Source organism: Aestuariivivens sediminis (genome assembly GCF_022662105.1).
GTDB classification, from domain to species: domain Bacteria; phylum Bacteroidota; class Bacteroidia; order Flavobacteriales; family Flavobacteriaceae; genus Aestuariivivens; species Aestuariivivens sediminis.
In genome coordinates this window covers 115,343-230,685 of sequence record NZ_JAKMCP010000002.1, presented here as the reverse complement: position 1 = coordinate 230,685, position 115,343 = coordinate 115,343, and the positions used below count along the sequence as shown (strand labels likewise).

Sequence of the window (115,343 nt, the reverse complement as noted above, 5' to 3'; positions counted from 1 at the left end):
GCTGTCACTTCTGCTTTTTAAAATCAGTCTAAGTCTGTCTTTTTCTTTTTGTCTTATTTTTACTGTCATCATATTACCATCGCACTTATTTTCATCATTTATTCCATAGTATTGAAGATTCCATTCATCATAACAGGGACGGTCAAGACCTCCAATAAGTTGACCATCACTAGCTGGTGGCTCACAGGAAAATATAAATGCCAAGATTAGATTGAGAATCAAAACCTTTACATGGACTATTATTGTTTTCATAATTATTTAATTTATTGTTACCATAAATTTATTATGACCTTTTCGAATGGATGTCCAAAAAAATTTAGGAAGGATAAATCAGGACCTATTTTATAAGCAATCAATGTAACTGTAATACTAAAAATTTACAATGAGGGATATCAGTTGAGGTCAATTAACTGAATTAGAAAAAACAAATTGAATTGAAAAAACATCCAATCTTGTTATTTTCAAAAAAATTAGTGTGCTTGATTATACCATTGAAATGACTCTGGATGTTTCGGGGTGTAGGGGGTCATTTAAGCATGACATATCCAGGTATTAGAGCGTTTTAGGGTTTTCTGAAGGTTTGCCCTATCTGAGGTATTATCGTTCTTGTATCAGACCTTTTTATTGATAGGGATGGCGAGGTCTATTCCTCTTGTAAATTCTGTTTCAATTAATGCATTTTTTAAGCATGAATGGGTTTCTTTATTTTAAAAGAAAGCACTCTATGAGGTGTATTTTGGAAGGCAAAACCAACTACTAAAACAAGGAGAATTGATTAAACAAAAAACTATGAGCAATAGAAGAAAACAACACCTGTTGCAAACAATGAATTAAAGACTTAATTTTAATCCCAAATGGTGTACATTAGTTCAATGAACTACACCCGGTAAAAATTTACGTGTTAAATCAAGCCACACATGACATATTTTAGTTCTCATCAAATAGCGATATTTAGTGTCCTTTTAATTTTACTTATCACTCAAAAAGTTAGTTCTCAATCATCAGATAAGAAGTGGGAATTGCAAGTCAAAAATGAAATTAATAGTGTGCTTGAAAAGTATCGTAATGCCATGCTTAGTCACGATTATAAAGATATGATAAGTTTTTGGAGTAATTCTGACGATTTTGTAATGGGTAGTGATGGGCGAATTATTGGAGGCTATCAAGATTGGGTGGTTGAAACTACTCACCATTATGAAAATACGCTAAAGTTTGAACAATGGGATTGGGAAAATATTCACATTCTTCCTTTATCTAAATCATTAGCTTCGGTAACATTAGAATTTGAATTTAAAAGCATCGATTTAAAAAATAATATCTACCATGCTATAGGTTCGTGGACATATGTATTCAAGAAAGATGATGATAGTTGGAAAGTTATCCATTCTAATGGGCATCACATAAAACTATAATTCTAATTAAAAGCGGAAATTCTATAGAGAAATACAGATAAATTAAGGTTTCTAAAAAATTAGTGTGTGATTATACCATTGAAATGACTCGGATGTTTTGGGTATAGGGGGCGTATTAGCTCAACACAGGGTGGAGCAGAGCGTTTTAGGATTCTCTGAGGGATTAACCTGTCTGAGGTATTAACGTTGGTGTATCAGACCTTATTCTTTATAGGATGGCGAGGTCTATTCCACTTGCATACATATATTAAATATTTAATATAAATTTGTTACATGAAAATTAATATTCTTACAATATTAACGATATTGTTCCTAGCCTGTAGTTCTGAGGGGGGAGATAAAGACCCTAAAACAATTAGTAAATCTTATGTTTTTCTGGACGAAGAAACTAGGCAACCAGTAAATGAAGGGTTAGTTACTTTAAGTGGAGTAATTGATTGTAGTACAGGACTTGGCTGTGGAAGATCACAATATAGTTATGGGATTACCAATCAAAATGGTGAAGTAACACTTACAATTAGCGAGGAGAATTTAAGCAAAGTAGATGTCATTACTTTTTATAGACCTTCTGGGTATCCATCCCAAGAATTTACTTATAGTCCAGATATTTTCCAAATCCTTGTTGTTGGTTTTTAGGATAAGGTAAATGAGATATAATTAAAATTAAAAAACCAACCCTTTGTTATCAATTTTCAAAAAAATTAGTATGCCTGATTATACCATTGAAATGACTCTCGTTGTTTTAGGGTATGTGGTCAATGATTAATCAAGTCTTGAAGCATACTTATCAAGACTATGCCCATATTTAAAACGCCTTAATTCAGTTGTGACAATTGTTAAATACTGTTAAATTACTACATTGTTATGCATAGTACTGTAACAAATAATATTTTATGTCGTCTATTGAGTATAATGCAATTTTAAAATTGGAAATTACACAAACAATATTAACCATTAAAATATAGAAATTATGAGAACTTCAAACAATAATCATTTTCCCAGAACCTTTAATCAAACAAAAAGTTTCACCTGGAACAACATGAGAAGATATAAATAATATTTATCAATCATTTCATCAATCATAATAAATCAAAATAAGGATGTTGTTAATTCACATCCTTTTTTTATTTCATTTTAGGAGCGTACTTATAAAGATTTTGCCCATATTTAAAACTCCTGAACGATGTAATTTACAATCTCAACAATGGATTATATCCGTTGTTGTACTTTCGTTATTTTTAAGAGAATGGGCTCTATGATGTGTATTTTGGAAGGCTAAACCGATACTAAAAAAAGAGAAATGATTAAACAAAAAACCATGAGCAATAGAAGGAAAGAATATCTATTGCAAACATTGAATGAATGACTTAATTTTAAACCTAACAGGGAACACCCTTTGACGACCTACACCCAGGCTCAAGAATAAACTTAAATAAAACGCCTTAACAAAAAGCCTATGACGACACAAGTTGATATAAAAAATAAGTTTTTACGCATCCAAAAAGCGCTTACCTTAAAACCCTTATTGGGATTAGGAACTGGTATTTCCAAAACCCGCATCGTAAACGGACTTTCCTGTGAGACCAGAGAAGGGGATTGGGTATTTAAAACCGATATGTCGAAACAAGTTGGAGGATCGGCTACTGCCTCAAGCCCTGGTGCTCTAGGTCGCGCCGCTCTTGGGAGTTGTTTGGCGATTGGTTTTATGCTATGGGCATCCAAACTAGATATAGCCATTGATAGTTTGGAGGTTGAAATACAGGCCGATTACGATGATGGTGCTTTGTTTGGAACTTCAGATAACTATCCCGGGTATCTGGAAATTCGTTATCTGGTAAGAGTTAAAAGCCCGGCATCACGAGAAGATGTTGAACATCTTATAAGTGTGGGTGAAAAACATAGCCCATACTTAGATGTTTTTTCTCGAGCACAATCCTGTGTAAGACAACTAGAATATATCAAATCAGAAAAATCGTAATCATGAAACCAGAATTACAGCGCAGAATACAAAGATATGGTTGGGATAAGGCTGCTGAATATTACGAAAATTGCTGGCAAGAACAGCTAAAACCAGCACATGACCTTTTACTGGAGGTTTCCAATATCCAACGCCATGAACATATTATTGATATTGCTGCGGGTACTGGATTGATCACTTTTAGAATGGCAGAAAAAATAGGTCCATTGGGTCAAATACTGGCTACCGACATCTCTGATGAAATGGTAAAAATTGGAAACCAATTGACTCTTATAGGAGGATTTGAAACGGTTAAATTTGAAAGAATGGATGCTGAACATTTGTTATGTGATGACGAAAAATTTGATTTGGCCACTTGTGCGCTGGGATTAATGTATTTTCCCGATCCTGATGCTTCTTTGGCCGAAATGTTTCGCGTTTTAAAGCCTGGAGGACGAGCAGTGACAGCGGTTTGGGGATCACGAAAAAAATGTGGTTGGGCCGAAATCTTTCCTATTGTGGATGCAAGAGTAAACACCGATGTTTGTCCCATGTTTTTTAACCTTGGTGAGAGTGAAGTACTTAAATACCCCTTTGAAAATGCGGGTTTTAAAAATATTACCTTATCAAGAATTGAAACCAAACTCATTTACACTTCAGATGAGGAAGCTTGTACAGCCTCATTTATGGGAGGTCCCGTAGCCATGGCCTATTCACGATTTGATGAAGTCACAAAAGAAGAAGCTCAAAAGGAATATTTAAAATCGATTAAACCTTTTAAAACCGAAAATGGTTATGAAATTCCAGGAGAGTTCGTGATTTGTAGTGGTATAAAACCTTAAAAAAATTATGATTAAAATATTTCGAAATATCCGCCAAAACCTTCTCAACGAAGTCAAAACTGAATATTAAAGCAAATGCGCTAATCGGTAGGAAAATAATTAGAATAATATAATTAAACCAAAAAGGAAATTTTTTAAAAACGGATTCTTCATGACCAACAAATGTAATTAGAACTAAAAAAGCAGGAAATGATATTGGTCAGTCTTGAGGTATTCCTACACCGCCCTGGCATCTTTGGCTGTTTTGGGGATAGGGGTACATTTAAGCAAGACCTTTTAAGGTTTTAAGTGACTTCTATCAGTTAGGTCCTTTTTCTAAAGTATTATGCTATTCCATTATTCAAGTTCATTTAATTGTTTTCCAATAAGCATACCCACTACTCGATATTGCTCAATTAGTTTTTTACAATAATTAATGGATATATTCTTGAAATGTATTGATCTATTAAACATAATCTGTAAGTCATAGTCTGTCTTCAACTTTTTGAAATCATAAATAAGCTGTCCTTTTGAGTTGGTTCTCCATATGGTTCGATCCATTGATCTATCTCTAGAAAGTAAGTCCTCAAAAAAGCTATTGTCTAAAAAATCCGCTTTTTGAATGTCAATTATTAATCGACTAAGAGCGTTCACCAGTTCTTGACTTGATTCCCTGGGTGATTTTGAAATACTCGTATACAAATCCTGCAAAATTTTTTTTTCGCCTGTTGCCAATCCAACTTTCAACAAATGATTATTTGTACCCTTGATATACTTTTTTTCTACCGAAGAGAGGGTATCTAGGTCTTCAATTATTCTTAATGAATACCCTATTGTATCTCTCATGGCAATTAGTTTTTGTCTCTCATTCTCCACTCTTTCGATTTCACCTTGTATGTATTTTTCAGTATTCTTTAGGTCCGAAATGAGCGTCCTTTTTAATTTAGACTCGTCATTCAATTTATCAATTTGCAATGCGATCAAAATACCTATAATAATAAGCAATATTTCACCGATTGCATAAATCAGATATTTTTTCAGATTACTTTCTTCAAGTAATTTACGTCTTATTCTTCCGAACAATTTTAACATTGATTCTTCAAATTGTTTTCTATTCTAATGACCTATAACTCTTTATATGTATAAAATGGATGTCTTTATTCCGATAATCATGCCTAGAAACTAATATAACCTTAGGATTTATGACAAACATATTATTCCTACTAAAAATAGGAAAAAGTATTCAAAAGGACTCCAAATGTCCAAAATCGAACCAAACTTCTTATGTTCAAAAAAGTTTGTGTGCATGATTATACCATTGAAATCACTCTGGCTGTTTTGGGATTGCAGAGTAATTATAGGATGGTTATCCCATCATAAGAGTTATTAAAAGGGAAATATAAACTTAACTTTTGTTTTTGCTACCAAGGATGGCAAGGAATGCTCCGATCGTTATTAACAAAGTAATAATACCAATCAAACAAAGGCTCATAACGATAATACCACCCTCGAAAGCACCTGGAGGAGGAGTAATACCTTCAATAGATTGCCTAATTCCTTCAACAACATGGGCAAAACCAAATATTAAAGCAAATCCGCTAATCGGTAGAGAAATAATTAGAATAATAAAATTTAACCAAAAAGGAAATTTTAAAAACGGATTCTTCATGACCAACAAATGTAATTAGAACTAAAAAAGCAGGAAATGATATTGGTCAGTCTTGAGGTATTCCTACACCGCCCTGGCATCTTTGGCTGTTTTGGGGATAGGGGTTCACTTAAGCATGACATATCCAGGTATTAGAGCGTTTTAGGGATTTATAATGGTTTACCCTGTCTAATGAATTATCGTTTGTGTATCAGACCTTTTTCTTGAAAGGGATGGCGAGGTTTATACCTCTTATATATATTAAAACACTGTTAATCAATTATTATTCTTAATTTACACTTGAAATTCAAGTGAAATTTCCCCTCACACGGGTGAGCCTGCTATTAGAGTACCGATGGGTTTTATGAAGGAAGGTTTACCTTCTGGGATAGAGTTTTTAGGTCGGATGTATTCAGAACCTACACTTATAAAACTTGCTTACTTCTATGAACTAGGAACAAAGCATAGAAGGATGCCAAATTTAGACAAGGCTATAACAAAAGATAAAATCCATTAAAACGCATTTTATCTGGACCGTTACCATTCATTAAAGAAATGATCTATGATAATCAACCTAAGAAAAAACCTAGTCCTATTTGTTTCAACTTTGATGCTGATCAGTTGCCAAGGCGAAATGGAACATGGCAACGTTAACCATATAAGAAAAGTAACAAAACAAGTTGACGATATCCGTTTATTGTCGGCTGATAAAGCCCCTGGTGATTGGTTGTCTTATGGAAGAAATTACAGTGAAGATCGTTTTGGCGAACTAGATCAAATAACAAAAAATAATATTGATAGTCTGGGCCTTGCATGGGCTCTAAACTTAGGCACAACGAAGGGTTTCGAAGCTACTCCATTGGTGGTTGATGGCATCATGTATGTAAGCGGTCCCTGGAGTATAGTGTATGCCATAAATACTCGAACCGGTGAGCTAGTTTGGACTTTTAACCCAGAGGTACCGAGACATTACAGTGAGATTGCTTGTTGTGATGTCGTTAACAGGGGTGTTGCTTTGTACAAAGGGAAGGTATTTGTGGGAACTCTGGATGGCAGGCTGGTAGCTATTGATGCAGTGAGTGGAAAAAAAGTCTGGGACGTTTTGACTGTGGATCAAAATGAAAGTTATACAATTACGGGTGCACCCAGAGTGTATGACGGCAAAGTGATAATAGGAAATGGAGGAGCAGAATATGGAGTAAGAGGATTTGTTACTGCCTATGATGCACTTACCGGGAGACAGGTCTGGCGGTTTTATACCGTTCCCGGAGACCCGGCATTGGGATTTGAAAATGACGCCATGAAAACTGCCAGTAAAACGTGGAGCGGTAACTACTGGGAAACAGGTGGTGGTGGCACTGCCTGGGACGCTTTTGCATACGATCCGGATCTAAAATTAGTCTATGTTGGAGTTGGCAATGGCACCTTATGGAACCAGGAATTCAGGAGTCCAGGAGGAGGTGATAACCTGTACCTTTCATCAATTGTAGCGCTTAATATAGAAAATGGCACCATGAAATGGTATTATCAAACTACACCTGGAGACACTTGGGACTATACAGCTACTCAGCAAATCATTTTAGCGAATATGAGGATAAAAGGACAGGTAAGAAAAATTCTGATGCAGGCACCCAAGAATGGCTTCTTTTATGTCATCGATCGAACCAATGGAGAACTCCTTTCAGCGGATCCCTATGTTTACGTAAATTGGGCAACACATGTGGATTTAGAGACAGGTCGACCAGTGGAAACTCCATTTGGAAGATATAAGAAGGTAAATGCCCAAATATTTCCAGGCCCAGCAGGAGGTCATAATTGGCAACCTATGGCATATAATCCGATAACCAATCTGGTTTATATTCCAGCAAGGGACTTATCTATGGTTTATGGACAAGTAAAGGAATGGACCCAAACCAAAGATATCCGATCATTTAACATAGCACTGGGTGGAGATAAAAACAGTATCACCAGAATGGATACACTTGCACCCAAAGAAAGAGGGAAATTGATCGCTTGGGACCCGGTTAATAAAAAACAAGTTTGGGAAGTAGGACACAAAAGCATATGGAATGCGGGTGTTTTAAGTACCCCGGATTTAGTTTTTCAAGGAACTGCCGAGGGTTTTCTAGTTGCTTATAATGCAACAGATGGAACAGAAGTATGGAGATACAATGTGGGTTCTGGAGTAGTTGCGCCTCCTATTACCTATATGGTAGAGGGGAAGCAATATGTCAGTATCGTTTCAGGATGGGGCGGGGCTGGTGGACGTTCTATCAGATACACCGATCAGTTTTACCCAGGAACTATTTATACTTTTGTCATAGGTGGAAATCAACTGCCGCCAACTTATCCTAGACTACAAAGAGAGTACATTGATATAGAAATAACAAGTGATGAAGCAGAAATTTCGGATGGAAAGAAACTTTTCAATCAATATTGTCAAAGATGCCATGGTTCGCCTGGAAATGGCGGAGGAGCTTATCCGGACCTAGCTTATTCGGAAAAAGCAAAATTTGACATCTTTAATCAGATCGTCGGAGAAGGAGTTTATTTGCCACTAGGCATGCCTAATTTTGGTGACAGATTAGATGCAGCTCAAATTGGTAGCATAAAGAACTTTATTTTGAGTACTGCCAGAGAATTGAAAACCAATGAAAAAACAAGTGAAATGAATGGTAACATACACTAAAATGAATATCCGAACTGAGCTCTTTGAAAGGACAATGCAAACATACAACTTCATAGCATCTGGCAACTGAAGTACATACTCATTTTAGTTGGGCGTTGTGTGGTGTTTGATAAAATTTAATAAAATAGACATGTTATACTCTTTCCGACTCTACTTCCAAAAGCACTAATAGTAGTTTTTTCATAATTAAAATATTTAACGTGTACATGTTTCTTTTTAGAGGAGATAGTTTCTTAATCTCTTGCTTTATGTTTCATTTACAGTACCAAAATTAAACTTTACAAATAAGATTAGTATCCCAGATAATATTCTACAGAGAAATTCGGATAATTTAAGATTTTCAAAATATTAGTAGTCGTGATTATACCATTGAGATGACTTTGGCTGTTTTGGGGCGGGGGGTCAATGATTAAATCTTAACCTCATTAATGTTTTAATTATTGAGGTGCTATATATATGTAAACCTAGAAGGGGTTATTGATCCAATGCTTTGTTTAGATTGACCGTCTTAAATTGGTTTGGGCATTGCTTTTGGATATATCCCGCTTGCTTAAAGTTAGTTTGATTGTAAAAACGGTTCCTAACTTGTTTTGCAAGGCGTGATATCATATCTCTCTCAAACTTAGAATGGTCACTTTAGAAATTCGTCAAAAGGGACACACATAGCTAAATAGGTATTTCTGTCATTCAGCTTCAAACGATTTAAAGTTGCCGTCCTAATGGACATGGCGTCAGCTTTTCATATGAGAGGCAGTCCTGTTACTTAATATTTCCTTTTGTCTAAATTGGTAATGTTTAACCCAATATTAGAAGTGTTATTTATTACACATTTAGAGTGTTCATTATGTTGGTTAAAGATGACACACTTTGCTGCTATTTTTTATAAATCGCAAAGCCAATTATATTTCATTTAATGTTTTAAGTTGATTTGGGAGATTATTACTTATATTAATGGTATAAACACATCAAACAATTACCATTATGTTGAAAAATGATTATGATACACTTTCTCAAGCTATAAATGCGCTTACTAAGCATGGTTATAAAGAAGGATTCAGAGCTGATGATCATAGAATTATTGCAACCATTTCAAAAAAGAAATACCTTCCGGGCGAGTTGAAAATAATCCATACCTATCGCTTTGACGGTATGACAAATCCACAGGATGACACTATTGTTTTTGCAATTGAAGCCAATGATGGTACGAAAGGGACTTTAGTCATGTCATACAGTTCAAAACACGATCAAAATGTGGAACTTATCAAGAAGATACCCATGGCAACTAATAACTAAAAGGATCACCAGCAAGCCATATAAGTGAAGTTCCACTATTGTTATGCACTTTTATAGCTAAAACTATTGTGCTTTATTACGATCAAATACTAACCAATGATAAAATTTTAAGAAATTTTACATTGAATGAATCCAATATTTACAGCATTTATATTCACAGAAATCATGGGATTTTGATGAAAGCGGTAACTACTTTAGATTGGTTTTGATGTATGATCCATTTTGGGATAATTTTTGAGAAAATAAGCGTTTCCAAAATGGAATGAAATGATTACATGACGAAATAGCAACTACAATGAAGTGGTCAAGAAGCACGCTTAAAGTATACCATAAACATAATGAACTGAAAATGGATGGAATAATGATATGTTGACTGTTGATTTAAATGCATTGAGATTGCATGGAGGACCATAACCAATAATAGTAAAAAATTCCGTATATTAATTGGGAAGCATTAGTATACCATGATAAGACTTAGTTTATTAAATATTTATCTTCAATTACCACCTGGTACGCGAAACCCGGACGATAATACGCCGTTGGACTTTACGGATCCTTTTAATGTCATTATGTTTATTGTCTTGCCAATTGCGGCGGTGGTTTTATATTTTGTTTGGCGGAAACAAAAGAATAAGGATCGGGAGTCATAAGATAATCTCATCGAAAGAAATACCTCAAATGAAACAACCCAAAATAAATTATACCGGTGTCGATCAAAGCATTGTAATCGCACCATAAATTATCTATACTTTAAAAATACGACGATGTTAGAGTATGAATATCTTGAACAATCTTTTTAACTTGAAATAGCGTTCTGTTTCTGATAGAATCCGAATTTAATTCTCGAATTATCAAAATTTATACGAATTCTAATTTGCTTATTGCCTTTGGTACAAAACCTTGTTTATTTAAAAACATGGGAGGTTTTTTTGTATTTTTAGTTGTGATTTTTGTACAATCATGGTATTCCTGACTTTTTTTAGGATTACAAGGAAATGACATCGGTAAATACGACAAAACTTTTGGGGGGATATTCACGAAGGCGTATTATTGTAATGGTATGACCCGTCACTAGGGTATACGAGCACCAATTACGTAGAACCTATAACCCTATAAATTCAAAATAATAAGAATCCTAATGAGTAAGTCAGTAATAATAACAATCCTGGTAATTTCTTTATCAAGTTGTATTAAAGATAAACCGAGAATACTTATAATAGGCGACTCCATTTCCATAGGTTACACCCCATTCGTAAAAGCGAGTCTGTCCAACGAGGCAGACGTTTTTCATAATCCCGGAAATGGGCAACACACGGGAACTGGAATGAAAAAAATAGAGGAATGGATTAAAGACGAGCATTGGGATATTATTCAATTCAATTGGGGATTGTGGGATTTATGTTATCGGCACCCGGATTCACATATCCAGGGAAACAGGGACAAAGTAAATGGAAGTCTCACCTATACCGTGGATGAATATGCAGCCAATCTTGACACTATTGTTACTATCCTTAAAACAAAAACCAAAGCGAAATTAATTTACGTAACAACAACATACGTCCCCGAAAATGAAGCTGGTCGTTTTCAAAAGGATGTCATAAGATATAATGATGCGGCGAAAAACATAATGAAAAAGCATCATATTTTGGTAAACGATATCTATGAACAATCCATTCCTATACACCAAAAGTATGGAAAAGGAACAGCTGATGTCCATTATTCAATCCAAGGGTATAAAAAACTGAGTGAACAGATTACAAATTATCTCAGATCGGAAATAGAATGAAAACATAATGTATTTATAACTGTGAACACTCCCTAAGCGGAAAAAGGGAAATTCTCGCTAACGCGTTCCATTTATCCTGACTTCCATCTTATCAATTCAACCTCCAATATCCGGAATCTTGAATAAAGAAACAACAGACATTCTAGCCGCTATTAAAGTGGAAGTAATGATATCTTTTCTCCTTCGTATGAACCAAAATTATACTTACGGCAACACTGTTGCATTATTAAGCCAGTGTTGGATCAATGCCTTATTATTTGAAATATCAACGATATGGAATTTTGAAAAACTTTGAAAAACCCGAGATTCTTTAAAAGGCTCCATACAAACTAGTCCTGGTGAAAAGTAGTTGGAATGTATCAGAGACAATTGGTTATTGCGCTTCAGAAGATATCCCACATGCCCCTTGTCAAAACCAATAAAATAGAGTCCTTCCTCCGTGAGCTGATCGATTTCCTCAAATGCTTTTACAGTATTATCTTGCACTACACTATGAATGACCGTTCCACAACTAATAGTCCTTGCCTCGTCAATTGGTGATTTTTGTGCTAATTTATAACGATTTAGGTTTATACCCATGTCGCGCAGTGTCGTTGAAATAAAATAGCCACATGCAATTTCACCCTGTTTGGGTACAGCTGTATGGCCTTCAAAACTCCAGGGGGTACCATACCAATGCGGAATAATCCGATCTACTAAATGCGTTGTAAATTCTGCCTTTACACGGTCAAGAGAAATGTGGCCCTTTCTATGCCTCTCATTTAATTTTTTTCGAAGTTGATTAACATCTGCTTTGGCAGCAGTATAGGACGTGGCATCCAGATCAGTTTTGAAAACCAATGTTAATCCTCTGTCCGACTCTGAAGCATTCGAAACAGAGGGAAGCCTTTCGTTAACAACTCGGTTTTTCAGAGCCAATCCGATTGTGGGCGGCCATGGGTTATGAAGTCCAAAAAACAATAATAGAGATATTAATATCATATTCCTTTTTTATGATCTACAATCACATAAAACGTACAAATTGAAAGTAAATTTCATCAGGAATGTTAAAATTTATCTGAATTTCGGCTTCTAAAGGTATTATATACTCAGGTTGACCCCCCACCACACCTCATAATCATTAGGGGTTAGCGGTCTATAGCTCTGAAATCCCTGATCGGCTATTCTTATGCCAATAATGTCCTGTTTTTCATCACGGACATAGCCCAAAAATATGAAGGAGTGTCCATAGGGATCAAAATCCTTATCGCTTGTACCATTCACCACCAGTTCATAATCCGATCGGTATCGCCATACCTGCAGCATCGCACCCGCATGGAGTTGACCAGCCCATATCCCCAGGCTGTCTACCAGAGTGCCCATACCGGCATATGCGATGGCCCCGGCATTGCCCCTGCCTCGATATTCTATGGGCAGGCTTCGCCACCCGATATGGGTTCCTGAAGCAGAAAAATAAAGAAAATCGAATACCTCTCCAGGGGTGTAATATGGGGTAGCGATCCTCTCGGGAAGATCCTTATAGAACGAATGGCCATAGACTGCTTTGTAAGCGTTTTCAAAACGGGCTTTACTTACGGTAAGGCAATGGCCACCGGGTTCCTTGTTATTGCTGTTCAGATAATTTTCTACAATCTTGTCGGCAACGGGGCTTTCAGGTTTTAAATATGGAACCATTCCGAGTTCTCTACTTGTGATATCCTCAGATGAATTATGATCCTCCATTTTAATCGTATGCGCTAAGTTGTCATTTGGATTGACTGACTGATGAGCAATGGTTTCCGGAATTGTTGATTTCCCCCGATAGTTTTCTGAACCGAAATTCTCTACGGCAGTATATGGGGTCGATTTAGCATTCCCAAAGTACGGTTCAGACTGTGGATTACTCCTCAGTTGTCCCGGTTGTTCCTTAATATTTTCAGTAGAAGCACACCCTAAAAAAACAAGACATAAAAGGGTTACAAAACGAATCTCAGCACTCATTTTTTTATACTTTTCTTTTATCATACCATGTGTTAACACTTCTTCTAAGTATAGTCATTTTTATAAAAATAAGATTTATTAAGTAGAGCTTAATTTAATCATATGGTTTATGTTTTGATTTTTTTCTCTTGAAATGACTAATAATAAATAGGATTCCGACTATTGCGAAAGGAATGGTAATTGTAAGAATAATACCAAGACTCATGAAAATAGAGTGGTTCATTCTATAATTATGTGAAAAAACAACAGGGCTTAAACCTAAACCGATGAGCATAAATAGTATCCCGCCAATAAATTCCTTTGTCCAGGCTAAAATAAGTAAAGCTATTAATATAAATGAAGGAATGAGATGAATTAAAAATGCGCCAATTTGTTGCCAAAATGATAATTCGGCCGAAAATGCATCCAAAGCAAATAAGCTTATAAATAAAATGGCGATTATACAAAGCATACGAGGCGTCCAATACCATATGTTTGTCGAATTACTCATGAGTTCACGTTATGATAAAAAATAAATGTAATACTATCACAATCAATAAACTATGAGGGATATCAGTTAATTAATCTGAACTCATTTCCATCATGGCACCTTTAAGGTCCATTGACCATTCCCCTTAAATAAATGCCATAGTCTTAAACGTTAAAATGCTTCCAAAAGGAATGGTCTGTGTATTGGCCATATCCATATGACTTGAAGGTTGTGTATTATAATCCAACATCCGTAATAATTGTAAGGGGGTATTTACTTGGCATATCCCCTGCAAAGCCTAAGTTTCGGAGTTTTATTTGGGAATATCGAATTTTAGTAAAAAAAAAGGACCACTTCAAGTGGTCCTTAATAGAAATTTTCAGATGAAAATCTATCTATTCTTCCTTTTCAATAGCTTCTTTAGTTTTTTCAATGGCTTCTCCGGCTGCATCAACAGCGTCACCGGCAGCTTCGACAGCCTCATCTACGGCTTCACCCGCTTCTTCCATAGCTCCATCTGTTGCTTCTGCAATATCTTCGGCAGTTTCCTCCATAGCTTCACTTGCATTTTCAACAGTTTCTTCTACGGTATCTGATTTTTTTGTGTCTCTACACGATGACAAGGAAATTCCTAATGCCATTAAAAGCACCATACTTAAAAGTGATTTTTTCATAATTTATGATTTAGTGTTAATTATTTTGTTTGTCGATAGCCCATGTCATGGCTATTTTGAAAAAAACGAAAAACAAATTCTAACTAGATATACGAAGATAATCCAGTATTTGGATGACAGCACCTTGATTTTCTTTGATATAATTGGAGTTTTTATGACCACATGCCTGTCTGAAGTCTCTATCGGATAGTAATTTATTTAGGATTACCTTGAAATCATTTGCATTTGAAACAGAAAACATACCACCTCTCTGTGTCATTGCTTTGGCTTCAGGAAATCTTTGATAATTATGGCCTATTAGGATTGGAATGCCAAATACAGCCGGTTCCAAGGTGTTGTGCAAGCCCGTATGGCCTAATGCCCCTCCAACATAGGCAATATCGGCATAACGATATATTTTGGAGAGTAAGCCAATGGTATCCAAAATAAGAACCTGACCATCTTTTAAGGCCCTTGTCTCTTTTTCAGAATACAAAACCGTGCTTGTTTTTAGTTCAAGTCTTATTCTGCTAATTTGGGAAGCTTTTATGTTGTGAGGGGCTATTATGAATTTAGTATGTGGTGCCGCACCAGAATTAATGTAATCCGTAAGTAAGGTTTCATCCTCCGGCCAGGTACTCCCGGCAACCACACACAGTTGATCCTGTTTGAAGACTTTAACAAAGTTCAGAGTGTTATTATCGTTTAATTGATCTAAAACTCTATCAAACCTTGTGTCACCTGAAACAGTGGCATCCAAATAATTAATGGACTCCAATAAGGCTTTAGACGTTTTGTTTTGAGTGAAAATATGCTCAAAAGCAAAAAGGGCATGTCTAAACAATCCCCCATAAAATCTAAAATAGCGTTGATCTTCTCTAAATGAAGCTGAAATTAAAATGGCCCGTAATCGGTTTTTTTTAATTTCATTTAAGTAGTTGGGCCAGATGTCATATTTAACAAAAACAGTAAGTTCAGGATTTACAAGGTTTACGAAACGCTGTGCATTTTTCTTGGAGTCTAACGGCAGATAAATTACCAGATCGGCTATAGGGGAATTTTTTCGAATTTCATATCCGGATGGCGAAAAAAAACTGAGAATTATCTTATGCTTTGCATACTGTTTTCTTAATTCGGAAAACACAGGCAGGCCTTGCTCATATTCGCCTAAGGAGGCACAGTGGAACCAAACCGTGTGGTCAGTATTAGTTAGATTTTTTTGAAGAATACGAAAAGTTTCAGAGCGTCCTTCAACACCTAAAGCAATTTTATGATTGAATTTTGCAATTATTTTTAACAGAAAACCCGCTAAAGGAATGATGTTGTTATATAAAAATCCCACGCTTATTTTGTTTTTGCTAAAATACATTTCTTTGATAGAAAACTATAGATAAGCTACATGAATTTTGTATTTTTGAACGCTTGGAAATGCATGCAATTTGTAAACAGAAAGCATTTTTATCAGATAACAGAACAATGAGAAAAATCCAAATGGTAGACCTTAAGGGTCAATATTCTAGAATTAGGGAAACGGTTAATCCGGCAATACAGGAAATTATTGACAATACGGCATTTATAAATGGTCCAAAAGTGCATGATTTTCAACAGCATTTAGAGCGTTATTTGGGAGTTAAACATGTCATACCCTGTGCTAATGGTACAGATGCCCTTCAAATAGCCATGATGGGATTGGGTTTAGGACCTGGTGATGAGGTGATTACGGCTGATTTCACTTTTGCGGCTACCGTAGAGGTTATTGCTTTACTACAGTTAACACCTGTATTGGTCGATGTTAATGAAGACGATTTCAATATCAATATAGAAGCTATTAAAAAAGCCATCACTCCAAAAACTAAGGCCATTGTACCCGTCCATTTATTTGGGCAATGTGCGAATATGGAAGCTGTTATGGCATTAGCACAAGAACATGATTTATACGTGATAGAAGATAATGCCCAGGCTATTGGAGCCAATTACACCTATAAAAATGGTAAAAAAGTCAAGGCCGGAACCATAGGGCATGTAGGGGCAACCTCGTTTTTCCCATCTAAAAACCTGGGCTGTTACGGTGACGGTGGTGCCATTTTCACCAATGATGATGACTTAGCGCATACCATAAGGGGTATCGTAAACCATGGCATGTATGAACGTTACCATCATGATGTGGTGGGTGTAAATTCGAGGCTGGATAGTATTCAAGCTGCGGTTTTAGATGCCAAATTACCACATTTAAATAGTTACAACAAGGCGAGACAAGCAGCAGCGATAAAATATAATGAAGCGTTCAAGGAGATCAATCAAATAATTACCCCAAAAGTTTCGAATGGATGTGAAACTCTATGCGAGACCTGTGATTGTCATGTATTTCATCAATATACGCTGAGGCTGAAGGGCGTGGACAGAGACGCCTTGGCCAGGCATTTAAATGAAAACAATATTCCCTGTGGTGTGTATTATCCAATACCCCTGCATAAACAGAAGGCTTATGCCGATGAACGCTATAATGAAGCTGATTTTTCAGTAACGAATCAATTAACAAAAGAAGTTATTTCTTTACCGATGCATACCGAATTGGATGACGAACAAATAGAACATATTACATCAACGATCATAACATTTATAAATGGATAAAATATTAGTCACCGGCGGATTAGGATTCATAGGTTCCCATACCGTTGTAGAATTACAAAATGAAGGATATGAAGTGGTTATTATTGACGATTTATCGAACTCTTCAATAACTGTATTGGATGGTATAACAGCAATAACAGGGAAAAAACCGCTTTTTGAAAAAATAGATTTAAAAGAAAAGGTAGATGTAGAACACTTTTTTCAACGACATAACGATATTAAAGGCGTTATCCATTTTGCAGCGAGTAAAGCCGTGGGTGAAAGCGTTGTGAAACCTTTATTATATTATGAAAATAACATAGGCACCTTGGTTTACCTACTGAAAGAATTGAAAAAACTACCTACAGCCTCGTTTATTTTTAGCTCTTCTTGTACGGTATATGGTCAGGCAGACGAATTGCCAATCACCGAAAATGCTCCCGTGAAACAGGCAGAATCACCATATGGAAACACCAAACAAATTGGCGAGGAAATTATCAGGGATACTTGTAAAGTGGTACCAAACCTCAAGGCTATAGCACTACGTTATTTCAATCCTGTTGGGGCTCATGCGTCTGGCAAAATTGGGGAATTGCCTATTGGGGTCCCTCAAAATCTGGTGCCTTTTATTACACAAACAGCTATTGGACTACGCGAAGAATTGTCGGTATTTGGCGACGATTACCCAACACCTGATGGCACCTGTATAAGGGACTATATTCATGTTGTAGATTTGGCAAAGGCCCACGTTGTAGCACTTAAACGCTTGTTAAACAATAAGAATAAGGAGAATTATGAAACCTTTAATCTTGGAACAGGTAAGGGCAGTTCTGTACTGGAAGTCGTGGAAGCTTTCGAGCGCGTTTCGGGTAAAAAGTTAAATTATAAAATTGTGGGTAGACGAGAGGGCGATATTATATCGGCCTATGCCGATACCAAAAAGGCCAACGACGAACTAGGGTGGAAAACCAAGTTGACTCTGGATGATGCCATGTTATCGGCATGGAAGTGGGAACAGAAAATTAGAGGTTAGACTTATAGTTAATCCAATAATTCACAGGGGTTGCTCAATGAGTAACCCCTGTTTTATAGGGGACACCCTTCAGAACGTTTCGGTGATTTCAGAAATTGATAATTGGAGTGGGAAGTTAATTTCTGTCATGACCTTATTGGAATGGTTATATATTTTTAATTCAAAATCTGTGTTGTACAATGTTTTAAGTCTTTCGTTAATGTTACTTAGACCATTGCCTTTTTTTAATAAGGAGGAAAGGGGTTGGTCTATTTGCTTCCCTGTATTTTCAACCTTAATGCTCATTCGGTCCTTTTCTTTTCTAATGGAGATTGAAACAGTTATGGACTTATGTTTATCACTATAACCATGTTTAGTCGAGTTCTCGATTATGGGCTGCAGGATCATATTCGGGACTAATGCATTTTCCAGGCCTTCTTCAATATCTAAGTTGAAAGTCAACTGATCAGAAAAACGGGTCTTTTTAATGTGTATATATTTTTTTAATATGTTTATTTCGTCCTGTAGTTCAATTAAGTTTTGATCTTTTTTTTCCAATACATTTCGCAACAGATCACTTAAATCAACCAGCATAGCTTTAGATTTTTCCAGATTGATATCCAATAAGGAATAAATGCCATTTATAGTATTGAATAAAAAATGGGGATGCATTTGGGATTGTAAGAATTTTAAATGTGATTTCGATAGTTGTTCTTGTAATTGAATGGTTTGCAATTTACTTTCTTGAGTCTTCTTAAAGTAATAATACATATATATGATGGTCACTAATGAAAGATAAATTAAAAAATGCAAATCAATAAGTCTTATAAATGCAGTTATTGCACCATTTAATTCATTTTTTATCTCTATTTCAGGGTTGCCCAAAAGTTCTATTCCCCATGAAACACCTATAGCAAAGGCCCCGATAAAGAAAGAAAAAAACAAGTGGAACATAATAATGTACGGGAATTTGGTTTTTTTATCGATTAAATATTTGGTTGAAATGGCTATAAAAATCATGAAAATTGAAATTATGAACCAATCCAAAACATTTATAAAAATAAAATTACCCCAATCGGTCTCTCTTTCGTAATGGATTCTTAAATAAACATTTTTGCTAACGTAGATTATTACAAAAACAGAATAGGCAAGGGAAAGAATTCCAATTAACTTCAGATCGACATATTTTTTTAAACCTTTCATTTTTTAATACTTTAAATCCCCATCTTTTTTTGAAACGCCTTTTTGTAACTCTTACTAATTCTAAATAATTTTTCGTCCTGTATTTTCACATCAATTTCACCGTAATTGGAATACAATACCTCTTTGATAAATGTGGTATTGATAATGGTAGATCTGTGGATCCTTTGAAATTTAAAAGACTTGAGTTGGTTAAGCATCGAATTTAAGGATTCGCGTAAAACATACTTTTTCTGATCGGTAAAAATTTCAGCATAATAACCCGAAGCCAGAATGTATTTTATTTCATCCTTATTGATAAATGAAATTTTACCATTGGCCTTAATGGCCAACTTGGTTTGTTTAGCCTCTAAAAATTCCTGATTGGGATTTTCAATGTATTTAAGAAGGTTGCTAATTTTTTTATCAATTTCTTGAGGTTTGTTAGATCGTAATAGTTCAATTACCCTATTGGTAGATTGCATAAAACGTTCATCCTTGAAGGGTTTTAAAAGATAGTCGAAGGCAAAGAAATCGAAAGCTTTTAAAGCAAATTCATCAAAGGCGGTTATAAATATGACCAAGGGCATATTGGTTTGATCAATTTCCTTAAGAATATCAAACCCCGTCATATCGGTTATTTTGATATCTAAGAATATTAAATCCGGTTTAACCGTATTTATTTTGTTAATAGCTTCCTTCCCGGAACTGCATTCATCAATCACTTCAATGTCCTTAACCTCATTAAGCAAATTTAAAACCCGTTTTCTCGCTAGGAATTCATCATCAATTATTATTGCTTTAATCGTGCTGGTCATTGTGGAAAGTGGTTTGAACATCTAAACTAGTATAAAAAAACGACTTAATATGGGATGAAAAAGGGTGTTCACATCAATATTTAGCTTTTTCAAATCATGTTATTCATACAAAACTTCAAAATAAGACATGTTCACATCAATTAAAAACAATTTAACATCCTAAACTAAATTTAATTTTTAAAATAGTTAAAGCACTGATATATAATTTTTTATGAAATTGTATTCAGAATTTACGTATTAAATTTTAAGCGTTAGTAACCCTAAGATGCGTTACATCATAAAAGTATTATCCTGCCACATTTTATGGATTACTCAAATCATATTACTGTTAAGCATTCAATTAAACTAGTTCTTTTACTAATGCAATTGTAAAGGGTAAGGCGGTTAAGAGCTTTACATATTAGGCTAAGGTTTCGCTAAACTTTGGTTTTTATCTACAGTATTTTTTTGAATTAGTCCTTTGAAAAAATCTTTACTGCCTGCCTTTTTTACAATCTGCTTAGACTAACTCAAATAATAAATAGTATGAAAACAAATCTTAGAGGAGTGCTAACGTTTTTCCTAATGTTAGCGGTGCAATTTATTTTTGCACAAAGCAGGACCATTTCAGGTTCAGTATCTGATAATTCAGGACTACCCCTTCCTGGAGCGACAGTCTTAATTAAAGGGACTTCTTCGGGAACTTCGACTGATTTTGATGGGAATTATACAATTAGAGCTAATCAAGGCGATGTTCTTGTGGTTAGTTTTGTTGGTTATGTCACTGCCGAATTGACCGTTGGAGCATCAAACACCATTAATATTAGCATGCAGGAAGATACCGCTGTTTTGGAGGAGGTGGTTGTTACTGCTTTTGGTATTAAAAGAAACCCCAAAAAGTTAGGGTATGCCGTGAGTAAAGTGAGTTCCGATGAAATTACCGAAAATTCAGAGCCGGATTTAATACGATCCTTGTCCGGAAAAGTGGCCGGAGTTAATGTAAACTTTTCAACAGGGGTTGCTGGCGCTGCCAACCTAATTAATATTCGGGGACAGACAACCATTGGATCGTCCACACAACCGCTAATAATTGTTGATGGTATTGCTTACGATAATACTCAGGCAGGCGATAATACTATTTTAAATTTTTCAAATCAAACTCTGGGCGGGGGAAGCTATGAAACCGGCCTGTCCAGCTTAGACCCTAACGACATTGCTTCAGTAAACGTATTGAAAAGTGTTGCTGCATCAGCATTATATGGATCTAGAGCCGCTAATGGGGTGATTGTAATTACCACCAAATCAGGTTCGGCTGCTGCAAGCACCAATAAAAAATTAAGCGTAAACCTAAGCAGTGGAACTTATTTTGAAACGATTGCGAATTTGCCGGTTTACCAAAACACCTATGGGCCCGGAACAAACTTTAATTATGTTAATGCTAATGGCTCATGGGGTCCAAGATTCGATGCTTTGGAAACTATACCTACCTGGCCAAATTTACTTAATGCTTTTCCCGATTTGTTTGGACCAACCGTTCCTTGGGAGCCGCAACCCGATAATGTCAAAAATTTGTTCAAGACCGGGGTGGTTTTGGATAACTCTGTTAATCTGGCTTTTGGTGGAGAGAATGGAAGTTTTAGTGTAACGGTTTCCGATTTGCAGCAAGAAGGGTATATCCCATTTAATACCTACGATAGAACATCGCTTTCTTCTGGGGGCAATTTTAAATTGCAAAATGGTATAACCATTGGTGCATCGCTGAGTTTTTCAAATACGGATCAAACAGGCGGATTTTATGGCGAGAACCAGTTTGGAGGCTCTGCATCATCCTTTGCCAGAGCCTTATGGTTGGGGAGATCCTGGGATTTAAGTTTACCCTATGAAGATGCCAATGGAGCCTCAGTAACTCCAAATAATGGCTGGGATCACCCACTTTGGTCATGGGAACATGATCAGATAGTGACTAAAACCAATAGAACGGTAGGTAATATAAACCTGAGTTTTCCAATTAATGATAACATATCCACATCATTTAGAATCGGGTTCAATAAATATATATTGAACAGGAGGCAAATAAGGGATCCCCAATCCAGAGCATCTTTGGCCGATGGCGGTTCGATAATAAATATAGATTTCACCAATGAAGATATTGAATCAACCTTTTTGGTCAATTTTGATTATGATTTAACTAAAACCATTGGTTTGACAGGAGTTGTTGGGGCCAATGTCTTACAGAATACGGCCGAGAACTTTGCAATTACCGGAAGCACTTTTATATCACCGGGAATAAGATCTATTACCAATACGGTTACCCAAGCTATTAATTTTGACAGAAGTAGCAGGGAGAGAACCTTTGGTACTTTTGCTGAAATCGGGTTGTCCTATGAAGACTTTTTATTTTTAAATGCAACGGGAAGAAACGACTGGTCGTCCACCTTGCCTAAGGATAATCGCTCCTATTTTTATCCCTCGGTCAGTACTTCCCTAATTGTTACGGAGGCCTTTGACATGAATAGTGACATTTTAACCTTTGCTAAATTAAGAGCCGGCTATGCCGAGGCAGGAAGGTCAGCTCCGGCGGAGTTTTTAAATACAACCTTTGCCACCGGAAATCCATTTAATAGCATCCCGGTAGTTGGAAATAGAGTGGGCTTGGGAGACCAGGAAATTACGCCGGAGTTTACTAAAGAGTTTGAGATAGGGACGGATTTAGAGTTTTTTAATAGACGTTTGGTCCTTGATTTTAGCTTGTACAAGAAAATCACTACCGATTTAATTTCTCCTGTAACGGTTCCCTCCTCAAGTGGTTTTACATCCTTTAACACCAATATTGGAGAAATGGAAAATAAGGGAGTGGAAATTGGGCTCACCGTGGTCCCCATTCAAACTGAAGATTTTAACTGGTCTCTTTTTACAACCTTTACAAAAAATGATAATGTGGTTACCGAACTGGTTGAGGGCTTGGATAGAATCCAGTTTGAAGGCAATGGTAATCAAGTGCCCCATGTTATAGCAGGACAACCCTTTGGGGTGTTCTATGGGTCCAAGTTTGCAAGGGATCCGGAGGGTAATTTTATTATCGACCCGGCAACAGGGTATGTATTTAATTCTGCCGACAATGATGCCTTGGGAACAACGGCCAATGGAATTATCGGGGACCCCAATCCAGATTTCAAGATGAGTTTTATAAATACAATAAGGTATAAAAATCTTACCCTTAGTGCTCAATTTGATTGGAGGGAAGGCGGAGATATTCATTCAACAAGTATCCAGTCCATGTTGGGCAGAGGGGTAACCAAAGACACAGAGGATAGGGAACGAACCGTTATAATACCTGGATTTTATGGCGATTCACAGGGGAATTTACTTCTGGATAGCAGTGGAAACCCCATTCCCAATACGACCCAACTAGATATTAATGCGTTATATTTTACTTCGGGTGGGCCTAGTGGAACTTTTGGTCAAAATGCGGTGGATGAAGCCAGTGTATATGATGGGACAGTGTATAGATTAAGAGAGTTAAGCTTATCGTATCAGGTTCCAACCGATTGGTTGAAAAAGACACCTTTTGGTAAAATTTCCTTAAGTGCCATAGCCAACAATTTGTGGTATTTTGCTCCAAATGTTCCAAAATATACAAATTTTGATCCAGAGGTAACTTCACATGGCACATCCAGATTGCAAGGGGTGGAAATAGCCTCACCACCAACAGCAACCAGATATGGGTTTAAAGTTAATGTAACATTTTAAAAAACAAACTATGAGAAATATAATATTCAAAACGGTCTTTATAGGGTTCTTACTGCTGAATACGGTTTTTGTCTTAACAGCATGTGATGAATTTCTGGATGTAGACACAGACAAAGACAATCCAACAACGGTAGCCCTGAATTTAATATTACCTAATATTCAAGTGACGGTGGGTCAAATAGGGGATGCCAATAATTTTACGGCGGAATTACTTTCAGTATATGTACATCAACTCATGTCACGAAGCGAACAGGATCAATATGGGGCACAGGCCGACAATGTGTCTACAAGAAACGACTGGAACAATGTTTATTTGGTACTTACAGATATTCAGACCCTTATTGATCAGGCTACCGAAAGCGGAGATAAAGTGTATTTAGGCATTGGTCAGGCACTTAAAGCGTATTTAGGGTCTGTTGCGGTCGATCTGTGGGGCGATGTCCCTTTTACTGAGGCAACGCAATTAAAGGGCGGCATTATTGCTCCCGTATTTGATGGCCAGGAAGCGATTTATCAAGCTGTTTTTGCATTATTGGATGAAGCCAAATCTAACATAAGCAGTGGAGAAGGAAATGTTTTCCCATCGACGGATGATTTGTTTTACGGCGGGAGCACCTCTAAATGGGTTAAATTCATCAATACGCTTAAGTTAAAATTGTATAATCAGGTACGACTATCTTCCATGTTTGAGCCGTCTGATCTGGACGCCCTGGTTGCGGCTGATAATTTTTACACCTCCTCAGCAGATGATTTTCAATTTACCCATACTTCTAATATCACGCCTACCGATGAAAGGAACCAGCTATTTCAAAGTTCTTATGTTCAGGCCCAGGTCGATCATTATATAAGTCCGTGGTTTTATGAAGTATTAAAAGGATGGAATCCTAATATTCATACAGGTAATCCGGATCCGAGGATTCCCTATTATTGGGCAAATCAATTGGCTCCAAATCAATTCCCAAGAGATCAGGGCGATACCGTTACGGGCGACCCTAATGCAGATTATTGGGATGCTTCCACAGGATTTTTCACCATCCGGTTTGGCAGTATTGGCCCCGACAGGGATCATGCCGTACAAAACGATGCCACTTTTCCGGGCATATATCCTTGTGGAGGACGGTATGATGACGGTATGGGCTTTGCCAGAAGTAGTACTGCAAATGGTACAGGGGTAGCCCCAAAGCGGATACTCACCTATTACGAGTTTTTATACATTCAGGCTGAACTAATTCAAGTAGGACTCATGTCTGGTGATGCCAGTGAAAAGCTCAGGGAAGCCTTGAATGCCAGTTTTGCAAAAGTGGATGAGGTTGTCACAAATTCCGGGACCACCCAAACCGTGCCTAAGTTAGTGGGAACTGCAGCAGTATCCGATTTTATTGATAATGTGATTTCGGAATTTGATGCCGCTGGCGCAGACAAGAAATTAGAAATAATAATGACCCAAAAATGGGTAGCTTCTTTTGGAGATCCTGTGGATATCTACACCGATTACAGAAGAACTGGATATCCTGTTTTGGCCAATCCAAATGGTCCCTCTCCCGAATATCAGTTGGATAATGGGGATGGATTTCCGTTAAATGATGCCCAAACAACTTTAGGAAATGCATTTCAATTATCACTGCATTGGCCTTCAGATGAAATAAATAACAACAGTAATGCACCAAGTCAAAAAGACCCTACGGCGTATAAAATATTTTGGGATAATTAAAAAAAATATATCATGAAAAATTTTAGATATTTAATAGTAATAATCAGTACAGCTTTGTGCATATCTTGTGAGGAAGATGGTGGGACTTCTGTCCGAATCTTTGAAGACGGGATTGTTCCCAATATGCAATTGGCATCCGATTCGGCTGTACTTTTCGATTTAACAAAAATTAATGCGGGCACTAATGTTGAAGTGTCTTTTAGCGCAGATGTGGCCCAAGGTACGGCAGTTTCAACAGATATTATGGGCTATTATACCACAGCTACCGGTAATGTGTACAATGCCATATTATTTAATAATGTATCCTTGCCAGACAACTTTACCCTGTCCATTAATGATGTGGTCTCGGCATTTTCGGAACTAGCGACTATCGATGATGTGTTATTGGGAGATGCCCTGGCTGTTTCCACAAGATTCACGAGATCTGACGGAACAGTGTTGAGTATTATTAATGCCAATGGCTCCAGTAATGTAAATCAGAACATCACTAATTCAGGACTCTATACAACAGTATTGAATTTTCCGGTGTCTTGCCCAACCATGTTGGAAGGAAGTTATACCTCTACGGTAATTGCTTCGAATTTGGATATAGCCAGTAATTTCAGGAGTCCCCAACCTGTAACCATTACGCAGCCATCATCAGGAACATACCTCTTAAGTGATGGGACTGCAGATATTTTTGGGCCGGATTTCCCAATTGGTCTTAATTTCACTGATGTTTGCGGTACAATCACAGTGCTGTCCCCATCGGTTGATTTCCCTGGCTTGGTAGATTATATTGATCTGGGATCAAGCCTGGATCAAGATTCCGGCATTATTACATTAGATTTAGAATACACTTCCGGTTCTTGTTGTGGTTTACCGGGAATTAAATACACCTTACAACTGACTCCCAATCCGTAGTTTGAAAACTAACTGGCCAATTAAACTTAGAAAAACACCTCCTTTCGAGGTGTTTTTTTATTTTGAATCCGATGCGGTTTGTTTTTTCTTCCCAAAACTGACCATAATCAAAATAATCATACCGGTAGTAACAAACAGGTCGGCCACATTAAAAATGCCCGTTCTCAGCGTGTCTGTCAGTTTTATAAAGAAGAAATCGGTTACCGAACCAAATGCTATTCTATCGAAAACATTAGCAATACCACCACCAATAATTCCTGAAAAAGCAAATAAGGACCAATAGTCAAGCGTTTTGTCCTTTAAGATATAACGCAAAACGAAACCCAATACAATAATGGGAAGAATAAGCAACAAAATAATACGGAGCGGCTCATTCAATTCACTTCCCATCCCAAGAAAGGCCCCCTCATTCTCTACATTGTGCAGCGAAAAATACGTTCCGATTACTGGTATGACCTCCTGTGAGTCTATATATGTTCTAACAATAATCTTGGTTATTTGATCAATAGCAATGGTTATGCCTATTGATGCAGTAATGAAGATAGAGCGTCTGGATAACTTCATTTAGGAATTCATTTCAAAAGTTGCCGAAACGGTCTCTGCGTCTCTATTTATTTTTTTAACCAGGCCTTGCAGAACCTTACCGGGTCCCACCTCAGTAAATAGGGTGGCGCCATCGGTAATCATTTGTTGAACAGACTGGGTCCAGCGCACCGGAGCGGTTAATTGGGATATTAAATTTGCTTTGATGTCCGAAGCTGCAGTAACAGCACTGGCGGTTACATTTTGATAAATCGGGCAGTTGGGTTTATTAAAAGTGGTGTTCTCAATGGCTGCAGCAAGTTCTTCACGGGCGGGTTCCATGAGTGGTGAGTGAAAGGCACCACCAACAGGCAGTACCAGGGCACGTCTGGCGCCCTCTGCTTTCAGGGTTTCACAGGCTTTGTCTATAGCTTCAATCTCTCCCGAAATGACCAGTTGGCCCGGGCAGTTGTAATTTGCAGCTACTACGATGCCTTCGGTCATGGCACAAACTTTTTCCACGACATCATCATCCAATCCTAAAACGGCAGCCATCGTACTCGGTTTAAGCTCGCAGGCCTTTTGCATGGCCAATGCTCGTTGGGAAACGAGTTTTAAACCGTCCTCAAAATTTAAGCTGCCATTGGCCACCAAGGCAGAAAATTCACCAAGGGAATGACCCGCAACCATATCGGGTTTAAAAGATGCTCCCAATGTTTTGGCCAAAATTACGGAGTGCAAAAAGATCGCCGGTTGAGTGACTTTCGTTTCTTTTAGGTCCTCGGCCGACCCTTCAAACATGATATCTGTGATGTTAAATCCTAAAATATGGTTGGCTTGTTCAAACAGTTCTTGTGCCAATGGCGAATTCTCATAAAGGTCCAATCCCATGCCCGTAAATTGGGCGCCCTGTCCAGGAAATATATATGCGTTCATTTTTGTTCTTATTTAGTGCAGCAAAAGTACATGATTTTTTTTATTTATGACTTGAGAACATCCGAATGAACAATAGAAATGATTGTAAAAGCAAAATTTGCGATTACTCTTGCTGGGCCAATCTTTGGTTTTGCGCTACCCGATACTTTAAGATATTTAAATACCTTAAGGCTTCTTTGTTATTGTAATCACTGTAGGCTTTGGAGACCCATGTTATAGCGGCATCTAAATCACCGTTAATTTCATTAATGATACCCATATTATAACAAGCCCTACCTGCAATTTTTGATTTTGGATTGGTGAGTTCTTTTTCCCAATGCTCTGCAGCTCCGTTCCAATTCCCTGTTTGTGCTTTGCGCTTCGCTATTTCAAACTGATCGGTACCCTTTACAAAATAATCCCGGGCAACCCTGATTTTGTAGGGTTGTATACGCAACGCATAATCTTCGCCTATCAATCTGCTGGCATCCATAACAAGGTCTTTTCGCATTTTAAGGGCCTCCAAAGCCTTTGCTGGATTTATGCCCTTACCCGACGTGGTAATGCCTTTTGAAAATGGAAAGACATCCAAAATAAACTTGTTCCCAGGATCGTAAATTTTAAATCCCCCTTTTATTAGTGTGTTTGCAGTGGCGTGATGTTCCAAAACGGGAATTTTTACTCCCAAAATGTTTTGGGTATAGGTTTGCCTGGTGCTGTAACTAATGTTTGAGTCCGTATCAAAATAGGACAGAACATACAGGACGTCAACCTTATTTTGATGACACAATCTCTCTACCGTATCCCAGGGTAATGTGGTTGGAAAATTATTCGTATGGGTAGTGCTTAAAGTAGAATCGTTTAAAATGACCACATCGAAACGATTTTGTTGTTTCAGCAGATCGTTTAGACCCTCAAGAACCTTATTTGAGGCATCCTTATCAAAATTTTTGCCTTCTGCAGAAAACACTTCATCAATCTTGTTAATGACGTTAGAAGAGGTACTGTCATATCGATTTAAGAGGCCAACACTGGTAATGGTTTTGGGGATGGTAATGGGAGCGGGTTCCGTAACGGTCATGGTCAATCTGTTTGTTGAAGCACAGCTAACCATTAAGGGTATTAGACATAAGAGGGAAAGTTTTTTAAGTAGGGGCCTGATTTCCATAATGTTGTAATTTATATGCGTTTATAAGTAATAAATGAAAACTTATAATCGTTGTTTTCATCTTTCTCGTGCAAACTATGTGCCATTTCTTTCCATTGTGTGGTTTCTATATCCGGGAAGAAGGTGTCCGCATCAAATTTTTCATGAACACGGGTAAGCTCAATTCTATCGGCAATTGGCATGGCCTGCTTGTATATTTCTCCACCACCAATAATAAAGGGCTGCGGGTCATTCTTTGCAGCATCGAGAGCATCTTCCAAAGTGTTAACCACAATAACATCCGCAGGGGCAGAATAGTGGTCCTGTTTGGTTATTACAATATGCGTACGATTGGGGAGCGGCCTTGGGAAACTCTCAAAGGTTTTACGCCCCATAATAATATGATGCCCATTGGTTAATGCTTTAAATCGCTTTAAATCATCACTTAAGTGCCAAATTAGTTGATTGTTTTTACCAATGGCATTGTTTTCTGCTACCGCGGCTATAATAGTGATTTCAGAGGGTTTACCGGATGGGTTGTTCGCTTTTGTCCGGGAGTTTTCGGAAGATTTTGGTTCTTCGGTTTTAAGCGTTTTGTTAAGTTGTTCCAAACGCTGTTGTTGTTTGGCGATCAATTTTTCCAATTGCTGTTTTTCCCAAGCCTTACCCATAAATTTATGGGTAACAAAAACATTAAAAACATGATACAGTAAAAAGAATCCCCATAAAAGGATCGCATAAAGAAACCAATCCTTGCCAAATAAAGTATATTCTTGACCTATGCCCAAAATGATATTACCAATAATGAGCAGTACACTCCCAATAAGAAAAATAACAAAGTGAATGTATAACCGTTTTTTTTGTCTTATTCGCTTTTGAGCATTTTCTATGAGTTCTAATTGATCTTTATCAATTTCTGGAACATCTTTCTTTTTTCCGAACATATTCTTTTGTTAACAGTTGTAAAGTTATGATATTTTAATGACATACTCAGGACCTTATTCCGAAGGGTTTTACGAAATCGATATAGTATTAAAATATCTGAAAATCAGGAGTAAAGCATAGTTTTTTTGGTGTTAACTTAATAATTTAAGCTTTAAATTTTTTAGAAACTTTAAATTTATGTTACGTCATATTATGAAATTGATAATTCTTGATGATTACGTTCAACAAGTGATGCATATGTGCAATTGTTGTCCTAAATTTGCCCAATAAAAAATACATATAATTATGGCTATTAAGAAACAATACTTGAAAAGTAAACCAGTTTGTAAAGTAACTTTTTCTATAGAGGCTGAAGAAGCCAAAAAGGTTTCTGTTGTTGGAAGCTTTAATGATTGGAATGCAAAAAAAGCCCCTTTAAAGAAATTAAAAAACGGAACCTTTAAAGGTACTTTAGATTTAGAAAAAGATAACACGTATGAATTTAAATACATAGTGGATGGTAACTATGTGAATGACGATGCTGCCGATGCTTATGCATGGAATGATTTTGCAGGAGCGGAAAACAGCGTGGTAACGGTTTAAAAAGTAAAAAAGCTTTCCATTTGGAAAGCTTTTTTTTTATACGGCCACAACACCTCTAATATGCGGGTGAGGATTATAATCGGCTAAAGTAAAATCTTCAAACTTAAAGCTGAAGATATCTTTTACTTCAGGGTTTATGATCATTTTTGGTAACGGTCTAATGTCACGAGATAATTGCAATTCCAACTGTTCGAAGTGATTACTGTAAATGTGGGCATCTCCAAAAGTATGAATGAATTCTCCAGCGTCATAGCCACAAACTTGTGCCATCATCAAGGTGAATAAAGCATAGGAGGCTATATTAAAAGGAACGCCCAAAAACACGTCGGCACTTCGCTGGTACAACTGACACGATAACTTGCCGTTGGCAACGTAAAATTGGAAAAAAGCATGGCACGGCGGCAAGGCCGCTTTCCCATTGGCTACATTTTCGCTAAAACTTTTGGAAGTGTCCGGTAATACAGAAGGATTCCATGCCGACACCAACATTCTTCGGCTATCGGGATTGGTCTTAAGTGTATGGATAATGTCCTTTATTTGGTCAATGTCATCACTGTTCCAGTTTCGCCATTGGTGGCCATAAACCGGCCCTAAATTGCCATTTTCATCGGCCCATTCGTTCCAGATGCGAACACCATTTTCAGTTAAATAATGGATATTGGTATCTCCTTTTAAAAACCAAAGCAATTCATAAATAATGGATTTAAGATGCAGTTTTTTAGTAGTTACCATGGGAAACCCTTCATTTAAATCGAATCGCATCTGGTATCCAAATACGCTTTTGGTACCTGTACCGGTCCGATCGGATTTTTCATTGCCATTCTCCAAAATGTGCCTTACTAAGTCGTGATATTGCTTCATGTAATGTCATTTTTATGCGGAAATAAAAATAAAAAAAAGCCAAAAAATTTATGACCAAAGTTTAAGATATTATGAGAAAGTTATTAACGGGAGTATGGGGTCAAGATTAACCGATTATCATTCCGGCAATAGTAGCAGAAACCAAAGAGGCTATGGTTCCACCAATTAAGGCTTTCATACCAAATTGAGATAAGGTTTTCCGTTGTCCCGGAGCTAAGGATCCAATTCCTCCTATTTGAATGCCTATAGAAGCGAAGTTGGCAAAGCCACAAAGCATATAGGTGGCCATAATAATGGATTTTTCATAGCTTAGGTGAATGGTATTGGACATGTTCTTTAAATCGGCCAACTGAATATATCCTATGAACTCACTCGCCGCTAATTTGATGCCAAGGAGCTGTCCCATAAGGGCCATATCCTCTTTTGCAACACCAATCAACCACATTAAGGGAGCGAAAGTATATCCTAAAATGAGTTCTAAAGACAAACTGGAATAAGTTGTATGATCGGCTATCCATGTGTTTATGGTTGTCATATCACCTATCCAATCCAAAATACCATTAAACATGGCAATGAAAGCAACAAATACCAGAAGCATCGCACCAACATTAACGGCTAATTTTAATCCTTCCGTGGTTCCATTGGCAATGGCATCTAAAAAATTGGAACCAATTTTTTCTTGGGATACGTGTACGTTTGTATTTACAGATTGGGTTTGTGGATATAATATTTTTGAAATGACAATAGCGCCCGGTGCCGCCATAACGGAAGCAGCCAGAAGGTGCTTGGCATAGAACAAACGCATCGTTGGTTCATCGCCGCCAAGAAATCCAATGTAGGCCGCCAATACGGCCCCGGCAACAGTGGCCATACCACCAATCATAACCAAGAGCATTTCCGACTTGTTCATTTTCTCCAAATAGGCCTTTATAAGCAGAGGGGCTTCGGTTTGACCTAAAAAAATGTTGCCGGCAACACTTAGGCTCTCTGCACCGGAAATTTTTAGGGCTTTAGACAGTAACCATGCCATTCCTTTTACCACTTTTTGAATAATTCCCAAATAGAAAAGAACTGAGGTTAAAGCAGAAAAGAATATGATAGTTGGCAACACTTGAAATGCAAAAATGAAACCAAAGGTATCCATGTCTACAACCAGCCCTTCAAATAAAAATTTACTACCCGCTCTGGTAAAGTCTAAAACACTAACAAATAAGCTTCCAACAAATTCAAAAATAGCCTTTATGAATGCCACTTTCAAAACCCCGATGGCAATTAATATTTGGAATGTAAGGCCAATACCGACAACCTGCCAGTTAATGGCCCTGCGATTACTGCTAAATAGAAACGCAATAATTATTAAGGAAACCATCCCTAAAACCCCCCGCCAAAAACTTGTAAAAGTAAAACCATGACTCGGTACCAGGGTTGTAGAGGTTTCCTCCTCTAAAGCAGGTAACAGCGTTTCGGTAAGCGGTGTTATTGTTGCGGTATTATTGGGTGTTATGGAATCACTTTTAACCTTGTTCTCCGAGGTAGAGATAGAATCATCGGCAAAAGATACCTGTTCATCTTGAGCGTGTGTCACATTGAAAAGGCATAACCACAAGATGAGAACGAATAAGTAATGCTGCTTCATAAAGGTCAGGCTTATCTTTTGGAAATTTCGTCGCGAATTTTTGCAGCTTTTTCATAATCTTCATTAGCAACAGCCTCATCCAATAGATTGTGAAGTTCTTCCAAGGTTTTGGATTTATAATTTTCTTTGGGACCTTCCGGTTCTAATTGATCCGCCATTAAGTCATCAACCAAAACACTATCCTGTTCTTCTTCATCATCTTTTTTTGGGTTTACTTTTAAATAAATCCCGGCTTTATCTAAAATGTTTTTATAGGTGAATATCGGCGCATCAAAACGAAGCGCAAGTGCAATGGCGTCACTGGTTCTGGCATCAATGATTTCTTCAATTTTATCCCGTTCGCAAATTAAACTGGAGTAAAACACGCCATCAACTAATTTATGGATAATGACTTGCTTGACCACAATATCAAAGCGGTCCGCAAAATTTTTAAACAAATCGTGTGTTAAAGGTCTTGGTGGTCGAATTTCCTTTTCTAATGCGATTGCAATGGATTGCGCCTCAAACGCACCAATGACTATGGGTAATTTACGATCGCCATCCACTTCATTTAATATGAGTGCATAAGCACCATTTTGGGTTTGGCTATAGGAAATGCCTTTTATATTTAACCTGACTAAACTCATAATTTATAAAAAAGCAAAGAACTGTTTAAATTAGGACTTTACCAACTGCCGGGGACAGATTTGTGAATATAATGCTAACTTAATCAGTTCCAATACTGGTTATACAAGTTAAAAAAAATAATTTATTGTTGGGCTTTAAAGGCCTTTAATTTTTCAATTAATGCTGGGACAACTTCAAAAGCATCACCTACAACACCATAGTCGGCCGCCTTGAAAAAAGGAGCCTCCGGATCCGTATTGATCACTACCTTTACTTTTGAGGCATTGATACCGGCCAAATGCTGAATCGCACCGGAAATGCCTATGGCAATGTACAGGTTTGAAGCGACTGGTTTGCCCGTTTGCCCTACATGTTCACTATGAGGCCTCCACCCTAAATCTGATACAGGCTTGGAACATGCCGTGGCCGCACCTAAAACCTCTGCAAGTTCTTCAATCATACCCCAGTTCTCAGGTCCTTTTAATCCCCTTCCCCCGGAAACAACAATATCTGCATCTGCGATGGTCACTTTGTCTGTCACCTTATCAATGGATGCTACCTCAATTTGCCTCTCAGAAAGATGAGGCGAAAAGGACTCGGATGAGACCGAACTATTGGTTTCCATCAGCCCAAAAGAATTATTTGAAATTCCAATAATCTTTAAATCGGTATTTATCTGTGTGAGTTCAAATGCCTTGTTAGTAAATGCACTACGTTTCACTTTAAATGGGGACAGGCTTTCGGGTACACCAACAACATTCGAGGCATAGCCCGCGTTCCATCCTACCGCTAAAAGAGGTGCTAAAAATTTGCTATTTGCAGTAGAACTCAAAATAATAACCTTGGCATTCTCCTTTTCGGCAGCTTGTTGGATCACTTCGGCGTAAGACTTTGCATTGAAGGTATCCAATGTGGTGTCAGCCACAGTTAATACTTTATCGACGCCATAGGTGCCCAATGTGTCTGCGCTGTTGGCATTGATGGACACAGCAGTAACATGAGTTTCTAATTGATTGGCTAAGGCTTTGGCATAAGACGCCGCCTCGAAAGCTGTTTTTTTAAATTTTCCTTGTTCAGATTCTGTGTAAACTAAAACGGACATATGGTTTTATATTTTAAAATTTAAGCATGTAATTCCAAATTTTTGACATTGTCAAATAGTGCTTAACGAGCAGATTTAAATGACTTTGGCTTCGTTATGGAGTAAATCTATTAACGCATCTAAATTATCAGGTGCCACTAGCTTTACCGCACCTTTTGGTGCAGGTTTTTCAAATGAAACGGAAGTGGTTTGTGGTTCAGTGTCTATAGGATCTACAACAGTCAAAGGTTTTTGTCGCGCCATCATAATACCTCGCATATTCGGAATGCGTAAATCACGCTCTTCTACCAATCCTTTTTGTCCCCCTACAACTAATGGTAGTGTTGTGGCAAGGGTTTCCTTTCCACCGTCAATTTCTCGAATGGCCTTTACGTTTTGGTCATGTATCTCTAAACCAATACATTTGTTTACAAAATTCATTTGTGTTAATGCGGCTATCATACCCGGAACCATGCCTCCATTATAATCGATGGACTCTCGACCGGCAATCACCAGATCAAAACCGCCATCCTCCACAACTTTGGCAATTTGCCTGGCTACAGAATATCCATCGGTCGCCGTAGTATTAACCCTTATCGCTGCATCTGCACCTATCGCAAGCGCTTTACGCAGGGTGGATTCGGTATCTTGGAGGCCCACATTTACCACCGTAATATGTGCCCCTTGTTTTTCTTTGAACCACATGGCTCGTGTCAATCCAAACTCATCATTCGGGTTTATTACAAATTGTACCCCATTCGTATCAAATTTGGTGTTATTGTCCGTAAAGTTAATTTTTGATGTAGTGTCGGGAACGTGACTGATACATACTAATATTTTCATTTATGGATAGTATTTAAAGTTAGAGTTTTTACCTTCAATCAGTTCGGAAACCATATAATTTTCCGTTAAATGCTACCGAATAAGACCTGTATACCACAGGTCTGAATTTTAGGATACGAAGTTAAAAATTTTATTTCGATTATTTACTATGCATGCATAATAAATTTACATAATTCTTTTCAATGGAATAAAGCATTAATTGTTATTTTTGCAACGCGATAAAAACAAATTCAATGAAGACAATTCAATTTAGAGAAGCTATTTGTGAAGCCATGAGTGAGGAAATGCGTAGGGATGAGAGTATTTATCTTATGGGAGAGGAAGTTGCCCAATATAACGGAGCCTATAAGGCTTCCAAAGGGATGTTGGACGAATTTGGACCCAAGCGTGTCATAGATACGCCTATCGCAGAGTTAGGATTTGCCGGAATCGCTGTAGGGTCTACTATGACGGGTAACCGCCCAATTGTGGAATACATGACCTTTAACTTCTCTCTGGTTGGGATTGATCAAATTATAAATAACGCGGCCAAAATAAGACAAATGTCAGGGGGTCAGTTTAAGTGCCCCATTGTGTTTCGTGGCCCAACCGCATCAGCAGGACAGTTGGGAGCTACCCATTCCCAGGCTTTTGAAAATTGGTTTGCCAATACCCCTGGATTAAAAGTAGTCGTGCCTTCCAATCCATATGATGCGAAAGGCTTGTTAAAAGCAGCCATAAGAGATGATGATCCTGTTATTTTTATGGAAAGTGAGCAGATGTATGGTGATAAAGGGGAAGTGCCGGAAGGAGAGTATATTTTACCTTTAGGTGTTGCCGATATTAAACGTGAAGGTCGAGATGTAACTATAGTGTCTTTTGGTAAAATAATCAAGGAGGCTTATAAAGCTGCAGACGAATTGGAAAAAGAAGGGATTTCCTGTGAAATAATTGATTTGCGTACCGTTCGTCCCATGGATAAGCATGCCATCTTGGAATCGGTTAAAAAGACAAATCGATTGGTCATATTAGAAGAAGCGTGGCCATTTGCCAATGTGGCTTCAGAAATTACTTATGTAGTTCAAAATGAAGCTTTTGATTATTTAGATGCTCCAATAATTAAATTGAATACGGCCGATACCCCGGCCCCTTATTCGCCTGTGTTATTGGAAGAATGGCTGCCAAATAGTAACGATGTTATAAAAGCCGTCAAAAAAGTACTTTATAAATAAATAAAGATTATTTACGTTATTAAACTTCATTAGCATAGATGTTGATGAAGTTTTTTTGTATGATGAACATAAAACTACTTATACCTTTCTTCCTTTTCGGAATCATTTCGGTTTTTTCCCAGACCAAAGTTAGCGGCCATGTGTTAGATGAATTTAACGATCCGATATCATTTGTTAATGTTATCTTTAAAGGTTCAACTGAGGGAACCATCACAGACGAAAACGGAAAATTTTATTTAGAATCCGACAACGTATGGAACACACTTACCATATCCTTCATTGGTTATGAAACTTTAAATATCCCCCTGGATAAGAAAGTCAACTACAACTTAAAATTTATCCTTAAAGAAGAAGCCGCACAACTGGATCAAGTGGTAATTGTATCGGGTAAACAATCCAAAAAGAACAATCCCGCCATTGATATTTTACGTAAAATATGGGCCAATAAACGAAGCAATGGTTTAAAGCAATTTAAGCAATATCAGTACGATAAATATGAAAAGGTGGAGTTCGATATCAATACCATTGATAGTGCGCTGATTAAAAGCAGGTTGTTCAAAGGTATGGAGTTTGTATTCAATGAGGTCGATACCTCTCGTGTCACTGGAAAAACCTATCTGCCCATGTTTATCAATGAAGCCGTTTCCAATGTGTATGGCGATAATACTTTGAATAAGGAAAAGGAAGTTTTAAAAGGGAATAAAAATTCCGGCTTTAGTGATAATCAGGTTATAATTGATTTTGTGGATGACCTTTATTCCGATTTTAATGTCTACGATAATTACCTCAAGTTTTTTGATAAGAGCTTTGTAAGTCCTCTATCCAGAACAGGCATTAATACCTATAATTATGTGTTGAGTGATACCGCTTTTATCGATAACAAGTGGTGTTTCAATATTATATACTATCCGCGTCGGAAAAACGAACTGACCTTTAAAGGCGATTTCTGGGTGGCGGATACGACTTTTGCGATCAAAGAAATTAATCTGAAAGCCTCCAAAAGTGCTAATATTAACTGGGTAAAGGAGATTTATATCGAACAGGAATATGAAGTCCTTAACGATTCGTTGTTCCTGGTTAAACGGGACTATATGATGAGTGATTTTGCCTTAAATAAAAAGGAGTCGTCCAGAGGGATCTATGGCAAGAGAACCACATTATACGATAACTATCAGTTTGATATCAAACAGGATCCTAAGTTTTATGATACCGAGGTTTATTATTACGACCAGGATGTTTACGATAGGGATGATGCGTTCTGGGAAAAAAACAGGTTGGAAGGTTTAAATAAAGATGAGAGAGGGGTATACAAAATGCTGGATACCCTAAAAACCGTAAAAAAGTTTAAACAATTATATAATTTGGGAAGTATTTTGGCTTCGGGTTACATTGAGTTCAATACCTTGCCATTGGATTATGGTCCCATATTTTCAACCTTTGGTTTTAATGAGGTAGAAGGTTTACGTTTACGCACCGGTGGGCGAACTTATTTTGGCAGGAATGATTTGTGGCGGCTAGAAGGATTTTTGGCCTATGGTTTTAGGGATGATAAATTTAAATATGGTATCTCTGGGAAGTGGCTGTTGGATAAAAAGCACAGACTCATTATTTCTGGCGGCAACCGCCGTGATGTAGAACAAATTGGGGCAAGTTTAACCACTTCTACCGACGTTTTAGGCCGTAGCTTAGCATCGTCATCGGTGGTAGGAACCGGTGCCAACGATAAGTTGACCTCTATTAATTTAACCAGTTTTGCCATTGAAGCTGAACCCTGGCGAAATGTGATTTTAAGATTGGGCGCCAATTACCGGACCTTAGAGTCTGCTTCACCAACATTTAGTTTGGATTACAATACCCCTAATGGCGTTGAATCTGAAATAAAGCAATACGAAACCACATTTTCGGTGTCCTGTTTTCCAAAGCGGAAGATGACAGGTTTTGGTGTAGAGCGCCATGATGCCAATGATGGCTATGCCCGCCTGTTTGCCCGGATGAGTTTTGGAGATAAAAGCATATTTAACAGTGATTTTGATTACACTAAGGTGCAATTGTCATATGTTCAACCATGGCAATTAGGAGGTTTTGGCCGATTGACTTCAACAATTGAAACCGGTAAAACGTTTGGGGAAGTACCTTTAGGGCTGTTAAGTGTCATTCCGGGAAACCAATCCTATTTTTCTATTTATAATACCTTTTCACAACTCGACTTTTATGAATTTGTAAGTGATACTTACACCTCTTTTCATTTGGAGCATAATTTCAATGGACGGTTGTTTTCAAGAATACCGTTTTTGAGACAATTTAATTTACGGGAGATCATAAGTATAAGGGGGGTGTGGGGTGATATTTCCCAAGAAAATATCGATTTAAACACGACCAACAACCCTAATAACATTCCATTAATAGCACCAAATGATAAGCCCTACTACGAATATAGTTTTGGGGTTGGTAATATTTTTAAGGTGTTCCGCATAGACTTCAACTTTAGGGGCAATTATAAAGATCCCATCTTAAACCCAGATGCCAGGAAGTTTGGGGTTACAGGAAGTTTTGGGTTTTATTTTTAGTAAACAGCCGGCTTCTCTAATTATTTTAATAGCAAAACAACACCTTTCATGCTAATCATTGGACTGTTTTGCCTTAAACCTATCAAATTGACTTGCTGTTTCCACTTTGGGAAAACTGTTATTGCTCATATCAGTATCGGCGAACTCAAAATTTGGATCTAATTTTACGGCCTTTACTTCTTTGGTCTTAATAAATGTACGTTTTACTTCATATTCGTTCTTGCGCCAAATATCGGCGGGAAGACGGTCTATTTCAGAGGAGCCATCGGTATAGTGCCATTCTATGGTTACAGGCATGACCAATCCTCCTATATTTTTAAGGCTTATTTCATAAATGTTTTTACCGGAAAGTTGCTGTCTAAGTTCGTCTTCATCCAATCGGGACAAATATCCACCGTAGGCCTGGTCCGGGGTTGTATTCATTTTAATCACCTCAGGACCACTAGAAAAATCCGCCGCAGTTGCAGCAGGCTCATCCATCTCCACCTTCATCTGAATGTTTTGTTTTTGGTGTTCAATATTTTGTCCAACTTCATAAACCTTAAACCATTTCACCTCAGTTAATTCCATGTCAACGTGATCTGTAGTAAAGAACCAGCCTCTAAAAAACCAATCGAGATCTGTGGCAGTTGCATCTTCAAGGGTTCTAAATAAATCTGCCGGATTGGGGTGTTTGTATTTCCAACGGTTGGCATATTCTTTAAATGCGGCATCAAACAATTCTTTTCCAATTATGGAATGTCGGAGCATTTGTAAGCCAACGGTGGGTTTTTGGTAAAAATTAGCTCCAAATTGAGTCAACAATTCATTATCCGAGGTGGTCATGATAGGACGTAAGATATTTTTATCTCCGGTCATAAAGGGCACAATACTTTGTGGAGTGGTACTGTTAAAATCAGGATAGCGCTCGGCTATGGTACGCTGGTGTAAAAAGGTGTTTAATCCTTCGTCCATCCACATCCATTTACGTTCGTCTGAACTCACTATCATAGGAAACCAATTATGGCCCACCTCGTGAACAATGGTGCTAATCATGCCTGCTTTGGCATTTTGAGTCATCTTTCCATTTTTGGGTCTTCCTCCGTTAAAACTAATCATGGGAAATTCCATACCCACGTTAGAGGTGTTAACCGAAATGGCCACAGGGTAGGGATAATCAAAAGTTGCCTCTGAATATACTTCTAAAGCATTTTTAATCGCTTTAGTCGACTCTTCCTGCCAAACGGGTAAACCTTCTTTGGGGTAAAACGACATGGCCATAACGGTATTAGTGGGCAACTGAACGGCCTGGGCATCCCATATAAATTTGCGTGATGAGGCGAAGGCAAAGTCGCGAACGTTCTTTGCTGTAAATTGCCACGTTTTTTGCGTTTTGGATTTGGTTTTTTCATTGGTTTCTGCCTCCTCTCGGGTAACGATCATAACCGGTTTGTCAAAGGAACTTCTTGCCTTTTCCATCCGATTCTGTTGGGTTTTACTGAGAACGACTTCCGGATTTTTTAGCGTACCCGTGGCGGCAACAATATGGTCCTCCGGAACCGTGATATCTACCTCATAATCTCCAAATTCCAGGGCAAATTCACCAAGTCTTTGAAATTGTTGATTTTGCCAACCTTCCGTATCATTGTAAACCGCCATTCTGGGGAACCAATGGGCTATTAAATAAACCGTGTTGTCATCACCGGGAAAATATTCGTAGCCTTCCCTGGAAAGAAAAAATAAACTGCGATCGGTAATGGGATAGGACCACCCTATTGAGAAGGTTAAGGATTCCCCGGATTTTAAAGGGGTGTCCAATACAACTTTCATCATGGTGTTATTCACCAGGGAGGTCATGGCCTTTCCATGACTGTCTTTGATATATGAAATGGAATAGCCGGCCGGGAACTCAATGGCTCTGGTAAGGAATTGCATTTGTCTTGTGGTCATGCCGTCTTTAAGACTATTATTAAAGTTCCCAAAATCTTCGTTGCCTTTTTGGTTTACGTTTTGTTCCAATTGAATCCATAAATAGCTTAAATCGTCTGGAGAGTTATTGTAATAGGTTATGGTTTCCTGGCCTGTAATGGTGTTTTGGGATTCGTCCAACACAACTTTTATCTTGTAGTCGGCACGTTGCTGCCAATAGGCTTCTCCGGGGGCCCCACTTGCTGTTCGATAGCTATTGGGTGCTGCAATCATGTTGTCAATGGGTTCGAATTTACCTTGCCAGGGTTGGCTTTGGGCGTTTATATTTGTTATATAACAAAAGACAAGACAGATAAAAAAAAGATATCGCATGATTAATAATTAAATATTTGAGTTAGTCCTGAACAATATAGGAAATAATACTGTAAATCGATTGCGTTTTTTATTGCTAAAAGGTTAAGGGTTCAGTACATTTGTAGTCTTTATAAGACTAAACACATATGAGCGAGAAGAAAGATTTAACATTCGACGTATTGATAGAGATACCAAAGGGGAGTAGAAATAAATATGAATACGATTTTGCATTGCACAAAATCAGGTTCGACCGCACCTTATTTTCATCTATGATGTATCCGGGAGATTATGGATTTGTACCTGAAACTTTAGCCTTGGATCATGACCCATTAGATGTCCTCGTATTATCAACAGAACCTTCCTATCCCATGGTCGTTATGGAAGTACGTCCTATAGGTGTTTTCCATATGACAGACGAAAAGGGACCTGACGAAAAAATTATTTGCGTACCTGTATCAGATCCTGTGTGGAGTCAGCGTGGCGATATTTACGATCTAAACCCCCACAGGTTAAAAGAAATTGAACATTTTTTCCAGGTATATAAGGATTTAGAAAAGAAAAAAGTGGATGTTGGCGGATGGGGCAATGCTGAAGAAGCCATCGAGATTTATAACAATTGTGTAAGGCGTTACGAAGAAAGTGAACACAAGAAAAAAAGGACCTTTACCATTTAATTATGGAATTCGTATTTTAAGATAAAAAAAATAAACCATCTTTAATTTAAGGTGGTTTTTTTTATCACTTATATTTTCCTATTTTTAGCCCCGTTAAAAAAAATTATAACCAAAAACTAACGAAATAATATGGATTTAATAGTAAAATTTTTGCCTGCTTTTGGGGTTTTAGGCCTTTTATTTGTTATTGTGAAAAACCATTGGATTAAAAAACAAGACGCGGGGTCTCAAAAAATGACCAATATAGCCAAACATATTGCCGATGGGGCCATGTCATTTTTAAAAGCAGAATATAAAGTTTTGGCCATTTTTGTAATAACCGTGGCCATTTTATTATTCTTAAAGGGGAACTCTGAGTTTCAGCAATTAGATCCGGTTACGGGGAAACCCATTTCGCATTGGATGGTGGCCATATCCTTCATTGTTGGGGCAATTTGTTCGGCGTTGGCTGGATTCATAGGCATGCGAGTGGCAACAAAGGCTAATGTAAGGACAACGCAGGCAGCCCGAACCTCATTAGGAAAGGCCCTGGAAGTCGCATTTGCCGGTGGTTCCGTTATGGGACTCGGTGTTGTGGGCTTAGGCGTTTTAGGGCTAAGTAGCTTGTTCATTATATATCAAAATCTATGGCCGGGTTCAGAAAGTATTCCTATGGTGCTGAATGTGCTTTCTGGGTTTTCTCTAGGAGCGTCATCCATCGCCCTATTTGCCCGTGTAGGTGGTGGTATTTATACCAAAGCGGCCGATGTTGGAGCAGATTTGGTTGGGAAGGTTGAGGCCGGTATTCCGGAAGACCATCCGTTAAACCCCGCTACAATAGCGGATAACGTTGGCGATAATGTGGGCGATGTTGCCGGTATGGGGGCCGATTTGTTCGAATCCTATGTGGGGTCTATTATTGGGACTATGGTATTGGGAGCGTTTATTTTCACTCCTGAATTCGGGGGGTTAGGCGCTGTATATTTACCATTGGTCTTGGCAGCTATTGGTATTGTTATGTCCATAATAGGGACTCTTTTTGTAAAGGTAAAGGACGGAGGCTCACCTCATAAAGCATTGAATTTGGGAGAATTCGGTTCAGGTTCACTCATGATTGTTGCCTCCTATTTTATCATAGACATCATGATTCCGGATAGCGTTGAGGGATTACCTTTTGGGTCCTTTGGGGTATTTATGGCAACGCTTGCTGGTTTAATTGCGGGATTCTTGGTAGGAAAAGTTACTGAGTATTACACAGGAACGGACACCAAACCAGTAACCTCAATTGTTAAGCAATCAGAAACAGGTTCGGCTACCAATATTATTGCAGGATTGGGCGTCGGGATGATGTCTACTGCCATTCCTATCCTTTTAATCGCGGTTGCCATATTGGTGTCACATTATTATGCTGGTCTGTATGGAATCGCCATTGCAGCTGTGGGTATGCTGGCCAACACAGGGATTCAGTTGGCCGTTGATGCTTACGGTCCCATTTCGGATAATGCCGGAGGTATTGCCGAAATGGCCGAATTACCAAAAGAAGTTCGTGAGCGTACTGATAAGTTGGATGCAGTAGGGAATACCACCGCTGCTATCGGTAAAGGTTTTGCCATTGCCTCGGCAGCCTTAACGGCATTGGCCTTATTTGTGGCCTTTATGAAAACGGCGGGAGTGACTGCCATAGATGTGTCGCAACCCAAAATTATGGCCGGCTTGTTGGTTGGTGGGATGTTGCCATTTGTGTTTTCGGCCTTATCCATGAAGGCTGTGGGACGAGCCGCCATGGCCATGATTGAAGAGGTGCGTCGCCAATTTAGGGACATTCCCCAATTGCATGCAGCTCTTGAAATTATGAGAAAATATAATTCGGATATGTCCAAGGCCTCGGCAGCCGATAGAAAAATATTTGATGAAGCAGATGGCTATGCTGAATATGAAAAATGTGTAGAAATTTCTACTCAAGCCTCCATTAGGGAAATGGTATTTCCGGGCTTGCTGGCCATTGCGGTACCAGTAGCTGTTGGTTTTATTGGAGGAGCGGAAATGTTAGGAGGTCTATTGGCAGGAGTGACTACCTGTGGGGTGCTCATGGCTATTTTCCAATCTAATGCCGGAGGGGCATGGGATAATGCTAAAAAAATGATTGAAGCTGATGGTAGAAAAGGTACCGATGCCCATAAAGCGGCTGTCGTTGGCGATACCGTTGGAGATCCATTTAAAGATACCTCAGGACCTTCATTGAATATATTGTTAAAGTTGATGAGTGTTGTCGCTTTGGTCATTGCTCCAAGTATAGCCTTGTCATCCGACTCCTTAACTGCCTATAATGGCAATACCAATCCAGTTGAGGTCTCCAAGGAAATTAAAGTAAAAATGACCCCGAACAATGACGGTACTGTTAAAGCTGTTGTAACTACAGTGACCATTCAAAACGGAGAAACATCAACGGCCTATGAGACCTTTGAAGGTTCTGAAGCTGAAGTTAATGCGCATATTGCATCTTTAAAGGAAGATACCGAAGGGATGCCATCCAAAAAAGTAACTGAGGAAATACGTGCGGAGGTTATGGAGTAACCCAGTTTATATCAATAAAAAAGAAATACGTTGTTATGATCCTATTGCGGTTCAAAAACAACGTATTTTTTTTATAACATGATGAAACATGGGTATTGCACCGGTTAGGTGTGATCTCATCTGAGGCATTATCGTGATGATGGTGAATGGAATTAAAACAAGCCGTGTATTTCGGCATCAATTCTATTGATAACTTGCCCCAAATCTTCCGGGCTATCAACAAAATTGAGTTTATCGACATCGATTATAAGTAACTTCCCCTTAGTATAATCATGGACCCACGCTTCGTAGCGTTCATTTAAACGACTTAAATAATCGATGCTAATGGAGTTTTCGTAATCACGACCGCGTTTGTGTATCTGAGAAACCAAATTTGGAATGGAACTGCGCAGGTAAATTAACACATCGGGTCCTTGAACTAAGGACTCCATTAAATCGAATAGGGCACGGTAATTCTCATAATCCCTATTGGTCATTAAACCCATAGCATGTAAATTTGGAGCGAAAATATGGGCATCCTCGTAAATCGTGCGATCCTGTATAATATTTTTCCCGCTTTGCCTTATTTGTAACACCTGACGAAAACGACTGTTCAAAAAGTACACCTGTAAATTAAAACTCCAACGCTCCATTTGATTGTAAAAGTCGTCTAAGTACGGATTGTCTACAACATCTTCCAATTGGGGTTCCCATTTATAGTGTTTGGCTAGTAACTTTGTAAGTGTCGTTTTTCCAGCACCAATGTTTCCGGCAATTGCAATGTGCATAGTTTTAATTTATTTTTAAGAGGTATTTGTACAGAAAATTTGAATCGTAAATATACAAGGTTTCGTTGGTTACAAAAAAATGAGTTATCAACAAATTTTCAGTTTTTATGGGAATGGGATTTCCCGAATTCTGCTTGATATAAAATAAATCATTTCCTTTCTTAAGTACCAAATCTCCGTTTTTTTCCGAGACCCTGGTAAAGCCATCATTTTTCATTTTACCCAAAAGACTTCCAAAATAATTGTACACATATAAATACCTTTTAGTAAGCAACCAACAGGTATTGTAGTTGCTTTTTAAGTCTAAAACTTCGGTTTGTACAGGAAGGGTTTTTGCTCTTGTTGTATCACTTTTATAATCGTAAAGTTCGAGTTCTTGGGTATCTATATTAAATATCCAGAGCGTGTTATCATACCCGGTAGACACATGAGTAATGTTTCTGTATTTGGCACGGGCATTAAAATCTATTTTAAAAATTTCAGCCAGTCTGTTATCCAGAATGACAACCGTGTTGAAGTCCTTGTAAAACAAATTTATTTTAAGCGGGTTAAATATGTTCGCACAGGTTAAGGTTCCTAAATTCAAATTGTTATAGCTTAGAAGCGTATTGGTATTTTTTTTGTAAAATACATTATTTTGAATGTAATAGGACGATTCAAAATTATCTATGCCTACCAAAGTGTCTACCATCAGGTTTGTTTTATTGATAAAAACAGGGTCTATGCGTTCTTGAGAATACAGCGATAACGAAAAAAATAAAAAAAGATAAACTAAATGCTTCATGTCGGACAGGAAAAGTACAAAAATCAAATCACAATCAGCAAATTAACTTGTAGCCAAATCCACGTACATTGATTATTTGTATGTTTTTATCTGAACTCAGTTTCTTTCTTAGTTTAGTAATGAAGACATCCATACTACGGGCGCTAAAAAAATCGTCGTTCCCCCAGAGTTCCTTTAAAATTAGGGAGCGATCTAAAACCTGATTTCTGTTTTTAACCAAATGAAACAATAAATGCGCTTCACGGTGGGTTAATTGAACGGCGACTGAATCCTTGAATTGGAGCAGTTGTTTCGTGAAATTAAAGCTATATTGCCCTAAGTATAAAATATCAGAGGTTTGCTGAAGTTTGGTTCTATGGAGTAAATTGTGGATGCGAACAATGAGCTCTTCCATGCTAAAGGGTTTTTTTAAATAATCATTGCCTCCTAAAGAAAATCCTTTTACAACATCTTGTGTCTGGGATTTGGCGGTTAAAAAAATTATTGGGATGGCGGCATCCAAGGTTCTAATGTCTTTTGCCAAGGTGAATCCATCTTTCTTGGGCATCATAACATCTAATACCAACAATTCAGGAGATTCTTTTTGATAAACCTCAAAAGCCACCTCTCCATTTTCACATAACAATACTTTAAAGTTACGGGTCTCGAGACTTTCTTTAATGATTTGTCCCAATGCCGGTTCGTCCTCTGCTAAAAGTATGGTCGTCATCTTATTCATTTGGAAGGGTTATTTTAAATTGAGTACCCTTGGGATCCACATGGACAACAATATGACCATTGTGTTTTTCAATAATCTTTCGCGTGTAGTAGAGCCCTATCCCAAAACCTTTGACATCGTGGGTGTTGCCCTTGGGCACGCGATAGAACTTTTCAAATATTTTATCTTTATGGGTCTCCTTTAAAGCGGTTCCGTTATCAGATATGTTTATGCCATATGTGGTGCGATCGGCTGAAACCTCAACATTTATAGTGTCACCTCCATATTTAACGGCGTTATCCAATATATTGTTAATCGCATTTTCCATATGGAAGGCATCAACCTGTGCCAGGATCTTTGTAGAACCTGTCTTGAAAATAAATTGCTTTTGGGGGTTTTGAACCTTATAGTGTTCCAACAATCCGGTCAATAATTCAAGGATATCTAAAGGCTCTTTATGGAGTTCCAGGGATTCACTGTCCAAAGTTGCGGTTTCCAATAGTTTTTCAACCATGGTGTTTAATTTGTGAAGTTGGGCAGAAGACATCTCTACATAGGCTTTGGTTTTATCTTTATCTTCAATAACATTGAAATTACGAATACCCTCAAGGGCAACGCCAATGGTGGCAATTGGAGTTTTAAATTCATGAGTAATATTGCTTATTAAATCGTTTTTTACTTCGGCCAATTGTTTCTGATGTTTTATGATTCTTAATAAATAAAATAAACAGCTGATAACGGCAATAACCAGTAAGGTAGAAATTAAAATACTGGATAATATGCGCTTTAATACCATTTGGGTAATATTTGAGAATTGAATGTTTAAAGAACTGTCGAGAGGTAAATAGTTTGAGGAGGAATTGACCGTTAATGGTGTATCACTGAAACGCGTGTTATTTATATGTTGAATTTCAAGTGTCGCATTTTGAAAGGACAGATTATATGGAATTTCCAGTTGCTTACTTTGCAATTCTTTTTTGAGTAGGCTATCGATTTGGGTGAGTTGCAAGGAATCGGAAGTCATGGAGACTATCACTTTTGAAGTAAGCATGCCGAATGCTTTAATACCTAAGGTATCCGGAGAAACGGTGTTTTCGATATCCTTTATAACAATTTTATTCGTCTGCCATGTTTTAGGGTTAAAGGTATCTGATGCCCTGCTAACCAATCTTGAATGGCTATTGTCATTGAACGCAATTTTAAGAGAATCCCCGGGAGGGAAGTTTTTTGTCATCCTTTTTAGCTCATGTATAATACTATCCATATGCGCTTTATCCGAGACCGTTTTATGGGAGTTAAAGGCCAGGGCCAATGTTTTGGTTTGTGCCAGATGCGCAAAATAGGTTTCAACCGCATGGTCTAAACTTAATTGAACATCATTAATAAGGCGTTGTTTATTGGACAGGTAGTTTTTGTAATTCCAATAGACCTGAACACATATGGTGCCCAATATGACAACAACAATGACATATAATATCCATCTGAATCTAACTGCGTTCATAGTCCAAAAATAAATGGAAAATTACTATAAAACCAATGGGTTAACACTCGTTAACACTAGTTAACGCTTTTTCCCAAAAGGATGTATCAATTTTGTAGAGTTAATTTTAATCGAATCAAAAAATGAAACAGTTTTTAATTTTAGTATTTATCATGTCCATTTCCGCAGGAAATTGGGCACAGGACTTTCAAGGTATTGCTACCTATAAGACCAAACGCCAATTACATATTCCTCTGGACAGTACTCAGATGAATTCCGAGATGTACCAACGTATGATAGAGATGCTTAAAAAGCAATTTGAAAAGACCTTTATCCTAACATTCAACAAAGAAGCGTCTGTATATAAGGAGGATGAAAAACTGGGCGCTCCTCAAACAGGAAATATGACCATGATGGTGGTGTCTTCCGAGGGTTCGGATGTTCTATATAAGAATATGAAGACCAAACGATACACCTCACAAAATGAATTTTTTGGAAAACTATTTTTAGTTAAGGATGATCTCGAAAAATGGGATTGGACTCTTGAGAATGAAACCAAAACCATTGGAAAATATACGTGTTATAAGGCCACAATGACACGACATGTTGAAGTGATTCAAGGTGGAATAAGTGTCAATGGAGAAAAAAATTTGAATACAGAATCCCATATGGAGCCAAAAATGAGAGCGGTAAAGATCACCGCCTGGTATACACCGGAAATACCATTAAATAACGGACCGGCAAGATATTATGGATTACCAGGCCTGATATTAGAGGTGAATGATGGCGAAGAAACCATACTGTGCAGTAAAATTGTACTTTATCCGGATAAGGAGCTGGAGATTAAAGAACCTCAAAAGGGAAAAGAAGTCAATCGGGAGGACTATGATGCTATTGTTGAGCGTAAAATGCAGGAAGAACAAGAGCGGTTTAATGGCGGCAGGCATGATGGTGAGCGTATTGAAATTCGAATAGGAGGCTGAATTTAAGAATATATTAAGCATAAATGCATTAAACCAAATGGTTTGGCATGGGTCTAACGGTAATAGTATATTAGTGCCATGAGCTAATAAAACAGAATAGACATGTTATTCCATTTGTTAAACCGCCGAATCGCCATTATTTTAATGGGGGCATCATTATTGTCATTCGGACAAACTAATTTTCAGGGTCAGGCGTATTACGAGTCGAAAACGACTATAGATATGAACAACTTCGGGGGGGGACAGTTAAGTGAAGAACGTAAAAAACAAATTGCAGATCGCATGAAAAGTGCCTTAGAAAAAACCTATGTTTTGATCTTCAATCAAACAGAATCCCTTTACAGAGAAGAGGAGCGCCTGGAGGCTCCCGGGCAGGGGCGAGGTTTTCGGTTTGGAATGATGAGTACTGGAGGTGACTTGTATAAAAATGTCAAGTTAAAACAGTATTTACAGGAACAAGAGTTAATGGGTAAGCAATTTTTAGTGAAAGACAGTTTACAGGATATAAAATGGCAGTTAGGATCAGAAACCAAGACCATAGGACAATACACCTGTTTTAAAGCTACGGCAACGAAAAAGGCGGATTTCGATTTTAGCCCTTTTAGGCGCAGGCCTGCAAATGATAAACCCCAAGACTCCACCAATACCCAAAATGACAAGAAGAATGAGGAAGATCCCGAACCATCCCGTGAAGTGGTGGTTACCGTTTGGTATACACCACAGATTCCGATTAATCAGGGACCGGATACCTATTGGGGACTACCGGGGTTAATTTTGGAGGTCAATGCCGATAGAACGACCATTTTATGTTCTAAAATAATTATAAACCCCTCCGATAAAGAAACCATAAAGGTCCCCTCAAAAGGGAAAGAAGTGTCCCAGTCCGAGTATGATCAAATCATGAAGGAAAAAACAGAAGAAATGCGGGAGATGTTTAGAGGCAGAGGAGGTCGTGGCGGTGGCAGAAGACCTTAAATTTATCAATAACCAACCTAAAGAACAACAATTAATGAAGAGATTTACTATTGTTATTTTTCTATGTTTAGCAAGTTTATCTTTTGCCCAAATAAAACTTGAAGGCGTAGTAAAGGATAGTATTGGCAGTCCCTTGGAGTTGGCCAATGTTATTGCCATTAATCAGGGAACCCAAAAATTGGACTCCTATGGTATAACGAATGACGATGGCTATTATAGGTTATCTTTAGAAAAAAATACCAATTATAAAATACAGGTGAGTTACATCGGGATGAAAACGACCCAGGTCGATGTACAAACGGAAGAGATAGATTTAACCCAAAATGTCACACTCCAAAGCGATACCACCCTGGATGAAATTGAATTGGTTTACGAAATGCCCGTAACCATTAAGGGCGATACTATTGTGTATAATGCCGATTCCTTTACTTCGGGGACCGAGCGAAAACTGGGGGATGTACTCAACAAATTACCGGGAGTGGAAGTTAATGATGACGGTCAGATTGAAGTGGAAGGGAAGGCGGTAAGTAAGGTAATGGTTGAAGGCAAGGATTTTTTTGATGGGGATTCGAAATTGGCTACCCAAAACATACCGGCAAATGCCGTCGATAAGGTTGAGGTTCTTAAAAATTATGCCGAAGTGGGGCAATTAAGCGGTGTCACCAACAATCAGGATAATATTGCCATAAATATTAAATTGAAAGCAGGCAAAAAGAATTTTTGGTTTGGTAATGTCACTGCAGGGGCTGGTGGTGCTGATGATAAACCCTTGTATTTGGCACAACCAAAACTGTTCCACTACAGTCCGGAGCACAGCTTAAATTTTATTGGAGATTTAAATAATATTGGTGAAATAGCCTTTACCCGACGCGATTATTTCAATTTTACCGGAGGGTTTAGGAATCCCAGTAGGAGTAGTGGAACCAACATTAATCTGGGGAGCAATAATTTGGGCTTTTTAACCCTGCAAAATAATAGGGCCAAGGACATAAATACCAAATTTGGTGCGGCCAATTTTAGCTATTCGCCCAAAAAGACCCTGGATCTCAGTGGTTTTGCCATTTTTTTAAGCAGTCGAACAGAATTGCAAGAGAATAGTTCTGTAATTTACACCAACCCAGATTTAAATATTCCTGACGAAACTACCGAAAGTCATACCGCACAGCGAAGCGATTTGGCTATGGCTAAGTTGAGCGCCAAATATAAACCCAATACGGATAATCAATTGGATTACGACGTTTTGGCAAGAACTTCAAAAGAATCTCAGGATCAGCTATTTTTCTCTTCGGTTAATGGCAACATAAACGAATTCGAAAATGCCAAGCCATACAGTATCCATCAAAATCTGAATTATTATTATACTTTGGATGAGGCCAATATTTTTGCACTGGAGGTACAACACTTGCTGCAAGATGAAGACCCGTTTTATAATGCCGTACTGGAGGATAAAGACAGCTATGCCAATACAGCCGCTGTTTTAGGTTTTGATGACATGCAGACTTTTTATGATGTTGCGCAAGAAAAACGTGTAAAATCTAATCAATTGGATGCCAAATTGGATTATTGGAACATTTTAAATACGAAAAGTGATATTAATTTCACATGGGGAACCATTTACAGCAAACAGGATTTTAATTCGGATATTTTCCAATTCCTTGATAATGGGTCAACCTTTAACAATGAACCCACCATAAACGATGGGTTGGATGTCAATGCTATTGGATATCGGTTTTCCGATGTGTATTTAGGAGTGCATTACCGCTTAAAATCGGGAATTTTTACCTTCACCCCCGGATTTTCAGCCCATGCCTACAGCGCTAAGAACAAGCAGTTTGGAGAGCGATTTACCGATAATTTTTTCAGGCTTTTACCCGATTTTAATACGAGAATCCAATTGAAAAAGAGCGAACAGATTATCTTTAACTATGGTATGCGTACCCAGTTTACCGATATAAACCAGTTTGCAAGTGGATTGGTGTTAAATAGTTATCGTTCTATATTTTCGGGAAATCCGGAATTGGAAAGTGCCTTATCACACCAGGTGAACTTGTCCTACTTTAGTTTTAATATGTTTAATTATACTAATGTCAATGGGCGTTTAAGCTACAGCAAGACCGTTGATAGAATTAGAACAACCTCTCAGTTTCAGCCTGGGAGCGTGGTACGCGTGAGTACACCCTTTAATTCGGATTTAGCCGATGAAAATGCCAGTGCCAGTGGGCGCTTTCAAAAAACTTTAGGAAAATTCAGGGGAACCCTAAGCGGAAACTTTAATTACAGTAAATTCAACCAAATTGTTAATGGTATACGCTCTGTTAACGAAAATTATTCACACAGTTATCGCGGGGAGTTACGGACTAATTTTAGGGAGGCCCCCAATTTTGAACTGGGTTACCGTTATAGTATCCAAGATAACGATCAAGGGAATAGACGAACTAAATTTTTTACTAAAGCACCATCCATAGAGTTTGATGCCCTTATTTTTAAATCGGTTACCTTTAAAACCGAATATTCCTATAATAGTTTTAGTGACGAGGATAAGAAAATTAACGATTTTGAGTTTTGGGATGCCTCCTTATCCTACCGAAAAAATACGGATAGCAAATGGGAGTACGTCATAAAGGCCACTAACCTGTTAGACACCCAGTCCCAAAATACCAGTCGATCCGGTAATATTTCAGTAAGCGCCACCGAGTATTTTATTCAACCCCGTTTTATCACGTTTAGATTGCGGTATGAGTTGTGACACACAGGACCAGAATCGCAGATAAAAATCGCGTGGTATTGCATTCTGAAAGTTATGCGTACAAATGGTGAACCGCATGCCTAAACGTTTTACTTTTTATAGTTAGGGATCCTTTAAAAACTCCTGTGAATTTTTAAAATTCACAGGAGTTTTTCAGAAATTCACAGGAGTTTTTGTGATATTGCTGCCAGGACCTTTATCGATAAGAGCCTGGGGATTAATGAATGTTGGCTTAAGCGACGCCTAAAAGGACGAGATGCCTTGAGAGGTTTGGGCCTGTGGTGTTCCAATGGCCATATCAGGAGTCTATCCCTGGCATTTTGAAATCCATACTTTTAAGATGAGTAAAGATCCTGTTTTACAACAAAAAAAGACCGCTTAATAGCGGTCTTATGAATCGTTTTATTTCATTTATTTATAACCCAAAGGCCTTTTTTACCCTATCCACATAATCCAATTTTTCCCAGGTAAACAATTCCACCTCTAAGGTAACGCTTTCCCCATTGGGTTGCGAAAAGGTTTTGGTAACGGTTTCGTTAGTCCGTCCCATATGGCCATAGGCTGCTGTTTCACTGTAAATGGGTGCACGTAGTTTCAGGCGTTCTTCAATTGCGTATGGTCGCATATCAAATATTTCCGATACTTTTTCAGCAATTTCACCATCGGTCATGTTAAACGGACAGGTACCATAGGTATTAATAAAAATGCCCATAGGTTCTACTACACCAATGGCATAACTCACCTGCACAAGTACTTCTTCGGCAACTCCGGCAGCTACTAGATTTTTAGCGATATGGCGTGTGGCGTATGCCGCACTTCGATCTACTTTACTCGGATCCTTACCCGAAAAGGCACCTCCCCCGTGAGCGCCTTTACCGCCATAGGTGTCCACGACAATTTTACGCCCTGTTAGTCCGGTATCACCGTGGGGTCCACCAATAACAAATTTACCTGTAGGGTTTATATGGTATTTAATATCACTATTGAACAAGGTTTGGGTTTTTTCAGGCAAGGAAGCCATAACCCTTGGGATTAAGATGCCTATAATATCTTTCCTTATTTTGGTAAGCATGGTGTCCTCATCGGCAAATTCGTCATGCTGAGTGGAGAGTACAATGGTATCTATTCGCAGCGGGAGGTTATCATCGCTGTATTCAATTGTAATTTGTGCTTTAGAATCGGGTCTTAAATAGGTGATGTCTTTATGTTCTCTTCGCAATGCGGCAAGTTCCTTTAACATGCGATGGGATAAATCCAAACCCAGGGGCATGTAGTTTTCGGTTTCATTTGTGGCATAACCAAACATCATTCCCTGGTCGCCGGCACCTTGCTCCTCTTTACGAGCTCGGTCTACCCCACGATTAATATCGTCCGATTGCTCATGAATCGCCGAAAACACGCCGCAGGAATTACCATCAAACATGTATTCGCCTTTGGTATAACCAATTTTATTGATGGTATCCCGAGCAATTTTTTGTACATCCAAATAGGTATGGGATTTGACTTCACCGGCAAGTACCACCTGACCTGTTGTAACCAGTGTTTCACAAGCCACTTTAGAATCGACGTCAAAGGCTAAAAAATTATCGATCAATGCATCACTAATCTGGTCTGCGACCTTATCGGGATGTCCTTCAGAAACACTTTCCGAAGTAAATAAATAAGACATATAGTATCATTTAACGGAAGATTTGACGAGGGCGTCAAAGGAAGTTTACACTGCCTTTAGCATTTTTCATGCCGCACTTGTTACGGCATCTCATCCTCGATTTTATCGATTCAGAAAGAGGTTGCAATCAGTCAAATCTATCCTCTGTTGTTTTGTGTTGGCAAAATTAAAAAAATAAAAAGAAATGCAAGTTGATTTTAACTTTTTTCAAAAATAAATTGGCGGATAAGATTAATTTATAAATATTTGCACGGTAAAGATGAACAGACAACGTTTACATATTATTTCTTTAATAGTCCTTGTGGTGAGGTCACGGCATTAGGGAGATGATATGAAAGAAATATAAACTTTATAAAGCCTTCCTGTATCGGAAGGTTTTTTTGTGGTATATTTTTAATTTTTTGGACATCATAAAAATAATGTTTTAAAATGTTGTAAACCAATACTTTAAAAGAATAATGGAGGTGCTGGATTTAAACGCGAAAAACCCTTAAAATATAGAATTAAATAAGTAAACATTTAATTTCGTAGCAATTTTAAAGCATTATTGATTTTTCAAGTAAATTCTTAAATAACAAGAATATTTTTAATAATTAAGAAGTTAAGCAAAATTTTTTGCAAAATATATGAAGGCGCTTAATAAATATAGTAGAAGGTTAACCCAGGATGAATCCCAACCCGCTTCTCAAGCCATGTTATATGCGGTAGGTCTCACCGATGAAGATATGCAAAAGCCTCAAATTGGAATTGCCAGTACTGGCTATGATGGCAATCCTTGCAATATGCATTTAAATGGTTTGGCGGCTGAGGTCAAGATGGAATGCAATATGGCCAATATGGTTGGTTTAGGTTTTAACACCATTGGGGTTAGCGATGGTATTTCCATGGGAACCTCGGGGATGAATTATTCTCTTGTTTCAAGGGATATTATTGCGGATTCCATTGAAACGGTAATGCATGCTCAAAGTTATGACGCTTTAGTTTCAGTTGTGGGCTGTGACAAAAATATGCCCGGGGCCGTTATCGCCATGTTACGATTAAACAGGCCTTCTATTATGATGTACGGGGGGACAATTGCATCGGGAAACTATAAAGGGAGAAAATTAAATATCGTATCGGCTTTTGAAGCATTAGGTCAAAAAGTGGCGGGTGAAATCGATGATGATGAATATAGAGAAATTATTAAACGGGCCATTCCGGGAGCTGGGGCTTGTGGCGGGATGTACACGGCCAATACCATGGCGTCAGCTATTGAGTGCATGGGCTTTGCATTGCCATATAACTCCTCTATTCCAGCCGAAAATCCGAATAAGTTATCGGAAGCCGAACGCACGGCGAGGGCGATAAAAAATCTGTTGGAATTGGATTTAAAACCTTTGGATATTATTTCTAAAAAATCCATTGAGAATGCTATTGCTCTGGTCAATGCTCTTGGGGGGTCTACCAATGCGGTATTGCATTTTTTGGCCATAGCACATGCCGCCGATATAGAGTTTACCTTAGCCGATTTTCAGCGTGTTAGTGATAGAACACCTTTAATTGCCGATTTAAAACCTTCCGGTAAATATTTGATGGAAGATGTTCATGGTATTGGAGGAACACCTGCTGTGATGAAATATTTATTGGACCAGGGCTATTTACATGGGGATTGTTTAACCGTTACAGGAAAGACCTTGGCTGAAAACTTGAAGGACGTTGAACCCTTGAAGTTTGAAAATGATCAGGATGTGATTTATCCAACAGATAAAGCCTTAAAATCATCGGGTAATTTGCAGATCCTCTATGGAAACTTGGCTACGGAAGGAGCGGTGGCCAAAATATCCGGAAAGGAGGGATTGGTGTTTGAAGGTAAAGCCGTGGTCTATGATGGTGAGCAATCTGCCAACACAGGCATTTCGAATGGTGAAGTAGAAAAAGGAGATGTGGTGGTGATTCGCTATGTTGGGCCTAAGGGAGGACCGGGTATGCCAGAAATGTTAAAGCCGACGTCCTTGATCATGGGTGCGGGTTTAGGAAAGTCGGTAGCCTTAATCACCGATGGACGATTCTCGGGAGGAACTCACGGTTTTGTGGTAGGACATATAACCCCTGAAGCACAAACAGGTGGAGCGATTGGTTTGATAAAAACAGGGGACACCATTAGAATTAGTGCCGAAGATAATTCCATTAACGTACTGCTTTCTGATGATGAATTAGCCGAACGTAAAGCGCAATGGAATGCTCCGGAATTAAAACATAAAAAAGGAATATTATACAAATACGCAAAATCGGTAGCATCAGCGTCAAAAGGTTGTGTTACGGATGCATTTTAATTTTCTGCCAGGCAGGAAGCTTTCAAATAATTATGGATTATGAAAGATACACAAACTTTAGAAACTATCAAGTCCTCAGCAATGGTGACTGAGCGCATCAGCGGAAGTGAGGCCATTATAAAATGTTTAATCGCCGAGGGCGTTGATGTCCTTTACGGTTATCCTGGAGGAGCCATCATGCCGGTTTATGATGAGCTGTTCAAGTATCAGGATCGAATTCACCATGTCCTAACGCGTCATGAGCAAGGAGCGGCGCATGCTGCACAGGGTTATGCCAGAATCTCAGGACGGGTGGGTGTGGCCATGGCAACCTCAGGACCGGGGGCTACCAATTTAATTACCGGAATAGCCGATGCACAAATAGACTCTACTCCCTTAGTATGTATAACGGGACAAGTGCCTTCCCACCTGTTAGGGAGCGATGCTTTTCAAGAGACGGATATTGTTGGTATTTCAACACCGGTAACCAAATGGAATCACCAGGTTACCGATGCTTCGGAAATTCCTGAAGTCATCGCTAAGGCTTTTTATATTGCCAAGAGTGGACGTCCGGGCCCCGTATTGATTGATATTACCAAAAATGCACAGTTCGGGGAATTGGACTTTAAATACGAAAAATGTACAGGAGTAAGAAGTTATATTCCCGTACCTAAAACCAATCCTGAGACCTTAAAGGCAGCGGCTGATATCATTAATGGAGCAAAAAAACCAATGATTGTCTGGGGGCAGGGGATTATTTTAAGTGAAGCTGAGGAGGAATTGAAAGCCGTTATTGAAAAAGCAGGTATTCCTTCTGCGTGGACCATTATGGGAGCTTCAGCCATTCCAACAGCACATCCATTAAATGTGGGGATGGTAGGCATGCACGGTAACTATGCTCCCAATGTGTTAACCAACCAGTGCGATGTTCTCATCGCCATAGGTATGCGTTTTGACGATCGTGTTACAGGGGATTTAAAAACCTATGCGAAGCAGGCTAAAATCATACATTTTGAAATAGATCCTGCCGAGGTGGATAAAAATGTAAAAACGGATGTGGCTGTTTTGGGTGATGCCAAGGCCAGTTTAAAAGCCTTACTGCCTTTACTAAAGAAAAACACACACGATAACTGGCTTCAAGAGTTTAAAAAGCTGTATGATATTGAGTTTGAAAAAGTCATTAAGCATGATATTTCACCGTCCAAGGAAGGGTTGACTATGGGAGAGGTCCTTAAAGAAATCAACAGACATAGTAAAGGGGATGCCGCCATAGTTTCTGATGTGGGACAACACCAAATGATTGCGTGCCGATATTCTGAGTTTAATAAAACCAAAAGTAATATTACTTCCGGAGGTTTAGGAACCATGGGATTTGCACTTCCAGCAGCTATGGGTGCTAAGATGGCAGAGCCTGAACGCGATGTTGTCGCCATTATTGGAGACGGTGGTTTCCAGATGAATATACAGGAATTGGGAACTATTTTCCAAACTCAAATTCCGGTTAAAATTGTGGTGTTAAACAATGAATTTTTAGGAATGGTGCGCCAATGGCAACAGTTGTTTTTCGATAAGCGATATGCCTCGACGGAAATGACCAATCCGGATTTTGTAACCATTGCCAAGGGATATCATTTAGAAGCGCAAAAAGTGACCAAAAGAGAGGAATTAGCCGATGCCGTTAAAGCTATGATGGCGTCGGATAAGGCTTACTTCTTAGAGGTATGTGTAGAAAAGGAAGATAACGTATTTCCCATGATACCTTCCGGGGCATCGGTTTCGGATATTCGATTAAGCTAAATTATAAAAACATGAACGAAGAGATAAAAACCTTTACGATTTCAATATATACCGAAAACAATATCGGTTTGCTTAATCGTATTTCAGCAATTTTTCAGCGTAGACACGTCAATATAGAAAGTTTAACCACATCACAATCAGAGATCGAGGGGGTTAACCGTTTTGTCATTGTAGTCAATATTTCTGAATCACAAGCTAAAAAAATTATTGGTCAGATTGAAAAACAAGTTGAGACCATAAAAGCCTATTATCATACAGATGAAGAAACTATTTTTACGGAGTCTTGTATGTTTAAGATTAAATCCGATTTACTGTTTGAAGAACCTCAAATTCAAAATATCATTAAAGACAGCGATACTCGAATAGTGACCGTTAATAAGGAGTTTTTTGTACTGGAGAAATCGGGTCGGCGTCACGAAATAGAAGAATTACGGAAAGCTTTGAGTACGTTCGGTATCATGCAATTTGTGCGTTCAGGACGAATCGCAGTAACCAAGCAAGAAATGAAAATAACCGAAATGCTTTTAGCATTCAATAACCAATAGTAATTAAAATTAAAAATGGGAAATTATTTTAACACCTTATCATTAAGGGACAAATTAGAGCAATTATCAAAGTGTAGATTTATGGAAGCTTCAGAGTTTGAAGATGGTGTAAATGCTCTAAAGGGAAAAAAAATTGTTATCGTAGGCTGTGGTGCCCAAGGACTTAATCAGGGATTGAACATGAGGGATTCAGGATTGGATATCTCTTATACCCTTCGTAGTGCGGCCATTGCAGAGAAAAGAGCCTCTTATGTTAATGCCACCGAAAATGGGTTTAAAGTTGGAACCTATGAGGAATTAATTCCTACTGCAGATTTAGTACTTAACTTAACTCCAGATAAGCAACACACCAATGTCATTAATGCCATAATGCCTTTAATGAAAAAAGGAGCCACCTTGTCCTATTCACATGGGTTTAATATTGTGGAAGAAGGTATGCAAATCCGAAAGGATTTAACCGTAATAATGGTGGCCCCCAAATGTCCTGGATCGGAAGTAAGAGAAGAATATAAGCGAGGTTTTGGAGTGCCAACACTTATTGCTGTTCATCCTGAAAACGATCCTGAAGGTAAAGGATGGGCTCAGGCCAAGGCCTATGCCGTTGCGACCGGAGGAGATAGAGCAGGTGTTTTGGAATCCTCCTTTGTTGCTGAGGTTAAGAGTGATTTAATGGGGGAACAAACCATTTTATGCGGACTCTTGCAAACCGGTTCTATTCTTTGTTTTGATAAAATGGTTGAACAAGGTATCGATCCGGGCTATGCTTCCAAATTGATCCAATACGGCTGGGAGACCATTACCGAAGGCCTTAAATACGGTGGTGTAACCAATATGATGGACCGTTTGTCCAATCCCGCGAAAATAAAAGCATTTGACTTGTCCGAAGCCTTAAAGGATATCATGCGTCCCTTATTCCAAAAGCATATGGACGATATCATGGAAGGTAATTTTTCCAAAGGCATGATGGAAGATTGGGCCAACGACGATAAAAATTTATTGGATTGGAGGGCAGCAACGGGCGAAACAGCTTTTGAAAAAACTCCTGCCGGGGATGTTCAAATTTCGGAACAGGAATACTACGATAATGGGGTGCTTATGGTAGCCTTTGTTAGAGCAGGGGTTGAACTGGCCTTTGAATCCATGACCGAATCGGGTATTATAGACGCGTCAGCGTATTACGAATCGTTACATGAAACCCCACTTATTGCCAATACCATTGCCAGAAAGAAATTATATGAAATGAACCGGGTCATTTCCGATACAGCAGAATACGGCTGTTATTTATTTGACCATGCCTGCAAACCCTTATTAGCCGATTTTATGAAGTCGATCGATACCAATGTTATCGGCAAGGCTTTTGCAAAGGATAATGGTAAGTCTGTTGATAATGCGAAGTTGATTGCAGTGAACAAGGCGCTACGATCTCACCCTGTTGAAAAGATAGGAGCATTTTTAAGAGCTTCCATGACGGCCATGAAACCGATAGTATAATGTTAAGACCTGCCGGGGTTAAAAGGCCTGTCGGGTCTAAAACTAGTTTATCATGAACCAGGAAAAAACAACATATTTTCCTAATCTTAGTGATATTAAGCAAGCTGCCGATACGATTAAAAACGTATCGGCAGTAACGCCTTTAAGCCCTAGCTTAAGATACTCAAAACAGTTTGAGGCCCATATTCTGTTTAAGCGGGAGGATCTTCAGCAAGTACGATCCTATAAAATTAGAGGAGCATATAATAAATTGAGTTCACTTAACCCAGAGCAATCTGCACATGGTGTGGTTTGTGCCAGTGCCGGCAATCATGCTCAGGGTGTCGCGTTATCCTGTAAGCTCCTAAAAATTCATGGAACCATTTATATGCCTACACCGACACCGAAACAGAAGCTGGAGCAGGTGAAGATGTTTGGAGAAAATTTTATTGATATCAAATTGGTAGGAGATACTTTTGATGATGCTTACCATGCCGCAATTCAGGAATGTGAGGCCTTGCAAAAAACCTTTATACATCCGTTTGACGATCAAAAGGTTATTGAAGGCCAGGCCACTGTGGGACTTGAAATATTTGAGCAAAGCAAGGAAGACATAGATTATATCTTTGTTCCGGTAGGCGGCGGTGGCCTGTCGGCAGGATTGTCTTCCGTATTTAAGGCCCTATCACCACAAACCAGGATTATTGGTGTTGAGCCCGAAGGGGCACCTTCTATGTTGACCTCCATTAAAAACAACCGAAATACGGAATTAGACCATATCGATAAATTTATTGACGGTGCGGCAGTAAAACGCGTCGGGGACCTGACTTTTGAGATATGTAAAGCCAATCTGCATGATGTGATAACCGTTCCTGAAGGTAAAGTATGCGAGACCATTCTGGAATTGTACAATAAAGATGCCATTGTTGTAGAACCAGCTGGGGCCTTGAGTATTGCTGCCTTGGATTTTTATGCTGATAAGATTAAAGGGAAACAGGTGGTGTGTGTGGTGACCGGAAGTAATAACGACATTACGCGGACCCCTGAAATTAAGGAACGTGCTTTATTATACGCCAATTTAAAACATTATTTTATCGTAAAATTTCCACAGCGTGCCGGTGCCTTAAGGGAATTTGTGGTTGATATTTTAGGACCCGATGACGATATCACCTATTTTCAATACGCCAAAAAGACCAACCGTGAAAACGGATCGGCGGTTGTGGGGATCCAATTAAAATCTCCTAAGGATTTAGAGCCTTTAATTACGAAAATGAAACACCGTAATTTTTATGGCGATTATTTAAACAACAAGCCCGATTTATTTCAATTTTTGGTGTAATACGATTTAGAATGACATTTTAAAACTTCCGATAGATCCCTTCCAAATAGGGGTTGGCTTCCACTTCTTTAAATTTGGCCAGGGTTCTGTCCCAATGAAGGGTTTGGTTAGGAAAACGCCCTGCAATCACGCCTAATAGAATGGTTTCCGTTAATTTGGAAGCATACGAAAACGGGGCACTACAGGTGGCTTTCCCCAGACAGGCATCTACAAATTCGTGGTAGTGCTTTGGACCTTCAGATTCGTAGTTGCGTATGGGTTCACCCATGCCATTAGCCTCTGTAATACTGGCAATTTCAGAAGAGATGTCTACATAGGCCCCATCTACTATTTTTTGAGGTAATTGCATGAAATGCGGTAAAAGTAAACGGCCTTTTTCGCCTACAAACATGGCCCCTTGTTCAGGTAATTGACCGGCTTGGGCAATTTTAGCATCTAAGGATGTTTTGTCTTCCAAGTCAACATCCTCTGCGTTAGAGGACGTGTGACTTTCTAAAGGTTCAACACCGGGCAATTTCAGATCTTCATGATCACGAGGAGCCCCGGGGCCATCATACCAAATCCAGGTTAGGGTTTCTGATGTGTACTTGGTTTGAGGGAATTCGTAAGTGACGATGTTTTGTTCCGGGTATCCGAAACCATTGGATGCTTCACATTCATTTTTTATGGTTAACGGGACATCCAGAGCTAAGGCATTGTAAGGGGTATCGAAAATGTGGACGCCCATATCCCCCAAAGTGCCACAGCCATAATCCATTACTTTGCGCCAATTAGCGGGATGGTAAAACCCGTCTTTATAAGGGCGTTCTTTGGATGTTCCCAACCATAAGTTCCAGTCTAAAGAATCTGGTACAGGGTCACTGCCTTGAGGGGTATCACCACTGTACCCCCAGTTTTTAGGGGACCAGGCGTGTACGGTATGTACCTTTCCAATAATACCGGACTGTATCAATAAGGTGGCTAATTTATAATCATAAAAGGAATGGACCTGAATACCCATTTGAGTAATGAGTTGTTTTTTTTGTGCCAAATTATTCATAGCTCTGGCTTCAGATACATAATGGGTTAGGGGTTTTTGGCAGTACACATTTTTCTCCAAATCCATGGCCAGCATGGCGGCCGGTGCATGGGTATGGTCTGGAGTGGATATAATAACGGCATCAATGTCGTTTTTCATTTCTTTGAGCATGACCCTGTAATCTGAAAACGATCTTGCATTAGGATGTTGTAGTTTCGCTGCCGAAAGATAATTGCTATCTACATCACACAGTGCCACCACATCAACCATGGGATGGGAGGCTATGGCTTTCAGGTCTTCACGGCCCATGTTTCCCACTCCAATATGAGCCGTCCTTAAACGGTTATTTTTGGGGTCAGGTTTACACATAATTATTGATGGCGCCAAAACCAATCCTGTAACTCCCAGACTACCTCTTTTTAAAAATTCTCTTTTGTTCATGATTTATATTTTAGCTACAGTTTTTTTATTTTAATATTTCTAAACCAAATGGAACTGGAATGATCTTGAAGCCCAATGTACCCGGTTTTGAATTTTCCATAATCGGGACTGGTTTTCCACTTATCGGAGTTCTTTTTTTCAAACCAGGCGTCATCCCAGGGGACAAATGACAATAGCTTTTTACCATTAAGCCAGTGCTCCACTTTTTGCGGCGTAAATACAATTTTTGATGAATTCCATTCGCCTATGGGGTGCAATACTTTTTGTGAAGGATCAGCAGGATGCATGGCATAATCTGAACCTGTTTTCTGTAAGGGCTTTAACTCTTCCGGGTTTTCGGTATAGCCTAAACTTAAGTTATAATCGGTGATATCATGAATTTTCGTATAGCCCAAATCATCAATTAACTGATATTCCGGTGAAACTTCGGGTATACTGTTGTAGCCTTCCTTTACGTGATAAAAAATACCACTGTTGCCCCCTTCCGGAAGTTTCCACTCCAAATAGAGTTCAAAATTATCAAATTCCTCCGCAGCATAAATAATATCTATTCCGCCCGTATAATCCTGTTCCAGACCCAATTCGGTGTTGAATGTGAGCACACCATCCTCTATGACCCAGCCGGGAGGCAAGGTATCTCCGTTATAGGCCCGCCACCCTTCAGTACTGGTCCCGTCAAAAAGGGAAATCCATTCTTCTCCAGTAGGGTCATTTTTAGGGATGGTATGGTCGAGAGGGTGTTCTGTTTTTTGTTCTCCTTTACACGAGAGTAATAGGGATGCAATGGATAGCGCGAAAATAATGTGCTTCATGGTTTAAAATAAATTAAGGATTTAAATATAAGAAATTGATTGGTTTATAAGATATGTATTCCTGGGTTTTATGTCCGGGTCCAAAAGTACAGTTTGGTTCGCTATAGAATGAGGTGAACCATCATATAAAGCTATTAGAATAAAATTAGCAGGCGAAAACGTTTGAGATATACATTTTTTATTCCTAAGGAATTAAACGCTTAAGAAAATGATATTTCTATTGGGCAAAGTCCTTTTTTATAGGGATTAAAGCTAAAATATAGATATATTAGTGCTCATTAAAACTATTTATAAAGATGAATACGCCTTTTACAGACATTCCAGATCCATATAAAATTAAATCACTATTGCACCAAACCTCTTATTTGGTAGGGGGTGAGCTGAAACAATGGAAGGGAAATACAGCCGAAGTATTTTCAACCATTTCATCGACACAAGACTATAAGCCTACACTATTGGGAACCATTCCACAACTTGGGGAAAAAGAGGCCTTGGAAGCATTAAATGCTGCAACTTTGGCCTATAATAAGGGTCAGGGATTGTGGCCTACCATGAAAGTAGTGGATAGAATAGCCTGTATGGAAAAATTTGTTGAGCAAATGAAGACAAAACGGGAAGAAGTCGTCAAACTTTTAATGTGGGAAATCGGTAAAAATTTACCGGATTCGGAGAAGGAGTTTGACAGAACCGTGGACTACATCTATGATACTATTGAGGCCTATAAACAAATAGACCGAGATTCGGCAAAATTTGAAAAAAACTCAGGTGTTTATGCGCACATACGCCGTGGACCCTTGGGTGTAGTACTTTGCCTGGGGCCATACAATTACCCATTAAACGAAACGTTTACTTTGCTTATTCCGGCCTTGATTATGGGAAATACCGTTATTTTTAAACCTGCAAAATTGGGAGTTCTGCTGATTTCACCCTTAATGGAGGCTTTTCAAAGTAGCTTTCCCAGGGGGGTTGTTAATATTGTTTATGGCCGCGGACGCGTATTGGCAACACCAATAATGCAGTCTGGAAAAATTGATGTTTTGGCCTTAATTGGTAATAGTAAGTCTGCCAATGCACTGCAAGCTGAACATCCTAAAGGGAACAGGCTCCGCATGGTATTAGGTCTTGAAGCCAAGAATCCTGCTATCGTATTGCCGGATGCCGATTTGGATCTTGCTGTTGAAGAGTGCATTACCGGAACCTTGTCTTTTAACGGACAACGCTGTACAGCCCTCAAGGTATTGTATGTTCACGAATCTGTGGTCGAAGAATTTAACCGAAGGTTTGCCCAACAAGTGGATCGTCTTAAGTTCGGAAATCCATGGGAGCCTGGAGTGAAACTAACACCCTTGCCGGAAACAGAAAAACCGGACTACATTAAAGCGTTAATTGAGGACGCCTCTCATAAAGGGGCAAGAATTTTGAATAAAAAAGGAGGTGAAACTAGTGAGAATTTTATTTTCCCAGCGGTTTTATATCCTGTAACCAAAGCCATGCGTGTGTATAAGGAAGAACAATTTGGACCGGTAATACCTGTGATATCTTTTTCTGATATTGATGAACCATTGGACGATATGGCAGCATCAGATTATGGACAGCAGGTAAGTCTGTTTGGTAAGGATATACACACCTTATCTCCATTAATTGATACCTTGGTAAACCTGGTTTGTAGGGTTAATTTAAATAGCTCATGTCAACGAGGGCCCGATGTCTATCCGTTTACAGGGCGAAAGGATTCTGCCTTTGGAACCTTGAGTGTTCATGACGCCCTAAGGTCTTTTTCCATACGTACTTTTGTAGCCTCCAAGGATAATGACTATAATAATGGCATTTTAAATGAATTACTAAAGCGAAAAACATCTAATTTTATAAGTACAGATTATATTTTGTAATACGACTTGAATTATGCATTTATAATTTTTTTCAGTGAATAAAACGGAATAATCATTTGAGTCTATATTATTATTATATTAGTCCGGATAAATTTTTAAGATAATCAGTTATTAAATCAAAAAACATTAAAAATGAATGCAATTAAACACATAGCCTTAGCCATTTTCTTAGGCCTATTCGTAATAGGGTGCGGTAATAAGGAAGAAAAGAAAAAGGAAGGGTTCACTTATGAGAAAAAGCAGGATGAACCAAAAGAGCAAGTAGAAGATAACATGACTAATCTTGTGATTTCAGGAAATGATCAAATGAAGTTTGATAAGACGGAACTTCGCGTTAAGGCTGGTAAAAAAGTCAAATTAACCTTGAGGCATATTGGAAAGTTGGATAAAAATGTTATGGGTCATAATTTTGTATTGCTTCAAAAGGGCGTTGATTTAATGGCTTTTGGAATTAAAGCGTCAAGTGCCAGGGATACTGATTATATCCCTGAAGATGCCACAAACGATATCATAGCCCATACCAAATTAATTGGGGGAGGTGAGACAACCTCTATTGAATTTGACGCACCGGAACCGGGTGAATACGAGTTCCTATGTAGTTTTCCCGGTCATTATGCCCTGATGAAAGGAAAGTTTATTGTGGAGTAATTAAGGTAATGCTTATAACATGTAAAGCCAGGGATGTTACCCTGGTTTTTTTTACTCCATTGCGATGTTTAATTTTTTTCAGTGAATGAAACTGTACAGTAAAGTCTTCAGTTATATATATATTTGGTTAAACAGTCTATAAATGAGATTGGTATCCCATTGGAAATCAAGCTAAATTCTCGCTTATGAAAATACAACTATTATCGCTCCTATTCTTTTTTGGAGCGCAAGGGTTTGCTCAGAACCTATTGGAACTTAATAATTTGAACGATTTTAAACCGCAGATCGGGAATTGGAAGGTGGTTGGAGAAGTTCTGGTAAACCCAGCTATTGATGTTCATGATATGCAAAATCATGAACAGGAAACTAAATCCAAAAAAAGAAGAAGAAGGCGTAAAGAAGTAGAGGAAAGGCCAAAAGCGGTTGCCTATAAATCGGGTACTGGAATTCTTCTAAACATGAACGATTCAGAAAAAAAAGACAGATTAGAAACCCGTTGGAAACATGGAGATATCAAATTGGACATGGAAGTCATGATACCCAAGGGATCCAATTCGGGAATTTATTTACAAGGCCGATATGAACTGCAATTAAAGGACAGTTGGGGCGTGATCCATCCCAAAGTGTCGGATATGGGAGGCATACATAATAATTGGGAAACGGATCCAGATAAAATCTTTAGGGGAATTCCACCATTACATAATGCATGTAAAGCTCCGGGTTTGTGGCAAAAGCTAAACATTCATTTTCAGGCTCCAAAATTTAACGATAAGGGAGAAAAAATGGCCAATGCCAGATTTGTTTCAGTGGTGCTAAATGGAGTGGTCATACATACTAATGTCGAGGTTCCTCAATATACCGGTAGTCCAATCGAGAAGAATGAAGTTTCTGAAGGACCACTTGTCATTCAGGGCGATCATGGCCCGGTTGCTTTTAGAAACATAAAGTATCAATTATTAGAGCCATCGGATGTATCTATGTCTGCAATATCCTATAAGACTTATAAAGGTGAATTTAAAGGATTGGAGGAGCTCCAGGACGCCGATGTTGTAACCGAAGGCCAAACCCAATTCATTGATGTGAACTTAACCGGGGAGGAAGATAATTATGGAATTAGCTTTTCCGGCACCTTAAATATTCCTGAAGAAGGGCTTTATCATCTGTCTTTGGGTTATACCGGTGGAGTTGCCTTTTATATGGATAGTGTATCTGTTTTGCAAAAAAATGCTGCAGACAGACAAGAAATGCTGGACACCACTTTAACATTGTCACAGGGGGAACACGATTTTGTTCTGAACAATATTAAATCGGCCGGGTGGAGAGCACCGAGGTTGGGGTTAACGGTGGGAACAGCATCGACTTACCCGAGCACGTTTCATACTTATGATTCATATCCACCGGCGATCAATACAGTTTCGCCAATTTTTGTCCAACCTAATACCGAACCAAGATGTTTAAGAGCATTTGTGAGTTTTGGGGGAGATGGGAAACGTCTGTCGCATACCATTGGCGTTGGAACTCCCGAAGGCGTAAATTACATCTATGATTTAGGATCAGGAAACCTCGTTGGCCTGTGGCGTGGTGATTTTGTAGATGCCACACCCATGTGGCATGAGCGGGGTGACGGTTCATTTAAACCAAGGGGCGCTGTACAGTGGACCTTTTTGAATCAACCCATCGCCCAACTTTCGGATGCTAAAACATTGTTTCCTGAAACGGGTCATGCTCCGGAATTTATTTCCAAAGGGTATGTCATTGATGAAACCACTCGGCTTCCTGTCTTTAAACAGGTATACAGGGGGGTAGACATTGAAAACAGAATTGAACCCAATAGTACCAATACGCATGTGGTTCGCGAAGTTCGATTTTCTGATACGGGCTTACAAAATTGGTATTTTAAACTGGCCTCTGGAATCATACAGCAACGACCTGATGGGTCTTATGCCATAAATGGGGAATATTACATTAAATTACTTACCGATCAGGTTCCTGTTATGAGGGAAGTGGACGGGGAAACAGAATTGGTGATTGCCGTTGATGGGAGTTTAGTTAAATATGAATTAATATGGTAAGGGTCATGAAGAATATAATACATTTTAAAATATTGGGAGTCTTATTAAGTGTTGGGATTTTGCAAAATGCCTTTTCTCAAAATATTCCAAAAGAAGAGGATTATTATAGAATCACGACCATACCAACACCAGAAGGTGTTCTTATTGAGGGAGGCGGAGTACTATCGCTTCCAAATGGCAGCTTGGCCGTTTGTACGAGACGGGGTGATGTGTGGTTGATAGAAAACCCAACCATGTCCAATGGATACTCACCGACTTTTATAAAATTTGCATCAGGACTGCATGAACCTCTGGGATTGGCTTACAAAGCGGGAGCTCTATATACGGCACAAAGAGGAGAACTTACAAAATTAGTGGATACCAATGGCGATAGGATAGCGGATGTGTATGAAACCGTATTTGCGTGGCCATTGTCTACTCATTATCACGAATATTCGTTCGGTCCTGTTTTAGCGCCGGATCAGTCCTTTTTCGTGACGGCTAATGTAGCCTTTGGAAATGAAGAGTGGTGGCGTGGAGAAAGTCGTGTTCCTTGGCGGGGTTGGACTATGAGAATTACGGAAGACGGACAAATGGAACCCTGGGCAACAGGAATGCGTTCCCCTGCAGGATATGGACTGATAGATGGTGAATTGTTCTATACCGATAATCAGGGTGACTGGATTGGTTCCGGAGGTTTGTGGCACCTGTCCAAAGGAGTCTTTACAGGGCATCCTGCAGGATTGAAATGGACCTCACTTGAAAAATCTCCTGTCAAACTTACGGAGCCCCAGTTTTACAGTAAAATTGATAAAAGACAGGTAAAGGAGAACGGACGCTATATAAAGCCGGAAAATATTCAAAATGAAGAAGATCCGGATTTCCTGTACGAAGCACAGGCCACTTTCCCCGAACTGCAATTGCCGGCAGTAATATTACCTCATGGTATTTTAGGGATCTCAAATTCCGAAATCAAAGTCGATGATACTCAGGGTAAGTTTGGTCCTTTTCAGGGCCAGGTACTGGTTGGGGATATGGGGCAAAGTAAAATCATGCGGGTCATGCTGGAAAAGATAAAAGGGGAATACCAGGGTGTTGCCTTCGATTTCAGGTCTGGATTTCAGTCCGGGGTGTTACGAATGGATTTTGACCATAGTGGAAATCTTTTTATCGGTGAGACAAATAGAGGCTGGGGGTCGGCAGGAACGACCAATTCAGGGCTGGAATTTGTGACCTGGACCGGACGTATGCCTTTTGAAATGAAAACGGTCAAAGCGATGCCGGATGGTTTTGAAATCGCGTTTACCCAGCCCGTAGATAAAGACAGTGCCGAGGACTTAGATTCGTATATCGGGAAGAGCTATATCTATAAGTATCATCCGGTTTATGGTAGTCCGCAAACAAATCTTCAAGAGCTTCACATTAAAGGCGTTAAGGTTAGTGACGATGGGCTAAAAGTTCGTGTTGTAATTGATAATTTAAGGCCGTACTATGTACACGAAATTACCTTAAATGGTGTCAAAATTAAAGCGGGAAATCACCTTACATTGCATCCAACATTTTATTATACCTTAAATCACATCCCTGACGGGGATGGATTACCTTTAACAGCGTTGTCAACCAAAAGATCCAGTTCGAATAAGAAAGTCGTCAAAAAGTCACCAGCAAAACCAAAGAAAAAGGACAAAAATGAAGTTGTGCTAACTGATGAGGAGATTCAACCGCTGTTAACGAACAATACCTGTGTGGCATGCCATAGCAAGGACAAGCGCATTGTGGGGCCATCATTTAAATCCATTTCAAAACGACAATATAGCAACGAAAGAATTGTTGAGCTTATATATAATCCTCAACCCAAAAACTGGCCGGAATATGCTACTCCTATGGCACCTATGCCCCAGGTCCCAAAAGAGGAGGCGTTGAAAATAGCGGCTTGGATTAATGCCTTGGATTAGTCCTTATAATCCAATAAAATCCAATTGACGTTTGCTATGTTTTGTTCTTTATCCTTTTCGTTTTTGAAAAGCACCACCAGGTTGTTTTGTTCCGCATGGGATGCAATGTTGATATCGTAGTATTTCATCGCACTTTTTTCATTGTTAAAATAGTTTATGTGCGTTTTACCAATTAGCTTTCCGTCAATGGTGCCTTCCCGGATCTCCACATCGCCTTCATAGTTATATTTGCTGCCAAAAAATACCGATAGTTTAATACGTTTAAGTCGGTTTAATTCGATGGTATCAAATTTTAAGTAGGAACCATGTACTATAGAACCGACAAGGTTCTCACCATCGGTATCCCAATTACCGAGACCTTCACTTTTTTCAATAGCCTCCTCTGCCTGGATTTTAGGAGGATTAAAAATAAGTTGTTCTTGGGCAGATAGTCTCGAATCTGGAATGGCATCACTACCATTATCTTGATAAGACGCTATAAATACATACCTGCCTGGGTTATCTTTCCCAAGATGGTCCTTAAATTCAATAGTACCCTGTAATGGAAGTGTTTCCTGAGGCTTGGGGTATTCCGGTTTAAGAGACAGAATATATTTTACCATATTTCTGGTGTTCTCAGGCGTGAGTTGTGGATGTGCTGCCATCATGGATTCACCCCATACTCCTGTACCCCCCTTTATGATTTTGCTCACAAGATACCCAATATCGTCTTCATTATATTTTTTTGATATGTCTATATAGCTCGGGCCATTGACCTTTATATTAGTGGCATGGCACGCTTTACAATCGCTTTCATCAATTAATTTTCTGCCTTCCGGGACTATATTTTGTTGGTGTCCTATGGTCGCTTTAATGATATCGTTACCTTCAGGAATGTAATCCAAGGTTACTTTTACCTTTTCCCGATCTAAGGTTCCATCATTAGTATTTCCGTCTTGTTGGTCCATAACCGATACCCTGTAATTCACAGTTTTGCCATCCCAATACGTCCTGGTATTTGGTTCGATGTCAATTTTTATTTGAGGCGGATCATTACCGACCCATATTTTAGTTTCAGTCGTCGCAGTTTGGCCTTCGATATCCGTTACGTTTAATCTGGCTGTATACATTCCGGGGTGGTTAAAAGTGAATAAGGGATTGACCTCTGTGGATTGTACGGTATCAGAATCAAACGTCCACGCATACGTAAGTTTATCATTATCGTAATCCACAGATTCAGATCCGGAAAAATTAACGGTTAATGGTGCCGATCCTACGGTTCTGTCGGTATTTATTTTGGCTATGGGCTTACGGTTTCCTTTCACATAGGTTATACTACTCAATCGGGCATCTAAATTCCGGGTATTCCATTTTTGTCCGTACTCTAAAAGATATAGCTTACCGTCAGATCCGAAAATCATATCCATAGGATGTGAAAACTCGGTTGAGGGCATAAAGGGGTCAGCCTTTTTGTAGTTATAGTTATCGTCCAAGGTCACCACATGGATCCAATCTCTCATCCATTCGTAGACTATGAGTTTATTTTCAAAATAGGAAGGAAAAAGAACTTCGGCATGAGGGTAGTCCGCGGCATGAAATATAGGGCCGGCCATGGGGTTTACACCACCTACACCAAGCCATGGAAATTCTTCTGATCTGTCATAGGAATACCAAATTAATGATTCTTGGGCAGGGGGAAGTTCTCTTAATCCGGTATTGTTGGGAGAGTCATTCACTAGCTGCTCGGGATTGAACTTAGGTCCGGATTCACGGGTTTCAAAATTGTAATCGTTATACACTTGATTATTACCTCGGGTATAAGGCCACCCCCAAAACCCTGCCGTTTTGGCCTGATCAATTTCGCCCATACCCTTAGGCCCCCGATTGGGATCTCCTATCCCGGCATCCGGTCCAACATCTCCCCAATACAGATATCCTGTTTTACTGTCTACCGATGGTCTAAAGGGGTTTCGGCAACCCATTGCATAAATTTCCGGTCTGGTGTTTGGCATTCCTATGGGGAAAAGATTTCCTTCAGGGATGGAATAAGACCCGTCGTCTTCCGGTGTTATCCTTAAAATTTTACCCCTTAAATCGTTGGTATTTGCTGCCGACTTTTGAGAATCCCATAAGGCTCTTCCTTCGCGTTCGTCAATCGGGGCAAATCCGGAAGATTCAAAGGGATTGGTATTATCTCCCAGGGTAATGAATAAATTTCCATCAGGACCAAATTCAAGTGCACCGCCACTGTGACAGCATTCCCTGATAGTAGGTACTTTAAGAAGAATTTTTTCAGAATTCATATCTAGTATCCCATCTTTTAAATCGAATCTGGATATAATTTGCATAGGATCATCGCCAGGGGCGGAATAAAAAAGATAAATCCAATGGTTTTTGTCGTAATTGGGGTCGACAGCCAAACCGAGCAAGCCATCTTCGTTACCATAAAACAAGTCAATTTGGGCGACTGTTTTCGTTTGAAGGGTCTTAAAATCATACATTTTTAAAGCGCCACGTCGCTCAATGAATAAGATGCCTTCCCCCGGTAACTCATCCAGTTCCATAGGTTCGTTGAGGTTAAAATCCAATACGTGTTTTACAAATCGATTTTCAGGAGGAACCCTTTCAGTGGTCACCTTACTATAATCCAAATTGTTTTTTCCAATGGCATATGTAATACCTCCAAGCAGATGCTTTAAAAAAACAGGGTCCTCAAAAGTTACCTCCCTATGCCCCAATTCGGTATAGAATGCGCGACCACCATCATACTCATGGTACCATGAAATGGGATGATGATCACCATGGACACCACCTTCATAGCTGTTTTCGTCTATTTCTATAAGAACATTTATATCCGGATTGATATTTTTATAATTATACCATTCTTCTTCTTTGTCCCAGGTATCATCTAGAAAGAAGGTAGATGGGTGGTTTTTATCCATGATTTTTAAAGTGGCCTCCTGGACAGCGGGGTGGTCTACAAAGTAGGCCCCTACTAGTTTGCCATACCAGGGCCAGTCATATTCCGTATCGGTGGCAGAATGCACACCAACAAATCCTCCTCCCGCTTGCATATATCGTTCAAAATCGGCTTGCTGGACGGCATTTAAAATATCCCCTGTTGTATTCAAGAACACAATAGCCGAATATTGTTTTAATGAATCTTCCACAAAGTAGGCGTCATCCTCTGTAGTAATCACTTTAAAATCATTTGCCTCCCCTAATTGTTTCAAAGCCTCTATACCTGTTTCGATAGAACTGTGTCTGTGTTCAACGGTTTTACTAAAGACCAGTATTTTTTTCTCCTTAATACTGCATGATGTCAATGTTATGAGTAACACGTAAATTAATAAGGATTGTATAAACTTTGGATTAGGCATTTTATTTAAATCTTATAATTTATTTTTAGCAAGGCGCTTCTTTGTAAAACAGGAAAAACCACAAAACTGGTCTCTGGGTTGGCCGCAATAAATTCTGGAGTGGCACCATTGGCGTTGGCACCAAACGCATTAGCTCCAAAAAAATTGGCCAGCCCTTTAGAGTTAAACAGGTTATTTACAATGAGGCTTGCCGAGATATGGTTACTTATTTTATATCCGGTTCCAGCATTAAAAACGCTATAGGAAGAAAGCTTAAAACCATTGGAAACATTACCATAGCGGTTCCCCATGAATTGCCATTTTAAAAAGGCCGAAAGGGTATGGGATGTATAATTACCACTAAGATTAAACATAATTTTTGGATTAAAAGGCAATACATTTCCAGAGTAGTTGATAGTGGTATCATCATCGGTTTCTGTGGTTCCGGCGGCGTCATAAATGTTCCATGTTGAGGCCTTTGGGTTTTGAATAATCCCATTGAAAAGAAAGGAAAAATGTGGTGCTGGTTGATAAGCACTTTCCCATTCTAACCCAAAGGTTCTCGAGGTATTAAAAAGTATGGGGGTGTAAAAAATGGTGTTATTATCCTGATCATATTCAAAATTAGAAATCCCGATGTTTTTAAGTTCACTCCAGAATAAGGTGCTTGTAAATGAAACGGCCTTATTACTAAATTTTACCCCTATTTCTAATTGAGAAATGTTTTGGATTTGACCTTTTTCATTAATGGGGATATTGTCGAAATTATTGAAGTAATAATTGAGCTCGGGGGCTTTATGTCCTTTTGAAAACCGTCCAAACAGTGCAGCGTTTTCGTGTAATCTATAATTAATGCCACCAGAAAAGGCGAGGTACTTATAAGTATAGTCGAATTTATCTTTTTCACCGGTTGGTACTAAGATACTATTGTCGTAAGCTGTATTACGATTCCCGTCCAGTCCACCATCTTGAGAATAGGGACTGTATCGGTCCTTATCCCCGTTGTGCTTGATGGTTTCATAGCGTAGCCCTAAATCCAGGCGGATGGTCTTTGATAAGGTCCACCTGTCATTCAGAAAAGTTGCAAATTGACTAACCTTGGCATTGGCATTTACAAAAAATAATCCCCCATAGTTACTGACACCATTTGAATCGGATAATTGAATTTCGGGAGCTCCCGGGTTTTCAAGAGAGACTTGAAGCATTTTTGGATTAGGTTCATAGGTTACATAGGCAAAACTGCCTTGTGTAAATAATGATGGATTTGAAAATCCTAAAGTCAGGCCTGTGGTCATATCATGACTTGTGAATTGCTTTCTCACGGTTAATTGGTTCATCCATTCATCTGCCGCCATGTCTTTATACCATGCCGAGGTTCCCATAATGGCATCATTCGGCAAAGTGCCGTTTCCTAAATATTGAGCAGATTGTCCGGCTAATATACCACTGTTGTCAACCCGGGCAAGTTCCATTCCGGTTCGGGCATCTTTAAAAACGACCTGTCCAATGGGAAAATCTGCACCGCTAACGAAATAGGCTGTTGGATCACTTAATGACACATAGGCATTGCTTATGGAGGTCTGCCAGTTGGCATTTTTAGAGGAAAATTTAAATCGGTTAGTCACTGTTAAATTATCACCGAAATCTTGTAAAAAGTCGACACCAAATGCCAAATCTCTGGCATGAACACCTTTTGAGGGATCGAAGACATTTGATTTACTTTTATCAAGATGTCTGGCATCGGGAATAGAAGCCTCGTAACCGGGCATTAAAAGTGAAGTTGAACTAAAGTTTTGACCGAATGCAGGTGTTGGATTGTCCCAATTTGTGGCTGCAACTCCCGTCCATCTGTTGGTGTAGTCATCAAGCCATTTTCCATAGAACTTAAGATGACCTCTTTCATATTTTTTTACAACATTGAATTTAAATTGTCCGCCTTTGCTGAATGTAAAATCTATATTCCTGGCACCATCATCCTTACGGTAATGCCCACCAGCATTCATAAACCAATGGTTACCCAGAGGACTACCAATGTTCCCGTCAACTCTATATAGGAAGTTATCATTGCCTTGAGCGCCACCAGAAAATTGAATGTCTCCGCCAAAGCTATTTCTAACATCATGCGACATAAAATTATAGATACCTCCCGGAGCATTTAAAGCTGTTATTGAAGAACTGCCGCCTCTAATGGCCTCTACCTTTTTTACGGTTAAATCCATACGATGAAAAAGGTCCGGACTATAATACGAATGCTGTACGAGACTTACCGGTAGGCCATCTTCTTGAAGGGAAACATAATACCAACCCATATCATCTTCTGCTGAAGCCGAAACCCCTCTGGTATACACTTTGGTATATACTTCACCAGCGGAAGCATCGGTAAAGGTTCCAGGAATGTTTTGTAGCAGACTGGCCGTGCCTTGTGGATAAAATTGCTGAAGTGCTTCACTTTGAAGCTGACTTGTAGACGTATTGGAGTCGAACGGAGTTCTGGGATCGAAAGTACCCGTTACAACAATGGTTTTTAGGTTTAATAAATCATTCTCCAGCACAACAGAAAGATTTAACTCGTCCTGCATCAGTTTTATGCTTTGATTAGCGGTTTTAAAACCAAGGTGGGAAAAGGATATGAAGTATTCGCCTGAAGGAATATCTGTCAAGGTGAAAGTGCCATTGGAATTAGTGATTGTATTCAAATCCATGGGTGTTAATCTCACATTAACTTTATCCAAATAATTCCCGTCAAGGTCTTTTACGGTTCCGCTAATAGTGTATTGGGAATATATGATATTACAATAAGAAAAGAGTATAATAAATATGAAAAGCTTTGTCATTTTAAACATAAGTGAACGGATGGGTTTACACAATTTTTAACTTTTACTGGATTTTGTTTGATACAAAATAGCAGCTGCAGCGATGAGAAGTCCAATAAATTCTCTGGTTCCTTCCAAATAGGGTTTTTCATAAACCATAGCTCCAAAAATTTCCTTCTTATGTTCTGTTTTTAAATAGTCAAGGAATAAAGAAATATGAAAAGCCGCATAAGCCAGCAATCCCATACCAACGATCACCAAAACAAATCTGGGAATGGATATGAAATTTTGTAATAAACATATCGCTGCAACAAGGAAATAAATAAAAAACCAAATCCAACCATCAGGATCATTTAACTGCAGTAGTGCAAAACAGACAAATATCACAAATAGGGTATAATTGACAATCTTTAACATAGGTATCAGGAAATTTACAATGACCAGCCCTCTCTATAGTCCCGTTTTACAAATTGATTGGCTTCCTCAAAATTGGTAATTTTCATGTTCTCACCATCCCAAAGCAATTTTTTTCTACCGGGGTATTCAAATCCTTTACCTTTAGGTTGTCTCAAATTATAACTCCGTATAGCCAGATTACCCATTAAAACACTTTCCGTTAAGGGTCCGGCATAACTAAATGAAGAGGTCAATGCGTCATGTTTGGAGGTTCCATAACCTGCTTTACAGGCTTCCACCCATGCCATATGATGCCCGTTTTCGGGCAAGGTGTTTTCTTCTGAATCATCAAAGGTTAATCGATCACCATTGTTTAAATACACTTTAGGTACCCTACCATAGACACCGCAGGTCATGATGCCTTTTTCACCTATCATAATAACGCCGTTATTGCTGTCGTTATCACCTATAGGATGATCTGGGGGAATCAGGTCCGGATGGAACGGACGGATACCACCGTCGGACCAGGTGAGTAAGACCTCAGAGTTATTTTTATTTGTAGCAGAAAACTTTAATTGTGTTCTGGATGAGGGCGGGCAAGATTCCGGCAAATACTCCGGGGTCCAATCTTTTTTGAAAATGGCACCTACACTACTTTCAACTTCAGTGGGGTAACCCAGTCCTAATACCCTATAAGGAGGATCCATTAAATGACAGCCCATATCGCCCAAAGCACCGGTACCAAAATTCCACCAGCCGCGCCATTTAAAGGGATGATATAGCGGATGGTAATCTACCCATTGTGCAGGACCAACCCAGGTATTCCAGTCCAATCCTTCCAGTAGGCTTAATTTTTCCGTGGGTGTGGCTATACCTTGAGGCCAAACGGGTCTGTTAGTCCATACATGAACTTGATGAACGGAACCAATAAGGCCATCGTCAAACCATTGAATCATTTGTTGAACGCCTTTTCCTGAAGCCCCCTGATTACCCATTTGAGTAACCACCTTATGCACATTCGCCGCTTCTGTAAGTTTTCTGGCCTCATAAATACTATGGGTAAGTGGTTTTTGAACATACACATGTTTGCCAGATTGGATGGCGGCCATTGCAATTACGGCATGGGTATGGTCTGGCGTGGACACGGTTACGGCATCGATGTCTTTTTGCGTATCAAATAATTTTCTAAAATCCTTGTATTTGGCAGCCTTAGGAAATTGATCCATCAATTTTTTGGATTGGTTCCAATCAACATCACAAATGGCAACAATGTTCGAAGCATTATTATTCCAGACATTCATTGCATCTGAATAGCCTTTACCACCACCACCAACAATTGCAATATTTAATTTATCACTGGGAGGGACAAAACCTTTACCCATAACATGTCTGGGGATAATTGAAATTCCCAAACCAGTCAAGGTCGTTGCTTTTATGAATTTTCTTCTGCTATTAGGAATATGATTTGTTTTCATTGTTTAAACCTTTCTAAAAATTATCTGTATCCTTATAGGCTTCAATCACCTTAAGTTCACCTGCTCTACCTTCTACGGAATTCCCGTGTTCCATACCTAAAATACCATTATATCCTTTGGAGTGAATAAATTTAAACACGTTTTTATAATTTATTTCTCCTGTGGTAGGTTCATGACGTCCCGGATTATCACCAATTTGAAAATAAGCAATTTCGTCCCAACATTGCTCTATATTTGGAATTAAATTGCCTTCTTGAATTTGTTGATGGTAAATATCGAATAGTATTTTACACGCAGGGGAGTTAACTGCTTTGCAGATTTGGTAGGCTTGTGGGGATTGACTTAAAAAGAGTCCCGGATGGTTTCTGAAATTTAATGGTTCCAGAACCATGGTAAGGTTATGGGGTTCCAAAATAGCTGAGGCTTGTTTCAGGGATTCAATAACATGCTGGGTTTGGTAGTTCATGTTCTGTCTCAAATCGACATGTCCCGGAACCACGGTCATCCATTTTGCATTAACCCGTTTGGCCACTTCTACCGAAGATTTAATCTCCTTTAAAAACGCTTCGCGCATGGAGAGGTCCCCACTGGCTAGATTGGGTTCTTTCCAGTAAATTTTATGGGCTACAAATACCCCCATGGTCATGTTTCTGTTGACCATGGTTTTGGCCATACTTTCCTGGAGTTCCAATGAACGACTTTTCATGTTATTATCCTCGAATGCCGTAAACCCTTGATCTGCCATAAAATTTAATTGATCTATCGGGTCATTGCCGGCAAGATGTTTAAACATGTCCAAATGAGGGGCATATTTTAAATTAAAGGTGTGCCCTGTCGTACTTTTAATAAAATCCAGGGCCTGCAAACTGGAAAATGACAGGCCTAATGCCGATGTTGCTGCTGTTGTTTTTTTTATGAATGCTCTTCTTTCCAAAATAGTTGATTTTTAATAAAATGTAGTTTGACCCGGAATCGGAATAGGATATGCTCCCTGTTCATCAGGAACAACGGGGGGTATCGCCTTAAAATCGAGTAGATCCTCGTTGGGGACCAATTCCAAATTGGAATTCATGGCGGCATCCCAGAATATTTCTTTTCCAGAATAGGTGGCCATACGTCCAATTATGGCCGTCATGGTGCTTTCGGCAGCATAATTGGCATCGTTAATGACTTCCGATTTATTTCTAATAGCTGCAAAAAGACGATTGTGCTCCACCTGATAGGGATTTTCATCATGCTCACCATCATGTTGGTACAGGGTATTGCCTGAATGGGATTTTAATAGGGCCGAATTGCCTCCGCCATTGTATGAGGTTCCTAATGTGCCTTGAAACCTTTCTGATACCTGGCTAAAACAACCGGGTTGGTGCCTGCACTGACTGGAAATCACCGCACCACTGGGATAGGTGAATTCCACAAAATGATGATCAAATATTTGACCGTGATCCTTGCCATTTCTCACTTCCCTTCCACCCATACCTTGAGCCTTAACAGGATGTTCACCTATAAACCAATTGGCCACATCAATGTTATGAATATGTTGTTCCAATATATGATCGCCACATAGCCAATTAAAATAGTACCAATTACGCATTTGGTACTCCATTTCCGTCATGGTTTCCGTTCTTTGACGTACCCATACACCGGCGCTGTTCCAATACACCTGGCCAGATATTATTTGACCCAAATCGCCATTTTTGATCCGTTTATGCATTTCTAAATACTCCGCTTGATAACGTCTCTGCAACCCAACTACTACATTTAGCTTTTTCTCTTTTGCTTTTTTGGCGGTATCCAGCACTTTTTTAATGCCTGTAACGTCTGTGGCCACCGGTTTTTCCATGAACACGTGCTTGCCTTGTTCTATGGCGTATTCGAAATGTTGTGGCCTGAACCCCGGAGGCGTTGCTAAAATAACAACGTCTGCCTCGTCAATAGCTTTTTTGTAAGATCCAAAACCAACAAACTTATGTTTGGGTTTTAAAGGGATACGACTACTATCAAATAACTGGGACAGATTGGTGTAGGAGGCTTCAATTTGATCTTCAAAGGCATCCGCCATGGCTACTAATTTTACATGGTCATCTGCTTTAAGAGCTTGAACAACGGCACCAGTACCTCGTCCTCCACAACCAATAACAGCTAATTTTAGCATTTTTTCATTTTTAATTGAAGAAGGGGGAGAAGCAAAAAGAGAAGGCCCAAGTAGAATGCTGCCGGTCACCAGGGAAGACTCTTTTACAAAATGACGTCTTGATATTTTTTTGTGTTCCATAATAATTGTTTTAATGCCTTTTTTGTATGGGTTGGTTTAGTTGTTTGTTCGTTTTAGATTCACTGATTAAAATTCAGTGATGCCGATCAAATTTAAGTAAAGTTAAATCCATTGTTTTATATAAGGTGCTAAATTAAGGTTAAAAGTCTACCATGGCCTCAAGCCAATAGGTTTTAATGTCTTGTTTTGATGGCTGTTCCCTTGGTCTAACCACCCTAAATCCAATAAAGGGGGCATCGGTATGCCACCAATAACTTTTGGGTATTTGGGGGTCTCTTCGTTTCCATTTGGGGTTTGATTGTTGTCTTGAGGTGCAACAGACTTTATCGGCGGTGTCTTTCCAAGACCCTCCTCGTAATACCCGTGGGTATAGTTTGGTAGGGATATTCCACGGATTATTTTCTTTGGAAACTTGATAATAATTCGGATCATACTGATCCAAAACCCATTCTGAGACGTTACCCAATAAATCAAAAACTCCTAAATCATTAGCCTTTTTTTGACCTGTTTTTTCATACTTCCCTTGACTGTTTTCCTTATACCAGGCAACCGCCGTTAGACTATCCCCTTTTTTATCGGTGTTACCTGTTTTACATACATATTCCCATTCTGCCTCAGTTGGTAAACGATAAAATATACCCGTCTTTGAGGTTAACCATTTACAGTACATTAGAGCGGCATACTGGGTCATATTGACTGCAGGAGCATGTCCTTTTCCCATATTAAAGCTCATATCGACATAAGGCGGTGTAGCACCAGAAACGGCATCAATGCCCAAAGTCTCCAGTTTGGAGCGGTCCTGAAATTGTGAAGAATCAAAGTTGGCATAAACAAAAGCATCATATTGTTCCCAGGTAATTTCGTATTTGCCTATGTAAAAATCGTCAACCACGACATCATGACCAGGCTGCTCATCCGCGTTTCCCGCATCATTTCCCATAGTAAAATGCCCTCCCGTTATGGGCACCATATCAATGGAAATAGATGCTCCATCGACCAATTGAGAATAGGCTTTAAAGCTTTGTGGATAAACACTATTTGTTTTTAAACCAAACAATAAAATAACACCAAGTTTAAAATAATATATAAGCTTCATTCGGTTAAAGTTCTAAAATCTCTATATTTTTAAATTCAACAGGATGGCTTTCACTTTGTAAGGAAATGAACCCTTTTTTTAAGGGAGTCCCTTCCTGGCTTTTCCAAAACTCAACGTTATAATCCACAGGGCCTCCAATTTGGGGTTTTGAATACTGTAGAACGTTTTCACCATTTATAAAATGTTTGATTATGGAATCGTTTCGTACTTCGACTTCCACCTTTACCCATTGGTCTCCATGATATGTTTTTGATGAAGAATTAATACAATGGGACGTGTACAATTCATTGTTTATGACCACATGGGTACCCGGGGTACACAAATTTCCAGTTGGGCGCTCACCAGAATCTAAACCTCCTAAAAGTTGTACTTCAATCGAAACCGGAAAATCCTGGTCCAGTCCGATGTTTTTTGGGTCTTCACAATGAATCATAATGCCACTATTCCTTCTTGCCCAACCAGCACCACCTGCAACTTGGTCTCCGGTAAACCTGTATTGCATTCTAAATTTGTAATTACTAAAGGGGGTTTTATAATAAATGTGTCCAAAGGAGTTGTTGAAAGAGTCATATGCTTTGTAATTTACCTTCAAAACGCCCTCTTCAACCACAAAAGTGTTGTTGTAATTGTCACCTAATGGATGGCCTTTAATTTTTACCACCCAATCGTTTAGATCCTTACCGTTAAATAATGATTTCCAGTTTTCAGTGTGTTGCTTCGACTTGTTCTGGCAACTTATAAATACCGCTAAACAAAATAATAAAATTAGGGGCGAAGTGGTTTGTAATTTATGATGCATAAGCCGTTAAAGTGATTACAAAGACCATGATTTTCCTCCCGTTAACTCGTTTAAATCACCACAATAGTAAGCACCGGGTATAGGGTCGTATGCCAATACGTGTTCACTAATGTACTCGGTGGTCTTGTAAGCATTAATGGTCATCCATTTGATACTGTTCAAAAATTCTGAGGTGGTAGGTGCCAACGATTCCGGAACTGATTCTCTTTCCTGATCCTTTTCGCCATTAATGAGCATGTAATTATCCAGAAGGTTTCTGTAATCATGTGGTGTTAACTTATTGACTGGGTATTCCTGGTCTGGTTTTAAAAGGTCTAATATTTTAGCCATGCCTGATTTACAATGCACTTGACTTTCATCATCAAAAACTTCATTCATGTATTTATCAATGAATTGTGGTACATTGAGTTCTAAAGCCGATGGTAAATCCTCCGTTTTAGGCAAAATAACATCAACTAAGTTACTTAAGATAACGCCCTCCTCTTCCGTCAAGAACTCTGGAATCCAAGAATTGGTATCACTTGTACAACTTTGCATTAAATTAATTACAGCAGGTGTTGCAAGAAAAAAGGCGGTTGATATGCCCATGTTTTTTAAAGCTTCTCTCCGTTTCATTTGAAAACAATTAAGCGTTATTTTTTTTAAGCTGTTCTGCAGCATGATTTGCTGCTCTTGCCGTAAATGCCATATAAGTTAATGAAGGATTTTGGCATCCTGCGGAGGTCATAAAAGATCCGTCGGTAACATAAACATTAGTACAGGCATGTATTTGGTTATTTTCATTTAATACAGATGATTTGGGGTCTCGACCCATTCTAGCTGTACCCATTTCATGAATGCCTAAGCCCATTGCTCTACTTTCTACATCATCAAAGCCTTCAACATCCTGAAATCCTGCTGATTCTAACATTTTTATGGCCTGTTCCTGCATATCCTTACGCATAGCAAGCTCGTTTTCACCAAAATCGGCATCAAAAGTTACGGTTGGCAGGCCCCAGTCATCCAGCTTGTCGTAATCTAAATACATTCTGTTATTATGGTCAGGCAAGGTTTCTCCAAAAGCCGACAAGATAACATTCCATTCTCCGGGTTTTAAAATGGCTTCTTTGAGCTCTGGACCATACTTCAATTCGGCAACTAATTCAGATGCTTTCAACCTGGTTGCACCTCCCTGATAGCCGTAACCTCTTTTAAATTCCTTAACATTAGTTTTCCCTCCTAAATTCCTAAATCTGGGAATGTATATACCATTCGCCCGTCGTCCTTTAACATATTTATCATTAAAAAGATTGGTTTTTGCCTTTGCACCAACATGAAAATGATGGTCCATAATATTATGCCCCAGTTCGCCACTGTCATTACCTAACCCATTGGGAAACCGATCCGATTTAGATTGTAACAAAATTGAAGTTGAGGCAATAGCCGAAGCGCATAAAAATATGATTTTCGCTTTATATTCCGTTTTTTCTTTCGTTTCTGCATCGATTATCCTAACACCGGTAGCTTGTTTTTTGGTGTCGTCATAAACGACTTCATACACAATGGCATTGGGTCGTAAGGTCATATTACCTGTAGCTTCTGCTGTGGGAAGGGTGGAGGAGTTACTGCTAAAATAGGCACCATAAGGGCAACCACGCATACACCTATTGCGATATTGACACGTACTTCTGCCTAAACCCGGTTTTGTACCTTCCGTAATATGGGCCACACGACCAATAGTAAGGAGTCTTCCATCTTCAAAATGTTCGGAGATTTTGGATTTTAAATGTTTTTCAACACAGTTGAGGTTCATGGGTTTTAAAAATTTTCCATCTGGCAACTGTTTTAATCCCAGGTTTTCACCACTAACCCCAATAAATTCTTCAACATAGTCATACCATGGCGCAATGTCTTTATATCGAATGGGCCAATCTATACCAATACCATCTTCCTTGTTGGCATTAAAATCAAAATCACTTAAACGATAACTCTGTCTTCCCCACATCAGGGAACGCCCTCCTACATGATAGCCTCTAATCCAGTCGAAACGGCGGTCCTCATTGTACGGATGTTTTAAATCATCAACAAAAAAATGCTTGCGATATTCCTTAGTCACATAACCTGTTCTATGCTGTTTATACATTCTTTTTTTGGTCTCTCTTGTGGGCTCTCCACCATTGGGCATATCCCATGGATCCAGGTGAGCGGTAGGGTAATCTTCAATGTGCTTTATCATTCGGCCACGGTCAAGAACAAGAGTCTTTAACCCTTTTTCACAAAGTTCTTTGGCAGCCCAACCACCTGAAATACCAGTTCCTACAACGATTGCGTCAAAAGATTCTTTAGATGGGTCTAAACAGGATGAATTCATTTAAAAGGATTTAAACGGAAATTTTATCAATGAAATTTTTATTTAGAGGCAAATTAGCTATTTTGCATAGAATTAATGTTCAATTTTTTTCAGTGAAAGTAAATATACAACAAATAGCACCATTTGAGGCTGAGGGGGTGGTGTATCATGCCGATACGTGTTTGCCTCTTATTGATGCTGTAAAGCGTAAAAAGTTAAAATTTAAGGCACTGGCCAGATATACCTATCCGGGAGACCGCTTAACCAATGACACCATGGGTTTAAATAGTGTCGGGTACTGGGATGCCAATGAACCTCAAGATTGGGGATTGGACTGGCACAGAAATGAAGGCATAGAAATCCATTTTTTGGAATCGGGTTCCATGCCCTATTCCCAGGAAGGTAAGGATATGATGTTGTCTCCTAATAGTTTGACAATTACAAGACCTTGGGAAGCCCATAAAGTTGGTAATCCAAAAATTGGAATGGGTAAGTTTTACTGGGTCATTTTGGATTTAGGGGTAAGAAGACCTCATCAAAAATGGGTTTGGCCGGATTGGATCATGCTGGCACAAAATGACCTGGAAAGATTGACCACGATTTTAAGGCAAAACGAAAAAATGCATTGGAAAGCCGGCAGTAGAATTCGTGATTGTTTTCAACGGATTAGCCAGGTGGTGAATACAGATATTGAAGGAAGTAATGCTTCAAGAATTAGATTACTGGTGAATTATTTATTGATTTTGATTTTGGATTTGTTGAATACTGAGGATATGGAACTTAATGAGGATCTCATTGATAGTTCTAGAAGCGTTCAATTGTTTTTGAGTGAGTTGGATAAGAACCTTTCTGATGATTGGACTATTGGAAAAATGGCAAAATCGGCAGGTGTGGGTTTGACCAGGTTTACGCATCATTGCAAACGATTAACTAATTTGACCCCCATGCGATATTTGATGATTAAACGTCTAGAAATGTCAAAGAAATTATTGGTGGAAGCACCAAATTTAAGCATTTCTGAAATTGCCTTTAGTTGTGGTTTCTCAACAAGCCAATACTTCTCTACGGTGTTTAAAAAGCATGAAAAAAGCACGCCTATTGAATATCGTGACAAATTTTTACTGGAGGCCGTATCGATAGAAGATGCTTCCGGGTACTAAATTTTGTTTGGTTTTTTGTATAAATCCTTTCACTGAATAAAAATAAACAGGAATTGGCAATTGATTTTATATTTTCACAATAATTATCCTTTTAATCATGTAATTCATTCAATCAGCCCAATGGATATTTGCCGAGTTTGAAAGGTTAACCGGATAATTTTATTCTAGAACAAATGATTTTAAAAAACGCAATTATTAAAGCATCAACAATTGTCCTGGTCCTTCTTACAATTGTTTCATGTGTTAAAAACAAAAAAAAAGAAGCCAATAATGAGATAGAAATGGAACGCGTTGAACATCCTCAATTTAAAATATCGTTAGCTCAATGGTCTTTACACAAGAAGATCAAAAGTGGGGAAATTAGTCCTTTCGATTTTGCTAAGGAGGCCCATGCTCTTGGATTTGAAGCGATAGAATACGTCAGTAGTCTCTATAAAGAAGAGGTTGAATCAATGGGTATGGAGAAGGTAGTAGAAAAAATGAAAACCGAAAGTGAAGTCTATGGCATAAGAAATCTTTTAATTATGGTGGATGAGGAAGGTGATTTGGCTTCCAGTAATGAGGAGGAACAAATTCAGGCTGTTGAGAACCATAAGAAATGGGTAGATGCAGCGCATGGATTAGGATGTCACTCGATACGGGTCAATGCAGATGGAGATGGCAGTTACGATGAATTAATGGCTCAGGCTGTTATTGGATTAAGTAAATTATCAGAATATGCCAAAACAAGAAATATTAATATTATTGTTGAGAATCATGGAGGCTACACGTCCAACGCACAATGGTTGTCTTCTGTAATTAGAGAGGTAAACATGTCCAATTGCGGGACACTTCCGGATTTTGGTAATTTTTGCGTTAAGGGAAGCGTCCACGATTGCGAAGAGTGGTACGATAAATATAAGGGCGTGGAAGAATTGATGCCTTATGCGAAGGCTGTTAGTGCAAAGTCATACGACTTTGATGAATCTGGAAATGAAATAAACATAGATTATAATCGAATGTTGACCGTTGTTAAAAATGCCGGATATTCGGGTTATATTGGTGTAGAATATGAGGGGAGTAATTTAAGTGAAAAGGATGGTATTCTCGCCACCAAAAAATTGCTGGAAAAGTTGCAATAGTACTAAGATATCTAACTAAACTATCATAATTATGGACCACATTAATAAGAATAGACTTTTTATAGCTAGTTGTATAGCTCTAATTGTAACAGCTATGACTTTTGCCATTAGGGCGCGACTTGAAACCGTTTTTGGTCCCGAGGGCGTTGGCTTAACTTTAGAACAGATTGGTTACGCTTTTACACCGGCATTTTGGGGATTTACATTGGCTATGATTATAGGAGGCCCTTTGGTAGATTCCTTAGGAATAAAAAAAATTACCTGGATCGCCTTTATTACCCATGCTATTGGCATTGTTCTAACCTTGATGGCAACAACTATGACCTCATTGTTTATCGCGACACTTTTTGTTGGTATTGGCAATGGTATGGTAGAGGCTGCGCTAAACCCAATGATTGCATCAATGTATCCTGACAAAAAAACCAAAATGCTTAATCGATTTCATGTTTGGTTTCCCGGAGGCATTGTTATTGGTGCTCTGGTCGGGTATTTGGTCATGGATGTCATGGATCTAAGCTGGCAAACTATGGTAGCCACCCTGTTTATCCCTTTAGTCATATATGGGGTTATGTTTTTTGGGCAAAAGTTTCCTGTTACCGAACGTGTGCAAATGGGTGTAAGCTATGGCGACATGTTTAAAAGTGTTTTAAAGCCCTTGTTTATCTTCATGGTTATTTGCATGTTTTTGACCGCAGGCTCAGAATTGGCGAATACCCAAAGAATTGAGTCCTTGCTGAGTAAATCCATAGCGAAACCATTATTGGTTCTGGCATTTATTAATGGTATAATGGCTTTTGGTCGGGCCTTTGCCGGGCAGGTCATTCATAAATTGAAACCGGCAGGGATGTTATTGTTTTCGGCCATTTTTACATTTTTAGGATTATGGTTATTAAGTGCTTCTACAGGCGCAATGGTTATTTTTGCTGCAGCGATTTTTGCCATAGGAGTAACATTTTTTTGGCCGACCATGTTGGGCTTTGTCGCTGAATATTTACCGGAAACCGGAGCTTTGGGATTATCAATCATGGGTGGTGCCGGGATGTTCTCGGTGTCGATAATACTGCCAATCATGGGTAATATGTTGGATAATGCCAGCCCGGATGAAGTTTTGCGAATTATGTCAATTCTACCGGCTATTTTAATTGTGGCCTTTTTAGGGCTTAATATTTACATGAAAAAGAGAAACACGGTACAAGTAGAAAGTTAAGCATTTATGGCGATAAGAAAATTAAGAATGGGAATGATTGGTGGAGGCTTCGGCTCGTTTATTGGCGATGTCCATAGGAAGGCTGCATCCATAGATGGGATGATTGAATTGGTGTGTGGTGCTTTTAGTAGCAGTGCAGAAAAGTCGAAGGCATCGGGAAAAGCACTTTTTCTACCTGAAGAACGCTGCTATGGGAGTTTTGAAGAAATGATTTACAGGGAAAACGAACTTCCAGATGATGAGAAAATGGATTTTGTGGCGATTGTAACCCCTAACCATATGCATTTCCCTCCGGCAAAAATGGCATTGGAGCATGGATTTCATGTGCTATGCGATAAGCCCATGACATTAACCTTAGATGAAGCCTATCAGTTAGTAGACATTGTAAAAGACAGTGGTAAATTATTTGCATTGACACATAATTATACGGGGTACCCTATGGTTAAACAAGCACGAGCATTAGTGGCCAGAGGTGATCTCGGTAACATAAGAAAAATACAGGTGCAATACCTACAGGGATGGATGTCCACTGCTGTTGAAAAAACGGAAAATAAACAAGCGTCCTGGCGGGTAGATCCAAAAAAATCTGGCATTGGTGGAGCACTTGGAGATATTGGGACCCATGCGGAAAATTTGGTAGAGTATATAACCGGGTTGAAAATTGTTGAATTGGCAGCGGACCTTGGTCGATTTGGGAAAGGAAGAATTTTAGATGATGATGGTAATGTATTGTTGCGAATGCATAACGGAGCAAAAGGAACCATGTCTATTTCACAAATAGCCCTTGGAGAAGAAAATAATTTAGCCATAAAGGTTTACGGGGATAGGGGAAGTTTGGAATGGCACCAGGAAAATCCGAATAAACTGGTAACACATTGGTTGGATAAACCTGTTAAAATTTATACACCCAATGGAAATGATTTGTATCCTGAAGCTCTGGAGAGTTGCAGAATACCTGCGGGTCATCCCGAAGGGTATTTGGAAGCATTTGCAACCATTTATAAAAATTTTGCATCACATGTATTAGCCGTTTTAAATGATGAACACGATAGTAAATTTGATTATCCTACTGTTGACGACGGCTTGCGAGGTATGCAATTTATTTATGCTTCGGTGGAAAGCGATAAAGCTAATGCCAGTTGGACTAAATTAAGTTAAAATTTATGGAGGATACGCCAATGAAAACATTAAAAGGACCAGCGATATTTTTAGCACAATTTATTGATAACGAGCCACCTTTTGACAGCCTGGATGGGCTGTGTCAATGGGCAGCTGGTTTAGGCTACAAGGGAATTCAAATACCCACATGGGAATCCCATTTAATCGATATTGACAAGGCATCAGAGAGTCAAACCTATTGTGATGAACTTATGGGCAAAGTCCATTCTTATGGTTTAGAAATAACAGAACTTTCTACGCATTTACAAGGGCAATTAGTTGCCGTTCACCCCGCTTACAATGTCCTATTCGATAGTTTTGCACCAAAAGCCGTTAGGAATAATCCTAAGGCAAGAACAGCCTGGGCTATAGATGTTGTTATGAAATCTGGAACGGTAAGTAAAAGATTGGGCTTAAAGTCGCATGCCACATTTTCAGGCGCATTGTTGTGGCCTACAATTTACCCATGGCCGCAGCGGCCTGCGGGTTTGGTGGCAGTTGGCTTTAAAGAATTGGCCGATCGATGGATGCCTATTTTAAATCATTTTGATGAACAAGGTGTGGATATATGTTATGAACTTCATCCGGGTGAGGATTTGCATGACGGTATTTCCTTTGAGCGCTTTTTAGAGGCAACAGGAAACCACAATCGTGTAAATATCTTATACGATCCCAGTCATTTTGTGCTCCAACAATTAGATTATCTTACTTTTATTGATTATTATCACGATAGAATAAAAGCATTTCATGTCAAGGATGCTGAATTTAATCCTTCAGGTAAACAAGGTGTTTATGGGGGTTATGCCGATTGGAAGGATCGTGCAGGACGTTTTCGTTCTTTAGGGGACGGACAGACCGATTTTAAAGGTATTTTTTCTAAACTCACCCAATACGGATGTGATGTTTGGGCCGTTATGGAATGGGAATGTTGCATCAAATCCTCAAAACAAGGTGCAGAGGAAGGGGCACCTTTTATTAAAAAACATATTATTGAAGCCGCAGAACGTAGCTTTGATGATTTTGCCGGAGGGGAAACAGATCAGGAAACCCTTAAAAACATATTGGGTATTTAAATCCCTTAAACTAATAACTTACAAATGAAAAAAATAACGATTTTACTTTTAGGTATTTTAGTTTTTGTAGCCTGCAAAAAGGTTGTTAAGACAGATGAAGTTTCAATGGAAATTATGGAACAGGAAGCGGAAAATCAAAGTTCGGATTGGATTGCCCTTTTCGATGGAACCTCGTTTGATCACTGGCGTGGGTATTTAAGTGACAGCATGCCTCCAGAATGGTCCATTGAGAATGGCACCATGGTATTTACACCAAGTGAAGAAGGCAATAAAAACATAATTACAAAAGAAAAGTATACGAATTTTATTTTATCCTTGGAGTGGAAAATTTCTGAAGGCGGGAACAGTGGTATCTTTTTAGGTGTGTTTGAAGATGAAAAGTTTGACGTACCTTACCAAACGGGTCTAGAAATTCAAGTGTTGGATAATGAACGGCATGAAGATGCCTTTAAAAACCCAAAATTTCATCAAGCGGGTGCGTTGTATGACCTGGTTCAACCCAAATACGATGTTTGTAAACCAGCTGGGCAGTGGAATTTATGTGTTATAGAAGTTAACCACGACATCAATAAAGGATCGGTTACTTTAAATGGAACAGAGATTGTTACGTTTCCACTTCATGGTGAGCAATGGGATGCTCTGGTCGAAAATTCAAAATTCAAAGGCTGGGAAGGTTTCGGCAAATATCCAACGGGTCATATAGGCCTGCAAGATCATAGTGATAAGGTTTGGTATAGAAATATTAAGCTAAAAATCTTATAACCCCTACAACTCTAAAGGGAGTTGCTTGAATAGGCGTTTTCGATATTATAATCTGGTATATCGGGGTGTTTTAGGGCGTCTTGTTTTTTAGAAAATTTATACGTTAGATTAAAACTTACAAGGTAATCCGCAAAAGCCGCATCACCGTGTCTGTACACCCCTGTTTCAGCAGTTCTTTGTTTATCGAGATAACTTCGTGTTCTGTTGCGTTCCAGCGCAACGGGGACATTCAGACTCATGATGAGGTTATTGACGCTGTAATTAACTCCCGGATCGATAGAGATAACGTAACCGGGTCGTCTATAACCTGCGCTTCCACCGATTATATCAGAAGAGGGAACACCCTCGAGTCTTCCTCCTAAATAGACGTTTAGACCTTTTAAATTTGAAAAATAGAAAACACCCAGTTGTGCAGCGTATTGATCGGGCACTGAAAATTCACTGGAACCATTGCGTGTTAATACGCCATTAGTCTCTCTCGGATTGAGCAAATAGTATAAGGTGGTGGTTAACATAAAATGATGGGAAAGGGTATGATACCCTTGTAAGTCTAAGTTAAATCCTACGCCTCCATCACCTGGCTGAATGGACTGATCAACAACAGTATCAATCATCAAATCTTTATTATCCCCCTGATTATAAAAGGTGTCTGTATATCTATAATCACCAGTAGGTAATTTTATTCCGACTCCCATTGCTAAATTAAATGGTTTACTATTGGGTTTAACTAGCCAATACCCCGCGCCTAAGCGTATGTCCGATAGACCACTGGACCTAGTGTTATGCCTATCCGAAAGGCTATTGCCTCCATGTTCATACATGGATGATCTTACATGGGAAACAAAGGGAATTAACAGGTTGGCATACAAACGTTCTGAGATTCCATAATTGAATGTAATATCTGAAAAATAGGAGTCATTAATTACCTGAGTTCCATCTTCTATTCTATTGGTCTCTTCCTCTGTCCCCCTAAAATGTCTAAAGGATTCGAAATATCTAAAATTGGAACCTACTGTAAACTCTCCCTTTTTTAAATTTATCCCATTGTCCATGTAACCCATGCTGCATGAGGAGTACCCGCGAATGGCGACACACCCCTGAGCACTCAAATTTTCCATTCCCACATATAGGAAAAGGATGAAGATTAAAAATTTAAAGTAATTATTGGTTATAACTAGTTTTGAACTATACATTTTTTGAAGTTTTGGGACAGGTGGATGGGTTCATTATTATGCAAAATTTAAGCGTCTCCAATCTTAAAATCATCTAATGGATAAACATACAACAAGGCACTTATAATAACGATGTTTTTAATGATATACTGTCCCACCAGGGTTAAAACAAAAGGCGCTTTGGCAAACGATATTTCAGGAAAGAACAATACTGGGATAAACGTGAGTATTAAATGCAATATCGCCACAACAACCACTGTTTTAATTTGGTAATTACAAATTAAGAACAAACCTATGGTCACTTCAACAATAGCCAATATCAAAATACTTATGGTCTCAGGAATCAGCCCAACAGTCAAGAATGTTATCGTTTGCTTGGCTAAAGCATCTGCTGGACTTAGTTGCGGAAAAAATTTAAGTGTTCCAAACCAAAGGTATATGATTCCAATGCTGATGCAAAGTAATCTGTATTTATTAATGCTGGAAATAAAACGGGTCATAAATCGGGTATAATTAATTATTTGCTCAAATATCGTCTCAAAGGTATATGGCGAAAGAGAATCGCATTGAAATGCTTCTTATGAATTACATATTCTCATCAGATTCACCTATTAATTCTAAATATTTTTTATAGTTATAACGTGCCACATGACGTCCTAAATTAAGCCCTTCAATATTATCAGCTTGTATATGGTAGCCTCCCATAACTCTTGATATACCCGCCATTTCTCCGGTTTTGGTAAATGTTGGGAATTCCAGAACTACAGGATCATCTACATTATTGGGTTCTGTAAGTGCCCCGGGCACCAATTCGACCGATACACCAAAGGTATCATCACCGGTAAAAAGTTTTAAAGCTTCAGCACAGCCACCACTAATCGTACTGTGGCCGGATACATAGCTTGGGAAAGGGGGGCATAAAAAGGTGTCTGGGGAATATGGGCGCCATTCTTGTCCTTTCATTTTCATCATCCCTTTGTCCGGTCCTCCCCAGGCTTCGATAACCTGATCTTGATAATATTTGTGAACCAAGGCATATGGCCTGGCGAAATCATAATGCATCTTGGAATCCCAACAGGCAATAAACCCGTCCATGGCTACCGATTCAATAAGGAAATACATTTTTACATCTTCATCAAGCGTGTGATTATCCCTTAGGGATACATCTTGAGCAAACTTTAACCAGTGTCCGGCTTGCTGTACCGATTTGGGGCCATCACGCATAAACTCTACTAAAGCTTTGTTCTCAGGTGTAAGATTGGCTTGTAATTCAATGACTTCTTTTACTTCTTGTTTTAATTGCTCCGAGCCAATCATTGGAGGTGGTCCCGGACGGAATTGATCGGCTGTTTCTAATAGGAGAGGTTTCACTTTTTGCCAGTAGGGTGTTAAGCATCCCGGGGCAAATTTACCCCCTTGGCCATCTGAAAAATATTTGGGTTGCCACCTATTGATGTCTACCATGTTGTCGGCATCATTAACAGGCGTATATCCGGTGTAATCAAAATAGGGTTTTCCCATAGAGCCCTCTACATCGCCATATTGATTGGATCCGTCATGTCTGCGTGCATCAATAACACTTTTAGCCGCAAGGTTTCCAATCCCTTCAGGAGTAGTAGGGTCCAATGATGTGTTATCGGGATCTAAACCTAAGGCTAACATTTTATTTTTAAATAGGGTACTATCGGAATAGTAATATTCGCATAGCGCACGATAAGCCGCATAGCTTACTGCGATTTCCTTATTTTTTAAAGTGTGCTTGTTTTCTGGTTGACGTTTTACATCTTTTAAATAAAGGGGGACTGCTTTAGCGTCAAATCGTGTCCAGGCATCGAACATCGAAGTAAAAATAAGGCCTAAAAATCTTGAAGTAACCGTTGGTCTCGGTTTAAATTTATCGGTATCGTTGGCTGTACCTTCAAGTGCCATAAATGCCCATTGAAAAGCAACATTATCCTTTCCTTTAGGCTCTTCTGTTTTAACCATGCTGTTGGCCATGGTCTCTTTCTTTTCATTTTTGCAGTTGGTAATACATACAAACAAAGACAAAATAAGTATGGCCTGCTGTAACTTTAATTTCATGTATATCAGTTTAAGTAGACAATATTAATATTTTGCATCACATATTTAATTAATATTATATAGATTGGCTATATTGCTTTATGAAATACTCTTATTATTTGATGAAACTATGAAAAGCCTTATTGTTGATGACGATCCGTTGATGTGCGATTTACTCGAACATTTTTGTAGTAAAATTGACGATATATCAAGTGTTGTAACCACAACATCGGGATTCGAATCCATAAATCTTATTAATAGCTCGACTTTTGACCTTATCCTTTTGGATTATAACTTGCCCGATATTACCGGAGAGGATATTTTAAAAATAGCCTCACCCCATACGGCTGTGATCATGATAACAGCCAATAGAAATTTTGCACCAGATTCGTATAATTACGACCAGATTGTTGATTTTTTAGTGAAACCCATTAATTTTTCACGCTTTTTTAAAGCGTTTCAAAAAGCGCAGGCATTTCATTCCAGAAACCAAAGTCAGGGCCATAGACTTTTCATTAAAGATGGGAATAAGTTGGTAAAGATAAATTTAGAGGATGTGTATTATTTTAAATCAGAAGCAAACTATATTTCGGTAGTCATGGAAAAAAAGAAAATACTGACTTTAATGACCTTAAAAGACCTTGAAGTTAAACTGCCTGATTTCTTTCAGCGTGTCCATCGTTCATTTATCGTTAATCTAAACAGGATAACCACGATTGGTAATAACCTTATCGAAATAGGTAAAGACCATATTCCATTAAGTCAGAGCTACGAAAAAATATTGTATCAAAAAATTAGTCTTTTAAATTAATTCTTTTTTCTACCCTAAAACAGCACAAGTAATAGGCGAAGGCATTTTGGATAGCCGATAGCTCATTTAGGGTCAGGGCTTCAATTTTTGCCGGCAATAGTGCTGAAAGAGAACGCAATTCCAAATTATTTATATGAGTGATTAATTTATGTAAAATGGCATCCCATTCCTCCTGGTCTTTGTTTGAGACCGCCTTTTCAATACGATTTTTGTAGGTTTCAAATTCAACAATCAGCAAATTAATAACTCGAACTATTTTTTCTTTGTTATTATCATAATTACTATAAACATTGGAAAAATTCGGTATTGAAAATTCATTTGCTCCTAAAATTTTAAAGGTATAATCCTTTAACTCATCTACTTGAAATGGTTTTTGAAAATAATTAGGGGTTATGTGTTGCATCACTTCTGGTTCTAAAGCAGAAATCAGAATAACAGGACAGGTCATTTTTTTAGAACGCTTCCATTCCTCTAACTCGGGTTTTAAATTAACATCATTAAGTAATAGATCACTCAAAACAAGATCTGGCTTCGTTTTATCTAAATACCTTGCTGCGTCATGTAACTTACTGACCTGTTTTAATTCGATAAATTGGTAGGGGAAAACATGCTTTATAAGTTCTCTGGTTGGCATGTCGTCCTCAATATGAAGTATTTTGTAGACCTTATGCAATAAGGGAACTTCATCTGTTTTTACCAAGGGTTCTTCTGTGACCTTAACGGATTCGGCAGGTACAATGGGGAGGGTCACTCGAAATATCGATCCTGTGCCTTTTTTGGAATCAACCCTTAAGTATCCACCAAATAAAGTGGCTAATTGTTTTACAATCGATAGACCCAGGCCATACCCTCCGTAACGACCGGATAGATCCTGGTTCTCTTGAAAATAACGGTTGTTAATCTTGTCCATATTTTCTGGAAGAATACCAATACCCGTATCTATAACTTTTATTTCTAGTTCTTTTGGTGTAGTATGATTTATTTTCGCCCATAGTTTAACTTCTCCTTCTGAGGTAAACTTTAAGGCATTCACCACCAAATTAGTAATCATTTGAGATAATCTTAATGGATCTGTTTGGAACATGTTTTCTTCAAGTTCCTGGTTTAATTCAATGTTAAAATCTAACCCTTTTGTAATGGCATCGTACTGATAACTGGCGTATATATCTTTTAATAGTTGTGCTATATTAGTAGGTTGGTATTCCATATGTAATGTACCCTCCACTAATTTTTTATGCTCCAGAACGTCATACACCAATCCGGCTAAATTATGAGCACTTCTGTTTAAAGATTCTATAATTGGGGTCTGTGATGACGATGGATTATTCTTTTTGAGTAATTGGCTGAATCCCAAAATGGCATTAAGAGGCGTCCGTAATTCATGGCTCATATTTTGTAAAAAATCATCGCGTTGCTGTTTGGCCAATTTTTCTTTTGCAAGTGCAATATTAAGCTCCTTAACATTTTGGTCGATTTTAGCTTTCATTTTTTTAAATGTTCTAGCCAATACCCCAATCTCATCTTTTCTATTTACAGGTAACGGAATGTCGCTGGTCAAGCCTTCATCATAGTTTTTAATGGCCTTTGTGATTTGGTTGATTTTTTTGGAAATCAGACTTACAAAAACCCATGTTAACAGCATGCAGGCCAGACAAACCAGAAGCAGTGTTTGGAGGCTGTTGTCTCTAACCTCATGTGCACTTTGTAATAAAACATTCTTTTTTGCCAAGGCTATTAAATAGAGGTTGCGCTTGTTCTTAAAATAATTCAGGGGGATGACATAGCTGAGAACATTAGGGTTTAAACGTATTGGAAACCCGGTTTCGATGCTATTTGGGTCCAGGGAGGATGTCGCATCAATTTCAAAATCCAAATAAAAATTAGTTGTTTTACCTGTTTGGGACGCAAAAAGTTTGTCTTTTTCTAAGGCATATAAATACTCACCCTGTTTGTTTATTATGTATAATTGAGATTCTTCTTTTGAAATTTTATCCAGGGTTTGGTACAGATCACTTAAGTCTACATTAATAATGACAAGACCAGTAATTTGGTCAGCCTTGTTATAAATGGGGCTAGCGGCCCTTAGAGTAGGAATATAAGGTTCACTAACTATGCCATACTCTTCGTTTAAGTTAATCTTTGAAAAATAAAGTTCACCTTTCTCAATCGCAATGGCTTCCTTGAAATAATCCCGATTTCCTTTTTGTTGAAGGTCATCCGATTTAAAGACATGTCCATTTTTCTTATCAAAACGAATAATTTCCTCACCATTATTTTCAATTCCTATATAGCGTATTTGAAAATAAGATGCTTTATTATGTAATAGGCTTTTAAATAGAGTATTAACATCTATAGCAGCTTTTGTTGACGGGTTACTTACATAATTGTTTAATGTTGGGCTTGAGGCGATTACAGCAATATCATTTGAGACTTCATTCAGCAAGGCATAAAATGCCTGTTCCGCTAATTCAGACTCATGAATAATACGATTCCTGGCATATTCGGTAATGACTTTTGAAGACTTTTCGAAAACCAAATATCCGGACAATAAAATAGAAAATATAATTAAGGCTGTAAAAAACAGAGCAAGACGTATTACTATGGAATGGCGAAACTTCATTTTATAAAGCTAATATAAAACATTACCCATTAAAATTGGATCTGAAAGCTGAGCTTCAACAGTTGGGGTCTTTTTTAAAATCAAAATTGTAACCCAAAAACTTTCGTTATTTTTAACAAATGTGTATTTTTTGTTCAATATTGGTAATTTTCATCAAAAAGTAATGACTTTATATTCGTAATGTTAAATAAATTAATAGTTTTACATCATGAAAAATTTAAAAAATAAAATACGTAGGTCTATACCCTGTTTACCGGTGCGTCGTCGCCGCTGTTTCTAACACTCCGAATTGACCAAAACCAAACGTAATTTTAATTTTTTTCAAATTGTCCAAAAACTTCATCATAGCATTTCAAAATACAGTTAATAGAGTCATTAACAATAATCCTATGCGCCACAATTTTCCTCGTCGCCCGTAAGGGTGTATAATCGTTTATTGAACAAGGTGAGTCCAGTTCAGAATTAAAAAAATGAGATCATAATTGACATTAATACAGACTTGGAAATGAAGGTAGTAATAGCCGATACATCACATATTAAATATGCACAAACTATTTGCGATACCATTGCAGAATCCGCTATGGTAAGAGGTACTGGTATAGCTAGACGTACCCCAGAATACATTGCCACTAAAATGGAAAATGGTAATGCCGTAATTGCTTTGGATGGTGATAAATTTGCTGGATTTTGTTATATAGAGAAGTGGGGTCATGGAAAATTTGTTGCGAATTCAGGTTTGATTGTACATCCCGATTATAGAGGAGAAGGCCTTGCAAAAAAAATAAAGCATAAAATATTTGAGCATTCGAGAAACAAATTTCCTGATGCCAAAGTATTCAGTATAACCACAGGATTGGCCGTAATGAAAATGAATAGTGATTTGGGTTATAAGCCAGTTCCATTTTCTGAATTAACAGACGATCCAACGTTTTGGGATGGATGTCAGACATGTAAAAACTATGACGTACTAACACGCACTAATAGAAAAATGTGTTTGTGTACGGGCATGCTCTACGATCCTAAAGCAAAAGATAAAAATAAAAGAAAGTTGGTTAAGGAAAAGGTTTTCAATAGGCTCAAGCATATTAAGGAAACCATGTTTTTAAAAAAGGATAAGAAACAATAATATCATGAAAAAATTAGTAATCGCCTATAGTGGCGGATTGGACACTTCGTATTGTGCAGTGAGTTTGTCAAAGAAATTTGAGGTACATGCCGTAAGTGTAAACACCGGGGGTTTTACAAAAAAGGAAATAGAACATATTGAAAGCAATGCTTATAAAATGGGCGTCGCTACCTACAAAAACATAGATGCTGTCGCTACCTTCTATCAAAAAGTAGTCAAGTATTTAATTTTTGGGAATGTATTAAAAAATAATACCTATCCATTATCGGTTAGTGCTGAACGTATAATCCAGGCCATAGAAATTGTTGAATACGCCAAAAGTATAGATGCCGACTATATAGCGCATGGAAGTACGGGTGCCGGAAATGACCAAGTTCGTTTCGACATGATTTTTCAAACCCTTGCGCCAAACATTCAAATTATCACACCCATTAGGGACGAGAAATTAACCAGACAGCAGGAAATAGACTATTTAAAGGCCAATGGTATTGACACGTCTTGGGAAAAAGCCAAATATTCTATTAACAAGGGATTGTGGGGAACAAGTGTTGGTGGTTCAGAAACCTTGACCTCCAACAAACCATTACCTGAAGAAGCCTATCCCTCTCAGATTAAACATGCCGAAGATGAAAAGGTAAAATTACGTTTTAAAAAGGGTGAATTAGTGGCCGTAAATGGTGTTGAAAACGATCCGGAGATAAATATTGAAACACTCAATACTATCGCATCGGCTTATGCCATTGGTAGAGATATCCACGTAGGGGATACCATAGTTGGCATAAAAGGGCGTGTAGGTTTTGAAGCTGCGGCAGCATTAATCACGATAAAAGCCCACCATTTATTGGAAAAGCATACTTTAACCAAATGGCAGCTTCAACATAAAGAATATATAGCCAGTTTTTATGGTATGCATTTGCATGAAGGTCAATATTTAGATCCCGTAATGCGGGATATGGAAGCTTTTTTAGAAAGCAGTCAGGATAAGGTAAGTGGCGATGTTACTGTAACCTTAAAACCCTATCATTTTACATTGGATGGCATTAGCTCTAAACATGACCTAATGAGTGCAAAATTTGGAAGTTATGGCGAGGAAAATAAGGGATGGACAGCCGATGAGGCCAAGGGTTTTATTAAAATATTTGGAAATCAAAACAAGATATATCAACAGGTAAACTCTTAATAAGGTAACATGTCATTCAGACCTTGATGTATCGGGAGATGAATCACAACTAAAACATGACAAATGAAAAATATTAAAGTTGGCATTATTGGTGGGGCCGGTTACACCGCGGGAGAATTGATACGTTTGCTTATTAACCATCCTGAGGTGCATCTGGATTTTGTGTATAGCACCAGTAATGCAGGAAATCCTATTAGCAAGGTGCATCAAGATTTAGTTGGAAGTTTGGATATAAAGTTTACCGATACCGTTAACCCCGACGTAGAGGTGTTGTTTCTGTGTCTGGGTCATGGTAATTCAATTAAATTTTTGGAAGCCAATCCCTTTTCTAAACGGACAAAGATTATAGATTTGGGCAATGATTTTAGGTTAGAAAACGATGAGAAGTCGATGGGCATGGAATTTGTTTACGGATTACCCGAATTACAAAGGGAAACCATAAAAAGGGCTCATCAAATTGCTAATCCAGGATGCTTTGCCACGGCTATTCAGTTGGCATTATTGCCATTAGCCAATTTGGGTTTGTTGGACAAAGATGTACATGTTAATGCCGTTACAGGGGCCACTGGGGCAGGGACTTCGCTAACGGCCACGTCACATTTTCCGTGGCGCGATAATAATTTTTCCTATTACAAACCCTTTACACATCAGCACCTTGGGGAGATCTATCAGTCTGTAAGGCAATTACAAAATGATTTTACTTCAGAGATCTTGTTTATGCCCAATAGGGGTAATTTTTCAAGAGGGATTTTTGCAACAGTTTATACTCATTTTGAAGGATCGATTGAAGAAGCAACTTCCATTTACCAAACATTTTATAAAACGGCTAAATTTACATCCGTGTCGGAAGATGTTTTACATTTAAAGCAGGTCGTAAATACGAACAAATGTCTACTACATTTGCACAAGCACAATAACAAACTGTTAATTACGAGTATTATTGATAATTTATTGAAAGGGGCTTCAGGACAAGCCTTACAAAATATGAATTTAATGTTTGGTTTTGAAGAAACTACAGGTTTAAACTTAAAGGCCAATTACTTTTAACCAATAATGGATTCCTGTCGGTCATTGAACCTGGTCGTGGTCAATGATTATGTGGATATGACATGACAATAGAATTCCTGTTAATAAAGAAAATATTATGAAAATAGCCATCATAGGAACCGGAAATTTGGGAAGTTCAGTTGCAAAGGGACTCATTAAAAACAACAATTTCACATCGTTGTACTTAAGTGACAAGAATACAGCGCATGTCGATGCTTATAAAAACCTTGAAAATGTTACGGTCACCAGCGATAATCTATTGGCGGTTAAGGCATCAGAAATGGTCATTTTTGCCTTACAACCAAAGCATATTAATGGTGTAATGGAAAGTGTAGCCTCTTTGATTACGAATAATCATGTGGTTATCTCCGTTGCTGCAGGGGTTGATATAGCTCGAATTGAAGGCCTAATTGGAGCCGATAAAAATATCATTCGAGTAATGCCAAATACAGCTATTTCCATCGGTAAGTCCATGACCTGCATCTCAGCCAATCAAAAAGCCCAGGATAAGGTGGCTTTGGCACAAGAGATTTTTAACCAATTAGGGGTTACGATGGTCATTCCTGAAGAATTGGTTCAGGCCGCAACAGTCATTTGTGCCAGTGGTATCGCGTTTTGGATGCGTTTGGTGCGTGCCACAACCCAGGGAGCCATTCAATTGGGTTTTGAGGCAGAGCAAGCGCATGAGTTAGCCATTCAAACCTGTTATGGAGCTGCCAGTTTGTTGATAGAATCAGGAAGACATCCCGAGCAGGAAATAGATCGGGTAACTACTCCAAGCGGATGTACCATTGAAGGCCTTAATGCCATGGAACACCAAGGATTAAGTTCGGCTCTGATTCAAGGAATTGTGGCCTCATTCGAAAAGATTAATCAAATTAAAAAGAGTTAAAATGCCATTATTTGACGTTTATCCATTATACGATGTTACCCCTGTAAAGGCAAATGGTGTTTGGGTCTATGATGACCAGGGGAAGCGATATTTAGATTTGTATGGCGGTCATGCGGTAATTTCCATTGGTCATGCCCACCCTACTTATGTTGACAAAGTAGGGAGTCAGTTGGAACGTTTGGGGTTTTACAGCAATTCCATTCAAAACCCGCTGCAGATCACTTTAGCGAATGCATTAGGAAAACTTTCAGGTTGCGAGGAGTATCAGTTGTTTTTATGTAATTCTGGCGCAGAGGCCAATGAAAATGCCCTAAAATTAGCTTCCTTCCATACGGGAAAGAAAAAGGTAATTGCCTTTAAAAATGGGTTTCATGGACGCACTTCGGCAGCAGTTGCTGCAACGGATAATCCTAAAATCATAGCTCCAATCAATGCCCAGCAAGATGTTATTTTTGCTAATTTAGGGGATATTGATGCCGTTGAAACTGCCTTAAAAGGAGGCGATGTCTGTGCCATTATTATAGAGGGGATTCAAGGTATTGGCGGTCTGGACGAAGCTCCTACCGATTTTTATAAAAAATTAAATGCTTTATGCAATCAATATGGTGCCCTGTATATCGCAGATGAAATTCAATGTGGATATGGTCGTACGGGTGATTTTTTTGCTTTTCAAAAGCATGGGATAACCCCGGACATAATTTCCATGGCCAAGGGGATGGGTAATGGTTTTCCAATTGGCGGCATTTTAATACATCCCAAAATTGAAGCGTCGTACGGTTTATTGGGAACAACCTTTGGAGGGAACCATTTGGCCTGTGCTGCTGCTTTGTCGGTATTGGAAGTAATGGAGGTCGAAAACCTTATGCAAAATGTGAAGGATGTTTCAGAATATTTTATTCAAAAGGCCCAAGCCATTCCACAAATCAAACAAATAAAAGGACGTGGTTTAATGCTGGGGTTGGCGTTTGAATTTCCAATAGCAGATCTCAGGAAACAATTAATCTATAAACATAACATTTTCACAGGAAGCGCTAAATACCCGAATATTTTGCGTATTCTCCCACCATTATCACTTCAAAAATCGCATGTAGATGCCTTTTTTGAAGCCTTAAAAGAGGAGCTGTGAAATTTTAACAAAACATTATATCACTAAAGTCGCAAGTCCTTATTAAAAATAGTAGACTATCGGCTAACCAAAAAAATAAAAATAAAAATGAACACTTTACTGTCTATTGAAAAGCGCAATGCTGTTTTATTAAAAATGGCATCACTTTTACAAGAAGAAAGGAAAGCCATAATAACCATCAACAAGAACGATTTACAAGCATATGATGGTGATGACATTTCCATGTATGACCGATTAAAGGTTGACGATGCCAAGGTGGATGACATGATAAAATCGGTAACACATTTAGCATCACAAGAAGACCCCGTTGGTGTAGAACGATTTCGATTTACACATGACAATGGTATGCAAGTGTACAATAAAACAGCATCGTTCGGAACGGTATTAATCATTTATGAATCGCGACCCGATGTCACCGTGGAGGCAGCTGGTATAGCCTTTAAGTCGGGTAATAAAATATTATTAAAAGGAGGAAAGGAATCTTTGAACTCCAATTTAAAAATTGTGGAATTATGGCACAAAGCATTAAAGGAGCAAGGAGCATCTCAGGATTGGGTGGAATATTTGCAATTTAATCGATCCGAAACCCGGGCTTTTTTGGAAAAGCCAACGCAACAGGTCGATTTAATTGTTCCACGTGGTGGAGAACGATTAATTGCTTTTGTAAAACAACATGCGGTGTGCCCCGTCATTGTTAGTGGACGTGGTAATAATTTCGTATATGTGCATAAAGAAGCCGATTTGGACATGGCCTTACGTATTATTGTAAATGCCAAAACGGCCAAAATTTCGGCATGTAATGCCTTGGATAAGGTGTTGATTGATAAACACCTGTTCAATAAAGAAGAATTTGTCCATAATCTGATTTCAAAATTAAAGGAATTTGATGTGGAAATATTAGGGGATGAGGCTCTATCAAAGAACCATGACATTAATTTGATTACTTCAGAAGACGTGTGGTACGAAGAATTTCTGGATTATAAAATTGTGATTGGTGAGATTGCATCGAATCAGGAGGCTATAGTTAAAATTAATACCTATTCCGGAGGTCATTCGGCCTCAATAATAACAGCAAATGCAGCAGAAGCGCAGTTATTTATGGAAAATGTAGATACTGCTGCAGTCTACCATAATGCTTCCACACGTTTTACCGATGGAGGACAGTTAGGCTTGGGAGGGGAGTTGGCTATTAGTACGGATAAATTACACCAACGCGGGCCCATAGGCCTTCAACATTTAGTAACCAATAAATGGTACGTTCATGGCAACGGACAGATACGATAAAGTGCATAAAAAGAAACGCATATTACTAAAAATAGGATCCAATACCTTAACAAAAGAAACCAATAACATTTCCAGAGGTAAGATTGAGGACATTGCAAATCAAATTGCAATGCTCAAAAACACTTGTGAATTTATTATTGTTAGTTCCGGGGCTATCGCAGTGGCCAAACAGTTTGTAAAGCTGGAAAGTAAACAAGAGGATGTCTTTGTAAAACAAGCATTGGCGTCTATTGGTCAACCCCATTTGATTCGGATTTATCAGGAGATTTTTAGGGAATATGGCTTATTAACATCGCAGTGTTTATTATCTTATTCCGATTTTAAGAAAGATGACAGTAAAACAAATATCGTGAACACCATTAATGTTTTGGTCAATAATAATTACATTCCCATTATTAATGAAAACGATACGGTGGCTACAGATGAAATTAAATTTGGAGACAACGATAAGTTAGGAGCCTTAACCGCCTCCCTTTTGGAGGTGGATTTATTTATTATTGCCACCAATACCTATGGGATTTACACTAAGGATTCCTTAGAAAATCATGACCCGGAGACCATAAGTGTTGTTGAGGATTTTAAAGCCTTGGAAAAGCAGGTTGTAGATTCTAAGTCTTCACATGGAAGTGGTGGGATGCAGTCCAAAATAGAAGCAGCAAGGTTAGCTAAAAAAGCGAATATTGAAACCTGGATTGTAAATGGTATGGAAGATCATTTTATGTTAAATGCCTTTGAAAATAAGATACCCTTTACCAAAATAAAGTAATAACCGTTCAGGTCTGAAAAAAAATGATTTTACCCCTAGAACAATGCATTATAGAACCCTTGAGTAAAAATAAACAGCATGAAGAATTATACCTCTATACATGATATTGACCATATGGAATCCTGGATTGGGGAAGCCAGAGAATTGAAGGCTCATCCCTTAAAGTATATGGATTTGGGGAGAAACAAAATTCTGGGACTGCTATTCTTTAATTCTAGCTTACGAACCCGGTTGAGTACGCAAAAGGCCGCTTTAAATTTAGGCATGAACCCGATTGTTATGAATGTGTCTGGAGATGCGTGGGGCATTGAATTTGGAGATGGAACCGTAATGAATGGGAATACCGCCGAGCATATTAAAGAAGCTGCCGCGGTGGTCTCGCAGTACTGCGATATTGTTGCAGTTCGGGCCTTCCCAACATTGGTAGACAAAGCTAAGGATGAGCGTGAAGAGGTTTTAAATTCTTTCGTTAAATATGCCTCAGTGCCCGTTGTGAATATGGAAAGTGCGACAGGACACCCGCTTCAGGGATTCACTGATGCCATTACCATATCAGAATTTGCTAAAAAAACCAAACCTAAAGTGGTGTTAAGTTGGGCACCACATATGAAGGCACTTCCACATGCCGTGGCCAATAGCTTCACTCAAGCCATGCATAAAATGGATGTTGACTTTATAATTACTAACCCGGAAGGCTATAATTTAAATCCAGAAATAACGCGTAACACACCAATAATACACAACCAAGATGAAGCATTTGAGGATGCCGATTTTGTTTACGTGAAAAACTGGAGCAGTTATACCGAATATGGTAAAGTAATGCTTACGGATCCGAGCTGGATGATTACTAAGGAAAAATTGAAACAGGCCAAGTTCATGCATTGTTTACCCGTTCGTCGAAATGTAATTGTTGAAGATGCCGTTTTGGATGGCGATAGTTCCATTGTGATAGCGCAGGCCAATAACCGAACTTATGCAGCTCAATTGGTACTTAAAAAATTATTGGAAAATATAACCTAACTAAAACGTTTGCTTTCCTTGGAAGGAATGGAGATAAATAGCCGATGAAAAAGTTATCTATAGTAAAAATAGGAGGAAATATCATAGAAGATGAGACCGCTTTAAATGCATTTCTAAAACTATTTTCCAATTTAGAGGGTTATAAAATATTGGTTCATGGTGGTGGTAAACGTGCTACAAATATCGCTTCAAGATTGGGTATTGAATCCAAAATGGTCTATGGAAGAAGGGTGACCAATGCCGAAACCCTTGAAGTCATTACCATGGTATACGGGGGGTTAGTCAATAAAAATATCGTGGCCAGGTTACAAGCCTTACAAGTCGATGCTATTGGTTTGACAGGTGCCGATATCAATAGTATAATGTCAGAGAAGCGACCGATTAAAGACGTTGATTTTGGATTTGTGGGCGATGTGAAGCAGGTAAACCATAATGGCGTCAACAAATTAATAGAAGCCAATTTTACCCCGGTGTTTTGTGCCATTACCCATGATGGTCATGGCCAATTGTTAAACACCAATGCCGATACCATTGCTTCGGAAATCGCCATTGGAATGAGCCACATTTTTGAAACGTCTATATATTATTGTTTTGAGCTGAATGGGGTCCTTAGGGATGTCAACGATAAGAATTCGGTTATCAAACATATGGATACAAACCTGTATGCTGAGTTGTTAGTGGAAGGGGTTGTTTCAGATGGTATGCTTCCTAAATTGGAGAATTGTTTCCATGCGTTGCGTCATGGTGTGAAAACCATAAATTTGGGGAATACTTCCATGTTAAGCCAAGAAAATGATAGTTTTACAAGAATAACACTTTAAAATGACGCTAAAAGAATTAACCAAAGATGCCATATTACTTCTAAAACAGCTGATTGAAACGCAGTCGTTTTCATCAGAGGAAGATCAGACGGCATCCCTTATTGAAGCGTGGTTTAGCCGTTATGACATCAATTGCAAACGGACTCAAAATAATGTTTGGGCAACGAATGCCTATTTTGATGACAAAAAGCCTACACTGTTGTTGAATTCACACCATGACACCGTAAAACCCAATAGTGCCTACACTAAAAATCCATTTAAAGCTATAGTAGAGGATGGTAAACTTTATGGATTGGGAAGCAATGACGCCGGAGGTTGTTTGGTGTCCTTAATGGCGACCTTTACTTATTTTTATAAGCATAAGGATTTACATTATAATTTGGTCCTTGTTGCCTCAGCAGAAGAAGAGAGCAGTGGTCCTAATGGTTTAAATAGTATGCTGTCCATTATTCCAAAGATTGATGTGGCCATTGTTGGTGAGCCTACCCTCATGCATCTTGCAATTGCCGAAAAAGGATTGGTGGTTTTTGATGCCGTTGTTAAAGGGACTCCAAGTCATGCGGCGCACCCGAATGATGATAATGTTATTTACAAATCTATTGACGTTTTACAATGGTTTAGAGATTTTAAATTTGAAAAAAGTTCGCCTGCCTTGGGTGATGTGAAGCTGACCGTTAGTCAGATAAAGGCAGGGAAACAACACAATGCGGTGCCTGCAGATTTGGAACTGGTGATAGATGTTCGTGTGAATGATGCCTATACCAATGCTGAAATAGCTGAAATATTACAAAATGAAGCACCCTGCGATAGTATCACACCGCGCAGTCTGCGATTAAATTCATCCTCTATTCCTGCAGACCATGATTTGGTGAAGGCAGGAATTGCCATGGGACGGTCCACTTATGGTTCGCCAACATTATCCGATCAGGCTGTGCTTTCCTGTCCAAGCTTAAAATTGGGTCCGGGGGATAGTACCAGATCACATTCGGCAGATGAATTTATTTATTTAAAGGAAATAGAAGAAGGAATACAAATGTATGTGGAATTGTTAACGCGGGTAATTGTGTAACAGATCTGTTACTCTGAGCATCCGCCTAACAGTCAGACGGTCAGTCAAGGGGACTAAAAATATAAGTTTAACTAATATAATGGAAGGCAGAAATTTTTGCTTTCGCAGAACATCATGAAACTCTGGGATAAAGGCTTATCAATCGATAAAAAAATAGAACAATTTACCGTAGGTAATGATAGGGAAATAGACATGCACATTGCCAAATTTGATGTGATCGCCTCTAAGGCGCATGCCATAATGCTTGAAAAAATTGGCATTATAAATGCCGAGGAGCTGGGGCAATTGTTATCAGGTCTTCAGGTATTGGAGGCACAGATTGAAGCCGGCACTTTCGTAATCGATGAACAGTTTGAAGACGTACATTCCAAAATAGAATTCGAACTGACCAAAAGTTTGGGCGAGGTTGGTAAAAAAATCCATACTGCACGATCAAGGAATGATCAGGTTTTGGTAGCCTGCCATTTGTATTATAAGGAAGGTTTGGGCCTGGTAAAAGACAAGGTAAAAGCCCTTTTTAAGACGCTATTGGAATTGGCGGAATTGCATAAGGATAAAGTTCTTCCAGGGTATACGCATTTGCAGGTGGCCATGCCATCCTCTTTTGGACTTTGGTTTTCGGCTTACGCCGAAATTCTGATTGACGATGTCTATTTGTTAAATGCAGCTTTAAAAACAGTCGATCAAAATCCGTTGGGTTCTGCAGCCGGTTATGGGAGTTCATTCCCAATCGATAGGGAATTAACAACTCAAGAGATGGGATTTGAAACCTTGAAATTCAATGTTGTAGCAGCACAAATGGCACGCGGTAAAAATGAAAGAACCATTGCCGCGGCTTTGGGAAGTTTAAGTAATACGCTGTCACGATTTGCTATGGACGTATGCGTGTATATGAGCCAGAATTTTGGATTTATATCCTTCCCGGATGCGTTAACCACGGGGAGTAGTATTATGCCACACAAAAAGAATCCCGATGTCTTTGAATTGATACGGGGTAAATGCAACAAAATTCAAGCTCTGCAGACCGAAATGATTTTGATTACCAACAATTTACCAAGCGGGTACCATAGAGATTATCAGTTGTTAAAGGAACATATGATTGCTGCTTTTGAGGAGTTGAAGGCTATTCTTGATATTTTTAATTATGCCATCCAAAGGGTCATTGTAAACGATATTGATCTTAATGACGATAAGTATAAATACCTCTTTACGGTTGATAATATTAATACTTTAGTGGTTGGCGGTATGAGCTTTAGGGAAGCTTATCAACAAATAGGGGGTCAGGTGCAGGATGGTACCTATGAACCGGATATGTCAAAAAAACATACTCACATAGGAAGTATGCATCATTTGTGTTTAGATAAGATAAAGAAAAAGTTTCCATTGTGAAATGAATTTAAAATTTTAAGATTATGCGGGTTATACCTGTTCTGATTATTTGTTTACTAGGTATTATGAATCAAAATTTTGCTCAAAATGAGATGATTGACCTGTGGAAGGAGGCTATTCCTAATTCCCGAATTTCCGACGAGCAAGAACGTGTTGAGGTTGATGAAATTGTTAGAATATCACGAGTTCAAAAACCAACATTGGAAATCTTTTTGCCGGCAAAACGTGCCGCATCAGGACGTGCTATTATTATTTGTCCTGGCGGAGGGTATACGTATTTGTCTTATGATTGGGAGGGTACCGATATTGCCAAATGGTTTAATGGCATTGGGGTAGCTGCTTTTGTACTAAAATATAGGTTGCCCGATTCGAAATCGGTTAAAACATCTTATGAGGCTCCTTTACAAGATGCTCAACGTGCCATTAGAATTGTGCGATCTCGTGCTGAAGAATGGCATATTGATCCCAATAAAATAGGGGTCATTGGATTTTCGGCAGGAGGTCATTTGGCGTGTACCCTGGGAACCCAATTTGCCACTCCCAATAACTTTAAGGAAACAAGCCTTGATTCGCTTTCGGCCAGGCCTGATTTCATGGCATTAATTTACCCCGTCATTACAATGAAATCGGATTATACACATAAGGGTTCCCAGAGATCTTTATTAGGCATGAGTCCGGATAAACGTTTAATCGACCAATATTCTAATGAAATACAAGTGACATCATATACCCCGCCTACCTTTATTGTTCATGCGCAGGATGATGACGTTGTACCGGTAGAAAATAGCATACGGTTTTATAAGGCCTTAAAGGAGAATAAGGTGCCAGCCGAAATGCACCTCTATCCAAGCGGTGGCCATGGTTATGCTTTGGCCATAAATCAGGACCACTTAAACACTTGGCCTGAACGATTGCGGGAGTGGTTGCAAAATTTGTAATATAACAATATTGGATTCCATTGTTATTGTAATCCCCTTTATTTGTAATGCCTATTTCGAATGAAAAAGTTAGATTGAAGGAAAAGGGTTTTATGATACGATATCAACCTGTTCTATATGGTTTTAATGCACATCAGGGCAAAAATAAATACGAATTAAATTACAAAAATAAGTAGATGAGCCGGTCAAGGACCAAACACAAACTGCGACATATTGCAAGTTATAAGAGGGGTAAATGAGCGTTTGTGGTGCAGGCCATAAGATGTGTATAAGGCATCTCAAATTAAAAAAACAAAACCATTATGAAAACCTATTCATTTCTATTTCTAGTACTCATCATAAACGTCCTGGGCTATTCGCAAAATCCGGAACCGACAGATGAACAACGAGTTATAAAGGTAATACATCAGTTTTTTGATTCATTGGAAACCAAGGATTCATTGCTTAGGCGACAGACTACCTTGGATGAATCACTTATTTGGCGCCGTTACAGTGATGAAAACCCGGTTAGAATTGACTCCCGGTTTTCCAAGGATGATATACCTATAATGCACGCCTTACCTGATATGAAAGAAATCCCAAAAGACTTTGATATACATGTGCATAATGGTATTGCGGTCGCTTGGGTACCTTATGAATTTTGGATCGATAAAAAATTTTCTCATTGTGGCGTTGATGTTTTTACCCTTTTTAAAATGGATGGGGATTGGAAAATTATTAGCACAGCCTATACCGTGGAAAAGATAAATTGCGATAGGTTGAAGCCTAAAAAATAAATCTCAAAGCACAATACCAGATCTAATTCAGTGCAGGAACAGGGAACATAAAAAAAATAAAATTTAAATGTAATTTAATTTCTCCACACATAATCCCTAAGGAATGTCAACGCTGAAATCTTTGAAAAATCTAATATATAAACCTTTGGAAGCAAAATTAATGAAGGGACTCCTTAAATCCGATAATGGGAACATGGTGATGCATAATGAGTGATATTCCCACAATATGACAATAACCATAAGGATACATAAAATTTAAAAACCATTAAACATATCTTGCCTAAAGACATTTTTTAAATGGAAGTACCTCCTTAAAAATGGGAATTCAAAATTTGAAATTTTGTACTCAGTTCTTTAAAAGAATTAAGAAAAAGATATTATGGTTTATGAGGATCGTCATTTGTTTTTGGGTAAAGCAAAGATGACTTGTTTCATAAAAATTTTGATTATCTTGAATTTAATTTTTGTTGGAGTCAATTTCCAAAGAACACCGGGTGTTTAAACAAATGTCTGAATGAAAAACATCAATTTAACCTTTATTTTATTGGCACTTATTGCTGAAATAATTGGGACAGTTGGTGGTTTTGGCTCATCTGTATTCTTTGTTCCATTGGGGAATTTCTATTTTGATTTTTATTCTGTTCTGGGACTTACAGCAATTTTCCACTTGTCCAGTAATTTGAGTAAAATAGTGTTGTTCAAAAAAGGACTAAACAAGAAGTTGTTACTAACTATTGGATTGCCATCAGTGGTTTTCGTTATTCTAGGTGGATTTTTATCAAAGGTTTTTAAAAGTGATTTTTTAGAAATGATATTGGGCGTGTTCTTGGTAGGGTTTAGTTTGTTGTTTTTAATCAATAGTAAGATTGTGTTTTTACCTAATGTGAGAAATGCCATTGTTGGAGGTTCTTTTTCGGGTTTTTCGGCAGGTTTGTTAGGAACAGGAGGAGCCATAAGAGGTTTGACTATGGCGTCATTCAATTTGGAGAAAAGTGTATTTATCGCAACTTCTGCATTCATAGATTTTTTAATTGATTTATCCAGAACAGTTGTGTATTACAATAATGGATATATTCATAACCATGATTTAAAATACATACCTTATTTATTCGTAATTGGTTTAGTGGGGTCATTTCTTGGAAAAAAGATTTTGACATTTATCCCACAAGGGAAATTTAGAAAGCTGTCTTTGGTTTTTATTCTGATTATTGGGGCAATAACCATTTTGAAAATAATAATAACGTAGTGAGACACTGAGGTAATGTGATAACACCATCTGGTATGACGTTTTGTTGGCATAGTGTCATACTTATTTTAGTAGGGATGAGATATGATTATTTATAATTTAATGAAGCAGAAGTAAGGCTCCATTTTTAATTAAGAGATCGTAAGCTTTAAAAAACTATGAGCTACATTAAGACCTTAACATAGCTACAACCATTTAAGAACGAACTTCATCAAGATATCATCAGGTCCGTTGCTTATCTGCCAGATAATTTATGAAGCAATTCATAGAACGCTAATCCTAAACCACAGAATAGAAGCTATCGTTAGTTGTCACCAAAAAAAAAGTGCATCGGAAGATGCACTTAAAAATCCCAATATTTTTAATTTTTGGTGACTAACTCAAAATAATTAAATAATAGTGGATTGTCCTAAATGTATGTTAGTAAAGTTTAAATTAGTTTCGTTAGGGTTATTTATAAAATCTTCAATAAAATCACCAACCTTGGTCGTTGTAATATGATCGTATTTGGTATTGAGGTCTGGTGTGGTAATGTGTAATTGTAAGGATTTATCAACGCCTGTTCTAATCAGGGAAGCCTCTTCAGTCAATCCAAAATGGTCCAATAACAGGGCCGCCGATAAGATGGACGCTATGGGATTTGCAATGCCTTTATTGGCAGCTTTTGTATAGGCCCCGTGAATGGGTTCAAACATCACATACTTATCACCTATAGATGCAGAGGCCAATAAACCAATGGACCCCACTATAACACTGGCTTCTTCAGATAGGATGTCGCCAAACATATTCTCGGTTAGAATAACATCGAATTGCTTGGGGTTGATAATGAGCTGCATTGCCGCATTATCAATATAAATACAATTCAATTCAACGTCAGGATATTGTGGGGACAGTTCAAGAACAACCTTACGCCAGAGCTTGGAACTGGCCAAAACATTGGCTTTGTCAACTAAAGTTAACTTTCTCTTTCTGGATTGTGCCGCTTTAAAGGCCTGATGTGCAATCCGCTCAATTTCAAATCGAGAATAGGCACAGGTATCTGAAGCATGATTGCCGTCAGCACTTAAAAATTTATCACCAAAATAGATGCCACCTGTCAACTCACGATAAATCAATAAATCGGTCCCTCGTATTTGTTTTATTTTTAAGGATGATTTGTATAATAAATCATCATAGGCAATAACAGGTCTTATATTGGTGTAGAGATCGAAGGTTTTCCTAAGACCCAAAAGCCCTTGCTCCGGACGTACAGTGGACTCGGTGTCGTTATTGTATTTGGTATGTCCAATAGCTCCAAACAAAATAGCATCTGCTTCTTCGCAAATGCTAATGGTTTCTTCGGGTAACGGGTTGCCCGTTTTATCTATGGCGCAAGCACCAATCAATGCTTTTTTAAAAGTAAAAACATGATTAAACTCCATAGCAATAGCCTTCAAAACCTTTACGGCCTGAGCGGTGACTTCCGGACCTATGCCGTCACCTGGTAAAACAGCTATGTTTAATTTCATGTTTTTTTTGTTAAGCAGAAGTAATTTCTTTATATACTCTGCTATTTTCAATAATTT

At 38.6% G+C, this 115,343-nt stretch carries 93 protein-coding genes (2 of these 93 running past the window's edge); 50 read left to right on the top strand and 43 right to left on the bottom strand.

What is annotated here, in order from left to right; translation table 11 throughout:
• On the bottom strand, positions 1-252 hold the 5' portion of the coding sequence (locus MR054_RS05400) for a hypothetical protein (RefSeq protein ID WP_242156851.1). Its footprint begins 108 nt before the window's first position; only the first 252 of its 360 coding nucleotides appear in the window; its start codon is at positions 250-252; its stop codon lies beyond the left edge, outside the window.
• A gap of 665 nt (positions 253-917) precedes the next feature.
• Between MR054_RS05400 and MR054_RS05395 the strand changes: the two genes are divergently transcribed.
• From MR054_RS05395 to MR054_RS05380, 4 genes are all read left to right on the top strand, one after another.
• Entirely contained in the window at positions 918-1,412 is a 495-nt protein-coding gene (locus MR054_RS05395) for a YybH family protein (protein WP_242156849.1), read from the top strand.
• A gap of 273 nt (positions 1,413-1,685) precedes the next feature.
• Entirely contained in the window at positions 1,686-2,048 is a 363-nt protein-coding gene (locus MR054_RS05390; RefSeq protein ID WP_242156847.1) for a hypothetical protein, read from the top strand.
• Between the two features lie 820 nt (positions 2,049-2,868).
• Entirely contained in the window at positions 2,869-3,390 is a 522-nt protein-coding gene (locus MR054_RS05385; protein ID WP_242156845.1) for an OsmC family protein, read from the top strand.
• A 2-nt stretch (positions 3,391-3,392) separates the two neighbouring features.
• Positions 3,393-4,211 carry a class I SAM-dependent methyltransferase gene (locus MR054_RS05380; protein WP_242156843.1) on the top strand — a complete coding sequence of 273 codons (819 nt, stop codon included), beginning with the start codon at positions 3,393-3,395 and terminating at the stop codon, positions 4,209-4,211.
• Between the two features lie 336 nt (positions 4,212-4,547).
• Here MR054_RS05380 and MR054_RS05375 read toward each other — a convergent pair whose 3' ends face one another.
• Together MR054_RS05375 and MR054_RS05370 are read right to left on the bottom strand one after the other, a co-directional pair.
• Positions 4,548-5,273 (bottom strand): hypothetical protein, encoded by a 726-nt coding sequence (locus MR054_RS05375; protein ID WP_420868327.1) that lies wholly within the window; start codon positions 5,271-5,273, stop codon positions 4,548-4,550.
• A 322-nt stretch (positions 5,274-5,595) separates the two neighbouring features.
• Complete coding sequence (locus MR054_RS05370; RefSeq protein WP_242156839.1) at positions 5,596-5,859, bottom strand: hypothetical protein; 264 nt, start codon at positions 5,857-5,859, stop codon at positions 5,596-5,598.
• Between the two features lie 541 nt (positions 5,860-6,400).
• On the opposite strand from MR054_RS05370, the gene MR054_RS05365 reads away from it, so the two are divergent.
• From MR054_RS05365 to MR054_RS05355, 3 genes are all read left to right on the top strand, one after another.
• On the top strand, positions 6,401-8,527 hold the full coding sequence (locus MR054_RS05365; protein ID WP_242156837.1) for a PQQ-dependent dehydrogenase, methanol/ethanol family: 2,127 nt from the start codon (positions 6,401-6,403) through the stop codon (positions 8,525-8,527).
• A gap of 981 nt (positions 8,528-9,508) precedes the next feature.
• The gene (locus MR054_RS05360) at positions 9,509-9,820 is read left to right on the top strand and encodes a phosphoribosylpyrophosphate synthetase (protein WP_242156835.1); all 312 of its coding nucleotides are present in this window, start codon (positions 9,509-9,511) and stop codon (positions 9,818-9,820) included.
• A gap of 1,138 nt (positions 9,821-10,958) precedes the next feature.
• Positions 10,959-11,606: an SGNH/GDSL hydrolase family protein gene (locus MR054_RS05355; RefSeq protein ID WP_242156833.1), complete on the top strand. Its 648-nt coding sequence runs from the start codon at positions 10,959-10,961 to the stop codon at positions 11,604-11,606.
• A gap of 204 nt (positions 11,607-11,810) precedes the next feature.
• On the opposite strand, the gene MR054_RS05350 is transcribed toward MR054_RS05355, so the two are convergent.
• From MR054_RS05350 to MR054_RS05330, 5 genes are all read right to left on the bottom strand, one after another.
• Positions 11,811-12,587 (bottom strand): hypothetical protein, encoded by a 777-nt coding sequence (locus tag MR054_RS05350; protein ID WP_242156831.1) that lies wholly within the window; start codon positions 12,585-12,587, stop codon positions 11,811-11,813.
• Positions 12,588-12,686: 99 nt separating this feature from the next.
• Positions 12,687-13,610: a hypothetical protein gene (locus tag MR054_RS05345; protein ID WP_242156829.1), complete on the bottom strand. Its 924-nt coding sequence runs from the start codon at positions 13,608-13,610 to the stop codon at positions 12,687-12,689.
• A 70-nt stretch (positions 13,611-13,680) separates the two neighbouring features.
• Positions 13,681-14,076 carry a DUF7670 domain-containing protein gene (locus tag MR054_RS05340; RefSeq protein ID WP_242156827.1) on the bottom strand — a complete coding sequence of 132 codons (396 nt, stop codon included), beginning with the start codon at positions 14,074-14,076 and terminating at the stop codon, positions 13,681-13,683.
• A 374-nt stretch (positions 14,077-14,450) separates the two neighbouring features.
• Complete coding sequence (locus tag MR054_RS05335) at positions 14,451-14,729, bottom strand: hypothetical protein (RefSeq protein WP_242082684.1); 279 nt, start codon at positions 14,727-14,729, stop codon at positions 14,451-14,453.
• A gap of 79 nt (positions 14,730-14,808) precedes the next feature.
• Positions 14,809-16,050, bottom strand: coding sequence for a 3-deoxy-D-manno-octulosonic acid transferase (locus MR054_RS05330; protein WP_242156825.1), 1,242 nt, complete (start codon positions 16,048-16,050; stop codon positions 14,809-14,811).
• A gap of 134 nt (positions 16,051-16,184) precedes the next feature.
• On the opposite strand from MR054_RS05330, the gene MR054_RS05325 reads away from it, so the two are divergent.
• Entirely contained in the window at positions 16,185-17,339 is a 1,155-nt protein-coding gene (locus MR054_RS05325; protein WP_242082682.1) for a DegT/DnrJ/EryC1/StrS family aminotransferase, read from the top strand.
• Complete coding sequence (gene galE, locus MR054_RS05320; protein WP_242156823.1) at positions 17,332-18,351, top strand: UDP-glucose 4-epimerase GalE; 1,020 nt, start codon at positions 17,332-17,334, stop codon at positions 18,349-18,351. The genes MR054_RS05325 and galE overlap by 8 nt, the downstream gene beginning before the upstream one ends.
• Positions 18,352-18,420: 69 nt before the next feature.
• On the opposite strand, the gene MR054_RS05315 is transcribed toward galE, so the two are convergent.
• Positions 18,421-19,533, bottom strand: a complete 1,113-nt coding sequence (locus tag MR054_RS05315) for a sensor histidine kinase (protein ID WP_242156821.1) — start codon at positions 19,531-19,533, stop codon at positions 18,421-18,423.
• 11 nt (positions 19,534-19,544) lie between these two features.
• A complete protein-coding gene (locus MR054_RS05310) occupies positions 19,545-20,327 on the bottom strand; it encodes a LytR/AlgR family response regulator transcription factor (protein ID WP_242156819.1) in 783 nt (260 codons plus the stop codon).
• 525 nt (positions 20,328-20,852) lie between these two features.
• Here MR054_RS05310 and MR054_RS05305 point away from each other — a divergent pair.
• The 3 genes from MR054_RS05305 to MR054_RS05295 are packed head-to-tail and all read left to right on the top strand — an operon-like array spanning position 20,853 to position 26,670.
• Positions 20,853-24,056, top strand: coding sequence for a SusC/RagA family TonB-linked outer membrane protein (locus tag MR054_RS05305; protein ID WP_242156817.1), 3,204 nt, complete (start codon positions 20,853-20,855; stop codon positions 24,054-24,056).
• 10 nt (positions 24,057-24,066) lie between these two features.
• Entirely contained in the window at positions 24,067-25,767 is a 1,701-nt protein-coding gene (locus MR054_RS05300) for a SusD/RagB family nutrient-binding outer membrane lipoprotein (RefSeq protein ID WP_242156815.1), read from the top strand.
• 12 nt (positions 25,768-25,779) lie between these two features.
• Complete coding sequence (locus MR054_RS05295; RefSeq protein WP_242156813.1) at positions 25,780-26,670, top strand: hypothetical protein; 891 nt, start codon at positions 25,780-25,782, stop codon at positions 26,668-26,670.
• A gap of 57 nt (positions 26,671-26,727) precedes the next feature.
• On the opposite strand, the gene lspA is transcribed toward MR054_RS05295, so the two are convergent.
• From lspA to MR054_RS05275, 4 genes are all read right to left on the bottom strand, one after another.
• Positions 26,728-27,234, bottom strand: a complete 507-nt coding sequence (gene lspA, locus MR054_RS05290) for a signal peptidase II (protein ID WP_242156811.1) — start codon at positions 27,232-27,234, stop codon at positions 26,728-26,730.
• Complete coding sequence (fabD, locus tag MR054_RS05285; RefSeq protein ID WP_242156808.1) at positions 27,235-28,128, bottom strand: ACP S-malonyltransferase; 894 nt, start codon at positions 28,126-28,128, stop codon at positions 27,235-27,237.
• A 103-nt stretch (positions 28,129-28,231) separates the two neighbouring features.
• Positions 28,232-29,188 (bottom strand): DUF6340 family protein, encoded by a 957-nt coding sequence (locus MR054_RS05280; RefSeq protein WP_242156807.1) that lies wholly within the window; start codon positions 29,186-29,188, stop codon positions 28,232-28,234.
• A 98-nt stretch (positions 29,189-29,286) separates the two neighbouring features.
• A complete protein-coding gene (locus tag MR054_RS05275; protein ID WP_242156804.1) occupies positions 29,287-30,198 on the bottom strand; it encodes a dihydrofolate reductase in 912 nt (303 codons plus the stop codon).
• 286 nt (positions 30,199-30,484) lie between these two features.
• Here MR054_RS05275 and MR054_RS05270 point away from each other — a divergent pair, with 286 nt between their 5' ends.
• On the top strand, positions 30,485-30,781 hold the full coding sequence (locus tag MR054_RS05270) for an isoamylase early set domain-containing protein (RefSeq protein ID WP_242082673.1): 297 nt from the start codon (positions 30,485-30,487) through the stop codon (positions 30,779-30,781).
• Between the two features lie 36 nt (positions 30,782-30,817).
• Here MR054_RS05270 and MR054_RS05265 read toward each other — a convergent pair whose 3' ends face one another.
• From MR054_RS05265 to MR054_RS05245, 5 genes are all read right to left on the bottom strand, one after another.
• Positions 30,818-31,642 carry a thymidylate synthase gene (locus MR054_RS05265; protein WP_242156802.1) on the bottom strand — a complete coding sequence of 275 codons (825 nt, stop codon included), beginning with the start codon at positions 31,640-31,642 and terminating at the stop codon, positions 30,818-30,820.
• 106 nt (positions 31,643-31,748) lie between these two features.
• The gene (locus MR054_RS05260; protein WP_242156800.1) at positions 31,749-33,278 is read right to left on the bottom strand and encodes a NupC/NupG family nucleoside CNT transporter; all 1,530 of its coding nucleotides are present in this window, start codon (positions 33,276-33,278) and stop codon (positions 31,749-31,751) included.
• An 11-nt stretch (positions 33,279-33,289) separates the two neighbouring features.
• Positions 33,290-33,904: a bifunctional nuclease family protein gene (locus MR054_RS05255; protein ID WP_242082669.1), complete on the bottom strand. Its 615-nt coding sequence runs from the start codon at positions 33,902-33,904 to the stop codon at positions 33,290-33,292.
• 122 nt (positions 33,905-34,026) lie between these two features.
• The gene (locus tag MR054_RS05250; protein WP_242156798.1) at positions 34,027-34,986 is read right to left on the bottom strand and encodes an electron transfer flavoprotein subunit alpha/FixB family protein; all 960 of its coding nucleotides are present in this window, start codon (positions 34,984-34,986) and stop codon (positions 34,027-34,029) included.
• A gap of 75 nt (positions 34,987-35,061) precedes the next feature.
• Positions 35,062-35,808, bottom strand: coding sequence for an electron transfer flavoprotein subunit beta/FixA family protein (locus MR054_RS05245; RefSeq protein ID WP_242156796.1), 747 nt, complete (start codon positions 35,806-35,808; stop codon positions 35,062-35,064).
• Between the two features lie 233 nt (positions 35,809-36,041).
• On the opposite strand from MR054_RS05245, the gene MR054_RS05240 reads away from it, so the two are divergent.
• Together MR054_RS05240 and MR054_RS05235 are read left to right on the top strand one after the other, a co-directional pair.
• Positions 36,042-37,019 (top strand): pyruvate dehydrogenase complex E1 component subunit beta, encoded by a 978-nt coding sequence (locus MR054_RS05240; RefSeq protein ID WP_242082666.1) that lies wholly within the window; start codon positions 36,042-36,044, stop codon positions 37,017-37,019.
• Positions 37,020-37,081: 62 nt separating this feature from the next.
• Positions 37,082-39,586, top strand: a complete 2,505-nt coding sequence (locus tag MR054_RS05235; protein ID WP_242157379.1) for a DUF5686 family protein — start codon at positions 37,082-37,084, stop codon at positions 39,584-39,586.
• A gap of 51 nt (positions 39,587-39,637) precedes the next feature.
• On the opposite strand, the gene MR054_RS05230 is transcribed toward MR054_RS05235, so the two are convergent.
• Positions 39,638-41,866, bottom strand: a complete 2,229-nt coding sequence (locus tag MR054_RS05230; protein ID WP_242156794.1) for a M1 family metallopeptidase — start codon at positions 41,864-41,866, stop codon at positions 39,638-39,640.
• A gap of 128 nt (positions 41,867-41,994) precedes the next feature.
• On the opposite strand from MR054_RS05230, the gene MR054_RS05225 reads away from it, so the two are divergent.
• The gene (locus tag MR054_RS05225; RefSeq protein ID WP_242156792.1) at positions 41,995-42,522 is read left to right on the top strand and encodes an inorganic diphosphatase; all 528 of its coding nucleotides are present in this window, start codon (positions 41,995-41,997) and stop codon (positions 42,520-42,522) included.
• A 129-nt stretch (positions 42,523-42,651) separates the two neighbouring features.
• On the top strand, positions 42,652-45,075 hold the full coding sequence (locus MR054_RS05220) for a sodium-translocating pyrophosphatase (RefSeq protein ID WP_242156790.1): 2,424 nt from the start codon (positions 42,652-42,654) through the stop codon (positions 45,073-45,075).
• Between the two features lie 152 nt (positions 45,076-45,227).
• Here MR054_RS05220 and MR054_RS05215 read toward each other — a convergent pair whose 3' ends face one another.
• The 4 genes from MR054_RS05215 to MR054_RS05200 are packed head-to-tail and all read right to left on the bottom strand — an operon-like array spanning position 45,228 to position 48,824.
• Entirely contained in the window at positions 45,228-45,842 is a 615-nt protein-coding gene (locus MR054_RS05215; RefSeq protein WP_242082656.1) for a deoxynucleoside kinase, read from the bottom strand.
• A 4-nt stretch (positions 45,843-45,846) separates the two neighbouring features.
• A complete protein-coding gene (locus MR054_RS05210; protein ID WP_242156788.1) occupies positions 45,847-46,626 on the bottom strand; it encodes a hypothetical protein in 780 nt (259 codons plus the stop codon).
• 34 nt (positions 46,627-46,660) lie between these two features.
• Positions 46,661-47,344 (bottom strand): response regulator transcription factor, encoded by a 684-nt coding sequence (locus MR054_RS05205; RefSeq protein WP_242082652.1) that lies wholly within the window; start codon positions 47,342-47,344, stop codon positions 46,661-46,663.
• Positions 47,337-48,824: a sensor histidine kinase gene (locus MR054_RS05200; RefSeq protein ID WP_242156786.1), complete on the bottom strand. Its 1,488-nt coding sequence runs from the start codon at positions 48,822-48,824 to the stop codon at positions 47,337-47,339. Before MR054_RS05200 ends, MR054_RS05205 begins: the two co-directional genes overlap by 8 nt.
• 122 nt (positions 48,825-48,946) lie before the next feature.
• On the opposite strand from MR054_RS05200, the gene MR054_RS05195 reads away from it, so the two are divergent.
• The 3 genes from MR054_RS05195 (at position 48,947) to MR054_RS05185 (ending at position 53,507) form a co-directional block, all read left to right on the top strand.
• Complete coding sequence (locus MR054_RS05195; RefSeq protein ID WP_242156784.1) at positions 48,947-49,786, top strand: GLPGLI family protein; 840 nt, start codon at positions 48,947-48,949, stop codon at positions 49,784-49,786.
• 102 nt (positions 49,787-49,888) lie between these two features.
• Positions 49,889-50,761: a GLPGLI family protein gene (locus MR054_RS05190; RefSeq protein WP_242156782.1), complete on the top strand. Its 873-nt coding sequence runs from the start codon at positions 49,889-49,891 to the stop codon at positions 50,759-50,761.
• 34 nt (positions 50,762-50,795) lie between these two features.
• Positions 50,796-53,507 carry a carboxypeptidase regulatory-like domain-containing protein gene (locus MR054_RS05185; protein ID WP_242156780.1) on the top strand — a complete coding sequence of 904 codons (2,712 nt, stop codon included), beginning with the start codon at positions 50,796-50,798 and terminating at the stop codon, positions 53,505-53,507.
• Positions 53,508-53,922: 415 nt separating this feature from the next.
• On the opposite strand, the gene metK is transcribed toward MR054_RS05185, so the two are convergent.
• Entirely contained in the window at positions 53,923-55,176 is a 1,254-nt protein-coding gene (gene metK / locus MR054_RS05180) for a methionine adenosyltransferase (RefSeq protein WP_242082643.1), read from the bottom strand.
• Between the two features lie 626 nt (positions 55,177-55,802).
• Here metK and ilvD point away from each other — a divergent pair.
• The 5 genes from ilvD to ilvA are packed head-to-tail and all read left to right on the top strand — an operon-like array spanning position 55,803 to position 62,618.
• On the top strand, positions 55,803-57,488 hold the full coding sequence (ilvD, locus tag MR054_RS05175) for a dihydroxy-acid dehydratase (protein ID WP_242156778.1): 1,686 nt from the start codon (positions 55,803-55,805) through the stop codon (positions 57,486-57,488).
• A gap of 39 nt (positions 57,489-57,527) precedes the next feature.
• Positions 57,528-59,264 (top strand): biosynthetic-type acetolactate synthase large subunit, encoded by a 1,737-nt coding sequence (ilvB, locus tag MR054_RS05170; protein WP_242156776.1) that lies wholly within the window; start codon positions 57,528-57,530, stop codon positions 59,262-59,264.
• 11 nt (positions 59,265-59,275) lie between these two features.
• Entirely contained in the window at positions 59,276-59,809 is a 534-nt protein-coding gene (gene ilvN / locus MR054_RS05165; protein ID WP_242082635.1) for an acetolactate synthase small subunit, read from the top strand.
• A gap of 15 nt (positions 59,810-59,824) precedes the next feature.
• Positions 59,825-61,300, top strand: coding sequence for a ketol-acid reductoisomerase (ilvC, locus tag MR054_RS05160; RefSeq protein ID WP_242156774.1), 1,476 nt, complete (start codon positions 59,825-59,827; stop codon positions 61,298-61,300).
• Between the two features lie 52 nt (positions 61,301-61,352).
• The gene (gene ilvA / locus MR054_RS05155) at positions 61,353-62,618 is read left to right on the top strand and encodes a threonine ammonia-lyase IlvA (RefSeq protein ID WP_242156772.1); all 1,266 of its coding nucleotides are present in this window, start codon (positions 61,353-61,355) and stop codon (positions 62,616-62,618) included.
• Between the two features lie 19 nt (positions 62,619-62,637).
• On the opposite strand, the gene MR054_RS05150 is transcribed toward ilvA, so the two are convergent.
• On the bottom strand, positions 62,638-64,077 hold the full coding sequence (locus MR054_RS05150) for a Gfo/Idh/MocA family protein (protein WP_242156770.1): 1,440 nt from the start codon (positions 64,075-64,077) through the stop codon (positions 62,638-62,640).
• 14 nt (positions 64,078-64,091) lie between these two features.
• Positions 64,092-64,889: a 3-keto-disaccharide hydrolase gene (locus tag MR054_RS05145; RefSeq protein ID WP_242156768.1), complete on the bottom strand. Its 798-nt coding sequence runs from the start codon at positions 64,887-64,889 to the stop codon at positions 64,092-64,094.
• Between the two features lie 296 nt (positions 64,890-65,185).
• Here MR054_RS05145 and MR054_RS05140 point away from each other — a divergent pair, with 296 nt between their 5' ends.
• The 4 genes from MR054_RS05140 (at position 65,186) to MR054_RS05125 (ending at position 71,432) form a co-directional block, all read left to right on the top strand.
• Entirely contained in the window at positions 65,186-66,778 is a 1,593-nt protein-coding gene (locus MR054_RS05140) for an NADP-dependent glyceraldehyde-3-phosphate dehydrogenase (protein ID WP_242156766.1), read from the top strand.
• A gap of 132 nt (positions 66,779-66,910) precedes the next feature.
• The gene (gene azu, locus MR054_RS05135; protein WP_242082623.1) at positions 66,911-67,426 is read left to right on the top strand and encodes an azurin; all 516 of its coding nucleotides are present in this window, start codon (positions 66,911-66,913) and stop codon (positions 67,424-67,426) included.
• Between the two features lie 185 nt (positions 67,427-67,611).
• Positions 67,612-69,498 (top strand): 3-keto-disaccharide hydrolase, encoded by a 1,887-nt coding sequence (locus MR054_RS05130; RefSeq protein ID WP_242156764.1) that lies wholly within the window; start codon positions 67,612-67,614, stop codon positions 69,496-69,498.
• Positions 69,499-69,503: 5 nt separating this feature from the next.
• On the top strand, positions 69,504-71,432 hold the full coding sequence (locus MR054_RS05125) for an auracyanin family protein (RefSeq protein WP_242156762.1): 1,929 nt from the start codon (positions 69,504-69,506) through the stop codon (positions 71,430-71,432).
• Here the strand turns inward: MR054_RS05125 and MR054_RS05120 are convergent.
• The 10 genes from MR054_RS05120 to MR054_RS05075 form a co-directional block, all read right to left on the bottom strand.
• A complete protein-coding gene (locus MR054_RS05120) occupies positions 71,429-74,791 on the bottom strand; it encodes a ThuA domain-containing protein (protein ID WP_242156760.1) in 3,363 nt (1,120 codons plus the stop codon). The two genes, MR054_RS05125 and MR054_RS05120, sit on opposite strands and share 4 nt — an antisense overlap.
• 5 nt (positions 74,792-74,796) lie before the next feature.
• Positions 74,797-77,604 (bottom strand): TonB-dependent receptor, encoded by a 2,808-nt coding sequence (locus MR054_RS05115; protein ID WP_242156758.1) that lies wholly within the window; start codon positions 77,602-77,604, stop codon positions 74,797-74,799.
• 36 nt (positions 77,605-77,640) lie between these two features.
• On the bottom strand, positions 77,641-78,000 hold the full coding sequence (locus MR054_RS05110; protein ID WP_242156756.1) for a transmembrane 220 family protein: 360 nt from the start codon (positions 77,998-78,000) through the stop codon (positions 77,641-77,643).
• 14 nt (positions 78,001-78,014) lie between these two features.
• On the bottom strand, positions 78,015-79,454 hold the full coding sequence (locus MR054_RS05105; protein WP_242156754.1) for a Gfo/Idh/MocA family protein: 1,440 nt from the start codon (positions 79,452-79,454) through the stop codon (positions 78,015-78,017).
• Positions 79,455-79,467: 13 nt separating this feature from the next.
• Positions 79,468-80,388: a hydroxypyruvate isomerase family protein gene (locus MR054_RS05100; protein ID WP_242156752.1), complete on the bottom strand. Its 921-nt coding sequence runs from the start codon at positions 80,386-80,388 to the stop codon at positions 79,468-79,470.
• 12 nt (positions 80,389-80,400) lie between these two features.
• Positions 80,401-81,729 carry a Gfo/Idh/MocA family protein gene (locus MR054_RS05095; protein WP_242156750.1) on the bottom strand — a complete coding sequence of 443 codons (1,329 nt, stop codon included), beginning with the start codon at positions 81,727-81,729 and terminating at the stop codon, positions 80,401-80,403.
• A gap of 139 nt (positions 81,730-81,868) precedes the next feature.
• Complete coding sequence (locus MR054_RS05090) at positions 81,869-82,825, bottom strand: formylglycine-generating enzyme family protein (protein ID WP_242156749.1); 957 nt, start codon at positions 82,823-82,825, stop codon at positions 81,869-81,871.
• Between the two features lie 4 nt (positions 82,826-82,829).
• Positions 82,830-83,624, bottom strand: coding sequence for a 3-keto-disaccharide hydrolase (locus tag MR054_RS05085; RefSeq protein ID WP_242156734.1), 795 nt, complete (start codon positions 83,622-83,624; stop codon positions 82,830-82,832).
• A 15-nt stretch (positions 83,625-83,639) separates the two neighbouring features.
• On the bottom strand, positions 83,640-84,239 hold the full coding sequence (locus MR054_RS05080) for a gluconate 2-dehydrogenase subunit 3 family protein (protein ID WP_242156732.1): 600 nt from the start codon (positions 84,237-84,239) through the stop codon (positions 83,640-83,642).
• A gap of 10 nt (positions 84,240-84,249) precedes the next feature.
• The gene (locus MR054_RS05075) at positions 84,250-85,974 is read right to left on the bottom strand and encodes a GMC oxidoreductase (protein WP_242156730.1); all 1,725 of its coding nucleotides are present in this window, start codon (positions 85,972-85,974) and stop codon (positions 84,250-84,252) included.
• Between the two features lie 29 nt (positions 85,975-86,003).
• Here MR054_RS05075 and MR054_RS05070 point away from each other — a divergent pair, with 29 nt between their 5' ends.
• The 6 genes from MR054_RS05070 (at position 86,004) to MR054_RS05045 (ending at position 92,434) form a co-directional block, all read left to right on the top strand.
• Positions 86,004-87,113 carry an AraC family transcriptional regulator gene (locus MR054_RS05070; RefSeq protein WP_242156728.1) on the top strand — a complete coding sequence of 370 codons (1,110 nt, stop codon included), beginning with the start codon at positions 86,004-86,006 and terminating at the stop codon, positions 87,111-87,113.
• A 173-nt stretch (positions 87,114-87,286) separates the two neighbouring features.
• Positions 87,287-88,234, top strand: a complete 948-nt coding sequence (locus MR054_RS05065) for a sugar phosphate isomerase/epimerase family protein (protein ID WP_242156720.1) — start codon at positions 87,287-87,289, stop codon at positions 88,232-88,234.
• Positions 88,235-88,265: 31 nt separating this feature from the next.
• On the top strand, positions 88,266-89,441 hold the full coding sequence (locus tag MR054_RS05060; RefSeq protein ID WP_242156708.1) for an MFS transporter: 1,176 nt from the start codon (positions 88,266-88,268) through the stop codon (positions 89,439-89,441).
• A 6-nt stretch (positions 89,442-89,447) separates the two neighbouring features.
• Positions 89,448-90,599 (top strand): Gfo/Idh/MocA family protein, encoded by a 1,152-nt coding sequence (locus MR054_RS05055; RefSeq protein WP_276520154.1) that lies wholly within the window; start codon positions 89,448-89,450, stop codon positions 90,597-90,599.
• A gap of 20 nt (positions 90,600-90,619) precedes the next feature.
• The gene (locus MR054_RS05050) at positions 90,620-91,672 is read left to right on the top strand and encodes a sugar phosphate isomerase/epimerase family protein (protein WP_242156706.1); all 1,053 of its coding nucleotides are present in this window, start codon (positions 90,620-90,622) and stop codon (positions 91,670-91,672) included.
• A gap of 24 nt (positions 91,673-91,696) precedes the next feature.
• A complete protein-coding gene (locus tag MR054_RS05045; protein WP_242156705.1) occupies positions 91,697-92,434 on the top strand; it encodes a 3-keto-disaccharide hydrolase in 738 nt (245 codons plus the stop codon).
• Positions 92,435-92,445: 11 nt separating this feature from the next.
• On the opposite strand, the gene MR054_RS05040 is transcribed toward MR054_RS05045, so the two are convergent.
• From MR054_RS05040 to MR054_RS05030, 3 genes are all read right to left on the bottom strand, one after another.
• Complete coding sequence (locus tag MR054_RS05040; RefSeq protein ID WP_242156703.1) at positions 92,446-93,627, bottom strand: transporter; 1,182 nt, start codon at positions 93,625-93,627, stop codon at positions 92,446-92,448.
• 47 nt (positions 93,628-93,674) lie between these two features.
• Positions 93,675-94,106 carry a doxx family protein gene (locus MR054_RS05035; RefSeq protein ID WP_242082587.1) on the bottom strand — a complete coding sequence of 144 codons (432 nt, stop codon included), beginning with the start codon at positions 94,104-94,106 and terminating at the stop codon, positions 93,675-93,677.
• 85 nt (positions 94,107-94,191) lie between these two features.
• The gene (locus tag MR054_RS05030; protein ID WP_242156701.1) at positions 94,192-95,688 is read right to left on the bottom strand and encodes a vanadium-dependent haloperoxidase; all 1,497 of its coding nucleotides are present in this window, start codon (positions 95,686-95,688) and stop codon (positions 94,192-94,194) included.
• A gap of 109 nt (positions 95,689-95,797) precedes the next feature.
• On the opposite strand from MR054_RS05030, the gene MR054_RS05025 reads away from it, so the two are divergent.
• Positions 95,798-96,478 carry a LytR/AlgR family response regulator transcription factor gene (locus MR054_RS05025; RefSeq protein ID WP_242156685.1) on the top strand — a complete coding sequence of 227 codons (681 nt, stop codon included), beginning with the start codon at positions 95,798-95,800 and terminating at the stop codon, positions 96,476-96,478.
• On the opposite strand, the gene MR054_RS05020 is transcribed toward MR054_RS05025, so the two are convergent.
• Complete coding sequence (locus MR054_RS05020; RefSeq protein WP_242156675.1) at positions 96,462-99,098, bottom strand: ATP-binding protein; 2,637 nt, start codon at positions 99,096-99,098, stop codon at positions 96,462-96,464. The genes MR054_RS05025 and MR054_RS05020 overlap by 17 nt on opposite strands.
• 505 nt (positions 99,099-99,603) lie before the next feature.
• On the opposite strand from MR054_RS05020, the gene MR054_RS05015 reads away from it, so the two are divergent.
• The 14 genes from MR054_RS05015 to MR054_RS04950 all read left to right on the top strand — a co-directional run bounded on the left by MR054_RS05015 (position 99,604) and on the right by MR054_RS04950 (position 113,778).
• A complete protein-coding gene (locus tag MR054_RS05015) occupies positions 99,604-100,224 on the top strand; it encodes a GNAT family N-acetyltransferase (RefSeq protein WP_242082582.1) in 621 nt (206 codons plus the stop codon).
• Positions 100,225-100,228: 4 nt separating this feature from the next.
• On the top strand, positions 100,229-101,404 hold the full coding sequence (locus MR054_RS05010; RefSeq protein WP_242156665.1) for an argininosuccinate synthase: 1,176 nt from the start codon (positions 100,229-100,231) through the stop codon (positions 101,402-101,404).
• A gap of 63 nt (positions 101,405-101,467) precedes the next feature.
• Positions 101,468-102,451, top strand: coding sequence for an N-acetyl-gamma-glutamyl-phosphate reductase (gene argC, locus MR054_RS05005; protein WP_242156657.1), 984 nt, complete (start codon positions 101,468-101,470; stop codon positions 102,449-102,451).
• A gap of 97 nt (positions 102,452-102,548) precedes the next feature.
• Entirely contained in the window at positions 102,549-103,343 is a 795-nt protein-coding gene (gene proC, locus MR054_RS05000) for a pyrroline-5-carboxylate reductase (RefSeq protein WP_242156647.1), read from the top strand.
• 1 nt (position 103,344) lies between these two features.
• Positions 103,345-104,469 (top strand): aspartate aminotransferase family protein, encoded by a 1,125-nt coding sequence (locus MR054_RS04995; RefSeq protein ID WP_242156631.1) that lies wholly within the window; start codon positions 103,345-103,347, stop codon positions 104,467-104,469.
• 87 nt (positions 104,470-104,556) lie between these two features.
• Positions 104,557-105,753: a glutamate-5-semialdehyde dehydrogenase gene (locus MR054_RS04990; protein ID WP_242156629.1), complete on the top strand. Its 1,197-nt coding sequence runs from the start codon at positions 104,557-104,559 to the stop codon at positions 105,751-105,753.
• The gene (gene proB / locus MR054_RS04985; RefSeq protein WP_242082576.1) at positions 105,731-106,519 is read left to right on the top strand and encodes a glutamate 5-kinase; all 789 of its coding nucleotides are present in this window, start codon (positions 105,731-105,733) and stop codon (positions 106,517-106,519) included. Before MR054_RS04990 ends, proB begins: the two co-directional genes overlap by 23 nt.
• Positions 106,520-106,597: 78 nt before the next feature.
• A complete protein-coding gene (locus tag MR054_RS04980) occupies positions 106,598-107,539 on the top strand; it encodes a Rossmann-fold NAD(P)-binding domain-containing protein (protein WP_242156627.1) in 942 nt (313 codons plus the stop codon).
• Positions 107,540-107,583: 44 nt separating this feature from the next.
• Complete coding sequence (gene argB / locus MR054_RS04975; protein WP_242156625.1) at positions 107,584-108,360, top strand: acetylglutamate kinase; 777 nt, start codon at positions 107,584-107,586, stop codon at positions 108,358-108,360.
• Position 108,361: 1 nt separating this feature from the next.
• Positions 108,362-109,429 carry a M20 family metallo-hydrolase gene (locus MR054_RS04970; RefSeq protein WP_242156623.1) on the top strand — a complete coding sequence of 356 codons (1,068 nt, stop codon included), beginning with the start codon at positions 108,362-108,364 and terminating at the stop codon, positions 109,427-109,429.
• Positions 109,430-109,543: 114 nt separating this feature from the next.
• The gene (gene argH, locus MR054_RS04965; protein ID WP_242156621.1) at positions 109,544-110,818 is read left to right on the top strand and encodes an argininosuccinate lyase; all 1,275 of its coding nucleotides are present in this window, start codon (positions 109,544-109,546) and stop codon (positions 110,816-110,818) included.
• Positions 110,819-110,883: 65 nt separating this feature from the next.
• Positions 110,884-111,756 carry an alpha/beta hydrolase gene (locus MR054_RS04960; RefSeq protein ID WP_242156608.1) on the top strand — a complete coding sequence of 291 codons (873 nt, stop codon included), beginning with the start codon at positions 110,884-110,886 and terminating at the stop codon, positions 111,754-111,756.
• A gap of 302 nt (positions 111,757-112,058) precedes the next feature.
• Complete coding sequence (locus MR054_RS04955) at positions 112,059-112,532, top strand: nuclear transport factor 2 family protein (protein WP_242156600.1); 474 nt, start codon at positions 112,059-112,061, stop codon at positions 112,530-112,532.
• A 514-nt stretch (positions 112,533-113,046) separates the two neighbouring features.
• Positions 113,047-113,778 carry a sulfite exporter TauE/SafE family protein gene (locus MR054_RS04950; protein ID WP_242156590.1) on the top strand — a complete coding sequence of 244 codons (732 nt, stop codon included), beginning with the start codon at positions 113,047-113,049 and terminating at the stop codon, positions 113,776-113,778.
• 389 nt (positions 113,779-114,167) lie between these two features.
• Here MR054_RS04950 and leuB read toward each other — a convergent pair whose 3' ends face one another.
• Both leuB and MR054_RS04940 read right to left on the bottom strand, forming a co-directional pair.
• On the bottom strand, positions 114,168-115,286 hold the full coding sequence (leuB, locus tag MR054_RS04945; RefSeq protein ID WP_242082563.1) for a 3-isopropylmalate dehydrogenase: 1,119 nt from the start codon (positions 115,284-115,286) through the stop codon (positions 114,168-114,170).
• Between the two features lie 10 nt (positions 115,287-115,296).
• Positions 115,297-115,343, bottom strand: partial view of a 2-isopropylmalate synthase gene (locus tag MR054_RS04940; protein WP_242082561.1) — the 3' portion only. 1,129 nt of this gene lie beyond the right edge of the window; 47 of the gene's 1,176 nt are visible here — the last part of the coding sequence; its start codon lies off the right edge, out of view; its stop codon occupies positions 115,297-115,299.

Coding starts and splice junctions, on each gene's coding strand:
- leuB (WP_242082563.1), bottom strand. CDS start 115,286: ATGAAATTAAACATAGCTGTTTTACCAGGTGACGGCATAGGTCCGGAA.
- MR054_RS04970 (WP_242156623.1), top strand. CDS start 108,362: ATGACGCTAAAAGAATTAACCAAAGATGCCATATTACTTCTAAAACAG.
- MR054_RS05190 (WP_242156782.1), top strand. CDS start 49,889: ATGTTATTCCATTTGTTAAACCGCCGAATCGCCATTATTTTAATGGGG.
- MR054_RS05095 (WP_242156750.1), bottom strand. CDS start 81,729: ATGGAACACAAAAAAATATCAAGACGTCATTTTGTAAAAGAGTCTTCC.
- MR054_RS05300 (WP_242156815.1), top strand. CDS start 24,067: ATGAGAAATATAATATTCAAAACGGTCTTTATAGGGTTCTTACTGCTG.
- MR054_RS05395 (WP_242156849.1), top strand. CDS start 918: ATGACATATTTTAGTTCTCATCAAATAGCGATATTTAGTGTCCTTTTA.
- MR054_RS05145 (WP_242156768.1), bottom strand. CDS start 64,889: ATGAAGCACATTATTTTCGCGCTATCCATTGCATCCCTATTACTCTCG.
- MR054_RS05270 (WP_242082673.1), top strand. CDS start 30,485: ATGGCTATTAAGAAACAATACTTGAAAAGTAAACCAGTTTGTAAAGTA.
- MR054_RS05040 (WP_242156703.1), bottom strand. CDS start 93,627: ATGTATAGTTCAAAACTAGTTATAACCAATAATTACTTTAAATTTTTA.
- MR054_RS05130 (WP_242156764.1), top strand. CDS start 67,612: ATGAAAATACAACTATTATCGCTCCTATTCTTTTTTGGAGCGCAAGGG.
- MR054_RS05025 (WP_242156685.1), top strand. CDS start 95,798: ATGAAAAGCCTTATTGTTGATGACGATCCGTTGATGTGCGATTTACTC.
- MR054_RS05210 (WP_242156788.1), bottom strand. CDS start 46,626: ATGAAGCATTTAGTTTATCTTTTTTTATTTTTTTCGTTATCGCTGTAT.
- MR054_RS05345 (WP_242156829.1), bottom strand. CDS start 13,610: ATGATAAAAGAAAAGTATAAAAAAATGAGTGCTGAGATTCGTTTTGTA.
- MR054_RS05305 (WP_242156817.1), top strand. CDS start 20,853: ATGAAAACAAATCTTAGAGGAGTGCTAACGTTTTTCCTAATGTTAGCG.
- metK (WP_242082643.1), bottom strand. CDS start 55,176: ATGTCTTATTTATTTACTTCGGAAAGTGTTTCTGAAGGACATCCCGAT.
- MR054_RS05215 (WP_242082656.1), bottom strand. CDS start 45,842: ATGCACATTGCAATTGCCGGAAACATTGGTGCTGGAAAAACGACACTT.
- ilvD (WP_242156778.1), top strand. CDS start 55,803: ATGAAGGCGCTTAATAAATATAGTAGAAGGTTAACCCAGGATGAATCC.
- MR054_RS05060 (WP_242156708.1), top strand. CDS start 88,266: ATGGACCACATTAATAAGAATAGACTTTTTATAGCTAGTTGTATAGCT.
- MR054_RS05325 (WP_242082682.1), top strand. CDS start 16,185: ATGAGAAAAATCCAAATGGTAGACCTTAAGGGTCAATATTCTAGAATT.
- argB (WP_242156625.1), top strand. CDS start 107,584: ATGAAAAAGTTATCTATAGTAAAAATAGGAGGAAATATCATAGAAGAT.
- MR054_RS05105 (WP_242156754.1), bottom strand. CDS start 79,454: ATGAAAACAAATCATATTCCTAATAGCAGAAGAAAATTCATAAAAGCA.
- MR054_RS05250 (WP_242156798.1), bottom strand. CDS start 34,986: ATGTCCGTTTTAGTTTACACAGAATCTGAACAAGGAAAATTTAAAAAA.
- MR054_RS05245 (WP_242156796.1), bottom strand. CDS start 35,808: ATGAAAATATTAGTATGTATCAGTCACGTTCCCGACACTACATCAAAA.
- MR054_RS05075 (WP_242156730.1), bottom strand. CDS start 85,974: ATGAATTCATCCTGTTTAGACCCATCTAAAGAATCTTTTGACGCAATC.
- MR054_RS05045 (WP_242156705.1), top strand. CDS start 91,697: ATGAAAAAAATAACGATTTTACTTTTAGGTATTTTAGTTTTTGTAGCC.
- azu (WP_242082623.1), top strand. CDS start 66,911: ATGAATGCAATTAAACACATAGCCTTAGCCATTTTCTTAGGCCTATTC.
- MR054_RS05280 (WP_242156807.1), bottom strand. CDS start 29,188: ATGACCGTTACGGAACCCGCTCCCATTACCATCCCCAAAACCATTACC.
- MR054_RS05265 (WP_242156802.1), bottom strand. CDS start 31,642: ATGAAGCAATATCACGACTTAGTAAGGCACATTTTGGAGAATGGCAAT.
- galE (WP_242156823.1), top strand. CDS start 17,332: ATGGATAAAATATTAGTCACCGGCGGATTAGGATTCATAGGTTCCCAT.
- MR054_RS05235 (WP_242157379.1), top strand. CDS start 37,082: ATGAACATAAAACTACTTATACCTTTCTTCCTTTTCGGAATCATTTCG.
- MR054_RS05035 (WP_242082587.1), bottom strand. CDS start 94,106: ATGACCCGTTTTATTTCCAGCATTAATAAATACAGATTACTTTGCATC.
- MR054_RS05390 (WP_242156847.1), top strand. CDS start 1,686: ATGAAAATTAATATTCTTACAATATTAACGATATTGTTCCTAGCCTGT.
- MR054_RS05015 (WP_242082582.1), top strand. CDS start 99,604: ATGAAGGTAGTAATAGCCGATACATCACATATTAAATATGCACAAACT.
- MR054_RS05355 (WP_242156833.1), top strand. CDS start 10,959: ATGAGTAAGTCAGTAATAATAACAATCCTGGTAATTTCTTTATCAAGT.
- proB (WP_242082576.1), top strand. CDS start 105,731: ATGGCAACGGACAGATACGATAAAGTGCATAAAAAGAAACGCATATTA.
- MR054_RS05070 (WP_242156728.1), top strand. CDS start 86,004: ATGAAATTTTTATTTAGAGGCAAATTAGCTATTTTGCATAGAATTAAT.
- MR054_RS05220 (WP_242156790.1), top strand. CDS start 42,652: ATGGATTTAATAGTAAAATTTTTGCCTGCTTTTGGGGTTTTAGGCCTT.
- MR054_RS05295 (WP_242156813.1), top strand. CDS start 25,780: ATGAAAAATTTTAGATATTTAATAGTAATAATCAGTACAGCTTTGTGC.
- MR054_RS05030 (WP_242156701.1), bottom strand. CDS start 95,688: ATGAAATTAAAGTTACAGCAGGCCATACTTATTTTGTCTTTGTTTGTA.
- MR054_RS05380 (WP_242156843.1), top strand. CDS start 3,393: ATGAAACCAGAATTACAGCGCAGAATACAAAGATATGGTTGGGATAAG.
- ilvN (WP_242082635.1), top strand. CDS start 59,276: ATGAACGAAGAGATAAAAACCTTTACGATTTCAATATATACCGAAAAC.
- MR054_RS05120 (WP_242156760.1), bottom strand. CDS start 74,791: ATGCCTAATCCAAAGTTTATACAATCCTTATTAATTTACGTGTTACTC.
- MR054_RS05085 (WP_242156734.1), bottom strand. CDS start 83,624: ATGCATCATAAATTACAAACCACTTCGCCCCTAATTTTATTATTTTGT.
- MR054_RS05335 (WP_242082684.1), bottom strand. CDS start 14,729: ATGAAAAAATCACTTTTAAGTATGGTGCTTTTAATGGCATTAGGAATT.
- MR054_RS05365 (WP_242156837.1), top strand. CDS start 6,401: ATGATAATCAACCTAAGAAAAAACCTAGTCCTATTTGTTTCAACTTTG.
- MR054_RS04990 (WP_242156629.1), top strand. CDS start 104,557: ATGAACACTTTACTGTCTATTGAAAAGCGCAATGCTGTTTTATTAAAA.
- lspA (WP_242156811.1), bottom strand. CDS start 27,234: ATGAAGTTATCCAGACGCTCTATCTTCATTACTGCATCAATAGGCATA.
- MR054_RS05185 (WP_242156780.1), top strand. CDS start 50,796: ATGAAGAGATTTACTATTGTTATTTTTCTATGTTTAGCAAGTTTATCT.
- argH (WP_242156621.1), top strand. CDS start 109,544: ATGAAACTCTGGGATAAAGGCTTATCAATCGATAAAAAAATAGAACAA.
- MR054_RS05140 (WP_242156766.1), top strand. CDS start 65,186: ATGAATACGCCTTTTACAGACATTCCAGATCCATATAAAATTAAATCA.
- MR054_RS05385 (WP_242156845.1), top strand. CDS start 2,869: ATGACGACACAAGTTGATATAAAAAATAAGTTTTTACGCATCCAAAAA.
- MR054_RS05010 (WP_242156665.1), top strand. CDS start 100,229: ATGAAAAAATTAGTAATCGCCTATAGTGGCGGATTGGACACTTCGTAT.
- MR054_RS04950 (WP_242156590.1), top strand. CDS start 113,047: ATGAAAAACATCAATTTAACCTTTATTTTATTGGCACTTATTGCTGAA.
- MR054_RS05065 (WP_242156720.1), top strand. CDS start 87,287: ATGATTTTAAAAAACGCAATTATTAAAGCATCAACAATTGTCCTGGTC.
- MR054_RS05050 (WP_242156706.1), top strand. CDS start 90,620: ATGAAAACATTAAAAGGACCAGCGATATTTTTAGCACAATTTATTGAT.
- fabD (WP_242156808.1), bottom strand. CDS start 28,128: ATGAACGCATATATATTTCCTGGACAGGGCGCCCAATTTACGGGCATG.
- MR054_RS05310 (WP_242156819.1), bottom strand. CDS start 20,327: ATGACCAGCACGATTAAAGCAATAATAATTGATGATGAATTCCTAGCG.
- MR054_RS05200 (WP_242156786.1), bottom strand. CDS start 48,824: ATGAACGCAGTTAGATTCAGATGGATATTATATGTCATTGTTGTTGTC.
- proC (WP_242156647.1), top strand. CDS start 102,549: ATGAAAATAGCCATCATAGGAACCGGAAATTTGGGAAGTTCAGTTGCA.
- MR054_RS05115 (WP_242156758.1), bottom strand. CDS start 77,604: ATGACAAAGCTTTTCATATTTATTATACTCTTTTCTTATTGTAATATC.
- MR054_RS04980 (WP_242156627.1), top strand. CDS start 106,598: ATGAAGAATTATACCTCTATACATGATATTGACCATATGGAATCCTGG.
- MR054_RS05020 (WP_242156675.1), bottom strand. CDS start 99,098: ATGAAGTTTCGCCATTCCATAGTAATACGTCTTGCTCTGTTTTTTACA.
- MR054_RS05370 (WP_242156839.1), bottom strand. CDS start 5,859: ATGAAGAATCCGTTTTTAAAATTTCCTTTTTGGTTAAATTTTATTATT.
- ilvB (WP_242156776.1), top strand. CDS start 57,528: ATGAAAGATACACAAACTTTAGAAACTATCAAGTCCTCAGCAATGGTG.
- MR054_RS05205 (WP_242082652.1), bottom strand. CDS start 47,344: ATGAATAAGATGACGACCATACTTTTAGCAGAGGACGAACCGGCATTG.
- MR054_RS05315 (WP_242156821.1), bottom strand. CDS start 19,533: ATGAAAGGTTTAAAAAAATATGTCGATCTGAAGTTAATTGGAATTCTT.
- MR054_RS05350 (WP_242156831.1), bottom strand. CDS start 12,587: ATGATATTAATATCTCTATTATTGTTTTTTGGACTTCATAACCCATGG.
- MR054_RS05125 (WP_242156762.1), top strand. CDS start 69,504: ATGAAGAATATAATACATTTTAAAATATTGGGAGTCTTATTAAGTGTT.
- MR054_RS05360 (WP_242156835.1), top strand. CDS start 9,509: ATGTTGAAAAATGATTATGATACACTTTCTCAAGCTATAAATGCGCTT.
- MR054_RS04995 (WP_242156631.1), top strand. CDS start 103,345: ATGCCATTATTTGACGTTTATCCATTATACGATGTTACCCCTGTAAAG.
- MR054_RS05055 (WP_276520154.1), top strand. CDS start 89,448: ATGGCGATAAGAAAATTAAGAATGGGAATGATTGGTGGAGGCTTCGGC.
- MR054_RS05230 (WP_242156794.1), bottom strand. CDS start 41,866: ATGCGATATCTTTTTTTTATCTGTCTTGTCTTTTGTTATATAACAAAT.
- MR054_RS04960 (WP_242156608.1), top strand. CDS start 110,884: ATGAATCAAAATTTTGCTCAAAATGAGATGATTGACCTGTGGAAGGAG.
- MR054_RS05090 (WP_242156749.1), bottom strand. CDS start 82,825: ATGAAGCTTATATATTATTTTAAACTTGGTGTTATTTTATTGTTTGGT.
- argC (WP_242156657.1), top strand. CDS start 101,468: ATGAAAAATATTAAAGTTGGCATTATTGGTGGGGCCGGTTACACCGCG.
- MR054_RS05080 (WP_242156732.1), bottom strand. CDS start 84,239: ATGAAACGGAGAGAAGCTTTAAAAAACATGGGCATATCAACCGCCTTT.
- MR054_RS05225 (WP_242156792.1), top strand. CDS start 41,995: ATGAGCGAGAAGAAAGATTTAACATTCGACGTATTGATAGAGATACCA.
- ilvA (WP_242156772.1), top strand. CDS start 61,353: ATGAACCAGGAAAAAACAACATATTTTCCTAATCTTAGTGATATTAAG.
- MR054_RS05255 (WP_242082669.1), bottom strand. CDS start 33,904: ATGAGTTTAGTCAGGTTAAATATAAAAGGCATTTCCTATAGCCAAACC.
- MR054_RS05150 (WP_242156770.1), bottom strand. CDS start 64,077: ATGAACAAAAGAGAATTTTTAAAAAGAGGTAGTCTGGGAGTTACAGGA.
- MR054_RS05260 (WP_242156800.1), bottom strand. CDS start 33,278: ATGAAGCAGCATTACTTATTCGTTCTCATCTTGTGGTTATGCCTTTTC.
- ilvC (WP_242156774.1), top strand. CDS start 59,825: ATGGGAAATTATTTTAACACCTTATCATTAAGGGACAAATTAGAGCAA.
- MR054_RS05340 (WP_242156827.1), bottom strand. CDS start 14,076: ATGAGTAATTCGACAAACATATGGTATTGGACGCCTCGTATGCTTTGT.
- MR054_RS05275 (WP_242156804.1), bottom strand. CDS start 30,198: ATGTTCGGAAAAAAGAAAGATGTTCCAGAAATTGATAAAGATCAATTA.
- MR054_RS05110 (WP_242156756.1), bottom strand. CDS start 78,000: ATGTTAAAGATTGTCAATTATACCCTATTTGTGATATTTGTCTGTTTT.
- MR054_RS04955 (WP_242156600.1), top strand. CDS start 112,059: ATGAAAACCTATTCATTTCTATTTCTAGTACTCATCATAAACGTCCTG.
- MR054_RS05195 (WP_242156784.1), top strand. CDS start 48,947: ATGAAACAGTTTTTAATTTTAGTATTTATCATGTCCATTTCCGCAGGA.
- MR054_RS05240 (WP_242082666.1), top strand. CDS start 36,042: ATGAAGACAATTCAATTTAGAGAAGCTATTTGTGAAGCCATGAGTGAG.